This window comes from Mucilaginibacter rubeus (assembly GCF_003286415.2).
GTDB lineage: Bacteria > Bacteroidota > Bacteroidia > Sphingobacteriales > Sphingobacteriaceae > Mucilaginibacter > Mucilaginibacter rubeus_A.
The window spans coordinates 7,379,474-7,494,816 of the sequence record NZ_CP043450.1 but is presented as its reverse complement, the minus strand read 5'-3'; the positions used below and the strand labels follow the sequence as shown (position 1 = coordinate 7,494,816).

The 115,343-nt window shown below is 44.2% G+C and carries 79 protein-coding genes and 1 tRNA gene (2 of these 80 running past the window's edge); 26 read left to right on the top strand and 54 right to left on the bottom strand.

Annotated elements, in window-relative coordinates; all coding sequences use genetic code 11:
• Window positions 1–97: the beginning of an ABC transporter permease gene (locus DEO27_RS30780; protein WP_146750062.1), read on the bottom strand. It extends 3,491 nt beyond the left edge of the window; only the first 97 of its 3,588 coding nucleotides appear in the window; its start codon is at window positions 95–97; its stop codon lies off the left edge, out of view.
• A 259-nt stretch (window positions 98–356) separates the two neighbouring features.
• Between DEO27_RS30780 and DEO27_RS30775 the strand changes: the two genes are divergently transcribed.
• From DEO27_RS30775 to DEO27_RS30745, 7 genes are all read left to right on the top strand, one after another.
• A complete protein-coding gene (locus DEO27_RS30775) occupies window positions 357–959 on the top strand; it encodes an RNA polymerase sigma factor (protein WP_190295284.1) in 603 nt (200 codons plus the stop codon).
• A gap of 73 nt (window positions 960–1,032) precedes the next feature.
• Window positions 1,033–2,217, top strand: coding sequence for a FecR family protein (locus tag DEO27_RS30770; RefSeq protein WP_112573105.1), 1,185 nt, complete (start codon window positions 1,033–1,035; stop codon window positions 2,215–2,217).
• A 190-nt stretch (window positions 2,218–2,407) separates the two neighbouring features.
• Entirely contained in the window at window positions 2,408–5,743 is a 3,336-nt protein-coding gene (locus tag DEO27_RS30765; protein WP_112573103.1) for a TonB-dependent receptor, read from the top strand.
• 23 nt (window positions 5,744–5,766) lie between these two features.
• Window positions 5,767–7,359 carry a RagB/SusD family nutrient uptake outer membrane protein gene (locus DEO27_RS30760; RefSeq protein WP_112573101.1) on the top strand — a complete coding sequence of 531 codons (1,593 nt, stop codon included), beginning with the start codon at window positions 5,767–5,769 and terminating at the stop codon, window positions 7,357–7,359.
• A gap of 137 nt (window positions 7,360–7,496) precedes the next feature.
• Complete coding sequence (locus DEO27_RS30755; RefSeq protein WP_112573099.1) at window positions 7,497–9,047, top strand: glycoside hydrolase family 28 protein; 1,551 nt, start codon at window positions 7,497–7,499, stop codon at window positions 9,045–9,047.
• The gene (locus DEO27_RS30750) at window positions 9,048–11,261 is read left to right on the top strand and encodes an alpha-N-acetylglucosaminidase (RefSeq protein WP_112573097.1); all 2,214 of its coding nucleotides are present in this window, start codon (window positions 9,048–9,050) and stop codon (window positions 11,259–11,261) included.
• Window positions 11,261–12,439: an acyltransferase family protein gene (locus tag DEO27_RS30745; RefSeq protein ID WP_112573095.1), complete on the top strand. Its 1,179-nt coding sequence runs from the start codon at window positions 11,261–11,263 to the stop codon at window positions 12,437–12,439. The genes DEO27_RS30750 and DEO27_RS30745 overlap by 1 nt, the downstream gene beginning before the upstream one ends.
• A gap of 73 nt (window positions 12,440–12,512) precedes the next feature.
• Here DEO27_RS30745 and DEO27_RS30740 read toward each other — a convergent pair whose 3' ends face one another.
• The 12 genes from DEO27_RS30740 to DEO27_RS30690 form a co-directional block, all read right to left on the bottom strand.
• The gene (locus tag DEO27_RS30740; RefSeq protein WP_112573093.1) at window positions 12,513–16,937 is read right to left on the bottom strand and encodes an MBG domain-containing protein; all 4,425 of its coding nucleotides are present in this window, start codon (window positions 16,935–16,937) and stop codon (window positions 12,513–12,515) included.
• Window positions 16,938–17,132: 195 nt separating this feature from the next.
• A complete protein-coding gene (locus tag DEO27_RS30735; RefSeq protein ID WP_190295283.1) occupies window positions 17,133–19,448 on the bottom strand; it encodes a PAS domain S-box protein in 2,316 nt (771 codons plus the stop codon).
• Window positions 19,449–19,547: 99 nt separating this feature from the next.
• Window positions 19,548–19,685 carry a hypothetical protein gene (locus tag DEO27_RS31670; protein WP_190295282.1) on the bottom strand — a complete coding sequence of 46 codons (138 nt, stop codon included), beginning with the start codon at window positions 19,683–19,685 and terminating at the stop codon, window positions 19,548–19,550.
• Between the two features lie 153 nt (window positions 19,686–19,838).
• Complete coding sequence (soxC, locus tag DEO27_RS30730) at window positions 19,839–21,077, bottom strand: sulfite dehydrogenase (RefSeq protein ID WP_223818094.1); 1,239 nt, start codon at window positions 21,075–21,077, stop codon at window positions 19,839–19,841.
• A gap of 2 nt (window positions 21,078–21,079) precedes the next feature.
• Window positions 21,080–21,664: a c-type cytochrome gene (locus DEO27_RS30725; protein ID WP_112573087.1), complete on the bottom strand. Its 585-nt coding sequence runs from the start codon at window positions 21,662–21,664 to the stop codon at window positions 21,080–21,082.
• Window positions 21,665–21,677: 13 nt separating this feature from the next.
• Window positions 21,678–22,934 carry a YeiH family protein gene (locus tag DEO27_RS30720; RefSeq protein WP_112573085.1) on the bottom strand — a complete coding sequence of 419 codons (1,257 nt, stop codon included), beginning with the start codon at window positions 22,932–22,934 and terminating at the stop codon, window positions 21,678–21,680.
• 28 nt (window positions 22,935–22,962) lie between these two features.
• Window positions 22,963–24,408: a phytoene desaturase family protein gene (locus DEO27_RS30715; protein WP_112573083.1), complete on the bottom strand. Its 1,446-nt coding sequence runs from the start codon at window positions 24,406–24,408 to the stop codon at window positions 22,963–22,965.
• 13 nt (window positions 24,409–24,421) lie between these two features.
• Window positions 24,422–26,038 (bottom strand): hypothetical protein, encoded by a 1,617-nt coding sequence (locus tag DEO27_RS30710; protein WP_112573081.1) that lies wholly within the window; start codon window positions 26,036–26,038, stop codon window positions 24,422–24,424.
• Between the two features lie 27 nt (window positions 26,039–26,065).
• Window positions 26,066–27,427: a DoxX family protein gene (locus DEO27_RS30705; protein WP_112573079.1), complete on the bottom strand. Its 1,362-nt coding sequence runs from the start codon at window positions 27,425–27,427 to the stop codon at window positions 26,066–26,068.
• A gap of 29 nt (window positions 27,428–27,456) precedes the next feature.
• A tRNA-Cys gene (locus tag DEO27_RS30700) sits at window positions 27,457–27,527 on the bottom strand.
• Window positions 27,528–27,538: 11 nt separating this feature from the next.
• Window positions 27,539–28,894, bottom strand: coding sequence for a RagB/SusD family nutrient uptake outer membrane protein (locus tag DEO27_RS30695; protein ID WP_112573077.1), 1,356 nt, complete (start codon window positions 28,892–28,894; stop codon window positions 27,539–27,541).
• A 14-nt stretch (window positions 28,895–28,908) separates the two neighbouring features.
• Window positions 28,909–32,040 carry a SusC/RagA family TonB-linked outer membrane protein gene (locus tag DEO27_RS30690; RefSeq protein ID WP_112573075.1) on the bottom strand — a complete coding sequence of 1,044 codons (3,132 nt, stop codon included), beginning with the start codon at window positions 32,038–32,040 and terminating at the stop codon, window positions 28,909–28,911.
• Window positions 32,041–32,588: 548 nt separating this feature from the next.
• Here DEO27_RS30690 and DEO27_RS30685 point away from each other — a divergent pair.
• Window positions 32,589–34,874 carry a glycosyl hydrolase family 95 catalytic domain-containing protein gene (locus DEO27_RS30685; RefSeq protein WP_112573073.1) on the top strand — a complete coding sequence of 762 codons (2,286 nt, stop codon included), beginning with the start codon at window positions 32,589–32,591 and terminating at the stop codon, window positions 34,872–34,874.
• A gap of 150 nt (window positions 34,875–35,024) precedes the next feature.
• Here DEO27_RS30685 and DEO27_RS30680 read toward each other — a convergent pair whose 3' ends face one another.
• Window positions 35,025–36,134: a sensor histidine kinase gene (locus tag DEO27_RS30680; protein ID WP_112573071.1), complete on the bottom strand. Its 1,110-nt coding sequence runs from the start codon at window positions 36,132–36,134 to the stop codon at window positions 35,025–35,027.
• A gap of 237 nt (window positions 36,135–36,371) precedes the next feature.
• Here DEO27_RS30680 and DEO27_RS30675 point away from each other — a divergent pair, with 237 nt between their 5' ends.
• Together DEO27_RS30675 and DEO27_RS30670 are read left to right on the top strand one after the other, a co-directional pair.
• Entirely contained in the window at window positions 36,372–36,887 is a 516-nt protein-coding gene (locus DEO27_RS30675) for a hypothetical protein (protein ID WP_146750061.1), read from the top strand.
• 58 nt (window positions 36,888–36,945) lie between these two features.
• On the top strand, window positions 36,946–37,773 hold the full coding sequence (locus DEO27_RS30670) for a S1/P1 nuclease (RefSeq protein WP_112573066.1): 828 nt from the start codon (window positions 36,946–36,948) through the stop codon (window positions 37,771–37,773).
• Window positions 37,774–37,776: 3 nt separating this feature from the next.
• Here the strand turns inward: DEO27_RS30670 and DEO27_RS30665 are convergent, their stop codons facing one another.
• A complete protein-coding gene (locus DEO27_RS30665; RefSeq protein ID WP_112573064.1) occupies window positions 37,777–38,061 on the bottom strand; it encodes a hypothetical protein in 285 nt (94 codons plus the stop codon).
• Between the two features lie 202 nt (window positions 38,062–38,263).
• On the opposite strand from DEO27_RS30665, the gene DEO27_RS30660 reads away from it, so the two are divergent.
• Window positions 38,264–39,532, top strand: a complete 1,269-nt coding sequence (locus DEO27_RS30660) for an Hsp70 family protein (protein ID WP_112573062.1) — start codon at window positions 38,264–38,266, stop codon at window positions 39,530–39,532.
• A 66-nt stretch (window positions 39,533–39,598) separates the two neighbouring features.
• Here DEO27_RS30660 and DEO27_RS30655 read toward each other — a convergent pair whose 3' ends face one another.
• From DEO27_RS30655 to DEO27_RS30645, 3 genes are read right to left on the bottom strand one after another with little or no spacing between them, the layout of a single operon-like run.
• Window positions 39,599–40,279 (bottom strand): HAD hydrolase-like protein, encoded by a 681-nt coding sequence (locus tag DEO27_RS30655; protein ID WP_112573060.1) that lies wholly within the window; start codon window positions 40,277–40,279, stop codon window positions 39,599–39,601.
• A 25-nt stretch (window positions 40,280–40,304) separates the two neighbouring features.
• Window positions 40,305–41,396 carry a zinc-binding dehydrogenase gene (locus DEO27_RS30650; RefSeq protein ID WP_112573058.1) on the bottom strand — a complete coding sequence of 364 codons (1,092 nt, stop codon included), beginning with the start codon at window positions 41,394–41,396 and terminating at the stop codon, window positions 40,305–40,307.
• Window positions 41,347–42,654 (bottom strand): DUF5690 family protein, encoded by a 1,308-nt coding sequence (locus DEO27_RS30645; protein ID WP_112573056.1) that lies wholly within the window; start codon window positions 42,652–42,654, stop codon window positions 41,347–41,349. Before DEO27_RS30645 ends, DEO27_RS30650 begins: the two co-directional genes overlap by 50 nt.
• 328 nt (window positions 42,655–42,982) lie before the next feature.
• On the opposite strand from DEO27_RS30645, the gene DEO27_RS30640 reads away from it, so the two are divergent.
• Window positions 42,983–43,546: a dihydrofolate reductase family protein gene (locus DEO27_RS30640; RefSeq protein WP_112573054.1), complete on the top strand. Its 564-nt coding sequence runs from the start codon at window positions 42,983–42,985 to the stop codon at window positions 43,544–43,546.
• A gap of 115 nt (window positions 43,547–43,661) precedes the next feature.
• On the opposite strand, the gene DEO27_RS30635 is transcribed toward DEO27_RS30640, so the two are convergent.
• Window positions 43,662–45,044, bottom strand: a complete 1,383-nt coding sequence (locus tag DEO27_RS30635; RefSeq protein WP_112573052.1) for a right-handed parallel beta-helix repeat-containing protein — start codon at window positions 45,042–45,044, stop codon at window positions 43,662–43,664.
• Between the two features lie 159 nt (window positions 45,045–45,203).
• Complete coding sequence (locus DEO27_RS30630; protein ID WP_112573050.1) at window positions 45,204–46,505, bottom strand: hypothetical protein; 1,302 nt, start codon at window positions 46,503–46,505, stop codon at window positions 45,204–45,206.
• A 307-nt stretch (window positions 46,506–46,812) separates the two neighbouring features.
• Here DEO27_RS30630 and DEO27_RS30625 point away from each other — a divergent pair, with 307 nt between their 5' ends.
• Entirely contained in the window at window positions 46,813–47,544 is a 732-nt protein-coding gene (locus DEO27_RS30625) for a GntR family transcriptional regulator (protein ID WP_112573048.1), read from the top strand.
• Window positions 47,545–47,863: 319 nt separating this feature from the next.
• On the opposite strand, the gene DEO27_RS30620 is transcribed toward DEO27_RS30625, so the two are convergent.
• The gene (locus DEO27_RS30620; RefSeq protein WP_223818093.1) at window positions 47,864–49,132 is read right to left on the bottom strand and encodes a formylglycine-generating enzyme family protein; all 1,269 of its coding nucleotides are present in this window, start codon (window positions 49,130–49,132) and stop codon (window positions 47,864–47,866) included.
• A 153-nt stretch (window positions 49,133–49,285) separates the two neighbouring features.
• On the opposite strand from DEO27_RS30620, the gene DEO27_RS30615 reads away from it, so the two are divergent.
• Window positions 49,286–50,314 carry an LD-carboxypeptidase gene (locus DEO27_RS30615; protein ID WP_112573046.1) on the top strand — a complete coding sequence of 343 codons (1,029 nt, stop codon included), beginning with the start codon at window positions 49,286–49,288 and terminating at the stop codon, window positions 50,312–50,314.
• 6 nt (window positions 50,315–50,320) lie between these two features.
• Here DEO27_RS30615 and DEO27_RS30610 read toward each other — a convergent pair whose 3' ends face one another.
• Window positions 50,321–51,319, bottom strand: coding sequence for a zinc-binding alcohol dehydrogenase family protein (locus DEO27_RS30610; protein WP_190295281.1), 999 nt, complete (start codon window positions 51,317–51,319; stop codon window positions 50,321–50,323).
• A gap of 107 nt (window positions 51,320–51,426) precedes the next feature.
• Here DEO27_RS30610 and DEO27_RS30605 point away from each other — a divergent pair, with 107 nt between their 5' ends.
• Window positions 51,427–51,762, top strand: coding sequence for a winged helix-turn-helix transcriptional regulator (locus tag DEO27_RS30605; RefSeq protein WP_112573042.1), 336 nt, complete (start codon window positions 51,427–51,429; stop codon window positions 51,760–51,762).
• 6 nt (window positions 51,763–51,768) lie between these two features.
• Here DEO27_RS30605 and DEO27_RS30600 read toward each other — a convergent pair whose 3' ends face one another.
• A complete protein-coding gene (locus DEO27_RS30600; RefSeq protein WP_112573040.1) occupies window positions 51,769–52,935 on the bottom strand; it encodes a hypothetical protein in 1,167 nt (388 codons plus the stop codon).
• Window positions 52,936–53,160: 225 nt separating this feature from the next.
• Here DEO27_RS30600 and DEO27_RS30595 point away from each other — a divergent pair, with 225 nt between their 5' ends.
• Together DEO27_RS30595 and DEO27_RS30590 are read left to right on the top strand one after the other, a co-directional pair.
• The gene (locus tag DEO27_RS30595; protein ID WP_112573039.1) at window positions 53,161–53,937 is read left to right on the top strand and encodes an SDR family NAD(P)-dependent oxidoreductase; all 777 of its coding nucleotides are present in this window, start codon (window positions 53,161–53,163) and stop codon (window positions 53,935–53,937) included.
• Between the two features lie 266 nt (window positions 53,938–54,203).
• Window positions 54,204–55,010, top strand: a complete 807-nt coding sequence (locus DEO27_RS30590) for a phytanoyl-CoA dioxygenase family protein (RefSeq protein WP_112573037.1) — start codon at window positions 54,204–54,206, stop codon at window positions 55,008–55,010.
• A 416-nt stretch (window positions 55,011–55,426) separates the two neighbouring features.
• Here the strand turns inward: DEO27_RS30590 and DEO27_RS30585 are convergent, their stop codons facing one another.
• The 10 genes from DEO27_RS30585 to DEO27_RS30540 all read right to left on the bottom strand — a co-directional run bounded on the left by DEO27_RS30585 (window position 55,427) and on the right by DEO27_RS30540 (window position 72,121).
• Window positions 55,427–57,517, bottom strand: a complete 2,091-nt coding sequence (locus tag DEO27_RS30585; protein ID WP_112570124.1) for a hypothetical protein — start codon at window positions 57,515–57,517, stop codon at window positions 55,427–55,429.
• 7 nt (window positions 57,518–57,524) lie between these two features.
• Window positions 57,525–58,535, bottom strand: coding sequence for a glycoside hydrolase family 43 protein (locus DEO27_RS30580; protein WP_112570122.1), 1,011 nt, complete (start codon window positions 58,533–58,535; stop codon window positions 57,525–57,527).
• A 221-nt stretch (window positions 58,536–58,756) separates the two neighbouring features.
• Window positions 58,757–59,827 (bottom strand): cellulase family glycosylhydrolase, encoded by a 1,071-nt coding sequence (locus DEO27_RS30575; protein WP_208644800.1) that lies wholly within the window; start codon window positions 59,825–59,827, stop codon window positions 58,757–58,759.
• A 208-nt stretch (window positions 59,828–60,035) separates the two neighbouring features.
• On the bottom strand, window positions 60,036–61,175 hold the full coding sequence (locus DEO27_RS30570) for a sialidase family protein (RefSeq protein WP_112570120.1): 1,140 nt from the start codon (window positions 61,173–61,175) through the stop codon (window positions 60,036–60,038).
• Window positions 61,176–61,209: 34 nt separating this feature from the next.
• A complete protein-coding gene (locus tag DEO27_RS30565) occupies window positions 61,210–62,235 on the bottom strand; it encodes a family 43 glycosylhydrolase (RefSeq protein ID WP_112570134.1) in 1,026 nt (341 codons plus the stop codon).
• Window positions 62,236–62,249: 14 nt separating this feature from the next.
• Window positions 62,250–64,322, bottom strand: a complete 2,073-nt coding sequence (locus DEO27_RS30560) for a beta-L-arabinofuranosidase domain-containing protein (protein ID WP_223818092.1) — start codon at window positions 64,320–64,322, stop codon at window positions 62,250–62,252.
• An 11-nt stretch (window positions 64,323–64,333) separates the two neighbouring features.
• Window positions 64,334–66,175 (bottom strand): glycoside hydrolase family 2 protein, encoded by a 1,842-nt coding sequence (locus tag DEO27_RS30555; protein WP_112570118.1) that lies wholly within the window; start codon window positions 66,173–66,175, stop codon window positions 64,334–64,336.
• An 87-nt stretch (window positions 66,176–66,262) separates the two neighbouring features.
• Window positions 66,263–66,973: a DUF3823 domain-containing protein gene (locus DEO27_RS30550; protein WP_112570116.1), complete on the bottom strand. Its 711-nt coding sequence runs from the start codon at window positions 66,971–66,973 to the stop codon at window positions 66,263–66,265.
• 19 nt (window positions 66,974–66,992) lie between these two features.
• A complete protein-coding gene (locus DEO27_RS30545; RefSeq protein WP_112570114.1) occupies window positions 66,993–68,888 on the bottom strand; it encodes a RagB/SusD family nutrient uptake outer membrane protein in 1,896 nt (631 codons plus the stop codon).
• A gap of 23 nt (window positions 68,889–68,911) precedes the next feature.
• The gene (locus DEO27_RS30540) at window positions 68,912–72,121 is read right to left on the bottom strand and encodes a SusC/RagA family TonB-linked outer membrane protein (RefSeq protein WP_223818091.1); all 3,210 of its coding nucleotides are present in this window, start codon (window positions 72,119–72,121) and stop codon (window positions 68,912–68,914) included.
• A gap of 62 nt (window positions 72,122–72,183) precedes the next feature.
• Here DEO27_RS30540 and DEO27_RS30535 point away from each other — a divergent pair, with 62 nt between their 5' ends.
• Window positions 72,184–76,308: a two-component regulator propeller domain-containing protein gene (locus tag DEO27_RS30535; protein WP_112570112.1), complete on the top strand. Its 4,125-nt coding sequence runs from the start codon at window positions 72,184–72,186 to the stop codon at window positions 76,306–76,308.
• A 309-nt stretch (window positions 76,309–76,617) separates the two neighbouring features.
• Here DEO27_RS30535 and DEO27_RS30530 read toward each other — a convergent pair whose 3' ends face one another.
• Window positions 76,618–77,934, bottom strand: a complete 1,317-nt coding sequence (locus tag DEO27_RS30530) for a vanadium-dependent haloperoxidase (RefSeq protein ID WP_112570110.1) — start codon at window positions 77,932–77,934, stop codon at window positions 76,618–76,620.
• Window positions 77,935–78,176: 242 nt separating this feature from the next.
• Here DEO27_RS30530 and DEO27_RS30525 point away from each other — a divergent pair, with 242 nt between their 5' ends.
• Complete coding sequence (locus DEO27_RS30525) at window positions 78,177–81,728, top strand: VCBS repeat-containing protein (protein ID WP_112570108.1); 3,552 nt, start codon at window positions 78,177–78,179, stop codon at window positions 81,726–81,728.
• 305 nt (window positions 81,729–82,033) lie between these two features.
• On the opposite strand, the gene DEO27_RS30520 is transcribed toward DEO27_RS30525, so the two are convergent.
• The 11 genes from DEO27_RS30520 to DEO27_RS30470 all read right to left on the bottom strand — a co-directional run bounded on the left by DEO27_RS30520 (window position 82,034) and on the right by DEO27_RS30470 (window position 99,550).
• A complete protein-coding gene (locus DEO27_RS30520; protein WP_112570105.1) occupies window positions 82,034–84,262 on the bottom strand; it encodes a glycoside hydrolase family 2 protein in 2,229 nt (742 codons plus the stop codon).
• Between the two features lie 333 nt (window positions 84,263–84,595).
• Window positions 84,596–85,573 carry a glycoside hydrolase family 43 protein gene (locus tag DEO27_RS30515; RefSeq protein ID WP_112570103.1) on the bottom strand — a complete coding sequence of 326 codons (978 nt, stop codon included), beginning with the start codon at window positions 85,571–85,573 and terminating at the stop codon, window positions 84,596–84,598.
• 319 nt (window positions 85,574–85,892) lie between these two features.
• Window positions 85,893–86,897: a family 43 glycosylhydrolase gene (locus DEO27_RS30510; protein WP_223818090.1), complete on the bottom strand. Its 1,005-nt coding sequence runs from the start codon at window positions 86,895–86,897 to the stop codon at window positions 85,893–85,895.
• A gap of 3 nt (window positions 86,898–86,900) precedes the next feature.
• On the bottom strand, window positions 86,901–88,871 hold the full coding sequence (locus tag DEO27_RS30505) for an alpha-L-arabinofuranosidase C-terminal domain-containing protein (RefSeq protein WP_112570101.1): 1,971 nt from the start codon (window positions 88,869–88,871) through the stop codon (window positions 86,901–86,903).
• Window positions 88,872–88,878: 7 nt separating this feature from the next.
• Complete coding sequence (locus DEO27_RS30500; protein WP_223818089.1) at window positions 88,879–90,051, bottom strand: aldose epimerase family protein; 1,173 nt, start codon at window positions 90,049–90,051, stop codon at window positions 88,879–88,881.
• Window positions 90,052–90,264: 213 nt separating this feature from the next.
• Complete coding sequence (locus DEO27_RS30495) at window positions 90,265–91,965, bottom strand: sodium:solute symporter family transporter (RefSeq protein WP_112570099.1); 1,701 nt, start codon at window positions 91,963–91,965, stop codon at window positions 90,265–90,267.
• A gap of 236 nt (window positions 91,966–92,201) precedes the next feature.
• A complete protein-coding gene (gene araA / locus DEO27_RS30490; protein ID WP_112570097.1) occupies window positions 92,202–93,695 on the bottom strand; it encodes an L-arabinose isomerase in 1,494 nt (497 codons plus the stop codon).
• Between the two features lie 39 nt (window positions 93,696–93,734).
• Window positions 93,735–95,084 carry a glycoside hydrolase family 27 protein gene (locus DEO27_RS30485; RefSeq protein ID WP_112570095.1) on the bottom strand — a complete coding sequence of 450 codons (1,350 nt, stop codon included), beginning with the start codon at window positions 95,082–95,084 and terminating at the stop codon, window positions 93,735–93,737.
• Between the two features lie 155 nt (window positions 95,085–95,239).
• Entirely contained in the window at window positions 95,240–95,938 is a 699-nt protein-coding gene (locus DEO27_RS30480; RefSeq protein WP_112570094.1) for an L-ribulose-5-phosphate 4-epimerase, read from the bottom strand.
• 7 nt (window positions 95,939–95,945) lie between these two features.
• Entirely contained in the window at window positions 95,946–97,652 is a 1,707-nt protein-coding gene (locus DEO27_RS30475) for a ribulokinase (RefSeq protein ID WP_112570092.1), read from the bottom strand.
• A gap of 449 nt (window positions 97,653–98,101) precedes the next feature.
• Window positions 98,102–99,550, bottom strand: a complete 1,449-nt coding sequence (locus DEO27_RS30470; RefSeq protein ID WP_112570090.1) for an arabinose isomerase — start codon at window positions 99,548–99,550, stop codon at window positions 98,102–98,104.
• Window positions 99,551–99,853: 303 nt separating this feature from the next.
• Between DEO27_RS30470 and DEO27_RS30465 the strand changes: the two genes are divergently transcribed.
• Together DEO27_RS30465 and DEO27_RS30460 are read left to right on the top strand one after the other, a co-directional pair.
• Window positions 99,854–100,735, top strand: coding sequence for an AraC family transcriptional regulator (locus DEO27_RS30465; RefSeq protein WP_112570086.1), 882 nt, complete (start codon window positions 99,854–99,856; stop codon window positions 100,733–100,735).
• 139 nt (window positions 100,736–100,874) lie between these two features.
• Window positions 100,875–102,368, top strand: a complete 1,494-nt coding sequence (locus tag DEO27_RS30460; RefSeq protein ID WP_112570084.1) for a family 43 glycosylhydrolase — start codon at window positions 100,875–100,877, stop codon at window positions 102,366–102,368.
• A 198-nt stretch (window positions 102,369–102,566) separates the two neighbouring features.
• Here DEO27_RS30460 and DEO27_RS30455 read toward each other — a convergent pair whose 3' ends face one another.
• The 4 genes from DEO27_RS30455 to DEO27_RS30440 form a co-directional block, all read right to left on the bottom strand.
• Complete coding sequence (locus DEO27_RS30455) at window positions 102,567–103,109, bottom strand: YbhB/YbcL family Raf kinase inhibitor-like protein (protein WP_112570082.1); 543 nt, start codon at window positions 103,107–103,109, stop codon at window positions 102,567–102,569.
• Window positions 103,110–103,196: 87 nt separating this feature from the next.
• Window positions 103,197–104,063 (bottom strand): helix-turn-helix domain-containing protein, encoded by an 867-nt coding sequence (locus DEO27_RS30450; RefSeq protein WP_112570080.1) that lies wholly within the window; start codon window positions 104,061–104,063, stop codon window positions 103,197–103,199.
• Between the two features lie 83 nt (window positions 104,064–104,146).
• Window positions 104,147–104,938, bottom strand: a complete 792-nt coding sequence (locus tag DEO27_RS30445; protein WP_112570078.1) for an alpha/beta hydrolase — start codon at window positions 104,936–104,938, stop codon at window positions 104,147–104,149.
• A gap of 179 nt (window positions 104,939–105,117) precedes the next feature.
• Entirely contained in the window at window positions 105,118–105,792 is a 675-nt protein-coding gene (locus tag DEO27_RS30440) for an NAD-dependent epimerase/dehydratase family protein (protein WP_112570076.1), read from the bottom strand.
• Window positions 105,793–105,933: 141 nt separating this feature from the next.
• Here DEO27_RS30440 and DEO27_RS30435 point away from each other — a divergent pair, with 141 nt between their 5' ends.
• Both DEO27_RS30435 and DEO27_RS30430 read left to right on the top strand, forming a co-directional pair.
• Window positions 105,934–108,444 carry an AsmA-like C-terminal region-containing protein gene (locus tag DEO27_RS30435; RefSeq protein ID WP_112570074.1) on the top strand — a complete coding sequence of 837 codons (2,511 nt, stop codon included), beginning with the start codon at window positions 105,934–105,936 and terminating at the stop codon, window positions 108,442–108,444.
• A gap of 335 nt (window positions 108,445–108,779) precedes the next feature.
• On the top strand, window positions 108,780–109,640 hold the full coding sequence (locus DEO27_RS30430) for an RNA polymerase sigma factor RpoD/SigA (protein ID WP_091165711.1): 861 nt from the start codon (window positions 108,780–108,782) through the stop codon (window positions 109,638–109,640).
• A gap of 198 nt (window positions 109,641–109,838) precedes the next feature.
• Here the strand turns inward: DEO27_RS30430 and DEO27_RS30425 are convergent, their stop codons facing one another.
• Window positions 109,839–110,342 (bottom strand): helix-hairpin-helix domain-containing protein, encoded by a 504-nt coding sequence (locus DEO27_RS30425; RefSeq protein WP_112575857.1) that lies wholly within the window; start codon window positions 110,340–110,342, stop codon window positions 109,839–109,841.
• Between the two features lie 123 nt (window positions 110,343–110,465).
• Window positions 110,466–111,566, bottom strand: a complete 1,101-nt coding sequence (carA, locus tag DEO27_RS30420) for a glutamine-hydrolyzing carbamoyl-phosphate synthase small subunit (RefSeq protein ID WP_112575856.1) — start codon at window positions 111,564–111,566, stop codon at window positions 110,466–110,468.
• Between the two features lie 285 nt (window positions 111,567–111,851).
• On the opposite strand from carA, the gene panB reads away from it, so the two are divergent.
• A complete protein-coding gene (panB, locus tag DEO27_RS30415) occupies window positions 111,852–112,667 on the top strand; it encodes a 3-methyl-2-oxobutanoate hydroxymethyltransferase (RefSeq protein ID WP_112575855.1) in 816 nt (271 codons plus the stop codon).
• A gap of 81 nt (window positions 112,668–112,748) precedes the next feature.
• The gene (locus tag DEO27_RS30410; RefSeq protein WP_112575854.1) at window positions 112,749–113,474 is read left to right on the top strand and encodes an RluA family pseudouridine synthase; all 726 of its coding nucleotides are present in this window, start codon (window positions 112,749–112,751) and stop codon (window positions 113,472–113,474) included.
• Between the two features lie 31 nt (window positions 113,475–113,505).
• Here DEO27_RS30410 and DEO27_RS30405 read toward each other — a convergent pair whose 3' ends face one another.
• The 3 genes from DEO27_RS30405 to yiaK are packed head-to-tail and all read right to left on the bottom strand — an operon-like array spanning window position 113,506 to window position 115,217.
• A complete protein-coding gene (locus DEO27_RS30405) occupies window positions 113,506–113,967 on the bottom strand; it encodes a type II toxin-antitoxin system VapC family toxin (protein ID WP_223818087.1) in 462 nt (153 codons plus the stop codon).
• Window positions 113,964–114,182 (bottom strand): hypothetical protein, encoded by a 219-nt coding sequence (locus DEO27_RS30400; RefSeq protein WP_112575853.1) that lies wholly within the window; start codon window positions 114,180–114,182, stop codon window positions 113,964–113,966. The genes DEO27_RS30405 and DEO27_RS30400 overlap by 4 nt, the downstream gene beginning before the upstream one ends.
• Window positions 114,183–114,224: 42 nt before the next feature.
• Entirely contained in the window at window positions 114,225–115,217 is a 993-nt protein-coding gene (yiaK, locus tag DEO27_RS30395) for a 3-dehydro-L-gulonate 2-dehydrogenase (protein WP_112575852.1), read from the bottom strand.
• Between the two features lie 89 nt (window positions 115,218–115,306).
• Between yiaK and DEO27_RS30390 the strand changes: the two genes are divergently transcribed.
• Window positions 115,307–115,343, top strand: partial view of a lipocalin family protein gene (locus DEO27_RS30390; protein WP_112575851.1) — the beginning only. 470 nt of this gene lie beyond the right edge of the window; the window shows 37 of its 507 coding nt (coding positions 1–37); its start codon is at window positions 115,307–115,309; its stop codon lies beyond the right edge, outside the window.

Genomic DNA, 115,343 nt, shown 5'->3' with positions numbered 1-115,343 from the left:
TTACAAATGTCAGCAACAGAACAAAAGCCAGCCCAATAAATATCGCGCCGAAAAACAACAGGTCGTACAGGGTAATATGGAGTGTGTATGAGTTCAAGTGATTTATCGGGTACAATCGTCATTCCAAACATACAACGCATTAAATAACAACAAATTAAACAATAAGCGATATTAAGATTGTTGCGAAAACGAACATACTGGTGTTCGCTTTTAGAGAGTGACTGTAAATGGCCTGCAAAACAGGTTAATTGCTTGTGCCGATCCCGATGCTATTTCATTTTTTATTGTAATTATTACACCAATAAATTATTAGTGTGATAAAAATTATATAATTTTAAATTCAATTAAACTTAACATTGCCAATTCGACCGCTCCATAATGAAAATGAAATTCTAAGTAAAGTAGCCAGTGGGGATACAAGGGCTTTTTCTTGTCTTTTTGATTCTTATTACAAGCATCTTGGTCAATACGTTTACCGCGTTACAGAATCTGCTGAAGCCGCCGAAGAAATTGTACAGGATGTTTTTGTGAAGATCTGGGCCAAGCGACAGGATCTAACAGCAATTGAAAGTTTTACCAATTACCTTTTTATCATAACCCGTAACCGCACTTATCGCTTTTTAAAAGAGCGGGCCAGCGCGCATATCAAACAGCAAGAATGGGAAAGGCAATACCAGGAAGAGTTTCATCTGCCGGATAATATCTCACCGGAAGAAAACCTGTGCCTTGTGATTGACAGGCTGATTGAAAAACTCCCTCCCCAGCAGAAAAAGGTTTATGAGTTAAGCCGCGTTGGGCTTTTAAAGCATAGCGAAATTGCGGAAATGCTTTCCATTTCAACAGAAACGGTCAAGAAACATATCATGGCTGCCAATAAGTTCATAAAAGAGAACCTTTCGGAGAAGAACGACCTTGTTTTTCTGTTGTTTGTTATGGGATACGCCCACTTTTTAAAATAAATTTCGTTTTTTTTAATTCCGACTACCCCTTTTTGATTTTTTATGGCTCTTTAGCTGTAGAAGAACACAAAAAATGTCTGAAAGATTACCCTACTTATTTCACCAATATTTTAACAAAACCGCTACACCGCAGGAGCGCGATGAATTGATGCAGCTCATCAACGAACCGGGTTCAGAAACCGAGGTGTACGGATTGATGGAAGAAGTATTCAAATCGCACCAGTTTGAAGAGGACCCCTTCCCTGCCGGAGCCCGCGAAAGAATGCTGGATATGGCATTGGCCGGTTACGCTAAGGCTGATTCCGATAACAATATTGTCCCTATTAAAAAACGCTCAAACGCGCTGATCTATGCCGCCGCAGCTATCGCGGTATTAGCCATATCGTTTGGTTTATATCAATATCGCCTCAGAAAAAACGACGAAGCCCTTGCCGCTAATAAAGCACACCAGGACGTTAAACCTGGTGGTAATAAAGCAATATTAACACTTGCCAACGGCGCAAAAATTGAACTTAACGACGCGCAAAATGGCAAGCTTGGCCAACAGGGTAATACAAGCGTGGTTAAATTGGCCAACGGCAGTCTTGCTTATGTACCCGGTGGCTCAACAACCGGAGCGCCGATGATCAATACGATGTCTACCCCACGAGGCGGCCAGTACCAGTTACAGCTACCCGACGGAACTGCAGTTATGCTTAATTCAGAATCCTCTATTTCATATCCAACGGCGTTTACCGGCAAAGCAAGAAACGTCACCGTTACAGGCGAAGCCTATTTTGAGGTGGCAAAAAATAAAAAGATGCCTTTTATAGTGAGTTACGGCAGTCAAAAGGTTGAGGTGCTTGGAACCCATTTTGATATCCGCGCCTACCAGGAGCAGCCGGGCAAAACCACACTTTTAGAAGGCTCCGTCAAAATATCTAACGGCAACGAGAAACAGATCCTGGTGCCAGGGCAGCAGGCGGTTTTTAATGCCAACTCCAAAAAGTTTGATATAAAAACAGTTGATACAGAAGATATAGTAGCCTGGAAAAATGGCTTGTTCCTGTTTGACAATACTGATCTTGACCAGGTGATGCTGGAACTATCCCGCTGGTATGATATTGATGTAGTTTATAAAGGCCCTAAACCTACCCTGAATTTCACGGGCGAGGTAAAGAAGAGTAATAACCTTTCTAAAGCGTTTAAGATCCTGGAATCAACAGGTGGCGTAAAGTTTACGATAGAAGGGAAAACAGTTACCGTAGAAAAGAAATAACCATAATTTAACCAATAACCAATTAACCCAATAAACTTAAAAACATGAGCATACACCCTAAGTAACTTCGGTAAAGGGTATCTGAAAAAGCAAGCCCCTCCGGATTCCAGCCAGAGAGGCTAAGTGATTGGATCAACCCAAATTACAATTGTAACCATTGATTTTAAACTTAACCCAAACATTCAAATGTATGAAACATCTTCTACATTCTAAAGCTCCTATGCCCATAGGTCAGGGGGCAAATGAGATAAACCTACGCGATAGTTATTTTAAACAGGTATTACGGATAATGAAACTCACGGGCGTCCTTTTGTTTGTGCTTACCATGCACCTTAGTGCATCTACTATGGCGCAAAAAGTCAGCCTTTCCAAAGAAAACGGTAACCTTAAATCGGTTTTAAAGGAATTGCGGAAACAAACCGGGTATTTGTTCATGTACAATAACCAGGTTATAAAAAAAGCACTGCCTGTATCTATCCATGTTACTGATACAGAGCTTAGCAAAGTGCTGGTTGAGATCTTTAAAGATCAGCCGTTAACCTACGAGCTGGATGATAACACCATCATTATTAAAGAGCCAACCCAAACTACGGGTAACGGGCAAGCCGAAAAGCCGGTTCCGGTACGTGTTACCGGTAAAGTAGTGGATAAAAAAGGCCAGCCCATTCCGGGAGTAACCGTGCAGGTTAAAGGCGCGTCAACCATTACTTCAACCGCTGCCGATGGATCATTTACCATTAACACCGAAAAAGGCAGCACACTTCAGTTCCGTTTTATCGGTTTTGAAATGAAAGAGGTAGTGGTAGAGAACCAGACATCACTTACCGTTGTGCTTAACGAAGACCAGAAAGGTTTGAACGAAGTAGTTGTTGTAGGTTACGGTACCAGTACCAAAAAGGAGCTAACCAGTGCCATCTCTACAGTAAAATCTGAATCTTTCAACGCCGGTGTTGTTGCAACCCCTGCCGACCTGCTGGAAGGTAAAGTTGCCGGTTTGAATATCACCAATGATGGTAACCCTAACGGAACCGCAACAGTTACACTTCGCGGACCTTCATCATTACGCGCAGGAGCAGCCTCTACCCCGTTTTATGTGATTGACGGTGTGCCGGGTGCCGATTTTAGTTTGGTAGCTCCTTCAGATATCGCCTCCATCGATGTTTTGAAAGACGCTTCCGCGTCGGCTATTTACGGTACCAGGGCTACCAACGGTGTAATTATAGTTACCACCAAGAAAGCCAAATCGGGCCAGTTACGCATGACCTATGATGCTTATGCTTCTATGCAAAAGATCTCCAACAGGTTTGAAGTAGCTACTGCCGATCAGTTAAGGGCTTATGTAAAAGCAAACGGTCAAAGTTTTACCCCTGCAAATGATAACGGCGGCAATACTGACTGGGGTAAGGAAATAGAACGCAATACAGGCTTTTCACAAAATCATAACTTATCATTTGGTGGCGGCAGTGATAAAACAACTTTCGGTGGAAGTATCAACTACCTCGAAAACCAGGGTATCGTAAAAGGAAGCGGGCTGAATCGTTTTGTTGGCAGGCTGAACCTATCGCAAAAAACGCTGAACGACAAACTGAAGCTTGATTTCTCATTGAGCAATTCGGTAACCAATTCAGATCTGATCATCAATGATATCCCGCAAACAACTACCAATGGTCAAAATCCCAATTTGTTTAAATCAGTTGTTCAATACCTGCCTACCCGCACAATTTACAATGCCGACGGTACTTTATATACCGATCCTACTTTGTTGATAGGTTATAACCCGGTTGGCCTCATCAAGAATGACACCTATAAACAAAAAATTAACCTTTTGTTAGGTAATGTGAAAGGTACGTTGACTTTACCGGTTGGTTTCCTGTATAACTTTAACCTTGCTTACCAAAGCCGTACAACGAATAGCAATACCTACCATAATTCGGCATCGGAACTGGCTCAAAACCTGGGCGGACAAGCCATTCGCTCAACTTATGAGGATACCAAAAAATTGTTTGAAAACTACTTAAGCTACGTACACAATTGGGGCAGTAATGATTTCAAGATCCTTGCCGGTTATTCGTACGATGAAACCACAACAGGCAACGGCTTCCAGTCATCCAATCAAAATTTCGTGTCGGATGATACCGGTTATAATAACCTTGGTCTGGGCACCCCTCCTGCCGGTTACCTGGTTAACTACGGTACCGTGCAGGTTGAAACTCTTCGCCTGATCTCGTTTTACTCGCGCGTTAATTACAGCTACAAAGGCAAATATATTTTCCAGGCTTCATTAAGGCGTGATGGTTCTAACGCGTTTGGTGCCAATCATCGTTGGGGTTACTTCCCTGCCGGCTCTGCCGCCTGGCGGGTGATCGATGAATCATTCATGAAATCGCAACACCTGTTTGATGATCTGAAAGTGCGTGTTGGTTATGGTAAAACAGGTAACTCACAAGGTTTCCCTGCCTATACTCCGCTAACCCAATACGGAACAACAGGCAGCTTCTATTATAATGGCAACTATATCGGCGCTATCGGCCCAACTCAAAACCCTAATCCAAACCTGAAATGGGAAGCTACTGCTACCATAAACGCCGGTATCGATTTCTCTTTATTCCAGGGACGACTTGGCGGATCTGTGGATATCTACAACAAGAAAACTACCGATATGATCTCGGTGATCCCGGTATCAACAGTTACTAACCTGGTATCAACCTTAACTGCCAACGTGGGTAGCATGAGCAACAAAGGTGTGGAGATTGCACTTAACGGAACTCCTGTAAAATCGGGCGCGTTTAGCTGGGATACTTACGGAAACATTGCCTTCAACAAAAACAAGATCACTTCATTGGGTGTAAACCTGTCAAAAATTTATGCAGGTTACCCTGAGGCACCTGGCCAGAGCGGGATCCACGTATCTATCATTGAAGCAGGCTATCCGCTGGGTGAGTTTTATACCCTTAAATATTTAGGCAGAACCAACGGCGTTTCAACTTTTCAGGGTGCTAATGGTCAGCCAACTACTACACCAACAAGTGCCGACCAGACTTATGCCGGCAACGCGCAACCTACCTATACGTTTGGATGGGGAAATAACCTGAATTACAAAAACTTCAGCCTTAATTTCTTCTTCCGCGGGCAGGGTGGCAATAAAATCATGGACGCCTCACTTGCAAGCTTTAACCAGCCAACACAGGCCTCGGCGCACAACGTACCCGTGTTAACCTTAAGCGAGCCGGGTAATGATGTAAACGCTAACTTATTCTCTACAAGGTATCTGGAAAGCGGCACGTTTGTACGCTTAAGCAATGCTACACTGGCTTATAAATTTAAGGTTCCGGGTAATTATATCCATGGTGTAAGGGTTTATCTAACCGGTACCAACCTGTTCATCATCACCAAATACAAAGGTGTTGATCCGGAGTTGAACCTGAGCTTAAACAACCAGGCAAGCGGGCAATTCATTGGGGTAGATTACAACAACTTCTATCCTAAAACACGCAGTTACCTGGTTGGTGTTCAAGTAGATTTATAATTAACCATTAAAGATCAAACAAGATGAATCGTATTAAACAACATATAGTTTTTAGTTTTTTAGCGGTATGTATGGCTTTGGTGGCTTTACAAAGCTGCACCAAGCTTGATGTGGTACCCGTATCAACGCTTACCCCGGCAAACTTTCCTAAAACCCCGGCGCAGTTTGTGGCGGCTACAGGGCCAATTTATACTACCTTTCGCGGCACTCCGGGACGTAACCTATGGCTTACTTTAAACCTGAGTACCGACGAAAACGTACTGGTTGCCCGTGGTGGTAACTGGCTTGACGGCGGTACTTATTCAACCCTTAACCTGCATACTTATACCCCTGATAATACCATATTTGAAGACGACTGGACATGGGGTTTCTCAACCATCAGTACCTGTAACCAGGTGTTATCGTTATTTTCATCGGTGGCAGAAAGCGCAGCTAAAGACCAAACCGTAGCCGAAATAAAAACCATGCGGGCCATGGCATATTTTTACATGATGGACCTGTTTGGTAACGTGCCTATCTCCAAAAGTTTTGGCGATACTACCAATTTGGGTACCCAAACCCGTGCACAGGTGTTTGCCTTTGTTGAAAGCGAGTTACTGGCCCAGATCCCTAACCTGAGCAGTACCGTTGATGTTTCAACTTATGGCAGGCCTACCAAGTACCTTGCATACACCATACTGGCAAAAATGTATCTGAATGCCGCCTATTACATCGGCACTCCAAGATACCAGGACGCGGTTACCATGTGCGATAACGTGATCAAAGACAACAAATATGCTTTAGATGCCGATTACCTGGGGATGTTCAGGCCGAATAACGGTCCGCAGATTAAAGATTTTATTTTTGCGATACCTTACGACGGAAACCTGGCGCAGGGACAATACTATGCCCGTTGGACGTTGCACCCGGCTTTGAAAACCAAATACAGCCTGCCTTATGCACCCGATGGACCAATGTATACGTTCCCAACCTATTACGCGCTTTTTAACGACGCTAATGACGTTCGTAAAAAACAATACCTGACCGGGAAGCAATATTACAACGACGGTACGCCTATCATGATTACCACCACCAACAAAGGTTTGGATGATAATTATAGCGGATCTGATCCGGGTGGTGTAGTGAAACACCAGTTAGAGTTTACGCCTGATATCACCTGGAGAAACAAAGCCACATTTGATATAGGCAATGATGAACTGGCCAATGAAGAAGGTTACCGTAACAATAAATTTTATCCGGACAGCACTTCTACCTCACGTAACCAGGGTAACGATGTGCCGATGTTCAGGTATGCCGATATATTGCTGATGAAGGCTGAGGCTATTTTAAGAGGTGCTACTGCCACCAATGGCGACTCGCCTTTAACGCTGGTTAACCAGGTGCGCAGCCGTGCAAAAGCGGCTTCATTAGGTTCTGTAACACTTTCAGATATCCTTGATGAACGTGGTCGCGAATTTGCTGTTGAATGGTGGCGCCGTAATGACCTGATCCGTTTTGGTCAGTTTGAGAAAGCTTGGGGCATAAAAACAGATGCCGATCCAAACCACCGGATCTTCCCGATACCGAATCCGGAAATTCAGTTAAACCCTAAATTGAAACAAAATCCGGGCTATTGATAATCCTTAAATAATAATCCCCGGCCGTTTCCAGCCGGGGATTTTATTACCGGTAATTTTTTGATGAAAGTGATTACTTTAACTGCCGCAAACTTTAATTGTTAAAGTGAATGGTCATGTAAAAGCATTTATAAATTATGAGAGCAATCCTGTTATTCCTGTTTTCCGCAACCCTGATCAATGTTGCATCCGCGCAGCAAAAAATTTACAATATTAAAAAGCTGGGTGCGGTGGCCGATGGCAAAACCGATAATGTCCGCGTCATTCAGGATGCGATTGACAAAGCTGCTGAAGCAGGCGGCGGAACAATCTGGATCCCGGCAGGTAAATTTGTGACCAGTGTTATTCATTTACGCTCAAATATTGAGTTGCACCTCGCCGCGGGAGCTGAATTATTAGGCTCTGCAAAACGTATTACTTACGGCCCGGAAAAGGCTTCTGCGCTTATCGTCGCGGAGAAACAGCAAAACATTACCATCACCGGAAAAGGTGCCATTGACGGTCAGGGCGATGCATTGATCAAAGATATTTACCGGATGCTGAACAATGGCACGTTAAAAGATAAGGAATGGAAAACCTATAACGACTGGCACCAGTTACGCCCCGAAGAAGATAACAGGCCTAAGCTCATTGTATTTGAAAAGTGCGACAAGATCAACCTTAAAAATTTCACTATAAAAAATGGCCTTTGCTGGATCCAGGATTACAGAAGCTGTACCAATATGGTTATTGACAGCATCAACGTGATCAGCAATACATTTTTAAATAACGATGGGATTGACCTGGTTGATTGCAAAAACGTAAAACTCACCAATAGTTTTTTTAACGTAGCCGACGATGGGATCTGTTTGAAATCATCCGATCCGCAAGGTGCTTGCGAAAACATATACATTGCCAACTGCAAGATCCGTTCAAGCGCCAGCGCCTTTAAAATGGGAACCGCATCCTGGGGTGGTTTCAAAAAGATAACCGTGCGTGACATTTATGTGTACGATACCTTCCGCTCTGCGGTGGCCATTGAATCGGTAGATGGCGCTATTATTCAAGATATCGACATTAGGGGCGTTATAGCTAAAAATACAGGTAACGCCATATTTATCAGGTTGGGCAAACGAGCCAAAACAAGGCCTGTAGGTGAGATAAGCCGTGTTTACATAGGCGATGTTAAGGTGGAAGTACCGGCCGGAAAACCGGATGCAGGCTATCATGAAGAAGGCCCACTGGAGCAATTCGCTCATAACATTTTCCCATCTTCAGTTTCCGGGATCCCGGGTTCGCCGGTGAGGGATGTTACGTTGGAGAACATCAATATAACTTATAAAGGCACAGCCAAAAAGCAGACAGCATTTTTTAACATCGATTCTTTAACCAAAGTACCGGAGAAGATATCCTCATACCCTGAGTTTTCGATGTTTGGGGAATTACCTGCATCCGCCTTTTATGCGAGGCATACAGAAGGCCTCAACCTAAAAAACATCCGCATCAATTACGCAGGAAAAGAATTCCGTACGCCATTTGTTTTTGATGATGTGAGCGAACTGGCTGCCGATAAGATCAATGTATCGGGCTTTAAAACATTGCCCCTATTGTATTTAAATAACGTTAAGGTTAAATTATTGCAGGATATTCAACCCACCGACAAACGTGAGCAGATCATAAAAACCAACAACCCTAAAACTTCAAATTAAATGAGCTGTAAAACAAAGGTTTTTATTTGTGCATTGCTCGGCGGTATGTGTTTAACAACAATAAATGCCCGGGCACAGCTAAACGTTCAATCATCTTATGCTTTAATAAAAAGGGTTATCCCCGGTAACGCGCAAAAGTTTATTGTTCAACCGCTTCCGGCGGAAGACGCAAAAGACGTTTTTGAGGTAGAAGGTGCAAAAGGCAAAATCATATTAAGGGGCAATAACGGTGTGGCTGTGGCCTCTGCCTTGTATTATTACCTTACCGAATATACGCACTGTCAGGTTACCTGGAACGGCACAAACTTAAACCTGCCCGTAAGTTTACCTATGCCGGCTAAAAAGATCCGCAAAGCTACGCCATATCAATATCGCTATTACCTTAATTATTGCACCTACAGCTACAGCATGAGCTGGTGGGACTGGAAACGCTGGGAAAAAGAAATTGACTGGATGGCCCTGCATGGCATTAATATGCCACTGGCTATAACCGGGCAGGAATATGTTTGGGATAAGGTGTACAAATCCATGGGTTTCAGCAATAAGGATATGCAGGATTTTTTTACCGGTCCGGCATATTTTGGCTGGTTTTATATGGGCAATATCGATCAGTGGGATGGCCCGCTACCTGCAAGCTGGATAAACAGCCACAAAGACCTGCAGGTGAAAATATTACAGCGTGAGCGTGAGCTTGGAATCAAGCCAGTACTTCCCGCATTTACCGGGCACGTGCCTGCATCGTTCAAAACGCATTTCCCTAATGCCAAACTGAAGCAAACCAATTGGAAAAATGGCTTTGCCGATACTTATATCCTTGACTCGGAGGATCCTTTATTCGCCGAGATCGGTAAAAAATTCATCCAGGAACAAACCAAAGTTTACGGTACAGATCACCTGTATTCGGCCGATACGTTTAACGAAAATGAACCACCATCCAATGATCCCAAATTCCTGTCGGAGCTAAGCGCCAGGATTTACGATGGGATGAAAAATGCGGATCCCAAAGCCGTTTGGGTAATGCAGGGCTGGCTATTTTTCAGCGACCGTAAATTCTGGCAAAATGAGCAGATCAAAGCTTTGCTAAACGCAGTACCTAACGAGCACATGATCGTACTTGATCTTAATACCGATTATGAACCGGTATGGAAACGTACCGAAGCTTTTTACGGCAAGCCCTGGATTTGGAATATGCTGCACAACTATGGTGGCAATAATAGTTTGTTCGGGAGGATAGAAGCTGTAGCCGCGCAACCTGCACAGGCGCTAAATGATCCAAAATCGGGCCGATTGGTGGGCATTGGCTTAACCATGGAAGCCATAGAGCAAACGCCGGTGCTTTATGAGTTAATGACGCAAAATACCTGGCAAAATAAACCTGTCAATTTAGATGAATGGCTGCCGGCTTATCTCCTCAACCGTTATGGCGTAAAAAGCAAGAATGCAGTGGATGCCTGGCAAACACTCAGAACCACGGTTTTCAACGGCAAAGATATCCGCGATGGGGCCGAATCGATCATTACAGGCAGGCCAACTCTTGATTCTGCCGCTGTATGGACCCGTACGCATCTAAACTATAACCGTAAGTATCTACTGCCCGCATGGGATAAAATGGTTGCAGCTATACCCGCATGCAAGCAAAGCAGCGGATTTAATTATGATTTGGTTGATGTTACCCGGCAGGTACTGGCAAACTACGGCCGCCCGCTTCAACTGAAATGGGTGAAGGCTTATCGTGATAAAGACCTTAAAGCTTTTGAACAGTACAGTAATGATTATATCAACCTGATAACCGATATGGACAGGCTGTTGGCCACTCAAAAGGATTTTATGCTTGGCCCCTGGATAGCTGATGCCCGCAAATGGGGAACTACCCCGGCTGAAAAAGCGCTTTATGAAAAAAATGCCCGCAACCTGATAACACTTTGGGGCGATGCTGATAGTCCCCTGCATGAATACTCGTGCAGGCAATGGAGCGGCTTACTTAATGATTTTTATAAAGTGCGGTGGCAAAAGTTTTTCACGCTGCTGAAGGGATCGATCGAAACAGGTAAAGAACCCGATTTTAAGCTGTTTGACAAATCGATAAGCGGTTGGGAATGGCAATGGGTTAATTCATCCAAAGCATATCCAGTTATGCCGACTGGCAGCAGCACAACAGTTGCACGGCAGCTTTATGAAAAATACAGGACAGCAATGGCTAAGGACCTTGAATAATGGAAACGAATAATACAAGCAAATCATCGGATAATTCTGCAAAAAAACCGGTACGACTGTTATCATTAGATGCGCTTCGTGGTTTTGATATGTTCTGGATCATGAGCGGCGAAGGTGTTGTACATGCGCTTGCTAAAGCAACCGGTTGGCCTGTTTTTGTATGGATGTCGGGGCAACTGCATCATACTGTGTGGAATGGCATTACTTTTTATGATATGATCTTTCCGCTGTTCCTGTTTATCGCAGGCGTTTCCATGCCTTACTCCATGGGAAGTAAAGCGGCAAAATATGGAGTAAATCATCCTCATCTATTGCCGTCAGCGGCAAAGGGCGAAATCTATCGTTCCATGATCAGGCGCGCGGTAATCCTGCTTTTTTTAGGTATGGTGGTTAATGGCCTGTTTAAGTTTAATGGCTATGAAAACACCCGCTTTGCCAGCGTGCTTGGCCGTATCGGGCTTGCGTGGTTTTTTGCAGGTATCATTTATCTGAATGTTGGTACCAAATGTCAAATTCTATGGTTCGGTATTTTGCTGCTGGGCTATTGGGCTGCTATGGAATGGATTCCTGTACCGGGCTATGGGGCTGGGGTTTTAACCATGAATGGCAGCCTGGAATCTTACATCGACCGCTTGCTGCTTCCCGGCAGATTGCATGATAAGGTACATGACCCGGAGGGTGTACTGTCCACCATCCCAGCAATAGGTACGGCCATGCTGGGAATATTCACCGGCCAGTTTTTAAAGCTTGAATCCGCAAAATGGGCCATGTGGAAAAAAGGGTTAAGTTTATTCGTGGCTGGCCTACTCCTCATTGGCTTAGGGTTACTTTGGGATATAGCCTTTCCCATCAACAAGCGCCTATGGACCAGCTCCTTCGTGCTGTTTGTTGGAGGCTGGAGCCTGGTTTTCCTTTCAGTATTCTATTTAATTATCGATGTTGCCGGTTTCCGTAAATGGGCTTTCCCTTTTGTGCTTATCGGCGTAAATTCGATAGTGATCTACCTCGCATCCGAAGGAATGATAGATTTTCAACATACCGCAAATTATTTCTTTGGCGGTATCATCAGTCATCTTGCCCTAAACTGGCAGCCTGTATGGGCAGCTGTATCCGTGGTTTTTATACAGCTAACGTTGCTTTATATTCTATACAGGAATAAGATTTTTCTGAAAATATAACTTATGATTTGTGCCGTTGATTCTTAAAAATCAAATTAATAGCATATCATATTTCCACCGACTAAACATATACTCACCTTACAACAGTAACATATCCCGACAATACCGGTTTATTTTTCGCCGGTTCAATGATATAATAATAAACCGCGAAAGGCACTCCTGCTCCATGATAAGTACCGTCCCATGGTTTGGAATATCCCACGGAGTGAAAGAGCTGCTGGCCAAGCCTGTTGTAAACACTTACCGTGTTACCCGGATAATACTCTAATGATGATATCACCCATAAATCATTGGCACCGTCACCATTGGGTGTAAATATATTGGGGACTACAATTTTTGGTGGCAACGCGTTGATTGTTAAAACCCCATCAACATAACTAATTGTATAATTGAGCGACATAGCTCCGGTTGCGTTTATCGGATATTGCCCGGCTGCAGATAAAGCGGTTGCAGGTGTGGTAACTATAGGTTTCGCAACCAACTGCGCCGCAGTTTCATTATTCACAAAGCCTGTGTATGTTACCGTCAATTCAGGGTTCGCCATACCTGCAACTTTGGTTTTATTATCAGCCGTTATAGTAAGCGGTGTTGGGTTCACCTTACTGTTTGGCATAAATTGGGTCGCGGTCACAGAGCCGCTGCTTAATAAAATATTACCGTTGTAAATGCCTGCCGGTGTTTTAGCCGCTAATCTGATATAAATGGTTGTAACACCAATATTTCCGCCCTGTCCCATGGTAATAAAAGAGTGGAAACCCGAATTATCAACACTTACTTCAAATCCCGCCGGCGGTGTTATCAAAATCCCCGCAGGCAGGCCATTTCCGGATATTGTAAAAATTGCAGACGTTGACGGCGTACCGTAAATGGTATTCACAGCGCTTATCGTTCCCGATGCTATAATTGCTACCGGCGGTATTACCGTGATTTTGCCTGCGCTATACGTTATTAAATAGTTGACGGGATTAAATGTTCCGCCAATTGCTGAGGACGGTGTGATAGCAGCCGGGTAAACGCCGATTGGGTTATTCGCGGCTGCCCCTGAGCCGTAAGTAATTGTTACGCTCCCAATGTTCTCCTGGTTTTGCAAGCCAGATGAAGTAAAAGCCGCAGAATTGGTCTGTTCGGTTAGCGTAGTGCCAAATGGTTTGCTGATGTCAGCGGCAGTAATAGTTAACGGTGCCGGATTAACTTTAATATTACCTGCAACATAGGTAATGACATAATTGCCGGGCAAAAAGCCGTTGGTACCGGTGTTCACAGCAGGAATAATGCTTTGATATACCCCCACTCCTGCTGTGGGCTCGGCTCCCGTACCATAAGTTAAACTAACAGAAGCAATGGCATTGCCATTTTTTAAACCACCGGCAGAAACAGTAAAGGCCGTTGAACCTGGATTGTTATTCAACATCGAACCATAAATTTTACCGATATCGTTGGCTGTTACGGTTATTGGCGCCGGTGTAACCTTGCTCGTGGGCATCGGTACAGTTATTGCCGGTGCCCCTGTGCTGCTCAATAAAATATTGCCTGCATACGCTCCTGCATCGGTTGTTGATTTTAAACGGATATAAATTATTGAGGCGCTTAAACTGCCTGCCGAACCAACAGTAACGGTATTGGTAAAAGCCACGTTATCTGTGCTCAGTTCAAAACCATCGGGTGCTGTAACCAAAACGCCTGATGATAAATTGGTACCTGATACCGTGAAGCTGGTTGGTGCCGAAGGCGTGCCATAAGTTGTATTAACTGCCTGCAAAGGTGGTGTCGCTGTGATATCAGGGATCGGATTAACTGTGATATTAAAACTTGTAGCGTTTCCGGTACATAAGGAGGAGGGAGTAACAAAACTACCAAAGGAATAAGTATCCCCGTTTATATTAATGGTTGATAACACCGAATTATTCAGCGTGTTAATAACTGAAACACTCTTAGAACCCTGATTACTTACATAAAGTTTAGTACCGTCGCCGCTTAAAGAAATGCCCCTTGGAAATGTACCGACCGGGATAGATGCTATAACGGTATGTGTACTATTATTCATTACTGAAACTGTACCGCTTGATGCATTTGCCACATAGGTTAAATCACCAGCCGCGCTAATAACCAAACCCGTAGGCTGTTCGCCAACCGGTATCTCATATAAAGTTGAATATGTTGCGGCATCAATTACAGACACCGTATTACTATAGTAATTAGCTACGTATATAAATTTATTATCAGGAGTAACACCAATTCCTAAAGGCCAGCCCTGGGCTTGTGCAGTACCAACCACTTCGTACGTCGCAGTGTTAAATACGGTAACATTTCTTTCTAAATTATTAGTGACGTATAACCGGGTACCATCGGGACTCACCACAAGACTTTGAGGGTTCACTCCTCCCGACGGCAGAATTTTCAAAACAGTATTGGTTGCGGTGCTTATCACTGAAACGGTATTAAATGGACTTTGACTGGTTACATAAAGCCTGCTTCCGTCAGGGCTAATTGCTATGCCATAAGGATGTTCGTTCACTGTTATATTACTGATAACTGTATTAGTTGCCACATCTATCACGGATACTGTATTGCCGGTAGGCGGACCTATCAGGTTTTGGTTTGTTACATATACCCTTTTCCCATCAGGACTAACAGCTACACCCGTTGGCTGTACACCCACCGGAATTGTCGCTACCACACTGTTATTATCAAGGTTGATAACTGATACCGTATTGGCATTTTGATTAGCCGTATACGCATAGGCAGGCCCCGGTGCCGGCGTTACGGTAACAGTAGCTTTAACAGCGCCACCAGTATGATTAACAGCGGTAAACGACGGTATATTGCCCGTGCCACTTGCAGACAGGCCAATATCTGGTTTATCATTTACCCAGGTAAAAACATTTCCAGTACCCGTAAAATTTACAGGGTTTGTTGCGTCACCGGCAAAAACCATCTGGTTGTTTACCGTAGTTACCGTCGGGAGTTTATTTATACTGGCCGCTACGCTTACATTTTGATAAGTAATACCAGACGAGCTGAGTGTTACATTACCAGATATATGGCCAACGGCAGATGCAGCCGACCTCACATAAATGGTTGTACCCCTAACCAGGCCACCTATTTGGCTAAGTGTTACAGTATTACCGTAACCGCTGGCAAGTCCGGATGATATTTCAAAGCCCGCAGGGGCAGTGACTACAATATCTGCCGATAAACCGCTTCCAAAAACGGTGAATTGTTGAATTTCCGGGCTCGCAGATGGCGTACCCTCACAAGCTGAAATAATACCACTAACCGCACTTACTGTGATAACCGGAGGTGGATCAACCGTAATTGTAAAAGTGACTGGCTGCCCGCCACATCCCGGGCCTTTTGCAATGAAATTGCCAAATGAATAAGGGCTGGATCCAACTATAACCTGTCCGCCGGTAGAAAGTCCCCTTAATGAAAAATACTCCACCGCATTATTAGCATGATCTACCATGTAGACGTAAGATTCATCAGGCGTTACGGAAATCGAAAACGAGCCACCGGTTGCAGCAAACTCAGCTACCTGCTTTAGATCGGGAAACAAATAACAAAAATATCCATCTGCGGTAGCAAAATAAACCTTTGAACCATCCGCGCTAACAACCATTGCCGTTGGGTATGTTTCTGCACGCAGGTCATCTGCAACTGAATTATCCGTTGTATTAATAGCGGTTATTATATAACTACCTGCGATTGATATATATGCTTTTGTCCCGTCAGGGCTTATAGCAACACCAAGCGGGTTTGATCCTGTATGCACAGTGGCAATTACATTGCCCGTGGTTGCATTGATAGCCGAAACTGCATTGGAGTTATAATTGGCAACGTATATTTTACTTCCGTCGGGTGTTACCGCAACACCATAGGGACCTTGGCCAACACTTATTGTAGATATCACTGTATTTGTCAGCGCGTTAATTACCGAAACGCTATTTTCCCCGAAATTGGTTACATATACCCTTTTTCCATCAGGACTTACTGTAACTCCCCGGGGATTTTGGCCTACAGGAATATTAGCGGTTACTGTATTGGTTGATGTATTAATGACCGAAACACTGTTAGAACCTTCGTTAGTTATATAAACCAGTGTGGAGTTAGGGTTAACCGAAACACCAAATGGATTTGTCCCAACCGGGATAGTGGCTATAACCGTATTGCTAAGCGTACTTACAACCGACACGTTATTTGAGCCATAATTGGCCACATAAGCAAAATCAGAAGACAAGGGCCTTGCTTTAATGGTAGCTGTAACCGGAGTTGTACCAGTATTTACTGCAGTAAACGACGGGATGTTGCCTTTGCCACTGGCAGCTAAACCAATATCGGGCGCGTCATTTTCCCAGGCGTAAACACAACCTCCTGCCGGAAAATTAACAGCTGTGGTGTGCTCTCCGCTTTTAATATGTTGATTGCCTTGCGCGCCTGCCCTGGTTAGTAAACATTGAAAAAAAGCGGTAAGTATTAAGAAAAGTAAATATTTCCTCATTTGCACGGGACACTATCCGGTAAGTTGTTCAAGGCTTGTAGTGCCGCCTGTTTTATTATTGACGCGTGCAAGGTGCTAAGTTCAATTTGCATTTGTATGATAAGGTTCAATTATAAAAATTGAAGATAATATTTTTTTTGCACCCGGATTAATTTCTTTGATACTTCAATGTCTATGTTAACCCGTAAGTTAAATTTATAAGCGTGAGCCGAAAGATTGAACTGATGGGATCTTTTCATGGATGCGATGTATAACATCATCCATTTCGTGCGCGCAACGTTCCAATAAAGGTAAAACTTCATCACGTTCTTCTTTTGTCTGCGCTAATTTTAACAAATTGATCAGGCCGAGCATGGTAGCCACCGGTTTTCGGATCTGGTGCGAACTCATCCACGCTACTTCGCGCAACAATTCGTTTTGCTGCCTGATCTCTTCGTCTTTTTCCCTCCGGAACGTAATATTTTGACAAATGATCACGTAGCCCTGAAAAACATTACCATCGCTATAGGCCGGGGATAACTGGGCCGAGATCCAGACAGGAGTTTTATCTCTGGTGTAAATTAATATATCTGAGGCAAAAGTTTCGTGGAGTGATTGCCTGCGGACAAATTCATCCAATACGGCATTATTGGTGTCGGGACCCACAAGGAGGTCGGTACCCTGCCGTCCGCAAATTTCCTGTAATTTATAGCCTGTTTGCTCTTCAAAGGCTTCATTCACCCACTGCACCGTTCGTTCCGGATCGGTAACAATTATCATATTATTTACGCGACGGATCATATCGGCCAGCTTCTTATTCTCCTGTGTACTTCTTTTAAGCGCGTCAATATCTTTGATGGCCCCAATCAGCCTAACAGGTTTTTTTTGAGCATCATAAACAAAATAGCCCTGATCCATAACATATTTATAAACCCCATCGCCCACATTGATCCGGTATTCACACTCCCAGTTGGTAAGGCCCTGCCCGCTGATCTTTGCCTGGCTTTGCACAACCTCATCAATATCATCAGGGTGGATAAGCGCCCGCCACCAGTTTAAGTCATGGCCAATCCGGTTTACCGGTATTAAAACCAATTGAGTAAGACTGGTATTGTAGATCAGTTTATCCTCAATCATATCAAGATCATATACAACATCTTTGGTAGCCTGCGATACCAGCTCATATCGTTCTACCGCTTCTTTTAACTTCAGATCTTTTAATTTATCTTCGGTAACATCTGAAAAATAAACGCCAACACCTTCATCTGTTGGATATGCCGCCAACCGGATCCATTTCCCCAAAACAATAGAATAATCTTCACGCCTGACAATGACCCGTTCCTCCAAAGCCCGTTGATAAGCAGGATACAATTTATTTTGCTCTTTCGGAAAAAGTTTAAAAATACTCCCGCCTACTACCTCTGCCTCTTTTTTTCCGATCAGCTGCAAAAACACATCGTTAACACGGATGATCTTCATTTCTGTATCGAGCGCGAAAAAAGCATCACTGATACTGTTCAGTGTATTTTCAAAATTATAAAGGTACTTGTTCCGCTCATGCTCAAGTTGCTTAAACTCTGTGATATCCTGCAGCGAACCTATAATTTTACGACCAGGATCCCGGGAATCATCAAGGCGGGCCAGTTGCCTGATATAACGGGTACTACCATCCAGGGCTATTATCCGGTGCGTAACGTCCAGCTGTTTTCCCTCAGTAATCAGCGCTTCAAGGGCCGAGGTCATCGCCGGGCGGTCTTCCGGATAAATGTGCTGAAGGTAGATATCAAATGCATCGCGCCCATCTGTTTTATCTAAACCAGTAAGCTGGTAAACCTCATCCGACCAAACCAACAGTCTTTGAGCAGGATAAAACTCCCAACCGGCTACTTTGGTAAATAATTGAGTATCCCGAAGCTTCCGTCTTTCTTCCAGCAGATCCTGGTTCATACGCTCCAGTTTTTGTTCAAAAATCACATACTCTGTTACATCGCGCGCCATAACAAGGATATGGGTTTGCCCGTTGAACAGGATCTGATGCGATGTAATGTTGACGATGATTTCGCGGCCGTCTTTTTTTACATGCCGCCAGGTACCGCTTTGGTTAATATTGCCTTCCAGCCGGGCGGCGGCGGCAATTACGTCCGATCTATCCTCAACAGGCCTGATATCCAAAATTGATCTGCTCAGAAATTCCTCGCGGGTATAGCCATAAGCATCAATGGCAGCATCATTTACCGAAACAAAATGAAGCGTACCCGGATCATAAATCCACATGGGATTAGGGTTGGAATCATACATGTCGCGGTATTGGGCTCCGCTCATGTGAAGTTTTCGGTTGTCAGAACGGATCAGGAAAAATATTAATAAGCCGGTAACAATCACAAAAAAATATCCCTTCCCAGAACTTAGCCACAGAAACTCAATATTGCTTAATTTATGCTCAAAAAGAAAAAGCAACTGATCGCTAAATGTGATCCATAAGATACTGATGACAATATAAACCAAACTTATCCGGAGGGCTCCAAATCTCATTCTAAAAACCATTGATCCAACAGTAGTTAAACGTTTTATAACCAAATAGGTTGTAGACTATTATATGATTAAGGGTGTAGGAAGTTAAAAAAAATATACTTAAAGGTAACGAATAATAATCAGTATGCCCCATATAATTGCTCCGTAAGCTATTAATCCCCCAAAGGCAACCAATAAACCGGTAACCACTAAATGCGGGTTGTAATAAGAATACTCTTCGTCGTCACGTTGTGTCACGGCAATTTACTTTTAAAATGGGAAATGAAAACTTATCAGGATATAACTGTTCAAACGACAGTTACCTCAATAATAAGCTTTTCCTGGCATAATAAAAAATATTAAATAAATCAAAATGTTTAAAACGTACTGAAAGGCAGAATCTTAATTCAGCTACTTATGGTTTTCCGGTTTAAAAACCACATTCCCATCCCGTTTAACCCGCCATGCTGTTACGGGGTTCATGTGGTAGCCGCCGATATCTTTGCCGCGGGCGTCGATGAGTTGTTTTAATGTGGGCTGGGTATAACCCGTTTCATCGGTAACGCGACTAAGTATTTCCGTTTCTGAGCCATCCCAATGCCACAGGTGGCGAAAATAGGTATGCGCTTTTTCCAGTATCGGGTCCTGTAGCCGCGCTTCATTCCAGTTTTTTCCCGCATTGGTACTCACTTCAACCTTTACCACCTTTCCCCTGCCGCTCCAGGCTATACCACGAATTTCGATCCAGCCGCGTTCAATCGTTTGCGGGAAGGATGGGTAGGTGATGATAGACCGCGCATCCATTTCAAAGCTAAACATCCTGATCTTGTCTTTTACCGGGTAGGTATATTTTGAAGTCTCTTCGCGGGTAAAATAGGGTGCATCCGAAATTTCTATCCGTCGAAGCCATTTTACGTTGGTATTTCCCTCCCATCCGGGTAAAAGCAAGCGGGCTGGATAACCTTGTTCCGGACGTATGGCTTCGCCGTTCTGGGCGTATACGATCATGGCGTCATCCCAGGCTTTACGGATGGGGATGCTTCGGGTAAGCACGGCGGCATCACCTCCTTCCGCTAAAAACCAAGTGGCTTTGGGGTCAACACCCAGCTCACGAAACAGGGTTGAAAGCATTACGCCCGTCCATTCGCTTTGACTGGTAAGGCCGAGGATCTCCTGCACGGTCATGTCCTCTTTACCGGTACGAAAGTTGCCCGCGCACTCAATAAAACAGGTGCGGGTTACCGATGGAAAACGCTTCAGGTCATGCAGACTAAATTTCATCGGCCGCTCTACCATGCCATGTATCAGCAACTCATATTGATTTGGGTCGATGGAAGGCACACCGGCATGGTGCCGTTCAAAATGCAGATCGGATGGGGTGATAGTACTGTACAGATCCTGCAGCGGTGTACGCGAAGAAATATCCGATGGTTTCTTAACCGGGCTTTCAAATGGCGATCGTGTGCCGACTTTTCCCGGCAGCGGACCGGGTTGTTTTGTAGGATCGGGAATCGCAGGTACTCCCACCTGGATATATTTTGCAAATACCGAGGTTACCGGCAAAATAGCTGTAGCCAAAGCCCCGCCCAGCAAAGTACGGCGACTTATTTTCTTTTCGGTTGCTTTTACCGGCTTATCCTGCTGTTCCATATTCATTTTACTTCCGGGCCGCCCTTGCGGTCGTCAACAATAAAAAGTTTTTGCGCCGGCATCTCTACTTTAGGTAGCGTGCGGGCATTCATTATTTGATTGGCTTTAATGATCTTGTTCTCGTTCAGCAGCCAGGCGCAAAGGCTGTATACCTCATCATTGGTCAGCGAACCGGGCACGTTATAGGGCATTGCCCGGCGTACGTAATCAAACAAAGTAGTGGCATAAGGCCAGTAATTGCCTATAGTTTTGGTTTTACCACCGCCCACCACTAATGGCGGACCGGGTAGCTTCACTCCTTTAATTTCCTTACCATCAGCCCCGTGACAGGCTGCGCATTTATTTGTGTAAATTATCGCTCCATCAGCCACATTACCGCTCCCCTCTGGCAAACCTTTACCATCCGGACGTACATCAATATCCCATTTGGTTATATCCTGTTGGGTGGCAGTCTTACCGTAACCAAATGTTTGGGGCCATTTTTGCTTATTTTGATAAGAAAGCCAAAGCCAGATCACCATCCCAATTATGGTGATCCCCCCGAAAATCAGGGCATGGCTCCGCCTTAGCTTTAACTTTTTAAGCATGATAAAAGCTATTTTAGAATAATATCAGCGCTATAACCAGCGTAATGAAAATATTAAAGGTTTGTGCTATCAGGAACGCGTATAACGGCTTCTTGCTGTTCCTGTTAAACAGATCGGCAAAGTTGGTTTCCAGGCCAATACTGGTAAAGGCGAGGGCGAACCATAGTCCCTGCAAGTTCTTTAAACTATCCTTAACCGTAGCAGCAGCCGATGGCGGCAGAAAGAACGAGAACAGCAGTGAAGCACCTATAAAACCCAATACAAATTTGGGGAAACGCTCCCAAATCACTTTAAGTGTTGGTTTGGTTTCTTTATCATTTGCCGATGGGTGCTTGGTATAAGTCCAGTAAATAGAGATAGCAAAAGCCGCCAGGCCAAGTAATACATTTTGCGAGAATTTAACGATGGTGCTAATCTTCAATGCAACCTCGCCAACCAATGATCCCGATGCCACAACCGCGCCGGTGGTGTCAATACTGCCGCCCAGCCATGCACCGGTTACCGGTTCCGAAAATTTGAAATAATGAGCGATGATGGGCATGAAGATCATCATCGGGATAGCCGTGATCAACACCATGGATATTACATACGAAAGCTTTTTTGAGTCGCCTTTGATGGCACCCGCTGTAGCTATAGCCGCAGATACACCACAAATGGATACCGCGCTTGATATCATCATGGCCATTTCATCATCAACCTTAAGCTTTTTGCAAGTCCAGTAAGCAAAGTACCAAACGGAGGTTACAACCAGTAGCGCTTGTATCAAACCCAAAGATCCTGCTTTTAAAATATCGCCAAAAATTACGCTGGTACCTAACAATACCAGGCCTACTTTTACAAACAACTCAGTTGAAAGTGATGACTTTAACCATTCCGGTAGTTTAATAAAATTGCTGATGAGCAACCCCAAAACCAAACTGAATATTACAGCCTCAAGGTTAAGTGACTTAGCCTGGCTACTTCCAGCAAGCACAAGCGCCAGTATGGTTACTACATAAACCAGTGGAAAACCTAAAGCATAATTCTTAACAGATTTGCCGGTTATAAATGCGCCTATACCGCCAATAATGGCTACAAATACAAATTGTAAAAGTATTTTAACCAGGTTTGCGGAACCCAGTACAGTTCCGGTTAAGTCGGCACTGGTTTTCCAGCCGAAAGTTGGGACAGGTAAAAGCAGACCTGCCAGCGACAGGATAATGATCAAAGAACCTAAAATAACTACTGCCCAGTCTTCGTGCAGGGTTAGTTTAGTAGTGGTGGTTGACATAATTGAGTTTTTATAGTGTGATAATATGTTATGATTTTATGCTGATGTTAAAAACATCTTTTAATGCACGTTTGGCCGAATGATAGCCGCACATGCCATGTACTCCCCCACCCGGAGGTGTGGATGACGAACAGATATAAATGCCCTTTGCCGATGTACGATAAGGCGAGCGCCGCAAAACCGGCCTGGTAAATAACTGGCCAATGTCGATAACGCCACCGTTAATATCCCCGCCAATGTAGTTGGGATTATAATTCTCCAATTGCCGGGTGTTAAATGTATGCCTTCCAATAATTCGGTCACGAAAACCAGGTGCGAAACGTTCTACCTGTTTCTCTATGATATCTGTCATATCTTTACTTGATCCGTTAGGAACATGGCAGTATGCCCAGGCCGTATGTTTACCTTCGGGTGCACGTGTACTATCAAAAAGGCTTTGCTGGGCCAATAACACAAATGGTTTTTCCGGGTGTAAACCTTCCCAGATCTGTTGTTCCCCAACTGCAATTTCGTTTAAAGTACCGCCGATATGCACCGTTCCGGCTTGCTTTGCCCCCTCTGCTTTAAATGGCACAACGCCGTCAAGCGCCCAGTCTACCTTAAAAACCCCCATACCGTAACGGTACCGTTCAAGTTGCCACTTATACAGCGATGAAAACTTATGCCCGGCAATTTGCAGCAGTTGTTTCGGCGTGATATCAAACAATACCGCGTTAGCCGATGGCAGCTGATCAAAAGCGGTGACATAAGTGTTAGTTTCTATCTTCCCGCCAATTGATATAAAATATGATGCCAGCGCATCCGCTATTTTCACCGAGCCTCCTTTAGGTACCGGCCAGCCTTTTAAATGTCCGTTAGCCATCAACACCAAAGCAATAGCCGATGTAGTAAGGTTGGTTAATGGCTGAATACTATGCGCGGCCATACCTGCCAAAAGCCCTTTGGCCTCTTCGGTTTTAAACTTTTTGGCGAGGTGAGTTGATGATGTCAGTGCATCCAGTCCAAAAATTGCCAGATCAACCGGGTGTTTCGGAAACGTAAGCGGTCCTAATACATCAGCAGCCAAACCTGGCCATGATTTTACCAGGTGCGCCATCAGTTTAATGTAGGCATCTCTATCCCCGCCAAGCAAATCAGCAGTTTCAATGATCGACTTTTTAAGCACCGCGGCAGTTCCGTTATCGAAAGGGTGCGCCGCCGCAACCTCCGGATAAATATATTCCAGGCCGTGCTCATACAGGGGCAGCGTTTCAAAAAATGGCGATCCGGCAGCCAGCGGGTGAATTGCCGAGCAAACGTCATGTTTAAAACCGGGCAGCGTAAGTTCTTCGGTCCGTAAGCCGCCGCCTATTTTGTCCTTCCCTTCCAGCAATAAAACCGAAAGCCCATGCTGCTGCAATAATATGGCCGCTGCAAGGCCGTTTGGCCCCGAGCCTACTATCACTGCATCATAATCACGTTTTTCCGGTTTCATCTGGTATCTGTTTTTAGTATTTGCCCGCCACCAATTTGCTATCGGTAAGCGCGTATGGACGGTTTACGCGGTCAAGCACAATATACACATCATTTTTCTTGTCGTCCTTGCCGGTCAACACAATGTGCGATCCCGTTGCATCTGCGTTGTAACTTAACACCATGTGCGCACGTTTACGTTTATCTTTTAGCTCTTCGGGCACACCACGCTGCCGGCGGGTTGATTGTGCCGCCGGATCAATAGCCGTTACCTCGTTACGGATGTTTGCTTTTGCCTCGGCGGGGATAAATGATTTGGCCAGTTTGTTATCGCCGGCTTTCTCTCCGCCGCGATTGCCACGCTTCCCCTTCCGTTTGCTAAACTCCGGCAGCTTATCCTGCAGGTAAAGTACCTTGTTCACGGTATCGGCATCGTAATAAAATACCCTTTTACCTCCGGCTACGCCTGTAAGCTCGAAGTTACGGTTGATATCGCGCATAGCGGCACCACCACCATTAGATAAGTCGAGATTTAATGGCTTATTAACATTAAAGGTTAAGGACGACCATTTCTCGAACGTTACTCCCTGCCAGCGCACCGAATCTAAAGGAGAATAAGGTATATCCTGTCCGTTGAGCTTAAATTCACTCACATTATAATTACCTCTCAACTGTTTTATACCGCTTGTAGCCGGTTGTTTGTAAGGATCATATTTAAAATTCACATACTGCAAATAGTACAGCCAAACCAGGAATATGCCAATAGTACCGGTCTTTAAAACGATGCGTGTAACGATAAGCCATTTCTGGTTAATTTCCGGGATCAAAACCGGGGGAACGGTAAAACGCTCTCTGATAAGCAGGTTATAAACCGGTACAATATCGTACCATAATAAAAACGCCGAGAACAATACAAAATATGAAGCATACACATGCACTCCGCCATCATAGGCAAAGTTTACATAAGTGATATCGCCCAAAGCTCCCAATAGCAACACTGCGCCAAAAGTGGTGGTTTTGCGAAAGAACAGCATGGTGCCCGCAGCCAGCTCCACAACACCGGCAAACACCTGGTACCAGGGCACAATGCCTACCGAAAGCCAGTAGATCTTTTGCGCTGTCAAATCGCCGAAATGCGTGTTAAGTACACCTAATGAAGGATAAGGCATTTGAACCGGGAACAGCTTTGTAAAGCCGAACCCGATTATGCCTATACCTGCCCTGTACCGCACCACCACGCGCAGCCAGTAATACAGGTTATGATATTGCTTGTTTTTGTTATCAAGCGCAGTCCAGATAAGACCGCCCACGATACCGATAACAAGCGCTTCAACCCAATCAATATAGCCTAACAGGTTATACGCCGGGGTTTGAAATTTGTAAATGCTTGGCGAAAACCGCGCTATGTCATATAAGTCGCGGTAATGCAGATGGAACCAGTTAATGGTCACCAGGTTATTCCACCACTCGGCAGTGGTTGGGATACACATGATAATGAAAAAGATGAAAGCGATACGGAAAGCTACACGCTGGGTAGCAGTCCATTCCTTCTGTGCGCCGGTATCAGTTACCGGGGCAGCTTGCCGGGGTTTACTTTCGGGTACAACATTGCCCACCTGTTTGGTGTCGGGGTTTATTACTGTTGTTGCCATGATAAATATCTTTTAAAGGTTTATAGCTTAAAGTTTAAGTGCCTTGCTCCTGCCCTGGGCCGCTTCCTGCAGCAGGTATTTTTTGTTAATCCTGTCCAGCTGCACATAAACAGAGTCCTTGTTATGATCAACACCTGTCAGGATAATAGTGCCGTTTTCAGGTTTGGTATAATGCAGCGTAAACTGATCGGCCTTATAATTGCTGTTCCTGTTTTTGAGCAGCAAAACCTGTTTTACCGTATCGGCAACATAGCTGTAATAAGCCCGGCCGGTAGTACCGTCAAGTTCATATTTACGATCATCGTTGTTTTTGCTGATCTCTTCGGTGGTAGCAGCATCGGCTTTATATCTTTTTAACGAACCTATGCTGATGGTGTTCCATTTCTCAAAAACAACATCGTTCCAGCGGGTGGTATCGGTCTGCGAGTACGGCAGTTGTCTACTGTTGACCCTGAAATCACTCACATTATACAAACCGGCAGTACCGGCTAACCCTTTAGCTTTTGGGTACTGGTAGATATCATGATGATAAGCCGCGTAAGTTTTATATCCGTACAGAAACACGAAAAAGAAAATAAACAGGCTTTTTAACACCAAACGAGATGTACGCCATTGCCCGTTTAATGAAATTTTTACTGTATTTGGCGCCGTTGGTTTACGCAGGGCTACCAGGTTATAAATCCGTTGGATATCGTAAACAGTAAGGAACAAAGCGATGTTGATGAGGTAAAGCGCGTAAATTGCTTCGCCGCCATCATAAGCTATATTGGAGATAAACACATTACCCGTAAATACCAGGATAATGATAGCACCGAGTGTCGCGGTTTTACGGAACAGCAGCAATACGCCAACTATTATCTCCACCAAACCCAAAAATGATTCATAACCCGGCACTATACCCAGGCTTAACGAGAAAAGTTTCCAACGGTCAAAATCCCCATAAGATGTATTTAGATTGCTTATAGATGGAAGTGGTGATTGTAAAGGAAAGAACTTGATAAAACCATAAGTGATGATTCCGATAGCCAGGCGGTAACGCAAAATCACCCTTAACCAATAGTACAGCTTATTATGGTTTTCGCTCTTTTTATCGCGAATGCTCCATACGATAGCGCCTATCAATGCGATACCTGCTATGAACGCCCAATCGGCAAGAGTGCCTATGCCCCATGTGCCTGGTGTGCTGCTGCCAGATATAAATTGCGGCGTGTAACGGCTGATGTAAAAAATATCGCCAAAGCCGAGACTGCCCCATTGAATGCGGAACAGGTTGCCGAAGTACTTCCAATCAAGCGGAAGGGCCTGCAGCACAAAGTAAATGAAGAAGAACCGAAAAGCCCCCTTTTCGTATTCCTTCCATTTAGTTTGGTTGGTGGTTAATGTGCTCATTGTTTTATGTTTTTAAATTGATTTAGAAGACGCCGGGGGCAGGTTCGAACTGCCGTACAAGGTTTTGCAGACCTCAACTTAGCCACTCAGTCACCCGGCTTTATGTCCTTGTTAATACCCGGGGTTCTGCGTTAAGGCAGGGTCAACATTCAGCTGATCTACCGGGATAGGCAAAATATTTTTCGTGGCGTCTGTTACGCCCAATACGGCTGCCGCCCTGCCGGTGCGCACCAAATCAAACCAGCGGTGACCTTCTAAAGCGAACTCAATACGGCGCTCGTTTTCAATGGCCAGCAAAATATCGGCTTGTGAAACCGCTGTTGTTGCTGTTAAGCCTGCGCGGTCACGTACAGCGTTCAAATCAATCCGGGCATCGGCAAGCTTATTAAGCTGTGCACGCGCTTCCGAGCGGATCAGGTATTCTTCGGCAATCCTGATGATATAAGCCGGATCTGTTGCCGGGCTGCGGTAATAAAGGTTGCCATACCATAAACCTGCAGATGTTTTAGCCACCAAAGCACTCCGGTTACCTCCTATGGTAGCGTCGTTTACCAATGCTAAAAACGCGGCGTTAGGCGCCCATTGGCGGGTACCGCTATTAGCAGGCGGCTGCCATTGCCCACGGTGACCATTGGTATAAGTAGCACTGTAAGCCAGTTCAAACACCGATTCTTTAGTACCTACCGCATTGTTGGCAAACCACGCGCTGTAAGGCTTTAACAGCGAATAATTCTGCGTATCGCCCAATACCAGCGTAGCATAGTTTTCGGCATTAGTCCAGTCTTTTTGGTACAGGTAGTACCTTGCCTTTAAGGCGTAAACTGTTTCTTTATTGGCCCTTACCGGGTTTTGCGAAGTTGGTAGCGGCAACAATGGTTCGGCAGTATTCAGGTCGCTAAGTACCTGTGCATAAGTTTGCTCAAGCGTGCTGCGTTTGATGCCATTTTTATCTGTAGCCGATATGGTTGGCGTGGTCACTATCTGTACACCACCCCAGGTACGGGCAAGGTCAAAGTAGCATAAGGCCCGGATGAAGTACGCTTCGCCTAACAGTTGGTTTCTTTCGGCTGTTGTCAGGGTAGCATCAGTAACGCCGGGTAATTTGGCAATTACATAGTTTGCACGGTTTATGGTTGTGTAAATAGCCAGCCAAATACCTGATACTGTGGCGTTATCAGCCTTTACATTATGGTCAATAAACTGTTGCACTATAGATTGTGAGCCTGTCCATTGGATATTATCGCCTGATAAATAACCTACCGAAACAAAGTTTACGCCATAGTAGTTATCGGCAGATAATGCCCTGTAAATACCGCGCACCGCGGTTTCGGCAGATGCACGATCAACAATGGTTTGTGAGTCAGATACGGAATCTTTAGGCTGAACCTCCAGGAATTTTTTGCAGGAAGCCAGCGTCACAAGCGACAGAACCGGGATTGTATATTTTAAAGTTTTAAGTAATTTCATGATCGTTGCCCTCCTTATAAAGTAATATTTACACCTAACTGAACTGAGCGTGGCTGTGGTGGTGTACCCAGGTCAATACCCTGTACATCCTGTCCGCCGCCTACGTTAGCCTCCGGATCGGGCCCTGTGTATTTGGTGAACAATAACAGGTTACTACCCACCACGTAAATACGCAGCGACTGAATGTCAATTTTTTGAGTAAGCGCTTTTGGCAGCGTATAACCAAGGCTCAATGATTTAAGGCGAATAAAGGAACCGTCCTCCAGGAAGCGGCTGTTTTGTTCAAGCGTATAGTTGTTGCCATAGGCAGTTAAGCGTGGCACATCGGTAATATCGCCTGGCTTTTGCCACCTGTTTAACTGACTGGCAAATATTACACGGTTAGCATCGCGAGTACCGCCACCTTCGCCAAAAAAGCGGTTCAGGTTAAGCACTTTGTTACCTTCTTCAAAGCTGAACAGGAAGCTGGCATCAAAACCTTTGTAAGTAATGGTGTTGCTTAAGCCACCAAAGTATTTAGGCAGGGCATTGCCAACTATCTGGCGGTCCGCAGTGTTAATCACACCATCTTTGTTAACGTCCTCGAATATGGCGTTACCCGTTTGCGGATCGACACCTAACTGTTTATACATCCAGAACGAGAACATAGAGTAGCCCTGCTGCATCCTGATCCAGTCGCGGCTGTACTGGTTAATTGGTACCGGCAGCGATTTAATTTTATTAACGTTGCCTGAGATATTGAAACTGCTGCTCCAGCTAAAATCTTTTGTTTTGATATTGTTTGAGCTGATGCTTACCTCGTAGCCCTTGTTGCTTATTTTACCTACGTTGCTGTAATAAGTGCTGTAGCCGGTAATCTCCGGAACGGGTAATTGCAGCAGTACATCGCTGGTTTGTTTAGAGTACAGGTCGACAGACAGGTTCAGGTGATTGTTCAGCAAACCGAGGTCGAAGCCTACGTTGGCCTGCGCAGTGCGCTCCCATTTCAGGTTTGGATTAGCCAACTGCTGCGGCGCGGTACCGGCTTTATCGCCTCCGGTGGTATTATCAGGATACCCCGCACCACCGCTCCATAAACCTTGCGCCGCGAAGTTGTTGATACCAGCCTGGTTACCGGTAACACCGTAGCTTGCACGCAGTTTAAGATCGCTGATTGAGTTTACATCTTTCAAAAAGCTTTCTTCCTTAGCACGCCATGAAGCACCTACCGATGGAAAATACCCCCATTTATTATTGACACCGAATTTTGATGAACCATCGGCACGGGCACTCACTTCTAAATAATACTTGCTGGCATAGTTGTATGAAATACGCGAGAAGTATGAAGATAAGTTAGCCTTTGTCCAGGTTTGGTTAGCCGTACGGGTTGAAGCCGATGAAATATCGGTGTAGGCATTATTAGGGAAACCTGTACCCTGTGCCGATGTAAGTTGAATAATATTGCTTTGCAGCGTATTACCGGCAACTACATCCAAAGTATGTTTTTCGCCAAACAGGTGATGATAGTTTAAGGTTTGTTCGTTGATCCATGCGGTGCTTTGGGTTATGGCCGATGTAGCCAGACCATTGGTTGGCGATGCACCTAACTGCGTTTTATCGTTCCAGTATTCAGATTCGTTGTAGTTGTTATAATCAACACTCCAGCTTGAGCGGAATTTCAGTCCTTTCAAAATCTCAATATCAGCATAAACATTGCCGATGTAGCGCAAGCTCGTGGTATGTACGTTGTAGTTATCAATCAGCACCTGCAGGTTATCAAAGCCTGCGTAGCGTGCAGGTGTGCCATCCGGATTGGTTTCGGGCAGATAGGTTGGTGTATGCAAAGCCGACTGGAACAAACCACCCGCCGGGCCATCGCCTGAGCGGGCCTGGTTGCGGTACGAGCGCGAAATGCTGTTGCTTGTACCTACCTGTACCCTATCGCTGATGCGTTGATCAAGGTTTACTTTAAAACCAAGGCGACTAAAATCAATTGGCTTAATATCAGCCTGCTGTTTAGTATAACCCGCCCCTATATAATATTTGGTATCCTTTGAACCACCTTCTAAAGACAGGTCATAGTTAGCCAGGTTACCTGTGCGGAATAATTCGCTCAAACGGTCGTAGGTATTTTGCTGCGATGGTAAGCCCCTTGGTGCCGGTGAAGCTGTAGGGTTATCGTCAGTTGCACGGAAGGGTTGATATTGATAAGTTTTAATCCCCGCCGCGTTACCCGCCGCAATGGCATCAGCCTCAGAGTTACGGTAAAACTCATTTACAATCTCGGCGTGCTGAGGGCCGGTTGTCAACTTCCAAAGCCTGCCTTTTGGCTGCCAGGCTAAACCCTGCGAAACATTGAAGTTAATTTTAGGCCTGCTGTTATAATTACCGCGTTTGGTAGTAACAATAACAACACCATTAGCGCCACGCGAGCCATAAATAGCTGTAGCACTGGCATCTTTTAAAACCTCTATATTCTCGATGTCATCCGGGTTAATGTCGGCAATTGGCGATGTAGCCCTGCCGCCTGTGTTTACCGTTTGCAAGCTGGTGTTATTTAAAAACACCCCATCAACTATATACAGCGGATCATTACTGGCGTTGATTGACGTAGTACCACGCACGCGGATAAATATTCCATCGCCAGGTACACCGGTATTTGAATTGATCTGTACGCCGGATGCCTTACCTTGTAACTGCGCGTCAAAGCTGGCAACGGGAGTTTTCTTTACTTCATCGGCCTTTATGGTTGATACCGAGCTGATAAGATCTTTACGGGTTTTGGTACCGTAGCCAACTACCACTACATCATTAAGCTGCTGCGGAATTGGCTTCAGGTAAATTTCAACAGGGCTGCCGTTGACAACTATTTCCTGCTGATCATAACCAATAAAACGAACGATTAATGTATAAGGAAATTTCTGACCGGTTACAAAATCAAAACGGCCTTCGGCACTGGTTGAAACGGCGTGTGTTGTGCCTTTAATTGATACTACCGCCCCCGGAAGTACATCCCGGGTGGCAGCATCAAATACACGTCCTTTTAAAATGGAATTAACGGTTGCAGGCGGCTCCTGCTGGGCCACTGCCGCAAACGGGAAAAAGAACAGAAGCAGGAAAATATATTTGAAAAGTACAGTTGTGTTTTTACGGATAAATATTTCCATATTTAACGAGGTTAAAATAAATGTTCAATGCGTTTAGTTTAGCTCAGATGCAAACAGGCGGAGTGATTGGCGTTACGTAGCCGGTTTGTCATTGCTACACCGGCAAGGCTTCCTTGCCGGTTATTTTTTAATAGGGGGGTATAGTTTTAGTTCATATGCTGTGTTAAGGTACCTTACAAATTCAATCATTTTTTTCATAGCGATGCAGGGCCGGTTTGTTAACCTGCTATAATTAATTTCACGAACAGATAGCGTTATTTACAACAACTGCACATACATGCTTTTGGAGAAGCGTGCATTAATTGTGCGTGTTCAGGAAGTACTTTGGTGGTGGTAAAAAAAGTGTTCATCACTCTTGTTTTTTTATTAGTACGGCGACAAACATAGAAATTAAAAAATAAACTACCAAATCTATAGACTATATATTTAATTTGTTACAATTGTTACATTTATCAACCAATAACAAACGTTTGCGTTGCTGCCTGTGCACGTTTGGCTTACTAATACATTATTTTAGAGGAGACCTTTTCTGATGTATTGAACTCGATATGAAGAAGTACGCATTCCTTGTTTATTATATTTTGCTTGCCACAGGCACATTTGCCCAATCAACAAAGCATGATATGCACTTTGATACACTTGCCAGCCGCTGGGATGAGGCTATTCCATTGGGTAATGGTATGCTTGGCGCGCTGATATGGCAAAAATCGGATCATTTACGTTTTTCGCTCGACAGGGCCGATATATGGGACATGCGCCCGATGAAGGGATTACACAGGCAGGAGTTTAACTATCAATGGGTTATTGACCACGTGAATAGAAAAGACTATGCTCCCGTGCAAAAGTATTTTGATGAGCCCTATGATAATGAGCCCGCACCGTCAAAGATTCCGGCAGGGGCATTGGAATTCAACACAGGTAGCTGGGGAAAGGTGGTATCTGTTAATTTACGTTTGGCAGATGCGCTTTGCCGGGTGGAATGGGCTAATCACGCTGTTCTTAAAACATATATTCATGCTACCGCGCCGGTTGGCTGGTTCCAGTTTGAAAATATCAATACCGACATTGTGCCGCAAATAATTGCGCCGAGGTATCAGGGAGAAGTAAAAGTATCCGGCGATCCGGTTGGAGGCGATGACCTTTCGAGGCTTGGCTATCCGCAGGGAAACATTACAAAACACGGGAATAACATTACCTACATACAAAAAGGATGGAATGGTTTTACTTACCAAATTAATGTAAGCTGGCACAAAAAAGGCCTTCATACTATTGAAGGAGTATGGAGCATTTCCTCTCAATATCCAAATCAAAGAAAAAATGTTATCGCTACGGTTACCAACGGGAAAGCTTTAACAAGAGGGTATGATAATGATTATGCTTCGCACAGCAGCTGGTGGAAAAAGTTCTGGAGTAAATCGGCCATTCATATTCCGGATACCCTGCTCGAAAAACAATGGTATCTTGAACAGTATAAATTTGGCGCTGCTTCAAGAACCGGGGCTCCCCCTATCTCGCTCCAGGCCGTGTGGACTGCCGATAACGGGCGCTTACCGCCATGGAAAGGTGATTTTCATCATGACCTCAACACCCAGTTGAGCTACTGGCCGGGCTACAGCGCAAACCATCTGGATGAGAGCATGGCATACCTTGATCATCTTGATCAAAACAAGGCCAACTACAAACGGTATACAAAAATGTACTTCGGCAAAGACGGCCTTGCAGTACCCGGCGTTACCACACTTGATGGTACCGAAATGGGAGGCTGGATCCAGTATTCGCTCTCTCCCACAGTATCCTCATGGCTGGCACAGCATTATTACCTGCAATGGCGGTACAGTATGGACAGAGATTTTTTACAGCACAGGGCTTATCCCTGGGTTAAGGATGTGGCTAAGTTTATTGAAAACATAACGGTGTTGGATAGCACCGGCCATCGTAAGCTCCCCATCAGTTCCAGCCCCGAAATTAATGATAATGACATTACCGCCTGGTTTCACCAAAACACCAATTACGACCTGTCGCTTATGAAATTTATTTTCAAAGCTGCAACTGAAATGGCTGATGAATTAGGCCTTAAAGCTGAAGCTTCGCACTGGGAAAAAATTGGTTCGGAGTATGGTGACTTTGCCCTAACCAATGCCAATGAACTGATGTTTGCCCCGGGAATGCCCTACAATCAATCTCACCGCCACTTTTCTAACATGATGAGCATTCATCCTTTAGGCCTCATCAAGTGGGAAGATGGGCCGAAAGCACAATCAATAATCAATAACTCTATCCATCTGCTTGATAGTATAGGGCCTGCCTATTGGTGCGGTTACTCTTACTCCTGGCTTGCAAATATGAAAGCACGGGCTAAAGATGGTGAGGGCGCATTGAAGGACCTTAATATTTTTGCTAAGGCGTTTTGTTCTGTTAACAGTTTCCACCTTAACGGCGATCAAACCAAATCAGGATATTCCCGGTATCAATACCGCCCTTTTACACTCGAAGGCAATTTTGCATTTGCATCCGGGCTACAGGAAATGCTTATTCAAAGTTATGCCGGATTTATTGAGGTAATGCCTGCTGTACCTGCAGCATGGCAAAATGTGGCATTTGAAAACCTACGGGCTGAAGGAGCTTTCCTGGTAAGCGTTAAGAAAGCAGAAGGACAGATTTCAGAAATAACCATCGCTTCAGAAAAAGGAGGTAAAACCAAATTAAAACTGCCGTTTAAAACGTGGTTTACCAACGCCCGGGAAAATGTGGAGGCAGATCAATTGGAACCTGGCTTTTTAAATCTCAGTTTTAAGCCGGGTGCTGTTATTACTATAAAGAATGGGTTCGAGTAAAAGGAGTAACCAAATGTCTCCCGGTTTTATTATCCTCCTGTTAATTATTGGTAGCTTTATGATTTTCAATATCAAACGTTTGCGCAACATTTAAAAGTAAAACGGGTGAGCTATAAAGGCCGATTTAGACTCCTACTTTACTCACAGCATTTAATCAAGCCTCTGGGTACCTGGCTTAAAAAATACCCGGAAAATGGTACCCACGTCTGGCTTGCTTTCTACTACAATATACCCTCCCTGCGATTCGATCTGCGTTTTAACAAGGAACAAACCAACCCCATGGGCCCCTGGCCTGTGCGTAAATGTTTTATACAAACCAAATATTTTGCTGCCATAGCGTTTAAGATCTATACCGATACCGTTGTCCTGGTACTCCAGGATCACACAATTTTTTTCCTCATCCAAATAGGTACTAATCAGCACTTCCGGCTTCTCATGTTCTTTCTTGTATTTAATAGAATTACTGATCAGGTTCATTAAAATGCTGTCGAGGTACAGCCGCGGAAAAAATACGGCCGGCACAATAAAATCGGTTTCAATATCAGCTTCATGCAGGTCCAACTCTGCCCGCATCACAGATAGCACATTCTCCGTAATTTCTTCAAAGCGCAGCAGTTCCGATTCAATTACATTCTCGTTTACCTTAATAATACCTGAGATCTGTTCGATGGTTGCTATCAGGTTATCGGAAACGGTTGTTACTTTATCAAGCAGATCGGCATGGTAGGCATCCAGCTTACTACGGTCTGCCAGCCCGGTAAGCATCATAATATTGTACGCGTGTGTTCGGAGATTATGGGTCAGGATGTGCGCAAAACCACTCAACTGCTGATGGCGCTGTTTCAATAGATGATGCGAGGCTTCCTCGGCCCGATATTTATCGATTTCTACCAGGCTCCCTTTTATCTTAACAACGGTATCGTTCTCGAAAACCGCGCTTCCGGAAAAACGTACCCAAATTATTTTACCCTTAGCAGTTACCAGCTCCAGTTCGAGGTCCCAGGGTGCTCCTGATCGAGATGCTTCAGTTATGGCCGTTTCCAAAGTCCCAAGAAATGGCTCTCTAAAAAAACTTAAGAGATAAGATTTATCCAGTCGCGACTCATTTGAAATATCAAGTATGTCAAATATGGTGTCGGACCAACTGTCACTATGGTTTACCGCATCATGTTCCCAACTCCCTTCACGGGGCAGGTAGTCCGGTTTATCCTGTGGAAAAGCCCGTAAAGGCTGCATTCCGGCATCATCATAGTGATCCATATCCAATCAGTTTATAAGTATTGCAAAATAACCATTAATATGATTATTGGATAAAATACTGATAATTACAACAAATAGTTTTAAAATATAATCATTTACCCGGCATAATTTCCCAATTCCGCTATAAAATGCCATTTTCCGGATGTTTATTTTTTGTTTAAATTCAGCATTAAAATCATAATAATGAAATTGAGATATCTTGCTGCGCTGCTATTGTTTACTATAATTAGCTGTAAAATGAGCAGAGCTGCAAATGCGGCTGGGATTACCGATACTTTAGGCACGAAGATCCAGACTATTAACTACCAATTGAAAGCATCGGGCGAAGACACCGCGACTTTTGAAGATGGACTGATGCCATGGATTAGCCTGGACCATCCCGAAAAACAGATAGACAGCCTGATTGGTGCCAATGAAGTAGTGCTTCCTTATAAAAAAGTCACTTTGATTATAGACTATCCGCTAACCAGGCAAGCCGTTTTGGAGATCAGCTCTCAAACCGAAAACTTTACCAGAAAAGACCTGATCCTGGCTATTAGCAAAAAATATCACGAGATATATGAAGAGGAAACAAAAACGACTCAAGCAAAAGTTGTCCCTCCCGACCAGCGAAACGGCCTGATAAACCGGAATGAAACCGATGGTAAATACGGCATTTGCTGTCATGATCTTACCGATCTCGACCTCGGTTCTGTTGAGGTTTACAAGGGCATTAATGATAAAATATACCTCATATTGGAAGTTGAATCATGACCAGGATGGTAAAAACACTTTTAACAAATACTTAACATCGGCCTATTAATTTCGAACCATGAAAAAGCTCATCTCTTTACCGCTCGCTATTATTGTAATCCTATTTTTTGCGTCATGGGGCAAAACAGGGCATTTTGCTGTAGGCCGCATTGCCGAGAAACATCTTTCCGTAAAAGCTAAAGCTGGTATCCGGGAGTTGATTGGCGATACATCGCTGGCTGAAATCAGCGTTTATGCTGACGAATTAAGAATGCAGGATGCTTATAAATATACCACGCCGTTTCATTATATCAATCTGCCCCTCGGCCTTAACCGTGATAAATTTAATACTGCCGTCATAGAGCAAACCCAAAGCAATGTGTATTCGGCACTGAGCAAATTCAGTCTTGACCTCATAGAACCGGGTAAAAGCCATGAAGAAAAAGTAATGGCCCTAAAAATGATCGTTCATTTGGTAGGCGACCTGCACCAGCCTATGCACGTGAGCAGGGCCGAAGATCAGGGTGGCAATACCATCATGGTATCGTTTCTTGGCAAACCCGGTAATCTGCATGGCCTGTGGGATAGCGGACTTATTGAACACACCGGCCTGAACGATGTTGAACTGGCCAAAAAAGTAGATCATGCTACCGACAGCCAGATCAGCGCCTGGCAACAGGATGATATCCTCACCTGGATGTATGAAAGTTACCAGGCCAGCAGCCAGCTTTACCGCGATGCCCAAAAAACACCAGACTTTAATGAAGCTTATTATCGCACGCACATGCCACTGGTTGAAAGCAGGCTCGAAAAAGCCGGCATCCGCTTAGCAGGTATTCTGAATGAAGCCTTTAGCGGTGGCCCTTATAAGATCATTCCGCCGCCGGCCGTAATGGAGTTGCATTAAGACTTATTCCGTTTTGAACTGCGGATGCAATACGATCTGGGCAGCCATAGCTGATAAATCCTGACCGGTAAATGCACCCGCGCCATCAAAATCAAAGTGGTGGGCAGTGTGTACGGTAATAGTTCCGAGGGAGCCATCCGGTGGCAGATCAACAGATCTCGCCTGTTCCCGGTTCAGCCAATCTTCTGCTTTGTCGACGGCATAAATTTTAAAGGTATTGGGTTGTGTCTGCGGTTCAAACCTTAACAGTTGCTGACTTTGGCCAACCCTGATTTCAAATGGTTTCATAAGTGTTTTGATCAATTAATGAACGGCCTCTTGTTATTGCTTCCAACAGGCCGCTTAATTATGGTTTGATCACCTCGAAGAAATAATACACCATCATCTCCACAAAAAAACGATACTATATTGGCTGATATTAGTTTGTTACCGCTACGCTTTTTTTATACCTTCGCCGTCCGCAAATTTTTATCGTTTTATCCCTCCTGTTATGAAGAAGTTTTTATACGGCATCGATTTTGGGACAACCAACTCGGCCCTTGCTATTTACGACGAAGAAACGAAAGAAATAAGCAATACAATCATTATCCCGTCGCTCATTTATTTCTACCCGCAGTCGGGCCCGGGCAATACGCCAAATTATGTTGTGGGCGAAGAAGCGATAACAGCCTACCTTAATGATAACATGAAGGGGCGCTTTATCAAATCGGTAAAACAGATCCTGTCCAGAAGTAGTTTTATAGAAACCCGTATCCAGGGCAAGAAATATAACGCGTCCGAACTCGTAGCGATCATTTTAAAAGAACTGAAAAGTCGCGCAGATGAACTGACAGGGCAAGACTGTAAAAAAGCCATCATCGGCCGTCCCGTTTTTTTTGATGACGATGACACGAAGAAAGACACCCTGGCACAAACACGACTTAATAAAGCCGTTGGGCTTGCCGGTTTTGAAGAGATCCGTTTTCAGTTTGAGCCTATCGGCGCAGCTTTTGCCTATGAAAAAAGCCTCGAAAAAAAGGAAAATGTATTAGTAGCCGACCTTGGTGGCGGTACTACGGATTTCACTTATTTAGTTCTTGACCCCGACAAAACCGGCAGTAAAGACCGGCAGAACGATATCCTGGCCAATGGCGGTATTTATATTGGCGGGGATAGCTTTGACTCGGCATTTATGTGGGACAAAGGCACTCCGTACTTTGGTAAAAACACGCAGTATGAAGCCACCCCGGGTAAGGTATTAACTGTACCCAAATCGCTGTTTGCCAATATCTGCTCGTGGGAACAAATGAACTTTTTTAATAGCCTGCGTATCCAGAAGGACATAGAGGATTACTACTATTTTTCGGGCAATGATCCGCAATTTAAAAACCTCATTACCCTCATTGAGAATAACCTGGGCTATTCGGTATTTCAATCTATAGAAGAAACAAAGATCAGGCTTACAACCGCCAGCGCGGCTAAGTTTAGCTACCGTAAAATGGATATCCGCATTGATGAAGAAATATCATTAGCCGACTATGAACTGATCATCGCTAAAGATGTAAACCGCATTGCCAACTACCTCGATGAGTTTCTGTCAAAAAACAACATCGATCCGGCTAATATCGACAGCCTGTTTTTAACCGGCGGTACATCACTGGTGGGCAGCATTCAAAAGCTGTTCAAAAACCGCTTTCCTCATATCCGGCTAAATTCGGGAGATAATTTCAAGAGTGTCGCCAAAGGATTGGCTTATAGCGGATACCTTTTCGCCGAATAATCTGCAATAAAAGCATCAAAATAAAGCAATGGCCGGAGCAATACTCCGGCCATTGCTTTTAATAGCTTAGTCAATAAGTGGCAGCAAGTCTATCAAATCATTGATAACCGCGTCTGGCTTGGCCGAAAGCAATTGCTCTTCGGTATGGGCTCCCGTAGTTATCCCGATATTTAGGCTGCAACCGGCATTTTGGCCTTCTTCAATATCGATGATCGAGTCGCCTACTTTAGCTACTTCGCTTCCATTGGTGATACCAAATTTATCCATAGCAAAAAGGATCATATCAGGGTTCGGCCTGTTTTTGCTCACATCCGAAGCGGTAACAAGGGCATCAAAGTCAACACCTTCTTTCCATCCTAATTTATCGATGATTGATTGTGCAGTTGCCCTATCGTAACCTGTATCCAACACGGCATAAATATTACGCTGTTTCAATGCCGAAAAAAGGGCTAAAGCATTATTTTGCGGCAGGATATCGGCAGTAGCGTAGGCTGTTGTAAGCTGCTCCATAAAATTCTCAAAAATCTGTCCAATCAGTTCTTCATCGGTATTATTAGCGTAAACAGCCAAAACCGATCTGATGGCCTGCTTTTTTTCTTTACCGGCACCTTCGGTTAGTACCTGGTCAAGGTTAAAATCAAACCCAGCCTCATTAATAGCTTTCTGAAGGGTTTTATATACCAGGTTATCTTCGTTAACTGTTGTACCGGCCATATCAAAAACGACCATTTTTAGATTATGCTTCATTTTAATATTCTTTTAAAATTCATGTTTAATTAATAACGACGCCCACGCGCACCGGTTTGCTTTCGGTGGCGTAACGGAAAGCATTGTCGACTTCGTTGAGGGTAAATTCCTTTTCTACCAGTTGTTCAAAAGGGTATTTGCGATAGTTGTTTTCAATAAAAACGGCGGCCTTTAAAAAGTCGTCATAATTATAGTTATGCAACCCTTTTATTCCGAGCACACGGCGAACAATCAGCTGCGCGTCGACAGGTACGGGAGCAGCCGGAAATACAGCGCCTATCCAAATGGCGCTGCCACCAAGTGCAAGCGATTCAACACCGGCTTTCATCGCTTCAGGATGTCCTGTCATGTCAAACACCAGGTCGACATCGGGCCATATAAAACGCCCTGTATCATTGTTTTTTGCAAAGGTATATATTTCATCGGCGCCGAATTTTGGCCCCCAGGCCAGACGTAATTCATCATTATCAATAAGCCCTACCCATTTGGCTCCTGCTTCCCGGCACATGGATACGCAGGATATCCCCAGCAGCCCCGCGCCAAAAACAAGCACGCTTTTACCGGCTATATCACCGGCAACCCTTAACGCGCCTGCTACCGTTGCATGCGCACAACTAATGGTAGCTGCAACCTTTAGCGGAATTTCCGGAGATATTTTCAGAAAAGCTGTATTTGGCCGTAATACACAATAATCGGCAAGGCCGCCATTGAACAGGTCGTGGGTTGAGGCCTGGGCATGTCCATACTTAAATAACTGTTCGCTTTTTTGAGGCAGATCAGGTCTTGGCGCTTCAATGCCCGGCGGCACCGTGAAAATAGACCAGGTAACCCGGTCGCCTACGGCAACAGTTTCGCCCCTCATATCCTTTACTGTTTCCCCTTGTGGTAGCCATAGTATATCGCCTGCAATTTCATGGCCTAAAACTACCTCATCGGGTTCTTTACGGTGACCGCAAAAAGTGTGAATATCACTGCCGCAAAGCGTGGTATAACGGTTTCTGACCAATATCGATTCCTTGTCAAGGAAGATATTTCCCTCAACCGTGCGAAAAGGCTTTCCAGGCCCTTCAAACACTATAGCTTTGCCCGGCGGGAAGTTTGGTGTTTCTTTGAACATGGGGTTTTAATTTTGATTTAAAATATAAATGACCGAATACCATCAGCAGCATCCCGGCTATACCAAGGAAGGTGCACATTTGTAAAAAGAGTGATAATACGGAATCGGTGGTATGTGTAAAATACCGTAAAAGCATCAACCCGATGTAGCCCGTGTACCCAACCGAGTCAACCACATACATCAGGAAACTAACCGTTGCACACTCGCGTGTAATAGCGATGAGCCGCTCAAAAATAACCGCGTGCACAGCTACATAGGGCAGATAAACACCCAGGCCAACCAATACCATAAACGTAAATTTTCCCATACCGCCATATAAACCGGCAAGGGCCAGCAGCAGGATCAGAAAACCGGTAAAACTGGTGAGCATGGAAAGACTGAACGCCCGGTAATGATTTTTGATAAGTACAGTAAGGCCCGTAACTACAATAACACAAAATGAAACTATCAACTCGGAAGTTGTGAACAGTTGCGGTGTTTGCTTATAGCCAAGGCCTGCCCATAATTCAACGGCAAAATCGGCCCTTACACTACGCAGCAAGGTAACAAACAGGTAAACAGCTATAATGGCCAGTAAGCCCGGCGCGTATTTATTAAAAAAGTGCCACCTGTCGGCACCTGTCATTGGCTCCCTTGCCGAACGTGAACTTACGTCAGTAACAGTAGGCCGCGGCACACAGGCCAGCATGATAATAAACAATAGTGCCGGCAACATAAACACCAGTCCGGCGACAAAGGGCATCCAGTTTTCGTTAACACCCACGGTTAACAAAAAAGCCCCTACCGATTTTGATACCCCATCCGACAGGATAAAGCTTGCGCAAAGCCCGGCAATTAAAAATTCGGTTTGTTTACGTCCTTCTAAAAAGCTGAGCACCAAACCAAATATCACACCTAAGGGTAAACCGTTTAATAACATGAAAGTTAAATTCCAGGGGCGGGGAACCAATGCAAAAAGCAACAGCATCAGCTCGGCGAAACCTATCAACATGATGATAGCGCGGATGCGCCTTGCGGGCCTTATTTCCGAAACGAATTTAATACCCACCCATTTTGCCAGTACATAGCCTATGGTTTGGGCAATGATCATCCCAAACTTGTAACTTAAGCCCCATAAACCGGCATCAGCAAACGCCGCCGCCGTGTAGGGTTTCCGGTAGCCGTACATGCAAAAATAAGTACCAAACGCCGCGATCAACGACCATGCAGGATTGGCAAATACCTTTTTTAACCTTTCGGAGTTATTCTGAAAAGACATTTAATTGGCTTAAGGTGTCAATGTTTAGCAAAACTAAACAAAGTTTAACAAGCCAATGAATTGTAAATATTAAATTTATGTTATTAATTCATTCTCAATATCTCTTAAAAAGGATCAACGGACTTAACAAAACGTATACATCCATCAGAATAAGAACTTTTGCGTTTGTTTATTCCCCGCTGAAATAACACCCACTATTTGTAGCAATAATCCGTTTTTCTACATTTGTGTGGCTGCCATCTTAGCTGTTTTTTTCAGGAGGAGGATGCCTTTCGATCCCAATTAAGCCAATAATAACCCCATAAAGCACACTCTTAAATAATGTAAAATGGCTACAGATCCATTTAAAATAACCATCCACATGGTATCAAGTCTTGATGGCTATATTGCCAGAAAAGACAACAGCATTTCATGGTTTGAAACATCCGATAGCTACGAAAAAGGAGTTACCGTTACCCAAGAGGAAGCAGCGGAGTTTCTTAAAAAGATAGATTGCTACATCATGGGCTCCCATACCTATGAGCTCGCGCTGGAGCTTTCAAAATCATACGGGTGGGTTTACGGCGATGTACCTACAATAGTATTAACCCACAGGAATCTCCCGGTTGAAAGACAAAATGTTGAAATTTATTCGGGAGACCTGGAAATACTCGTAGACGAAAAGCTAAAACCAAACTATAAAAATGTCTGGCTCGTTGGCGGCGCTGAGCTTACCAAAGATTTCATTCGTTTAAACCTGGCCGATGAAATAAGGCAATCCATTTTACCGATTATTCTGGGGGGCGGAACACCCTTTTTTGACGAGATAGGGCAAGAACAAGCCCTGCACTTAAGCAACGTAACCGCCTACAAAAACGGAATGGTGGAACTGTGCTATGAAATAAAAAAATAGCAGTTTTTTTCCGGGAAGGGTTGTATCAGCAAGACGAGTAATTCAAAGATCTATAACATAAAAAAGCGCTTTAGTAAAAAACTAAAGCGCTTTTTTATGCCAGTTACGGCCAATATTAATACTCGGTAGCGCCGATGTCAAACGCGGTACCTGAAGGACGCACAGCGTTATAATAATCAAATTTCACGCCGTATGATAAAACATTTGTTCCTTTATTAATAAGCGGCGACGATGATTGCAAATGGAAATTGTCTGCGCCGTAATTTACAAACTTGCAGGTATTTACGTCTGCGTTAACATAATTAGTTGCCGCTGTTAGTTTAACGCCGGTACTTTTTCTGATGATAGCCTGTACCGATGCTGATTGTATAAATACGTTGTTAATAACAGTATTCATAGGGATAGTTTCAGAATTTAGCTTTATTCCCCCTAATACCGAACCAATGATGGTATTGTTGATAAACTGGAAATTTTTCCCCGGTGTATACCTTGAATCTGCAAAAATGCCGTACGATTTTGAGTTTATAATATAGTTGTTAAACACTACGTTATCTCCCCAGCCTAAAACGATAATACCATCGCCAGGAGCATTTTTAACCAGGTTATTATAACATTTGCCTCCGGTACCTTCACCTATCTGGATCCCGTTATCCTGGTATGCAGAAAATGGGCTTCTTCCCGGATTTTTAACGATGTTGCTGTAGATCTCGCAGCCAGAGGTAGCGCTGCCAACTTGGATACCTTCAGAACCTGTTGAATCAACCAGGTTTTTATAGATTTTAGCATTTATTACATCATGTGGCAAAACAGTGCCGCATGACGTTGAAACACCATCCTGGTAAAATGAATTTCCTATATAAAGACCTTCGCCCCCGGTTTTATGAACATAGTTATCATGAATAAAAACGTTTTTCATCACAAACCTGCCCCGCTGAGTTGCAAGATCGCATGTAGGATCTGTTTTTGCCATGATACCTGCAAAACCACTGTTACGCACCTCAACCGCTGCAATTTCAAAATCTGTACTCAGGTCATCCATGGTCATGCCGATGTTGCCGCCATTTACATCAAAGCCATACTTGATTGTTGATACCCCATTGCCCATAACCTTAAAGTATTGACAATTTTGGGTTTTAAACGCGTATGACGCCGTGGTTTCGGTAGTAAAAGATACCCTGCCGCCTTTGTTAACGATTATAATGGGGGCAGCGGCTGTTCCTTTAAGATTTTTAAGCAGCAAAGAACCCCGTTTACCTGCCGGAACATATATGGTTGCCCCTGCCGGGATCTTGGTGCCGTCAACCATCCAGTCGGTGGTTTTAACGGTGTAAGTGTAAGTACTTACTGCAGTAGTTGCTAAACTTTGTTGCGCATTAACCTGCTCCGGGATAGCCGCTACCGGCTTTTCAATTTTGTTTACGCTTTTGGAACATCTGGCAAAGCATGCTACAATGAGCAAAGCGGCTGCCATGCGAATGAAGGAATTGTTATTTCTCATTAAAAGAGCTTCTAAATATGTTTTAATTAAAAAGGTATTGATAGTCAACTTGCCCCTGCAGCGCAGAACCGGTTGTTATACGCTATACTTTCAGGTTTTGTTGCCAGGTCAATTACCACTATAAGTTTTACATACCAAAACACACTTAAAATCAAATAGTTACAAATTATCTTTTACCCAGCCGCGCAGCCTGTTTATAGCTTCATAAAGCACACCGGCTTCCCCTCTGAAATCGCCGGAGCCTTTCGCTTCACCCGTTCTCACATCGTACCACTCAAAAAAACCTTTATTTTTCAGCACCCGGTCAATCATTGGGCTCAATTCGGTATAAGCTTCATTAACCATATTATTTTCAATTAACGGAGCTATCATTCGCCCGCCAAACCATGTCCAGTCACCTCCGTTTTGGTAAGTGTATGGTGGGATATTTGGAAATTGTTCAAGAGGGTATGGCGGATAAACGGTAAGGCCGATGGTAGCATACTTTTCTTTAGAAGCTGCTTTCAGAAACTGGTTATTGATAGCAATGATCTCCTTTGGCGTATTCAGGCCCGCCTTCACAGCGCATATAGTGCCGCCGAGATAAAGGATCTGTTTCTCATTAAACGAAGGTGGAAATGGCGAGCCATCAAGATAGATATGTGGGATATATTTACCAGCCTTTGTATCCCACAGGTAATGCCTCGTTCTTAGTTTCAAACCGATGGCTAAATCCCCCCAATATTTGCTTGCCTTATAACCGGCTGGCTTCATAGCCAGAAAATCATGTATGGCCAGCAAAAACATCGCATTATCATAAATATCAATGGCCCATTTTGTTTTATCATTGACTGCAACGCCCCAACCTTTCTGCGTTTGTACATCGCCCCAGTCAACAGTAGTAGCACCGATAACCAAATTATACTTTGCCGACCAGCGGTATTTCAGGATGTAGTTCATCGCATCTTCCATGCGTTGTGTTACTGTCCGGCCGCCTATGGTATCAGTTAAAATGCTTTTATCGCCGGTAATATCAATATACTTTTTAACCGCCTGGATCAACGATGACTCCTGGTCGGTTTCCACGGTATTTTTATGAATAGCCCAGCCGGGGGCCAGTTCCGAGTATAAATACTGGTAACCTCCGTTTGCCTGATCTTTATGGATAGCGCCGTCGGGAATATTGCCGTCTTTACCCTGAATTTTAAAAAACAGCAACAGCTTTTCTTTAACCTCATCCCTGCTATGAACCTTTAAAGAGCCTTCAATAAATGTATTAAAATCGCGGATCCAGATTTCGCCGTATGAAGTACCCGCGGTAAAGCCGGTTAACAAACGTAAAGCACGGGCCTCTACTGTATCCAGGCGGCTATCGCTCATAATTTTGTTTGCCAGCTCCTTGTCGGATACGCGGTTTTGCGCTAACAAGATTCCCGGGATAGTAATTGCAACAGATAATAGGATTGATCTTAATAGGTTCATCGATAGTAATAATCAGGTAAATTTATTAGTAATAATCAACTTTCTTCCCAATAAAAATCGAGGCTTCGGTTAAACAACAAACAACTATTTGTATGAACATTTAGTATCAAAGCCCTCAAATATTATTTAAATACGAGAAATTAGCCCTTAACAATTAAGTTAATCCTGGCACCCAGTTTTTCCATGCCAAACAATCAGCTACATTGTATATATCAAATTAAAAACATCAGCTTAAACCATGTAAATACATGGCTTAGCTTTTTATTATCTTTACCGCATTAAACTCATTAAGGTTAGTAAAGCCACTATGAAATTATCTATCGACCACAAGAGCCCTGTGCCTCTGCATATCCAAGCCGAGCAGTTGCTTCGCGAACTGATTAAAGACCCTGCCTACCAGGCAGGCAAGCTACTGCCCAATGAAGTTGAGCTGGCCAAAAAGCTGGCTATATCCCGCACCACACTGCGCCAGGCTATTAATAAATTGGTTTATGACGAGCTGCTGATCCGTAAAAAAGGCTTCGGCACCAAGGTTGCCAGTTCCAAAATCAGTTCAAAATCTATGAACTGGCTCAGCTTTTCGCAGGAAATGAAAGCGAGGGGCATCAACGTAAAAAATTACGAGCTGCATGTGAGTTGGGTATTTCCAGATGAGAGTACTGCCAGCTTTTTTGATATCAGTACTGATAAAAAAATTGTAAAAATGGAACGGTTACGCGGCAGCAGCGATAATCCCTTTGTTTATTTCATATCTTATTTTCATCCGCGAATAGGCCTTACGGGCGAAGAAGATTTTAAGCGCCCGCTTTATGAAATGCTTGAGGATGAATATTCTACCGTAGCAAACCTGTCAAAAGAAGAGATCAGTGCTATTGAAGCTAATAAATTTATAGCCGATAAGCTTGAAATTGAAAACGGCGGCCCGGTTTTATTCAGAAAAAGGTTTGTTTATGACCAGGGCGAGCGCCCTATGGAGTATAATCTGGGCTATTACAAAGCCGAAAGTTTTGTATACACCGTTGAAAGCAGAAGGACCTGATCCGGTTTTGTAAAGCTTCTGTTATAAATCGTTGCAAATTATCCATAAACCGACTGTCATTTATAGCAGAATACCAATAAAAGTAAAATTTTCATATTAAGATGACAATAATTGTACGGATTACACGTATATTTGTACCGTCATGTGAATAGCTGACAGGCAGCGACTCCGGTTCGACCCCGGGTTTACATCTCTTCTCATAATTTAGGTTTATAATTGGTTAGAACGCATTCCTGCCCAACAGGAGTGCTTCTTTTTTTTATACCCTTTTTGAAAAGCGGAAAGCTTAATGCCTAAAGCCATTGATTTTGTTAAAACCCTAAAGCGATTTTTGAGTAACCTGTTTTGTTTGATTACTTTGCTTGGTATCCTGCACGCACCTGAAGCCAACGTGGTTTGTTGCTGAACGATATTCGCCCTTACCTCTTGAACCCACCATATAGCGCGTACAATATTGATCGGTACATAAAAACGAGCCTCCTCGCTGCACCTTCTTCTTTTGTCCGGGCTCCTGCGGATCATATGAATCTGCCGGACCTTTTGGGTTGCGGGCAACCACAGTTGGATTGAAACTATTATAATAGTCATTACGGTACCAGTCGGCACACCATTCCCAGGCGTTACCTGCCATATCATATAAGCCGTAAGCATTAGCCGGGTATTTTTTTACAGGGCCGAGACCTGTTTCACCATCCTCGGCATTGTCTTGGTTAGGGAACGATCCCTGGAATGTATTGGCCATCCACCGGCCATCCTGTTTTAACTGGTTGCCCCAGGGATATAACTCGCCGGCTTTGCCTCCCCTTGCAGCAAATTCCCACTCAGCTTCTGTAGGCAGCCGTTTTCCCGCCCATTTTGCATAAGCGGCAGCATCTTCCCAGGCCACCTGTACCACGGGAAAATTCTCTTTCCCTTTTAAGTCGGATCCAGGCCCAAGCGGATGCCTCCAATCGGCACCTTTTTTATATGACCACCATTGCGAAATATCGTCTAATGGCACTTTTTGATTTGGTGGGGTAAAAACAACAGATCCCGCAACCAGGTCTTCAGCAGGAACGCCCGGAAACTCTTCGGCTGTTGGTTTTTGCTCGGCCACGGTTATGTAGCCGGTGGCTTTTACAAACTTGGCAAACTGCGCGTTGGTCACCTCGGTTTTATCCATATAAAAACCATCAACCAATACCCGGTGAACAGGCCTTGCATCATCCATGGCTTCCATGCCGCCATCGGTCATGCCGGCAGGATTTACGCCACCCATACTAAATGTACCACCCGGAATCCAGGCCATATCGTTATCAGCTTTGTTAACCGATGTATTGCTCACATTAACAATGGTGGGCTGAAAAGACTCGCCTCCCTGGTGCATGTATAAAATACTATCCTCCCTGATCATGCCATTTTTAGTGCACGAAATAGCTACCTTAACTTTAAAACCAGCAGCGGCGGAAGTTGCAGTTGCAGGCCGCGAAGTTGCAGTATCAGTTTTGTTTTGATCTTTATGATCAGCGGTATGGCAACTCTGAAAAATCGCTGAAGACAGCAACAGTGCCGTTATAATTCCGGGAAGAGAAATATGCTTGCTTTTCATCAAATCCAAACTTAATGATCTTTACACAATCAGGAACATCATTTTTGTAAAGATTGTAGGATATAAAATATTTACCCAGCCGGCATTAATTACTTATGTCCCGTTTTTCATAATTTTATCAACCCTGTTGCATCAAAAAATGCAGCAACAAAAATGGACAGAAAACACTTCATCTCCTCATTAGTAACTGCCGGTGCTGTACTGTCAACTTCGGGGGCATGGGCCAATATGCCCGAACATCCTGTTGCTAAAGCCGGTCATCAAATACCCCCCTATTTAAAACCGGGAGATACCATTGGCATTATCAGCCCTTCAGGCTATATGAGCCTGGCCGAAATTTTACCGGCCATGCAACTCATGCAAAGCTGGGGCTTTAATATTGCTATAGGTGACAACACAGGCAAAAAGGATTTTACATACGGCGGGACAGATGAAGAACGCACAGCAGACCTGCAGCAGATGCTGGATGATCCGGAAGTTAAGGCCGTCATGTGTGCAAGGGGCGGTTATGGCCTGGTCAGGGTTATTGATCGTTTAAATTTTAAATACTTTAAAAAGCACCCTAAATGGCTCATCGGCTTTAGTGATATTACCGCGTTACATTGCCATATTAACCGTAATTTCGGGATTGCAACCATCCATTCAAAAATGTGCAACAGCTTTCCGGACGACTGGACAAAAGCTGATGCCATGCAGGTTGCCACTATTCAATCCATCAGGCAGGCGTTGACCGGCGAAAATCTTAGTTATTCTTCGCCTGCAGTTGCACAAAACCGTTATGGGAAAGCCGAAGCGATCCTCGTAGGTGGAAACCTGAGCCTGATCGCGACACTGTCAGGTACACCATCTGATTTGCGTACCGACGGCAAAATCTTATTTGTTGAGGATACCCATGAATACCTTTACAACATCGACCGTATGTTCTGGAACCTGAAACAAAGCGGTAAACTTTCAAACCTGGCCGGGCTTATCATTGGCGGCTTTCAACTTAAACCCGATATTGAAGGCGAAGAATTTGGCCACACCATTTATGATATCGTTACAGAAAAAGTAAAGGAATACACCTATCCCGTTTGCTTTGACTTCCCGGTAGGCCATCAGAAAAATAACTTCGCGCTTAAATGCGGAGCACTGCACGCCTTTGAGGTTAATGCAGAGGGAAGCACATTAAAAACAATTTAAAACTGTTCAAACTTTCATAACCAGTTTTTTACCGTAAATGCGGTTTGCTTCCATCAGGCGATGGGCTTCCTGTACAGTTTGTACGCCAAGGCTACCGATAACATTTACAGCAGGGGCATCTATTTCGCCCGTTTCTATTAAATGCGCTAAGTAATTAAGGCTTTCCCCATACCATTTAAGATTATTTTCTATCGCGAAGGCATAAGCCGCAATATTCAGGATATTAGCCCCTTTATCAAATAAAATCTCACGGGTTGTTGATGTACCTAAAAAAGTAATGTCAACGTAAGTCCCGTTCATTTTTAACACATCCGCTGCCATTTCGGCCATAACGCCTCCAACAAGATCTACAGCGTAATCAAATTGACGACCTTTGTTCGCGGCAATAAGCAGGCCCTTCAAATCCGGCTCATGGTAATTGATTATCTTCCCGAAACTAATGCCGAGTTCCTGCAAGGCGGCTACACTATGTTTGTTCCCGGCAGTGGCTATTATATTTGTGACACCGTTCGCTTTTAATAGTTTTATCAAAAATCTGCCTACCCCACCCGCAGCGCCATTAATAAAAATACTATCCGAACCTGCCGCCTGCATCCTGTTGAAACTATGCCAGGCTGTCAATCCGGATGAGGGAATAGCCGTAGCTTCTTCAAAACTAATATTTTGAGGTTTGCGACCAATCATCCGGTAATTCAACGCCATTAATTCGGCATAGCTGCCGTTTGAACCACGACTACCGGCCAGCGCCATTACCTCATCTCCGGGCTCAAAACCAATAACATCCGGCCCCACTTTTATTACAATGCCCGAAAGTTCCCGGCCTAAAACAGGTGACCGCATCAGCCTGCTTTCGCGCAGGCCCAAACGCATTTGAAAATCAATTGGATTAAATGCGGCGGCTTTGATCTGTATCAACACTTCGTCATTTTTAACTGCAGGGGTATCCAGATGAGCCTCGTTAAAGTTAGATACATCACCAAAACCATTCAATTGTATTGCTTTCATAAACATTGCGCATTAAATTTGTCGATGCCCAAAACTAAGGCTCAGGCTGTTAAATCATCCCTACTCCCTTAATTGGGAGCAACTCACAAAAAAAGGAGTGCTTTATTATGATCAAGGAAAACTCATCAAACGCTATAAACAAAGCATTCCTATACCGGTCATGCCGTATAAACGGGGCGCTTGATGCCATTGCCGGCAGGTGGAAAGCACTTATTGTAATCCATATATCTGAAGGGAACGATCGTTTTAGCCTGCTGAAAGGAGTTATGCCGGGTATAACAGATCAGACATTGGGCAAACAGCTGAAGGAATTAGAAGCATCCGGGCTGATCAGCAAAACTATAATCCCGGCGGTTCCTGTGCGGGTTGATTATACGCTTACTCCAAAAGGACAGGCACTATTGCCCATTTTAGCTAACCTATCCGAGTGGAGCGATATGTAGTCTGGTTTACTTTAGATTTTCATCAAAGTCAATAAACAAATCTGCTTGATCATTATCGTAAACAGCTCCGGCTATAATACTTTGCCCGGTTGTTCCGGGATTGTTGCCATGCCCCAGCGGCCATGAACCTTTTGAATTGGTAACCCCAAAACCGGCATAGGAAGCTGCCTGTAAAGCAAAATCGGTACAGTTATTTTTTGATAAGTGATACTCTAATCCGTCGTAATTACGGGTAAGCTTCAGGATCCGTTTAAAGCGGCGCTCAGTTATAAACTTGCCCATGACCTCGTCCCACTGATGAGCTTCGTCGTTTTTAAAAGTGCCTGAAGTTTCAGGCTCCCATGGCGTGGCCGAAAATATGTTATCCTTTTTGGGATAAAACCCGAAAGAAACAGAAACCGAAGTTGAATCGGTATTATACTTAATAAGCGTAATAAAAGTATGCCCCGTATTAGCTCTTACAAATACAGTCGGTTTACCGGGTTTGGGCTGCTTTACGTGAAATAACAAAGCATAGGCCGCCGCTTTTTTCCCATCATCAAAAGTGCTTACAATACGGTTGTACGTGATTGATTTACTTTTCTTTTCCTTTTTATCCTTCAGTTGAACAGGGTTGTTTACAAAAACCGAATCATCCTGGGTATTGATAGCCAGCAGACCGCTGTTTAAGCGTAATTGCCTGCCCGTGGTATCTGTACCCGAAGAATCAGAAGCTGCGGGTAAAAGACTACTGCCGTCGTTTTTAACTGCCATCGCTTTAAAAAAGCATTTCATAGCCAAGGGGTACAAATGCAGCTTGGCAAATACATTGGCCAGCTTATAGTAAGTTTTAACCTTAGCCTGGTTATAGTTTGCCTCATTGGTGTTGGTTACCGATAGATCCTTTAAATAGGTAAGCAACTTTTTGCGGCCTGCATGGGTATCCAGTTGACTTTCCAGCTCTGTTTCAAAGCCGACATCAGTTTTATCGGTAACAGGCTTGTTTAATATAGGCCCGGCGGCTAAGCTTATCGGATAACTTTCATCGATGATATTATGGGCAGAGGTATCGTGCTGCAGGTTTAGCTTATACTTTACCGCGGCAGATAGCTGAGCTGATACCGGAAGCCTGAATGATATAAAAACAATGATTAAAAAAGCACTGAATAAATATTTTATATGATGAGTAGTCATGATCAATTTTAAGCTTGTGATAGTTTGTTGTTGAAATAATAACGAAGGGGAGAGCGGTTTTTATTTACCGGCAACAACAATAGCGGGGTTGGCTATAGCTTAAAAAACGAAAACATGGCGAAGTGTTTTTCATATCTACACAAACGTAATAACATTTTAAATAGTCTACAATTTTAGTAGATTATTTTTCTTTAAACTTGTATCGTCGATATCTCAATAAAAACAATGGATCAATACGCTTTAATTACAGGAGCCGGTAAAGGCATCGGGAGGTCAATGGCTATATTACTTGCTCAAAAAGGATATAACTTGCTGTTGGTTTCCCGGTCGGAGAATGATCTCATTGCCTTATCCGCTCAAATAAAAACCGACTATAAGGTTAAGGCTGATCACCTTGCCATTGATCTTTCTGGCGCGGGCGCGGCCCTCCGGGCCTTTGACTGGGCTAAGAGCTTAAATGTACCCGTATCGATATTAATAAATAACGCGGGGCTTGGTGTTTGGGGAAATTTCCATGAATTAGATTTGGCCGCGCAAACCGGCATGATGCAGGTTAACATGAATGCCCTTACCGAGCTTTCATATTATTTCATTCCAGTTTTAAAATCACAACAACAGGCGTTTATCCTCAACGTATCCAGCACCGCGGCCTACCAGGCTGTGCCTACACTGGCGATTTATGCGGCCACTAAAGCATTTGTTTTATCATTTAGCCGGGCTTTAAGATATGAGCTTAAAAACACTTCGATAGCTGTGAGCTGCTTATGCCCGGGCCCTACGGATACCAGCTTCGCTCAGCGCGCGGGAATGGAGGCCCTGGCCGAACTGGCAGCAAAATTTAACATGAAAGCCGAGGAGGTTGCAGCAATTGGTATAAAAGGCATGTTCAATAAAAAAGCCGAAATAGTTCCCGGATTTTTAAATAAACTTTCGGCAGTAGCAGCAACACATAGTCCTAAAAGCCTGATTGAAAGGGTAACCGCCGGATTGTACAAGCATTAAAAAATATTTTCATAAATATTTGGACTGATTAACAATTTGTTTACATTTGCATTAGTCTACTAAAAAGATAGATTTAATATACATTGAACAACAAGCACAACATATTATTTGCATACCCTATGCGAATGCCCTTGATAACAAGGGTCATGTGCAGCTGTTGTTGTTAATTTCCCTCAAAGAGGACCAGTTCCTTTCCTAAAACCGCCCCGGCGGCATCCAGCGTTTACAATTTCATTTTCCAGGTACTTTAATATCTTTTCCACCACATGGCAACGTCATATCAAAAATTCACATTAGGCTCAACAATTACGCCCGAACAACAGGCTTTTTTCAATCAGCACGGCTTTATCCATTTCAAAAATTTCATTAAGCCCGAAACTGTTACCGACATTATTAACGCCTCAAAACAGGTTGAAACAACCTGGCTAAATAACAACACCGAAAAGGTGAATGGCGTACCTATCAAATACGGTAAAGACCTTGACGGATCGCCCATTGTGCAGCGTTTTGCTTTTATCAATCAGCATCACAGCTTGTTGGATGAATTTACCAAAGATCCCCGTTTCCAGGTATTGCTTAACCTGATTGGCGAGGGTTCCCGGCTGGGAACAGATGAAAAGGACGGAATGGTTTTTAACCACTATGTAAACGGCCCTGAAAGCAGCTTTTCTAAAATGGGCTGGCATACTGATGGCCTGCGTGATATTTTTCACGGGCAGAAATTAAACCCGATGCTTAATGTTGGCATCCACCTGAGCACCCTGAAACCGGAGAACGGTGGTTTACGCATCCTGCCCGGTACACATAAACAAAACCTTTACCAGATGCTTTTCCGTAAAAAGTACTTCCTTGATCATGATACCGACGAAAATGAGGTAGCTATTATCCCCAATGCCGGCGATTTGACCATACATGATGGCCGCCTTTGGCATCGTGTGGCCCAGTCAACCGTAATTGGTGAAGCAAGCCGCCGCAGGGTAATATATATCCCCATCATCGCCGGTAAATACGAGCCGAAGCACGCCGACAGCCCTACCGCCTTTTATCAACGTTTTGCAAGTATTGTTAAGTAAAAAATTTATGTTAATAGCCTTATTCGTTAGTTATCTCATCCGCACCGGGAAAATATCAGCCCTGAAGAGCTTTTTTACAGAGCGGGCACTGGTTAAAGTCCCGGTAAAATAAAAAACATGTCTTTGCGAGGAGCCGCATTGGCAAAGAGCATCTGGGGCGACGTGGCAATCTCGTAGCTATACAGATCGCATATGCATAAGCTACGAGATTGCCGCGCTTCGCTCGCAATGACATTTTTTTATTTGATCATTTATTTTAAACACATACCCGCCGCCGCTCGGCTCCAGCCGGGTGGCAGTTATTTCCAGGCATCTGGCCTGTGTACACCATGCGGATTGACGCCGGCCAGAGGCCGTCTTGATAGTTGCCACCCGGCTCCAGCCGAGCGGCGGCGTAGGATTTATAATTATCTGTTTTACTTCAACCACACAGTTTGCGTATACGCACCATTAACGGCGGCATCCCAAACTTCAAGTCGTGCCCATTTGCGTCCTTTCATGTTCAGCACCTTGCTAAATATTTTTGTGCCGAACGCGTGGGTTGAAGTAAGATCAATCCGTTCCCGGTATACTTTTTTTCCATCGCCCGAAATGATCTCAGCAAAATTTAGTGGGAATGTCCAGCTGGTTTTAAAGCTGATGGCGCATTTTCCGTCGGCCGGGATAGCAATGGTTTCGCCGGATGAATGGCCATTTACTGTAAAATCTTCTATCAAAACCTCGCCCGTGGTGGAAAAGAATTTGCCTTGTTCCAGCACATCCAGTACAGGCTGCCAGCCATTTTTATATTCCGGCTGCTTGGCAAGTTTCAGGTAGTTTACATTGAGGTGGGCGTACATTTCGTTTTCAGGCTCAATAGTGAACAGGTCGGCTTCGGAGAGTACTTTCTTTTTCAGGCCCCAATTGTTCATGTCATCCATCAGGTCGAATACACGTTTCCCTAAACGAGGCTCCGACAGATCGGCTGGTAAGGCTTTCCAGGCCGCCCCTAAAAACCTATCTGATAGGTAAAAATCTTCTTTTTTGTAAGCATCCGGAAATCCGGTAGAGCCTTTTGTACGGGCATGCGCTGTCCAGGCCAAACCGTTTTCGGCTTTGAGCAGATTTAACATATCGGTTTTATCGCCTATATGGTAAACTTTACCATACCCTGCATTCGTGCTTTCAAAAGGTGTACCTGCCTTGCGCGACATGATCCAGTAAACCGGCTTCGGAAAAAACGCCAGCCAATGACCACCAAAAAACTCATTTGGTTCTTCGCCGGGCAGCAGCAAAAAGTTTTTATCAGACAAACGGTTGCATTGGTCAAACAGGGCTTTCAGTTCTTCAAGGCGCTGCTCATCCGGGCCTTTAGGATGAGCTGTATAATGAAACTCGGCCAGATGAACGATATTAATCCCCTGGCGCTTTAAAACCTTCACAAACGACGGACTATCAGGCACCGGCTTGCCCGCCAGTACAACACTCATGATAAACTCGTTATGAAAGTGACTGGCCATGGTCTTATAACCGGGAAGTGGTTTGTAGCTATCATCATGGGTAAATTGCTTCACCTTATTCAGCAAATTATCAGCACCATCTGTACCCAGCAGGCAAAAAAAGTTGAGCCGTTGTTTGGTTCCCGGAGGCGCGTTAAACCATGGCACAAAACGCTTATCGCCCTGTAGTTCCTGCCTGATGCCAAGCCCAAAGCCAGGAAGCAGACCGCGGTAATTATTGCCATACCATACAAACTTGAGGTTAAAGGCTTCATCCAACGGATAAAAATACTGGTGCGGAGCAGGGAACACGGCGATGCCCGCTTTATCATTTGTACCGATGATGGTACGATATTTTACAGCAAGGTTTTTAGCGGTATCCGGCTTATTAACATCATTGGTTTGCAGGTGTTCATAAACATCGCTGTAGCTTATTGCTTTAACAGGTTGCGCCTTAGCCACCAAACCCGCCTCATACAAAATAGCCGTCGAATCAATTTGGGTTGATACAACTGCTGCTACGTTAAATAAAGGTTGCCCGTTGTAGAGTGTGAGCTCCAGATCGCCTTTAAAATTGGGGGCTTCCAACCCTGGCAAAGTAACTATTGTACGTGTGCCTTTGCTGCTTACGCTGATTGATTTTTTATGAAAACCTACCTTATAAGAATGGTGGGGCTTAAGTGGTACTTTATCAAAAAAGATGTTCCAGCCATTTTGAGAAACAAGATCACGCTTGCCTTCTGTTAGGATAAATTGCGGATCAACATTTTCAATCACCGACTTATAAACTCCGGCTTTACTTAGTTGAACGCTGCTGAATAACGGTTCATCATTTTTTAAGTTTAAAATAAGTCTGCCGTTGCTGTTAGTCCCCGCAGGCCAGGTTACCGTGACGTTTGAGGTATTTACCTTTACACTTACGCCGGCAGCCGGTTTAAAGTTTTTATCGCTCGCTACCTGTGCTCCCGACTTAAAAAAAGTCAGTGACAGCAATCCGAAAAGAACAAGATGTTTTAATTGATGAATCATACGCTTATTATTTAGTTACTACCGGCCAGCCATTTTGATACTTAACTGGGCTGATACACATCACCCTTCCCTTTTCTTTATGGGCTACTTCGATGGCATGATAGGCTATGAATTTATTCCCCTTTTCATCCGTAAAAATAGAGTTGTGGCCAGGGGCTGTATAAACAGCGTCTTTTACTAAAATAGTACTATTGAGGGTTTTATCACTTTCACCTAATCGTACAAACGGACCAAGCGGATTATCCGCCTTAGCTATCATCACAGCATAATTGGCCCCGGTGCCACAACAGTTATCACCCGAGTAATACAGGTAATAGGTACCGCTATCATAATCAAGCCATGAGCCTTCAACCAGGCTGCTGTAACTTTTATCCTTACCCGGCTCAACAACAACTGTTGGCTGCGAGCCATCTTTAAAGTCCGACCAGTCATCTTTCATTTCCTGTACCCGCAACGGCTGAAAATCCGATCCCCAATAAAGGAAGTGCTTCCCGGTTTTGGGATCAACAAAAGCTTTAGGGTCTATACAGTGAAAACTTGGGCCTTTCATAAAGGGTGTACCTCGGTCGGTGAATGGGCCAAGCGGATTATCGGCGTAAGCTATGCCCATCCATTTGCCGGTCAGCTCATTGGGATCGGCAGAAAAAAACATGACAAACTTGTTGAGTTTAGCATCGAAGAAAACATCAGGCGCCCAAAAGTTTTGCGTATTGGAAGCCCATGAAGGTTTTTGCGGCAGGGCGTCGCCTGCGTAGGTCCAATGCTCATGATCTGTTGACCAAGCCATCTGGATATTGATCATTTTCCCATCATCTCCCGGCGACTGGGTTGCATAAGCGTAATACTTACCATTATAGCTGATCACCGTAGGATCGGGAAAATCCCTATCAAGCACAACATGAATAAGGCCGCTATAAGGTGCTGCCTGTTTAGTTGGCTCAACTTGCTGTGCGTGGCTACGGCAGGCGGTTATGGTGCCCAACAGGCCAAGCATTAGGTAAGTAAAAAACTTCTTCATAGGTATAATTGGTTTAAAGGAGATATTGGCGAGGAACAGGACTTACGAAGTTTTAAAAACTTCGTAAGTCTGTAATAAACTGCCTCTCACGTATGATAAGCAGGTGGTGTGATAGGTTGAACGCGAGAGGCACATGTGACGTGGCCCTGCTTTAAATATTGGTTTCCGGATCCGGAAATCATCTGCACATCAGTACATTTGAAATCCGCACATCCTAAAAACTATCTACCGGTCAATTTCTTGATCAGGTTTGTTTCTTCCGGGATGTAGGCAGTACCATCCTTACGGAAAATATCATGGAACCATAGTTTAGGCTCTTTACCATCAGGCATTGGGGTATCCCAGGCGTAAATGGTATTGGTTTTACCGCTTACAAAACCCCAGTTTATAGCGCCCACATTTTCTTTTTTAAGCATTGGCAATACCGTGCCGAACAGACTGTTGCGCGGGCGGGCCATGTACTCGGTACAAATCAGCGGGCGACCGTTCATTTTCAAAAACTGTACAGTTTTCAGGTGTTCAGCTTCTGGAGTATAGTCATGATAAGTAACAATGTCTGAGTTAGCTATCTGAAATTTGTTTAATTCTTCCAGGTCCCAGCGCCATACGCCGGCACTAATTGGCTGACTTGGATTTACCTGCCTTGCCCATTTGAAAACGCTTTTTAGCAATGGTAACGAGCGACTGCCTTTGTCAGAGTTGCCCGGTTCATTGTATAAATCCCAAAGCAATACGCGTTTATCATTGGCGAAACGCTTCAATACATCTTTCACATATTTTTCAAGCACCGGCGAATTAGCCGCGTTATCAGATGCCGGCTGCCCCGGATCCTGCATCCAGCCTGAGTTATGAATACCTGGTTTTGGCTCTGGCTGCTTACCAACTTTAGGCACTTTGTTCCAGCAATCATCAAAAAATACAAACATGGTTTTAACGCCGTGCTTACTGGATATAGCCAGGTACTCGTCCATACGTTTTTTGAAACCTTCGGGGTCCTGCTCCCAGGCTAAATGGTGCAGGAATACGCGCATCACATTCATACCAATCCCCTGAGCATAGCCCAATTCTTTATCTATTGTTTTTGGATCGAAAGTATCGGCTTGCCACATCTCTAACTGATTGATGGCTGTGCTTGGAATAAAATCGGCGCCAACCAGCCATTGTTGCTGCGCGTACCATGTTTTTGCCTTCGCTTCAGACCATACCTGCGCCGGCGCTTTCTGCTGCGCCATTACCCTCATCCCCAATGGCATTGCCAAGGCAAGGGCCAATACTTTTAGTTTTGTTTGCATTTATATGTATTTAATAGTTTAATTCCGTTTTGTTTTTAGTTCAAGCGTCCACACCTACCAGCAACTACGAGCCGCCGCTCGGCTCCAGCCGAGTGGCAATTATCCCAAGGCCTCTGGCCTCCTACTCCAACTTCGGCGGCCAGAGGCCGCTTAATAGCAGCCACTCGGCTGGAGCCGAGCGGCTGCGAAGATTTTTATTTTTTTCTTCTTATTTCTTTTTCACCACTCTCCCCTTTATCATCCAAATCTCTGTCCCTTTCCCAAACGCGTTGGTTGATGTAAGCGCTATGATAGTATCATCATTAAGCACACACAACGCATTCCACAATCCGTGTTTGTTAAGCGGAATATCAAATGGCGTTGGTACACTTAGAAAATCTTTAGCATTGCTGTTACCCAAAGCTACCTGCATACAGGCTTGCTCCCAGTTATGGTTGCGGTTTTGGGTACTTTGATATGATAACACCGTTTCGCCGCCGTGCAGTTGCCTTAAATAAGGCGCGCCTGCGTAAACTGTATCTGGTAATTTCGGTGTGAGCGCATAAGTGCGTTCGGCATCATCGGGGCCTACCGTTTTTTTCCAGTTTTGGCCAATGTTGTTACGGATGATGGACGGCTTGAAAGTTGCTCCGGCGTTATCCTCTATCGAAAATACGATCTCATTTTTCCCTTTCAGGATAACCGGCACCGGCATACCATCCCGGTGATTTGGCCTGAAGGATACTATTTCGGGCTGTTTTGTCCAGCTTAGGCCATTATCTTTCGACCGGAATATAGAAATATTTTGCTCGTTTGATTTGGTATAAATACCCTCATTTGAAAAGAACAATTGGATCTCGCCAGATGGCAACTGAATTTGGGATGGTTCCCAGCAGCCATCATCAAAGTTGTAACGGGCTTCGTAAATCAGGCGCTCATCCTTCCATGTTTTGCCTTGATCGTAGCTTTTTTTGGTGCGGATAGCAAAGTGTTTAGTGGTATCCCAATCGCCGTTTACTTTATGTGGGCGTGGGTTGTATGATGCCAACAAGGAATGATCCTTTAGCTCTAATATTTCGGGCACCGCCATATTTACACCAGGTACAGGTTTGGCAATTACAACAGGCTCATCCCAGCTTTTACCAAGATCATTACTTGTGATACATTCAATTCCCCCGGCATTTTCATAAACACAAAACAGGTTGCCATTACTCAGCTGGATCATGCGGGCGTAATTGCCATTTTTGTTGCCCACCTGTTTTAAAGTGGTTTGATCCCAGGCAATAGTTTTATTATTAACGGCATTGTGTTGCCCCAGAACCATCACCGGGGCAAACACACCCATTAACCAAATGAATATCTGCCGCATAACCAATTATATTCTCTTTATTTCTGTAGATATTTTATTTTACGTCGGCCAGCCAAAAGCTAAATGGCTTATCCCTGTCACAAACCAAAGTTTCACCATTAAACTCCAATTCGGCCGCATGGATAGATGTGCGTTTGGTTGAATAGCTGTAAGCGCCATCGGCATCAAGGCCGCCATCTTCAAAATGCTTTTTTCGACCAGGATGGGTAAAGTAAATGATATATGCATGGCCTTCACTAACCACCACATCTGCGTGTGCACCTGTTGGTGTATCCTCCGGCCGATGCCCTGGCTTATCCAGCACCAAACCCTGATGTTCCCAGGTTTTAGCATCTTTTGAGCGATAAACACGCTGACCTTGCCACTCGTCGGTGATCATCCAGTAATAATCTTTAAACCGGAAGATCTTGGGGCCTTCATGCGCGCGCCCTTCAATAGCGGGCTTATCTTGCGCTTTCCAGTTCACCAAATCATTACTTTCGGCAGTCATGGTAATGCTCCCCAGTTTTTGATCCTTGTACCACATATGCCACTTGCCGTCGGGCAGTTTCATGAGTGTTGGGTCGATGATGTTATGATCGGGCAAGTTCAGCGGCCCCTCATATTTCCAGTCCCACAGGTTTTTACTGGTATAATGCACCAGGTGCGAATCGCCGCCCCACTGGCTGTATACTCCGGGGATATACACTACAAACATGTGGTAAATGCCTTTATCAAAAACCACATCGGGAGCCCAAAAAGTGTTTTGCCCGCGTTCATGCTCCAGGTTTAGCGCACCACGATATACCCAGGTATGCCCATGATCTTTTGAGGTTGCAACGCCAATGGCAGTACCATAACAAAATGCCACTCCCGGCGATTGTACATTGGCCCTGCGCTGTGTGTACAACATAGTCCATTCCTTTTCGGCCTTGTTATAAACCAATACCGGGTCGGCGGCACCATCGTAAATCGGATCGCGAAACAGCGGCGATGGCGGCTGATTTTTAACCGCGGCATCCTGCGCCTGTGCAGTAAAACCAACCATCATCATTAAACCGCATACTATTCCTTTTATCATGAATGTATTTCTCATTATTCAGTAACCGGGAAAGCCGAGATCCTTAACCTTGCACCACCCATAGGCACCAGCGTAAGCTCTTTGGCAGGCTCTTCTGTTTTCACCGGGCTTTGTGGTAATACACCACATAAACCGGTTTCATCAATTTTCCAGCCCGGTAGCTGTTTACCTTTTGCTTTTAACTCTATCGGGGCATTCGCATTGGTGAAAGGATTATTATCCTTTGGCCACGCGCGTTTAATAACCTCTATTGATTTTTCAGGGTGCTGTTCATTTATCAGCAAACCGTAGTTCCATGGCGATGCCGCATAGATGTTATAAGAAGGCCATTTCTGCGGGTCGGCACCTGGCTGCCAGTGCGAATCGCCCTGCGCATCTTTCAGGTTATCACCTTTGGTGTATTGCTCTTCAATTTTCAAAGAATAAGTAAGCGGGCCATAGCTAACACTTACGCTATTTTTGTTTTTAGCCCACTCCTGCACCTTCAGCTGCATTGGTAGTTGAAGCGTTACCTTATCGCCATTTTTCCAACTTTTTGCCAAGCGGATATAATCGCCTGTTGAGGTATTTACTTCTACAGCAACACCATTAACTTTTACCGATGCGCCTTTGCACCATTCGGGTATACGCAGGTAAAGCGGAAAATCAACTGCTTTAGGTGTAGTAACCGTAAAATTGATCTGATCCTGGAACGGGTAATGACTTGTTTCGGCAATGCTTACCGCGGTGCCGTTACCAACTTTAGCGTTAACCTTACCTTCGGTATAAAGCAAGGCGGCTATGCCGTTATCAGGGGTAGCCATCCAGCTGTTTTCGGCATAATATACCCAGCCGGCGGCATGGTTATGTTGGCAGCAGCGGCTACCGAAAGGGTTCATCATTAAAAACGGACCTTCATTGGCTATACCCGGATGGTGATTTTTACCATCGCTCACTACCATGTTAGGTGCAGTTAAATAACGCAAAGCACGGTAATCGGGCATAAAGGCAGCCGGGAAAGTATTGAAAGCAACATCTTCGCAGTTTTCGGCCCAGAAACGGTCGCCGGTATTGCCCAGCAACATCTGGTCGGATGTCATTTGTTCCACCAAACCGCAGGTTTCTACTGCCTGGCGCGGATCGTCATAACCTTTACGGGCATTTTCATCGGCACCAAACATACCGCCCGGAACCTGGCCGTAAATATCACGGATGAGTTTAAAATTGTTGTAAGTAGCATCCAGGTCCTTTTTATCATGGCTTTGCAGATAATAAGTTGCAGGTTCGCGGAAACATTGCGCCACGTTAACATTGTGCCAGTTGGGCAGGTTATTAGCCTGACGCCAGTCGGCAGTGTTTTTATCAAGTTTAGTGGCCAAATCAAGCAAAAACTTATCGCCGGTGCGGTTGTACAACCAGTAAACGCTCAGCATATTGTCGCCGCCGCGGCTGTTTTCCCAGTAATCCTTCAAGAACTTGCTATCAGGTACCGATAGCTCATATTTAAAGTACTTAGTCATGAAAGGAATAACGCGCGGGTCTTTAGTGTACTCGTAATATGATTGCAGGCACCACAGCATTGGCATGTTAGTCCACAAATCGCGGTTGCCGTTGTGCTCAACCGCCGGGCCGAAATCGCCGTTATCCCGCTGGTTATTTAGCACAGCGTCAATCCAGAATTTGGTTTCGGCTATCATCTTTCTATCTTTCAGCGTGTAGGCTATATCGGCATAACCCTTTAACCAATAAGGCAGCTCTTCCCAACCATATTCGCCTTTACCTTCTTTATTTAGCCAGGCATTATTGGTTTTTGAAAGCCATACGCTAATCTCGCCCAAATTACCGGTTAAGCCATCACGTTGCAGCTCCAGCATTTTCTTTAGCCAGCCGCCGGCTTCAATGCTACCTGTAGGCAATTTGGCAAAATATTGTCTTTGCAGCGGAGCGCGGTTATTTACATAAAAAGCATTAGCACTTTTATTATCTACGGTTGTAACGGTTGTTGCTTTAACTCCCTGAGCACTTGCTGTTGCAAAGCCCGCACATATCATAGCCACGGAAAGACAAACCTCCCTGCGCATTAGTTTTATACTGTTTTTGATAGTCATACGTAAAGATATTATTTCACCAACGACGGATCGTATAGTTTACTGTTGGCTTTTTGTAACAATTCAACAGGCATTTTAATCACTTTGCGATCATAAGTCATAAACCCGTTCACTTCACCTTCCACATCTGTTGTTTGTGTGTATACTGCTGCCGAAAGACCTACTTTAATTAGCTCCTGTAACCTATCGGTAAAGGTTGAATACCTTTTAAACAGGTCGTCACCGTTTTTAAAGTTTTGATAACCCCAGTTTTTGTTTGCCTGCCAGGTATGGCCATCAACAGGCCAGCCAAGGCCACCAAACTCGCCCAACACAACGGCTTTGGTTTTACCGAAAATCTCCGGACGAGGCATAGCCGGATGTGGGTAATTATGCAGATCGACAATGTTACCGGTATCATAAAAGTTACCGCCGCTGGCGCTGTTTACCAAACGTGATGGGTCTTTTTTCTCGGTCCACTCGGTAATCTCAACGGTTTTAAACTGACCCCAGGCTTCGTTAAACGGAGTCCAAACTACAATACATGGATAGTTATATAACGAGTTGATGATGGCGTTCCACTCTTTGCGATAGTATCCTTCAGACTCAGGAGTACGGTCTTTATCGGTAGCACGGTCAAGCACGCCCGGGCGGTTTTCCCAGTGGTTACCTAAATCGCCGCTTGGCATATCCTGCCAAAGCAGCATACCTGTTTTATCGCAATAAGCATAATAACGTGCCGGCTCAACTTTGATGTGCTTGCGGATCATGTTAAAGCCCATTTCTTTAAGCTTATCTATATCAAAGCTCATGGCCTCATAAGTTGGCGGAGTGTATAAACCATCCGGCCACCAGCCCTGATCAAGCGGGCCATATTGAAACACGAATTTGTTGTTTAGCAACATGCGCTGAATGCCGTTAGCATCAGGGCCAAGCGAAATTTTACGCATAGCAAAGTAGCTGCCTATTTCATCAACCGCTTTGTTGTTGCGGATAACAGCAACTTTCAGGTCATACAAGAACGAATCGGTAGTTGACCATAAGTGCTGATCTTTGATATCAAGCACGGCAGTTTCGCCGGCATCAATTGTTTTTTCGGATACGAGGGTTTTGCCGTTCCAGGCGGTGATCTTCAGCTTATCACCCGGCTGGCTATTTGAAACTTCGGCAGATACCGATAGTGTGTGATCGTCAATGTTAGGAGTTTGTTTGGTGGCTTCAATGTGCGTTTTAGCTACGCCTTCCAGCCAAACAGTTTGCCAGATCCCGGTAACCGGAGTATACCAGATCCCTTCGGGCTTTTTTACTTGTTTACCACGCGGCTGCGGCCCTTCATCAGTCGGGTCCCATACGCTTACGGTAATATCTTGTTTTGAACCGCTTTTTAAATAAGGGGTAATGTTGAATGTAAAAGGATCGAAGCCGCCTTCATGAACGCCGGCGCTTTTACCGTTTACAAATACTTCGGTACGCCAGTCAACCGCGCCAAAATGCAGCAGTACGTCTTTACCTTTTAATGTTTTATTTAAGCTGATGGTAGTTTTATACCAGAGCATGCTATCCTTACCAACAGTTTTACCAACACCAGATAGCGCCGATTCAACCGCGAAAGGCACCAGGATTTTCCCCTCGTATTTTGCAGGCCCTGTAGTAGCTTTAGGTACTATGGCATAGTTCCATAAACCATTCAGATTTTGCCAGTTACCACGCACCATTTGCGGGCGCGGATATTCAGGAAGCGGTGCTTTAGGATCAACTTTTTCGGCCCATGGGGTGGTGATCTTGTCTTTTATCAAATGCCATTCGCCTTGCTGTGCATTGGCAGATAGATAGGTAGAAATAAAAAGAGACAGGCAAAGCGATAGTTTCTTCATCAGTAAAATGGAGTGTAAGGATATTATGTTAATTAATAATGCTGGGAAAGAAAAAAGGCCCCCGCTGTAACGGCGGGGGCCGATAAGTTATTGTAAGGTTATTTTTGATACTGGTGAGAAAACAAGGTCTTCAACACCGGCAATTTTTAAACCAATACGTGCAAATACATAATTCTGAGTAGGAGTTATAGTAGGCACATCGAAACTTAAACTCAGGTTAGTCATGCTTGTAATAGCAGAACCTGCAATTGATGGCGGATCGCCATCGCCTATACGGTAACCACCCGACACAAACTGTGTTTTGTTAACATATAAATAAACACGGTCAATGTTTTTTGCATTAGCATCAGTGATTATTTTCTGTATATCAAAAGTAGCAGTTACCTTTCTGCCGGTAGATGTAAACTTGGCATTCTCTACCAGGTAATAAGGAGTTACCTCAATATCAACTGTTTGGCTACCTTTTAAGTTTACGGTTAAGCTATCGCGGGTTCCTGCCGATAACTCTTTCCACATAAACGGCCCCTGGTTTGCAGGGATTGTGAACTTATAAGTACCGTCAAATAACAACTGGGCGTAATTACCATCGGGATCGAAAGTTCCCTGTATAGCCGATTTTGTTGCAAAACCAGGTTGATAAATTTGGTAAGGAACAGCGTTATACTCAACGTTTATAGCTTCGCCTTTATAAACCAACCTACCGCTCAGTCTCGATGTGGGCGCATCGTAATTGTCTTTCTTACAGCCCGAGGCCGCAAGAAAAAGCCCTATTAAAATATGATGAAACTTGATTTTCATAAACACTTTTCTTTAACTCTTATTGATTTGGTTGTTTAACAATTTTCGGGTTGGCTGCTATAACATCGTCACCAATACGTGAATAGTAGTTACCCAACAGGAACCTGTTTGAACCTGTTACCGGCGAAGGTTTTATTTCCTTAAATATCCATTTTCCGTTGTTAGCATCACCCGGATTATAATATTTATATGGCCACAAGCCAAAAGGTTGCGTGCTGCGTTTAGTTGCTTTACCAATGTTAGCAACCAGATCAGCAACTGACATTGAGTTACCATCCCAAACGGCATCAGCAATTCTCCAGCGTTTCATATCAAATAAAGTATGCCCTTCAAAAGCAAGTTCAACACGGCGTTCGTGAACAATACGGTCAAAATAATTAGCTGCGGTGAGCACCAAAGGGGTGGTAAGGCCAGCCCTTAAACGAACCTGGTTAATATAGCCTGAAGCCTCTGCATAATTGCCTAATTCGGCATCAGCCTCAGCGGCGTTCAATAACACTTCAGCATAACGGTAACGGATAAAGTTAACATCACTACCACGGCCACGACGACCAGAACCTACAGTTGGATCAAGGTATTTACGGATATAAAAACCGGTTTGAGTACGGAACTCAGCGCCGTTAACCGGACCATCTTTACCCACTACCTGCACCTTGCCTAAGCCGGGAACATCTTGTGTAATGGTAGCATCGCTGCTTGATATAACAGTACCGTTACCTAATTGATAACCTGCATATACCTCGGTACGTTTACCTTTAAATAATCCGTTTGGCAATAACACGGTACCGGCAAGCCTTGCATCACGGCCAGCAAACATATCTAACTGATCGGTATAGTAAATAGGGTTACCTGCGCCATCTTTAGTTGCCATTGGAGCATATGAATTGTCGAGCTTTTCAAACGCCTCAACCAGGTTTAACGACGGGTTTAACCTTCCCGCGTCCAAACCTTCGTCTGAAATTGAGAAAGGTTGGTCGTTAGTGGTGAAACCATGTGTTTTACCGCCGTTGGCCTTGAAATCCTCAACCCAGATTGACTCCGAGCTGCTTTTATCAAGGAACAAGTTGGCAAAGTTATCGCTTAAATCAGGTAATTGTTTGTAAAGCGAATAATTACCTGCTGTGCCTGATATAATCTCTTTGGCAGCAGCAAGCGCTTTAGTGTAATAACCTGTAGCAGAGCTTGCAGGTATGCCCACCTCACCGCCAGGTAATGATACCTGAGGTGTTGTTGCACCATATTTAGCTATTGAAGCAGCATATAAAGCGGCCCTTGATTCCATAGCCAATACAGCAGCCGGGGTTGCCCTTGATTTTTCAGAAACGTTAACTGGTAATAAACCTTTTATCGCTTCAGCCTCGCTAATGATAAAGTCGTAAACTTCCGACTCTTTTGCACGCGGGATCTGCAATGCTTCAACGTTGCCCGAGAAATCATAAGTAAGCGATTTAGTGATCAGAGGAACACCGCCCATTCTTTTTACCAGCTCAAAATAATACTGGGCACGTAAAAAACGGCCTTCGGCAATAAATTGATTTTTCTGCGCGTCGGTTAATTTGGTAGCAGCGGTAGCACGCTCAATAAATAAGTTCAAATCGCGAACATATTTATAATCCCATGTATTCCATGAGCCAAAATCCCAGCCTGTACGCTGTACTATATAATAGCTTCCGTTTTCTGAAGGGAACGATTCGCTGAAATCAGCAAATGAAGCCCAGCCGTTATCCAGACCAGAAAAATCGTAAACACGGTTATATAAATCAGCAAGAATAGAAAGTACAAGGTTGGGGTCGGAGAATGCAACATCTGAAGTTACCACCTGCTTGGGGGGTACATCCAAAAAAGCACTGTCTTTTTTGCAGGCCCCTGTAACTAACAGGAGTGCAAATGTTGATATTATGGTTGTTTTTTTCATTTGGTTTAAACTTGAGGGATCAATTAAAAGGTTAAATTAACACCAAAGTTGAGCACCTTGCTCTGTGGGAATTGTAACCCGTTATCATCCGTTGTTTCAGGGTCAACGCCAAACTGTTTCAGGTTATCAAACGAGAACATGTTATAGGCGTTAACATAAAAGCGTGCTCTCTTGATCTTCACTTTAGCCAGCAGCTGAGTAGGCAGCGAGTAACCTAATTCCAGTGTACGTACCCTCAGGTATTTTACACTATGTAACCAGAAGGTTGAGTTACGGTCATAATCACTGTTGGTAGTACCCGGGTTAACCCTGTTTGCAGGATATTTACCAGGAATCCATGCGCTGTTGATATCAAACGGATCTGCACGATGGTACCTGTCTTCAAATATTGTGTTCAAGTTACCATTGTTTTGGAATGCCCACCTTGTTTCATAGTTCTGGAACCAGGTATAACCGGCACCTCCCGAAAAGTCAGCATGGAAATCAAAGCCGTGGTATGCAGCACCCAAGGTTAAACCAAAGTTGATGTTTGGCTGTTTGCCATAACCGTAACCGATAGGACGCGTATCATAACCGTCAATCTTACCGTCACCGTTCCAGTCTTTGTACATCAAGTCGCCCGGAAGCATTGTCCTGTTACCCTGACCGTCGTTATTGATTTTATAGTTGTTGATCTGTTCGATAGATGAGAACTGACCTATAACCGTGTAACCCCAGTCGATATTGGCATAACGGTTTATTCCAGATCCAAAGTAACGTTCTAAGGAGTTACCGAAATATTCGTTCCTGAATATTGATTTCTGACGTGAGTAAGAAATGTTACCGCCAATATTATAGCTTACTTTTCCAACCTTATCATTCCAGTTCAATGAAAACTCACCACCCGATTGTGAATCGCTGCTTGAATTTTCCGCCGGCAATGAATAGCCTACTTCCAGTGGCAATACCAGTTTTGATGGCGGGCCAGCCAGGCCTGTACGTTTACGGTAGAAATAATCAACAACACCGCTCAACCTGTTGTTCAATAAGGTAAAGTCCATACCTACGTCGGTCATTTTACTTTTTGACCATGAGATATTGGTTGTTACCAAACCCTTGTCGGTTGAAGTAACTATAGCATTACCGTCAATAATTGCAGTACCTGCATTGTAGTTATAACCCGGTAAATAAGCATATGGGGTTACAATTGGGTTTGCAGAGTTGTTAGGATCGCGGTCATCACCCAATACACCGTATGATGCACGGATTTTTAAATCATTCAGGATGCTGTTTTCGCCAAGTAGTTTCTTCATGAAACCTTCCTGGGTGATACGCCAGCCGATAGATCCGCCTGGGAAATAACCTACGCGTTTATCAGGGGCAAACAGGTATGAAGCATCCCTTCTGCCAGATAATTGCAGGTAGTATTTGTTATCGTAGTTGTAATCAAGTCGGCCGATATAACCTATACGGGCTTCTTTATTGTCGCTGTCCTGATATTGGTCAGCAGTTGGGAAGTAAATAAGCGGCAGGTTGTTTGATACCGGCGAAGCATGGATCCAGTTACGTAAGTGTTGTAACTCAATACGCTCAGATACGAATATAGCACCGATAGTGTGTTTGCCAAAGGTGTTGTTGTAGTTGATTTGCCATTGGTAAGTTTTAGCGAACTCTTTTCTCTGCTCGCGCTCACGCCAAGGGTTGGTACTACCGCCGGTGATATCATAAGTATCAGTTGCCGGGCGATAAGTGTAAGCGTTATAGGTATACTCCTGGTTATTTAACAGGTAATCAGCAATATAGTATGAATACAAACCTTTTAACAATAAGCCTTTAATACCTGGCACTTGGTATTCGGCACCAAAGTTGGTTTGCAAAACACGCCAATCGCTATGATATAAGCCCGAAAGCTTGTCATTAAGGAAAGCGTAGTTTGACTCGGTGTGACCGATGTCATTCAAATAATTTGGATTATCGTTAGCGTAAGGGCGCTCAAGCGGCGTATTTCTTAAAACAGCAAAACGGGCCAGGAAGTAATCGTCACCACCCGGTACACCAGGGTTTTCGCGGGTTTCGATACGACCGTTGATATCCATGCTCACTTTTAAGCCGTTGGCTACTTTTAACGATACGTTTGACTGGATGTTTGAGCGGTTAAACTTATACTCTTTACCTAATTGTGAATTCTGGAACAGGTTTGTTGCAGATACATAGTAGTTCAGTTTGTCGGTACCACCGGTAAAGTTGGCGTTAACCGAGTTTTGAGGAGCATTGTTGTTAGCCTTCAAAACGTAATCGCGCCAGTTAAAGCTTTGGTAACCTTTTTCTGTTCCGGCTTTGTACTTGTCAAGATCAGCCTGGGTAATGGTTGTTGAACCGTTGCTGTTAACCTGTGCATCAGCCAAATAACGCATATAATCATACGAATTGGTTAGTACGTTAGGGAAACGGTACCAGTTTTGGAAACCAAGGTAAGCATCAATGTTAACGCGTGAGTCGCCCGAACCTTTTTTGGTAGTTACTACCACAACGCCGTTTGCAGCACGTACACCGTAAATTGCGGCAGATGCGTCTTTCAATACTGCGATACTTTCTACGTCGTTTGGAGCAAGGTTGTTAAACTGGCCTTCATCCTGCTGGATACCGTCAATTACATATAATGGGGTACCCATGTTACGGATCTGGATGCTGGCGCTGGCACCTGGCCTGCCTTCTGATTGCCTGAAGGTTACACCCGGAATTTTACCGGCAAGCGTTGTACTAACGGTTGAACCCGCGTGTACACGATCGATATCCTTACTGGTTACGCTGGAGATAGCACCCGTAATGGATGACTTTTTCTGTGAGCCGTAACCGGTTACCACAACCTCCTGCAATGATGAATTTGTTTCGCGAAGCCGAACTTTAAGGGTTGTTCTGCCTTGCAGGGCAATCTCTTGTGCAACGTAGCCGATGTAAGTAAACGTTAATGTACTGTTTGCTGTAGGTACATTAAGTGAAAAGTTACCCTGAGCATCAGTCGTTGTTCCACCTTGTGTGCCTTGCACCCTTACGGCTACGCCTGTTAGCGCCAGGCCGGTGGTGTCTGTCACAGTTCCCGAAACCTTAATTTTATTTTGCGCGGATGCACTAAACGAAAAAAGGAAACCGGTCATGATGAAAAAAGCGATTAGCATTACTTTTGGGCTCCACTTACTGGGCGGCCACTGCACATGAGGATTTCCCCCATGCCTGAGTAGTAAAAATTTTCTCATAAATGATCTATTAATTGGTTAAGTTTTGATTTTAAAAATGTACAATTGACATATCTAAAATCATGCTTCAAAGAAAAAGGATTTTAGCCCCGGCGATTAACCAAATCATATCAATACTTAGTCAAAAAGTATCAATTTTCAGGAGGGTAGAAACGCTGCAACAGATTGGTTATATTTGCTTTAAGCTGATTATTTTGAAACCACTATACATATTTTTATTACTTTTTACAGTATCCTGCGGCATTTGTAATGCCCAGACGTACTACTTCAGGCATTACCAGGTTGAACATGGTTTATCGCATAATACCGTTTACTGCAGCCTGCAGGATAAGCGCGGCTTTTTATGGTTTGGCACCAAAGATGGCCTTAACCGCTTTGATGGCTATACCTTTAAAACATTCAGGCATAACCCTGCCGATAAAAGCACCATTTCAAATAACATGGTGCATACCCTGTCTCTTGATCAAAAAGGAACCCTGTGGATAGGCACCGACGAAGGCTTGGATAAGTACGATCCGCAGTCAGAAACATTTGCACATATCAATACCGCAAATATTAACGGCGTACGCAGTATCACCTTTGATGAACACAATAACTGCTGGTTTATAGCCGGAGCCTCATTAATAAAGTACGACCAAAAAACCGGCGAAAAAATTGACTATTGGCCATGGCAACACTTTGAAGCTACATCGGTAGTAATTATTAATGGTATCGTGTGGACATCAGCCTCATCGGGCGTGATGGAGAAAATGGACCAGGCAAACCGCACGTTTACTTCATACAACCTGTTTAAGCCAACGGATAACGTTACATCAAAATATATAGAGAAGATCTATTACGCAGGTAACAATAAAATATTTGTGGCCACCAACAGTCACGGTTTCAAAGAGTTTGACTCCGAAACCGGTGCATATACAGATCTGCTTAACTACAATCCGGATAAAACCGCGATTTATGTACGCGATTTTTTAAAATACAGCGATACTGAATACTGGATAGCAACAGAGTCCGGTGTATTCATTTACGATTCGGTAAAGGGTACGTTCCTTAATCTCCGAAAACATTTCAATGACCCATATTCCATATCCGATAATGCTGTTTATTGCCTTTATAAAGATTCGGAAGGCGGCGTTTGGGTAGGCACCTACTTTGGCGGGCTCAATTATTATCCTAAACAATATTCAACTTTCAACAAGTTTTATCCCGATACCGAACCAAACTCGCTTAAGGGGAATGTAGTGCGCGAAATTAATAAAGATATATATGGCAACCTATGGATGGGTACAGAAGACAACGGGCTTAACAAATTAGCGCCCGATAAACATACCTGGACGCATTACTATCCCAACGGAAAAGCCAGCATTTCAAACACCAACATCCATGGCATACTACCGGTTGGTAACGAATTGTTTGTAGGCACTTTTGAGCGGGGCCTGGACATCATGAACATTCAAACCGGTAAGGTGGAACGTGTTTACCTGGCCGGCAATCAGAGCAACGATCTTAAAAGCAACTTCATCATTTGCTTTTGCAGAACCCGGAGCGGGCTCATATTTGTTGGCACCACACGCGGCTTCTACAGGTATAACTTAACTACTAAAGATTTTACCCTGATAGATAAGTTACCTCCGTACGATTTCATTTATGCAATAACCGAAGACCATAAAGGTAAAATATGGATAGGCACCGTGCGCGATGGTATTTACTGTTACAACCCGGCAAACAATACCAGTACTAAGCTAAACTATCGCTACCCCGTTAAAAACGTACTTAATACTACTACAGTTAATGGTGTTTTTGAAGACAGCAGCCACAAATTATGGTTTGCGACGGAAGGCCTGGGGCTATGGAAATATGACCCGGAAGCTGATAGCTATAAATTTTATGACAGCAATAAAGGCTTTCCGAGTAATTACATTTTCCGGGTGGAAGAGGATAGCCATAAAAACCTGTGGATCAGCACCACGCGTGGCCTTGTTTGCTTTAACCCGGCTACAGAGGCCATTAAAATTTATACCAAAGCAAATGGTTTGTTAAGCGATCAGTTTAATTACAACTCATCCTTTAAAGATGCCGATGGTACCATGTACTTTGGTTGCGTACGTGGTATGGTTAGCTTTAATCCTGCCAATTTTAAAATCAATCACTTTATTGCTCCCGTTTATATAACCGGCTTCCAGGTACACAATAAAGAGATCTCTGTTAAGGGCGCCGATTCGTTGCTTAGCCAATCCATCATCAGCACAAAAAAAATCAACCTCAATCATAACCAGTCGTCATTTAGTATTGATTTTGCGGCGCTAAGTTTCCCATCGCCGGAAATGACCCAGTATAAATATATGATGAAAGGTCTGGACAAGGGCTGGACCGAACTTAAGCGCAACCGTAAAGTTTACTTTACCCAATTGCAGCCCGGTCATTACACATTTGTAGTAAAAGCGGCGGGTAATAACGGCATCTGGACCCAAAAAGAAACAACCCTCGAAATTAATATAGCGCCGCCTTTTTGGGAAAGTGTTTGGGCTTATATCGCTTATTGCATGCTGTTTTTGCTGACTGGCTACTACCTACTCAGAAGCTATCACCGCAAAACCCGCGAAAAAAACAAACGCATTATCGAAACCCTCGAAAACGACAAGGAAAAACAGATCTACAATGCCAAAATTGAGTTCTTCACCAATGTGGCGCATGAAATCCGCACGCCGCTAACCCTTATCAAAGGGCCTATGGAAAAGGTGATCAGGAAAGCCGAGCATGTTCCAGAAATTCAAAACAACCTGAAGATTATGGAAAAGAACACCAACCGATTGCTTGATCTTACCAACCAACTGCTTGATTTCCGCAAAACCGAAACTAATGGCTTTAGCCTCAGTTTTGTTAAAACAGACATCACCGATCTGCTTGCCGATACCTTTATGCGGTTTAAACCTATGGCCGAGCAAAAGAACCTCAGCTATACGTTTATACATCCGGCTAAAACCGTTTATGCCTATGTTGATATTGAGGCATTCACTAAAATTATAAGTAACCTTATCAATAATGCTATCAAATACAGCACATCAGAAGTTGAGATCGAATTAATTGATCACCCCGATAACGACCCTACTTTTACCATCGAAATAAGGAATAGCGGCAACCTGATCCCTTATGAAATGCGCGAAAAGATCTTTGAACCTTTCTTCAGGATGAAGGAGTCGGAAAAGCAGATTGGTACGGGAATTGGCCTCTCTTTATCGCGCTCCTTAGCCGAATTGCATAAAGGTTTATTGGTGTTGAATAAATCTATTAACGATTTTAATATATTTAACCTTACTTTGCCTGTACACCAGGAAAAAGAATTCGACCTGCATATTACCCCCGATGAATATGAGCAGGCAGACCTAAGTAACAGAGAGGAGAATATTGACTTTATGAAACCAGTTATACTTTTAGTGGACGATAACCCGGAAATACTTGATTTTATTTCGGATGATCTGAGCGACAAATATTCGGTTATTAAAGCCCTTAACGGACAGGAAGCGCTGGATATGATAGCCATAGAGAACATCCAGCTTATTATAAGCGACGTAATGATGCCGGGAATAGATGGGTTTGAACTGTGCAAAACCATCAAAACAAATTTCGATTACAGCCACATCCCAATTATATTACTAACGGCTAAAAACACCCTGCAAAGTAAAATTGAAGGACTGGAAGTTGGCGCCGATGCCTATATCGAAAAACCATTTTCACCAGAACACTTACAGGTACAAATAGCCAACCTGCTTATTAACCGCAATAAGATCAGGGAGCATTTCGCAAGTTCTCCATTGGCGCATATCAAGTCGATGGCGTATTCAAAACCTGATGAAAGCTTTTTGGATAAACTCAACGGCGTTATCTACAAAAACATTCAGAATGCCGAACTTGATGTAGAGCAGATAGCCAATCTCATGAATATGAGTAAGCCAACCTTGTACCGTAAGGTTAAGGCTATTTCTAACCTCACCATTAATGAACTCATCAATATCACGCGATTAAAAGCCGCCGCCCAATTGCTGGAAGAAGGGGATTATAAGATCTACGAAGTTGCTAACATGGTAGGTTACAGCTCGCAATCGCACCTGGGACGTAATTTCCTGAAGCAGTTCGGCACTACGCCAACTGAGTATCAAGCTGCTAAACGGAGTAAGATGAAACAGGTTTAATATTCTAAGATACATGCAAGTTCAAGCGTCTACGCTTGAACTCTTTTCAACTTAAGCGTCCACGCTTAAGTTCATTATGTGAGCAATTAAACAAACAAAGGATTTAAAAAATCCCCTCTTGAGAGGGGGTGCGGAGGAGTGAGCGGTAGCAGAGGTGTGTTTCTGTTTTATACCTATCAAAGCAGAAACACACCCCTCCTCCCCTCTCAAGAGGGGAATCGCACAAGCCCGTGCTTTTTTCTTAGTTAATGACTATGCCTTGTACGCTTAAACCTGCGTACTTAAATTATTCGAATGAGGGTGATTAATTTACTTCTTCGTATGCAACTTCGTTAAAGCAAACTGCCCTATCCTATCGCCTTCATCAACGCCATTAGTGATAGATGGCATATAATGAATACCACCATAAAACCTGCTGATAGCCGCTTCTTCCGCCGCGGCTTTAAATGATTTGAAGTTACGGGCGGGGATAGAAAACTCCATTTCGGTTGAATCAGTAAACGAAAACTCATCGCCAAATAATTTGCTTAACACCGCTGCCGAAGCGGTGGAAACTACACTGTGCCCGCTGGTATATTCAGGAAAAGGAGGCGTTTGCAATAAAGGCATCCAGCTTTGATCGATATATTGATTGATATAAGTTTCGGGCCTGATCACTTTGCTGCGGTATTTTTCGTCCCAGCAATTGATAAAACTATCCGCGATAACCACAGCTATGCTGGCATATGCCTCCGAACTTTTTATATAATCAGCTTTAGCTTTACGGCAGGCCAGCGCGGTGATATTGATCCAATGGCCTCCCGGCGAAATTTTCTTGGTGGCAAACATCGTGTGCCCATTGATATTCACCTTAAAAGGATTATCATCCCAAAAAGTGGCAATTGTAGCTTCATCATCGGTCAGGTGCTTACCGGTATCATATACCTCCATAGCCAGCTTGTAAAAATTACTGCCGGGGATATTGCTGAAGGTAAATGGATGAGCCGGCTTAAACTGCTGGGCCGAATCAAGCAAAAACGGACGGATCTCATTCCAGTGTGGTTCAATTCCTTTCATGTAAGCCGGTGGAGTAGGCTTCCAGCTGGCATCATCAGTTTGCACATCATATTTTGACAGCGAGCGGGTATGTTTGTAGTTATCCTTGCTTGCCCACTTGATTATCCTGTCGGCAATAAGCTTACCGTATTCAATCGAGTTGTTGTATACGCTATCGGGCATTCCGGTTTCTTTAAACTCGCCCATCAGCTTGTCATGAAAACTTTCAATCCGGCCTTCGCTCATGATCAATATTTTGCCAACGGTTAAAACAGCATGAGATGCGGATAGTGTAAAGCAGTATTTTTTACCGGCGGTGGGCTTCGGTACAGAATCCAATCCTTTCAATTGCCCCTCAAGCGACTGGTAATGATTATCACCATTGCGTGCCGCCTCATATGCCGCAACACTGATATAAGCATAAATGCGGCTGGCAACGGGTGGTGAGTAAATATCATGCCGTACTACATCAGTAACATCCTTGATAGACCGGTGGATAAAGTCGGGGTTCTCGGCCGGCTTCTCCCAGCTTTTTTTACTGCATGATGAGCAGGCTATAACAACAATAAGGGCAAAGTATAATCTCTTCATTATCATGAACAGAAAGGGCTTGATCAGTTTAATTGGTTATCCCTCAAACAAGGGCTCAGACCAAAGCTAACAGTTAATAAATATTAAAATATGAGCCGATAGTAAATAACTAACTTTTGATACTATTTGCAGAATCCGGAATTGTAAAATCCATTTTCTTTACGGTGGCTTATTGCATTAAAACCAATAACTTAGAGCTTAACCAAAGCATAAACCATTAATAAATTATTAACCGTATCTGCATGATAAAAAGTTTACCCAAAGCGTTTAAACTATCTGCCTTATTGTTGTTGTTTTTAGGAGTTGGCTGTTCAAAAAAATCATCTGGCCCAACCCTGTTTAAACTGCTTGATGCATCTCAAACCGGTATCGATTTTAAGAACACGATTACCGAAAGTGATAGCATCAACATCCTCAATCACCCCTATTTGTACAATGGCGCAGGTGTTGGCGTTGGCGATTTTAACCACGACGGCTTACCCGATGTTTACTTTGCCGGTAACATGGTTGCCAATAAATTATACCTCAATAAAGGCTCGCTTACATTTAAAGATGTTACCGATGCGGCAGGCGTAGCCGGCAATGGCGATTGGTATGCGGGGGTTTCGGTAGTTGATATCAACAACGATGGCTGGCTGGATATTTACGTTTGCTCATCTTTTAAAAGTGATCCCAATCATCGCAAAAACCTGTTATACATTAACAAGGGAGCTAATAAAGATGGAGTACCGACTTTTAAAGAATCGGCTGCTGCATACGGTCTGCAGGATACCGGTTACAGTACACAGGCTGTATTTTTTGATTACGACCATGATGGCGATCTTGACATGTATTTGCTTACCAACTTTTTAGGCAAGGAAACCCCGGTAGCTTATCGCCCTAAATTAACTGATGGCAGCGCTCAGAACAACGACCGTCTTTACCGCAACAACGGCAACGGTACATTCACCAACGTAACCAAAGAAGCCGGTATCTTGATAGAGGGCTTCGGTAACTCGGTGTCTATCTGCGATGTAAATAATGATGGCTGGCCGGATGTTTACGTAGGTAACGACTTTATATCAAACGATTTACTTTGGGTAAACAATAAAAACGGAACTTTCACCAACCGTGCTGGTGAATACTTTAAGCATACAGGCTGGTCGGTAATGGGATCAGACATGGTTGACATCAACAACGATGGCAAGGCTGATCTTGTATCGCTGGAGATGCTGCCCGAAGAAAATGTGCGCAAAAAAACCATGCTGGTTGGCGATAACTATATCACCTATATCAACAATAAAAAGTTCAATTACGAGCATCAGTATATTCGCAACGTGTTGCAACTGAACCAGGGTCAAACACCTGCAGGTCACCCGCAATACAGTGAAATGGCTTACCAGGCAGGCATTTATCAAACCGATTGGAGCTGGACACCGTTGGTAGCCGACTTTGATAATGATGGCTACCGCGATATGATGATCACCAACGGCTATCCCCGTGACGTAACTGACCTTGACCACGCCCTTTACAGTAACGACCAGGGCCGTACCGTTAAAGAAAACACCACCCTTGCCGCTGCCGATTCATTTCCGGTTGTAAAAACATCAAGCTATGCGTTCAGAAACGCGGGCGGCTATTTGTTTAAAGATCAGTCAAAAGACTGGGGCATTGTAAAACCCACTTTTTCAACCGGCGGTGTTTATGCTGATCTGGATAATGACGGCGACCTCGACCTTGTGATCAACAATATTGATGATGACGCTTTTGTGTATGAAAACACGGCCAACAGCAAAACACAGGTAGCTAAAGATCATAATTACCTAACCGTTGCCCTGCAGGGCGATAGTAAAAACGTTGGCGGCATTGGCGCTACCATCCGAATCTATTACAAAGGCAATCAGCAGTTTTATGATCAGCAGCCTTGCCGCGGGTACATGAGTACAGATGATGCCCGCGGGCATTTCGGTATCGGCGCATCAACTACTGTCGACTCGTTACGAGTACGCTGGCCCGATGGTAAAACCCAACTGCTTACCAACGTAAAGGCTAACCAAACGCTCACTCTCCAATACAAAAACGCGGCGGGCTATTTTCCGCCTGATGCCGCAGGTAAAATCATCCCGGTATTTCAGGACGCAAATAATGCTACCGGTATAAAATATGTGCACCAGGAAAAAGACGCCATAGACTATAACATACAACCTACCCTACCGCACAAATTAAGCCAGTACGGGCCTGCTATTGCCGTTGGCGATGTGGACGGCAACGGCTATGATGATTTATTTGTGGGAGGCGCTGCCGGCAACAAAGGCGTATTTTTTATGCAGGATGCCAGCGGACATTTTACGATGGATAACAACCGTTTCCTGAACGAAGAGATTAAAGATGAAGAAGATATGGGAGCCCTGTTATTTGATGCCAATGGCGATGGCTTCCCGGATCTGTACATAGCAAGCGGCAGTTACGAATTTCAGAAAGGACATACCACCGCGCAGGACAGGCTTTACATCAATGATAAAAAAGGCCATTTCACCCGTGACATTACAGCGGTACCTGTAGAATACGATAACGGCTCATGTGTTCGCGCGGCAGATTTTGACGGCGACGGTGACCTTGATCTTTTTGTAGGCTCAAGATCTGTTTCAGGGGCTTATCCTTCTTCGCCGGTTAGTCACTTACTCAGGAACGATGGTGGTAAGTTTACCGATGTAACCGGTCAGCTTTGCCCGGAGCTTGTTCATGGCGGCATGATCACTGACGCCTTATGGTCGGACTTTGATAAGGACGGCAAAACCGATTTGGTAGTAGTTGGCGAATGGATGCCGGTTACTTTCTATAAAAATAACGGGCACGGTTTCAGCAAAATAAAATCGGGTATTGACGACCATGTGGGCTGGTGGAACAGCATTGTTGCAGGCGATTTTAACAATGACGGCAATATTGATTACGTAGCAGGGAACTTAGGGCAGAATTCAAACTTCAAAGCATCATTTGAACAGCCCATGACCATTATGGGTAAAGACCTGGATGGCAACGGATCTTTCGACGCCATGATATTTTGCTATCTGAAGGACGAAGACGGCTCACAAAAGCCGTTCCCGATGCATACCCGCGATGACTTGATCAGTCAGCTCATTTCTATCCGCAAAAAATACCCAAGCTACCGCGGCTTCGGTCACGCTACCATGAATGATCTGTGGAGCGATAAGGATAAAGAAGGTGCCGTGATCCTCAAAGCAACTGATATGAATACCAGCCTCATTACCGGCAAGGGCAATGGAACCTTTAGCATCAGCGCCTTACCACAAGACGCGCAAATGGCCCCCGTTTACGGCATGATAGCTAAAGATGTTGACCATGATGGTAACCTTGATCTGTTAACGGTAGGCAACGATTTTGGTATGGAACCTTTCACCGGCAGGCATGACGCTTTTATGGGCTTATACATGAAAGGTGACGGAAAAGGCGGCTTTACTCCACTGTCAATAGCCCAAAGTGGCATTTACGTGGCAGGTGATGGCAAAGCCCTGGCAAACATACAAACAGCCAAAGGCGCTTTGCTGGTAGCTACTCAAAACCAGGATAGCGTAAAAGTATTCCGCAATACCGGTGCTAACGTTGTCAAGCGATATATCAAGCTAAAACCTGATGATTTTTATGCTGATATTATCCTTAAAAACGGTAGCAAAAAACACGTTGAGTTTTATTACGGATCAACATACTTGTCGCAATCGTCACGTGTATTAGAGTTAGATGCTAACGCAGGCGATGTGACAATAACGAGTTATAATGGTAGGAAAAGGAAAGGTTAAAACAATTAAAAATATGTCATTGCGAGCGAAGCGTGGCAATCGCACGGAAGTTTAGCCGCTCTGTATAGTATGCGATTGCTTCGTGCCTCGCAATGACATAATTTAATAAACTCGCCGCCACTCGGCTGGAGCCGAGTGGCAATTATTCCCAGGCCTCTGGCCTGCTACTCCGGCTTCGGCGGCCAGAGGCCGCTTGATAGTTACCATTCGGCTGGAGCCGAGCGGTGGCTTTTTTTAGGGTAAGGGTAAAAAGAAAACGCCCGGGCAATATGCTCGGGCGTTTTCTTTAATACATAAACCCCAATTTACGGTTTAGTTTTGCTCATTGCTGAAATGCCGGCGTCGATATACTGACCGCCTACAGTTTGGTTGCAATGGATAGCTATCACATTTTTACCATTCAGTTTTATCGCGTCCTTGCTTTCCTTAGTCATTTGAATAATGGCATAGCCTGAGGTATAACCTTCTTTTACGGCAGCTTTAACACCATTGATATAAACCTCGCAGGCGTCATCATGATGTAATGACAGTACCAGGTCGTCTTTATTTACGTTGGATACATTTAGCGTAAACTCCTGCCTGATCCAGATGTCTTTGCCGTCCCATACAGTTTTTACTACAGCTCCGGGAGTGTTGGCAGTACCAAAACCGGCCTCGCCTGATTTCCATGCGCTATCGTCAAACTTTTCGCCAAACCAGCCGTCAGCAGGTTTATCAAAAGTGTATTTCCAGGTACGTGCTTTATCTTTTGATGATGGCAACACCTCGCGGATATACTCTTCATCGTGAATGATCTTATCATTTGATGCCTTGATAGTTGCAACCGGGCCTTTTACAATTTCCCTGTCGTAAGTAAGCAAGCCGTTCAGCTCAACTTCTACGTCGGTAGTTTCGGTGTATACCGCGGCGCTCAAACCTTCATTTGTTTTGTAGATCACAAGATCGTTGGCAAACTCATCATACAGGTTGGTATAAGCTTTTTGATTATCCATCATGATGTACGTCGGGCCTGTTTTCCAAACGTGACCGGGAATGATGTAACCAATGCCGCCATATTCGCCGCAGGCCAATACCTGAGTTTTGCTTGAGGGAGCAGCAGGCGGCGGATAGCTGTGAATATCCAGAAAATCGCCCACACCAAAATGACTGCCACCGCTGGCTTGATTGATTAAACGCGAATTATCCAGTTTACGCACCAGGTTCACTAATCCGGGCGTATTGTGCTGTCCTTGTGATTCATTAAATACTACCCATGTTACAATAGAAGGTGAATTCCAATGTGTTTTTATCATGCGGGTAAGTTCTGAAGCATAAGCAGCCGTATCAACCGGTGGCGTGTGCTCAGTGTAAGAATTAGCCGAAGGCATATCCTGCCAAATCATCAAACCTAATTTATCGGCCCAATAATACCAACGGTATGGCTCAACCTTAATGTGCTTACGCACCATGTTATAACCGAAATTCTTGATCATCTGCAGATCGTTTTTGATAGCCGCGTCGGTTGGCGCCGTGTAGATACCATCAGGCCAGAAACCCTGATCTAACGGACCAATCTGGAACAGAAATTTATTATTCAGGAAAAGCTTTTTGTAGCCGTCCTGCTCACCTACCGAAATTTTGCGCATACCTACGTAGCTGCTGATCGCATCAACCTTTTTGCCGCCTTTTTCAAGCGTGATATCCAGATCATACAAAAACGGCGAATCCGGCGACCATAATTTGACATTAGGAACAGACACAGTAAACTCGGTATTAGGCTTGCCTGAAGTTGTACTTACAACTTTGCTGCCGTCTTTTACTTTTACGTTAACTGTGTAACCCGCTGCAGTAGCTGCATTTACATTCAATTTTACTACTGATTGATCAATATCCGGGGTTATCCTGATATCGCTGATGTTTACTGCAGGAACAGGCTCCAACCAAACTGTTTGCCAGATACCGGTTGTTGAGGTATACATAATACCCTGCGGATGCAACGTTTGTTTACCGCGCGGAAAACCTCCGTCATCAGTAGGGTCATAAACACGCACGGTAATCTCCTGCTCGCCCGCGCCTTTAATAGCTGATGTGATATCATAGCTGAACGGATCATAACCGCCCGTATGTTTGCCAAAGCTTTTGCCATTAACAAATACTTCGCTTTCGTAATCAACCGCGCCAAAATGTAGCAGGATATGCTCACCTTTCCATGAAGCAGGAACGGTAAACTTACGACGGTACCAGATGCGGTCGTGTTGTTCCATTACGCCGGACAAAGCTGATTCAACCGGGAAAGGCACAAGGATGGTTTTCGATAACTTGCCTTTCGGCACAGCCTCGCCGGCGGTTCCTGGTTGGTATTGCCACAGGCCGTTCAGGTTCATCCATTTTTCGCGCGCCAGTTGCGGACGTGGATACTCCGGCAGTACGTTTTTCGGGTCGACATCTTTGGCAAAGCGCGTCATTAAAACGGCTTTTTTGGGCTGCCATTCCTGTGCATAGGTAAGACAGGGCAACGCGGCAGCGGCAATTACAATAAACTTTTTTATGTTCATAATTGTAGGTTATAAAGCCGGCTAAACAGTTCCGACAAACCATTTAAACCGGCCGTACAGGCTTTTGAATTAATTATTTCGCACTAAAAGTATAGGATAAATTGAACCGATTTTAACGTTTGGTTACGTTTGATTGGTTTTGAAGAAAAGTTGATACGATTTGTTGCAGGTAACAGCCCGTAAACTAAGAAGCAGGAAAGAGATTATCCTTTCCTGCTTCTTAGTTTATAATATCATTTAACGTAAAGACGCATTACATGCGTCTTTTATTGAACAACAAATCTACGGTAATTTGCATGCGGGAGACGCATGTGATGCGTTTCTACAATGAAACTACTTTGCAGGCTTCACACCTTCGCTTGTCATAATAACCCGCTTAATGCTGCCATCTTTATTGTAATACAAATAATCGATACAAACCGAACGGTGGAAACTGCCTGCATCAGGCACCAGCGCGCCGTTATGATATATAAAATACCATTGGCCTTTAAATTCAATAATAGCCTGATGATTGGTGTTCGAGTTACCTGCCAGCTCGTTAATGATCCCCTTATATTCCCAAGGACCGTTGATGCTTTTGCTCATCGCGTAAGCTATCTTTTCAGGAAATTCATAGGCGTATGACAGGTAATACCAGCCATTACGGTAATGTACCCACGGCGCTTCAGTATAATGCGGCAGGGTTACGGTTTTGATCTCGCCATCAAGCTCGGTCATGTTGCTTTTCAGCTTGGCATAGTAGCAAATGCCATTACCCCAAAACAGGTAGGCCTGTCCGTCTTTATCGATAATAACCGTTGGGTCTATATCATCCCAGGAATGTTTTACAGCTTTGGTCATGTCGTTGGTAACCAAAGCGCTGCCCCTCGCATCTTTAAACGGCCCCAGCGGACTGTCAGACACCGCGACGCCAATAGCCTTACCCGGAATAGTACCGTGTTCAACGGCTACATACCAGTAAAACTTGCCATTGCGCTCAATCACTTGCGAAGCCCATGCATCGGCTTTAGCCCATTTAAATTCTTTAACATTTAAGGGTGATGGATGCTCTGTCCAATTCACCATGTCGGTTGAAGTAAAGCAGGTCCAGTCGTGCATGGTATAACCGTTATGTCCCGGTGCTGCTTCGTCATGACCGGTGTACAGGTATACTTTATCCTTATAAACCATAGCAGCCGGATCGGCAGTGTACTTATGCCTGATAATGGGATTACCATCGGCACGGAAGGTGGTATCAAGGGTTGTAGCTTTGACTGAAGTCAAGCAGCCAAGTGCAAAACTTAATGCAATCAGGTATTGTGATATTTTCATATGTTAAAATCGCATGTTCAAGCGTCCACGCTTGAATATTACAAAATGTGAGCGTCCACGCTCACGTTATTGGTTGTTTCCGGTGAGTAAGCGTGGACGCTTACACGAAAATGGGTTCAAGCGCGGACGCTTGAACCTGCAGGATATTAAGCCCACGGCCTTTCTAATTCCCTCCCTCGGGAGGGGCGTGGTCGGTATGTGAAGTGGCAGGGAGGGGTTTATGTGCGCTGCCAGCAAGTAGGAAGATCGATGAAACCCCTCCCTACACCCTCCCAGGGGAGGGAATCGCACGGCCCTTACTTTGTTCAATCTACTTCACTCATTTCCCTACCACCGGCCATCCATCAACCCAATCCAGTTTCTCCACTCTCAACTTAGAAATCCCCTTATCCGCCGCGTCATAACCATGGAAAATGATATAATCAACTCCATCAAAAGTACTTACCCCGTTATGGCCTACACCATACCAGTTAGCGTCGCCGGCCAGCAGGATACTGCCACCGCCTTTATTCATGGCTATGCCTTCTTTATCCAGGTATGGCCCCTTCAGTTTTTTTGAACGACCGATGATCATTTTGTAAGTGCTCTTCGGCCCTTTGCAGCAATAATCTATCGAGGCAAACAGGTAAAAATATTTATCGTGTTTAAATATAAGAGGCGCTTCAATGGCATTACCTCCGGCATCAACGGGATTGCCATCAACAGCAGGCAGGTTTTCTGCCGCTGCTTTTCTGCGAGTAGCAATGGTTGGGATCTTGTTAATATCCTCCGCAACGCTTAACCTGTCTTTATTCAGCTTAACCAATTTCAGGCCATCCCAAAACGAGCCGAAAACCAGATATGGCGTTCCGTCTTTATCTGTAATTAAATTAGGGTCGATAGCATTCCAGTTGGTTTTACCGGGGACGGATTGAATTACCTTACCATGATCAACCCATTTATAGTTAGCATCATTGGTATGAAGCGTAGTATTGGTTGCTACCCCAATGGCCGATGTATTTTTGCCAAAAGCCGACACTGAATAGAACAGGTAGTATAATCCGTTGTAAAAAGAAATATCCGGAGCCCAGATATGACCTTTAAAACCGGGAATAGCATCAACCGCCCATTGTGGGGCAGCGGCAAATACCGGTTTCTCAGCCTTCCAATGCACCCTATCTGCCGACGACCACATGGCAATGCCATTACCCGTGCAAAAGATATAATAAGTACTATCCTGCCGGGTCATTACCGGGTCGTGAACCGATATATCAGTCCTTAGTTCCTGGGCATTAGTTATAATGCCCGGGAACAATAAGGATATGATCAGAAGAATCTTTTTCAAGGGTTATTTGTTTTTAAGCCTTACTATTTTGAACGAGTACGGCTCAACAGCAAGCTTCAGGGTATTGCCCGAGATATCAATGGTGCTTTCAACCGGACTAACCGCAGTAGGCGCGGTCAGTGAGTTTTCGGCATCCTTGCTGTCAGCTTTTAGCGTTGTAACCGTAGCCTGTTTTTGATAGCCTTTTGAACCGGTAATTTTAAAGCTTACATTTTGCGCCGAAGTGCTGGTATTCACAAATTTGATCACCAACTCGTTGGTATTCTTATCCAGACTGGCTGTAGCATAGCTGTCATTTTGCCCGGCTACGGCTTCATTGTTTAATGTAAGCGGCACCACATCGGTACCTTTGTTTATTGAAAACAATTGCTGCACATAATAATTTGGCGTAGCATAGCTTTTCAGGTTATCAAACCAGATGAGGTTTGGTGTCCACTGCCAACCTTCTACGTGGGCAAAAAGCGGGGCGTATGAAGCCATGTTCACCACATCGGCATTACGCTCTAAACCTGTCATGAAAGCAGCCTCAGATAGCGCGCACTCCCAGTTGTTTTTATTATCCGGGTTTACGGTAGATACGCTTTGCGCGGCATATTCACCAGCGAAGATCTTTGGCCCTTTACGGTCATAGTTATCATAACGGCGGGCATTATCCCTGAACCACTTTGCCGGCGCATAATAATGCTCATCTAAAATATCGGCTCCCAAACTACGGAACGTTTTATTTAACAGGTCAAACTCTTTGCCTTCAGGTGATGGGCCTAAAGCCGATACAATCTTCACATCAGGATATTTAGTTTTGATAGCCTTGGTGAAAATCTTCCAGCGGTCGATGTATTGCGGGCCCCATTGCTCGTTACCTACACCAATCATTTTTAAATTAAATGGCGCCGGGTGACCAAGATCGGTACGCAGCTTACCCCATTTGGTGCTGGCATCGCCATTGGCAAATTCAATCAGGTCGAGTGCATCCTGCACGTAAGGATCAAGCTTATCCAACGGAACTAACTCGCCGGTGTTAAATTCGCAGGCCATACCGCAATTCAGGATCGGTAGCGGCGAAGCTCCAATATCTTCGGCAGTCATGAAATACTCCATGAAACCCAGACCGAAAGTTTGGTAATAATCAGGTGCCGGACGATGTTTAAATTCGGTGTTCCAGCGGTTGATAATGTTCTCGCGTTTATCAACCGGGCCTATGGTTTTTTTCCATTGGTAGCGATTGTTAAGCTCACGCCCTTCAACAATACAGCCACCCGGGAAACGTAAAAAGCCAGGCTTAAGATCGGCCAGTCGCTGTACCAGATCTGCCCGCAAACCACCCGGACGGTTTTTCCATGTATGTTCAGGGAACAGCGAGATCATATCCAGATCGATAACGCCCTTGCCGCTCATCCAAACGTATAGCTGAGCCTTAGGTGTTGTAGCAGTCGATTTGAATTTTACGCTGTAGCGGTTCCATTCTTTGTCAGTCGGCGTAAGCTCTGCCTTTCCTATAATGTCGCCGTTATCGCCATGCAGTTCAATATTCAGTTTTACGTTGGTATCACCCTCCTGTTTGGCTATTACCGAAAAGCTGTATTCTTCGCCCTCTTTAACACCCATGCCCCCGCGGAAACCCTCGTTTGAGAAACCATAAAAACCGGCATCGCCCGTGATATAGCTTTTTATAAAATGAGCATTCTCCGGGCGCTCTACAGCACGGTTAATTACTTCCGTACGACCGTCGCCGCCATCCTTCTTCTGTTCCTTCCATCCCATCAAAGGCATGTTGAACTCAAATGAACGGTTTTTTACCAGCTCGGCATATACACCACCATCGGCAGCAAGGTTGATATCCTCAAAAAATATCCCATACATGGTAGGCTGAATATGAGCCTTTACCTTATCCGCGGCAATGGTATATTGTGTTTGCGCATTTGCCATAGCAAAAGCACCGGCCGCACATAACGTTAAAAAAGTCCTTTTTAACATGATTTACTTATTTGGAGAATTTGTAAATGGTAACTGTATGGTAGGTTTCTCCCGGTTTTAACACGGTTGAAGCAAAAGCAGGCTGGTTTGGCGCGTCTGGAAAATGCTGTGTTTCCAAGCAAAAAGCCGAGCGGTACGGATAGGCTTTGCCGCCCTTACCGTCTTTACTTTCGCCGGTTAAAAAGTTACCAGAGTAAAACTGCAGACCAGGTTCTTCGGTAAATACCTCCATAGTAATACCGGTAACAGTACTTTTAGCGGTAGCTACCGGCGTGGTAAGATCATGTTTGTTCAATACAAAATTATGATCGTAACCTTTGCCGTTTTTTAATTGCTCATCGGCAACACCAATATCTTTACCAATAGCTTTTGATGTGGTAAAATCAAACGGGGTGCCTTTAACCGGTTGTAATTTGCCGGTTGGGATAAGTGTGGTATCCACAGGCAAAAAAGCATCGGCGTTTATTTGCATTACGTTATCGGTAATAGTAGGGCTGCCCGCACCATTCAGGTTAAAATAAGCGTGATTGGTTAAGTTAACAACAGTAGGTTTATCGGTAGTAGCTTTATATTCTATTTTCAATGAGTTATCATCACCCAAAGTATAAACCACAGTTGCAGTTAAATTACCGGGATAACCACCTTCACCATCTTTTGAAACATAGGTAAGTTCCAGTTGTGAAGCGCTTAATTGCTTGGCAGAAAATACCTTGCCATAAAAACCATTAAAACCGCCATGCAGGGTATTTACGCCATCGTTAATATCCAGCTGGTAAGCTTTACCATCAAGCGTGAATTTTCCTTTGGCAATGCGGTTGCCATAACGACCAATGATGGCACCAAAATATGGCTCCTTTGGTTTTTGATAGCTTTTCACCGAATCATAGCCTAAAATAACGTCGGTAGCTTTACCTTCTTTATCAGGTACCAACAGGCTCACCAGTCTGCCGCCATAATTGGTGATAGCTGCTGTTAGGCCGCCAGTATTTTTAAGGGTAAAAAGTTTTGTTTTTTGCCCTTGTACATCGGCTTCAAAATTTGCCGAATCGGGTATAGCATGGGTAGTTACCGAAGTTGAATCTTTCACGGTTGAGTCAGTTGCTTTAGGATTACCGTTGCAAGCCGCGAAAAGTGCAGCCGAACAGCTTAACATCATTAATAAATTCTTGTTATTCTTCATAATTTGAGGTTGTTAGCTTGCCTTTTACAGCATTACCGTTTTAACTATTATAATTTCCGGAACAATAAATTGGCTTAAACTGATAACTGGTGATCAGCGAGACCAATGTATAAAAATTAATTTATAATTGTTAAAAAAACACTTAAAATATTTAATTAAAAAAGCCCGCCTCGCGCGGGACTTTCTTATTCAAAAATCAAATATTTCAACCATTTACCAGAACTTCACATAAAGCATGGTAAGCAGTATAAGCGTAACTATAATTAATGCCATGGTCGATTTTTCAACCTTGAACATACTGCGCGGAATTTCAAGCGCTTTAGGGTTAACCTTCGGTCCGGCTAAACTGATACCTATCGTCACGATCATGGTGAACAGGAACGATAAGCCCATACAGATCAGGAAAGGGATCTCATACCCACCTTTGCCATTAGGGAAAGCCGTGTAAAGGAAAGTTTCATGACCGAACAGTTTAGGGGCGTAGTTATTGAACAATACCGACATACCAAAGCTTGTTAAAATACCCGCAATAGCAGCCGCACTGGTAGTGCGTTTCCAGAAGAAGCCTAAAATGAAAATAGCAAAGATACCAGGGCTGATAAAGCCTGTATATTTTTGAATGAAGGTAAAACCACCCTCACCGCCTATGCCCAGCAAATCTTTCCAGGTAAGTATGATAGAGAATACCAGGGCAGCCACAATGGTAAGTCTTCCAAATACCACCATGTTTTTTTCGCTGGCTTCTTTATTGATATGCTTTTTATAAATATCCAGCGTAAAAATGGTAGAGATACTATTAGCCTTACCCGCCAGTGATGCCACAATCGCGGCCGTAAGTGCCGCTACCGAAAGGCCTTTCAAGCCGGTAGGCAAAAACCCAAGAATAGCAGAATAAGCATTGTCTATTTTGAAGTGTCCGCCTGTTGTCATTTCCTGTTGTAAAGCGCCGTTTTTGTATAGCACGTAGGCAGCAATACCCGGTAAAACTACAATTACAGGCATGGCCAGTTTCATTAAACCGGCAAACAAGATCCCGGTACGGGCAGTTTTAAGGTCGGCACCCAAAGCGCGCTGGGTAATGTATTGATTACAGCCCCAGTAATTCAGGTTCACAATCCACTGACCGGCAAAATACATCGCGATACCAGGCAGGGCCAGGTATTTATTGATCTCTTCCTGAGGTGCACCCGGCTTAGGTTTAGCCATCATCATTCTGAAATGCTCAGGAGCATCGCTCATCATCTTGTTTAAACCGGCCATGGCATCTTTACCTAAACCAAAATGCTCGCTCACCAAAGTAAGCGCGATATAGGTTGTAGCCAAACCACCGATAACCAGTACCAAAACCTGGATAACATCTGTAAAGCCAATCACCTTCATACCACCAAGGGTAATAAACAGCGCGAAAATAGATAGCGCGATAATGATTTCATGCAGGTAGCCGCCCCCCATCAGGTTGTTGATAGCCAAAGCACCCAGATAAAGTATAGAGGTAAGGTTCACCAGCACGTACAGCAACAGCCAGAATATGGCCATGATAAAGCTCACCGTTTCGTTATAACGGTTATGCAAAAACTGCGGCATGGTGAAAATCTTATTTTTGAGGAAAATTGGGATAAACCACACGGCCACAATGATAAGCGCGATGGCTGCTACCCACTCATAGGCTGCTACGGCAAGGCCTACTTCAAAGCCCTGACCGCTGGTACCTATAAACTGCTCGGCCGATATGTTAGATGCAATCAGCGAAGCGCCGATAGCCCACCAGGTAAGCGAACCTTCGGCCAGGAAAAAGTCGTGACTATCGGATACGCCTTTGATCTTTTTACGACTGTATACCCAGTACCCGTAGCCCGTAACTACAATAAAATAGATTACGAAGATCACGTAATCGATAGTTGCAAATTTGTTCATTATTAGGTTTAATGGTCGCCCCTCCCAACCCTCCCCTAAAGGGCGAGGGCTTTCAAGAGCTTTTGGTTAAGTTTAAATTCTTTTATTCATTACATCATTGCCGGGTACAAAGTAACCCTCAATATGCAAGCCCATCTGTAAAGTTTGGGATTGCTTCGTTCCTCGCGATGACGGTTTATATTTCAGACTTACGAAGCTTTAAAAACTTCGTAAGTCTTTTCTTAATTTAGAAAGTATTACAGCTTATAAGCCGCGTCATTCCACCTGATCTCGTTCCTGAACTGGTCAAGCTTGGTGTCTTTACCAATGCGTAAAAACTCAATGCCTGCCATGTCAGCAAAATCGTTGATCAGCTCGGCCGACAGGTTTTGACTGTATGCAGTGTGGTGTGCACCACCTGCGTAGATCCATGCCGCGCAGCCGGTTTTCATATCCGGAAGTGGTTTCCAAAGCACCCTTGCGACAGGCAGTTTTGGCAGATCTTCTACCGGTTCAATAGCTTCAACCTCGTTAACAATTAAACGGAAACGGTTACCCATATCCACAATCGAAGCGTTTAATGCTGCACCGCCGGCTACGTTAAATACCAAACGTGCAGGATCGGCCTTGCCACCAATGCCTAAGGCATGTACTTCTAATGCTGCTTTGCCGTTAGCTAAGCTGCTATCTACCTCAAGCATGTGTGAGCCTAAAACCAAAGCGTTATTCGGGTCAAAGTGATAGGTATAATCTTCCATGAAAGCGTTACCGCCTGGCAAGCCCGCACCCATAACTTTAAATGCGCGTACTAAGGCAGCAGTTTTCCAATCGCCTTCACCGGCAAAACCGTAACCATCGGCCATTAAACGCTGTGAGGCAATGCCTGGTAACTGGATCATGCCATGCAGATCTTCAAAAGTATCGCTGAAACCTTTGTAACCGCCATCTTGTAAAAACTTACGTAAGCCAAGCTCAATTTTTGCAGCGTCATAAACCGACTGATACCTTGCGCCGCCTTGTTTAAGATCATCGGTCATAGTATAAGTAGCTTCGTATTCGTCGGTAAGGGCTTTAACCTTAGCGTCGCTGATACTGTCAACTACAGCTACCAGATCGCCAATACCATAAGTATTTACCGCGAAACCAAATTTCAACTCAGCCTCAACTTTATCACCATCGGTAACAGCAACAAAGCGCATGTTATCGCCAAAGCGAACAAATTTAGCGCCTTGCCAGTCGTACCAGCCTGCTGCTGCGCGGCTCCAGCTTTCAATGTCTTTCAACACTTCGCTATCCTGCCAGTGACCAACAACCACTTTACGGTTGATGCGCATACGTGATACCATGAAACCAAACTCCCTGTCGCCATGGGCGCTTTGGTTAAGGTTCATGAAGTCCATATCTATCGAGCTCCATGGGATATCGCGGTTATACTGGGTATGCAGGTGCAGCATCGGTTTTTTAAGGATGCTTAAGCCCCTGATCCACATTTTAGCAGGCGAAAACGTATGCATCCAGGCAATAACACCAATACAGTTTTCGGCAACGTTAGCTTGCTGTAAGGTGTTATAAATTTCTTCGGTTGATTTTACAACGGGTTTGTATACCACGCGTACCGGGATGTTAGCCGCGCCATCTATACCTTTAGCTATTTCCTGTGAGTGCTCGGCAACTTTTTTTAGTGTTTCTTCTCCGTATAAATTCTGGCTCCCTGTAATGAACCATACTTCAAATGTTTTCAGATCGATCATTATATATTAATTATTGATTTAGCGATTTAGTGAATTGGTTTAGTTTTTTGGCGATAGCTTAAATAGCGCTGCGCCGTGTTTATTTATTTTTTGCTGATAGCTTGAGCTGAACTGGCCAACATCCTGTTTTTTCCACAGGTCGCGTACGGTTACTTTACCTTTCAGTCCCAGATCTCTGAAATTCAGGGATACGGATTTGTCGTCATCGCCGATATTGAAGAAAGCGACATATAAATCCTTACTGCCAGGAATCTGTGAATACCAGATCATAGCGCCGTCTTTTTTGTACAGTTGTTTTGGATGCGCACCTTTTTGATTTACCGCAATAACCTCATCATTGGTGAAAAGCTTCAACTCAAAATCGCGGTTTTCGGGCAGGTTACCGCCAAGCATTAACGGCGACTGGAAGATGCTCCAGAAAGTCATGTGGGTGATTTCTTCATCCTGAGTAAAGCGGCTGAAACGCTCCTCGCCTACCGGCCCGCGTTTGCTCAGCTTTCCTATCTGGATCATATCACAATCCGGCCAGTGACCCGGACCACCTACGCCTTCCCAGCTTTTGGCATAATCAAACATGTGCAGGATCTCTTTCCAGTTATCCCAAAAATCATCGGCCATGCGCCACATGTTAGCATATTTGGTGGCATGTGCTGCCTGTGCCACTGGTGTTTCACCTGGCGAAAGGCTCAGCACAACTGGCCTGCCGCATTGTTGAATCGCTTTCTGATAACCTTCAACCTCGGCATTGCTGTACGGGCGCGAAAGGTCATCTACCTTAATAAAATCTACTCCCCATGAAGCATAAAGCTCTAACAGCGAGTTCAGGTATTCTTGCGCGCCGGGCTTCTTCATATCCAAACCATACATATGGTTCATCCATGGGCATTTTGAGTTTGTATCGGCCACCATATCTGCCGTGATGCCGTTTGTTCCTTTTACAGGCGATTTTGCCCAAACAGCTTGCCTCGGGATTCCGCGCATAACGTGGATGCCGAATTTCAGGCCCTTGCTATGGATATAATCGCCAAGTGGTTTAAAGCCGTTACCACCAAAAGCCGATGGAAACTTGTTTGGCTGCGGCGTAAGGCGGCCCCATTTATCCATAGTCAACCATGGTACGTATGAGCCATCCTGTAAACGCAATTGAAAAGGGTTACCAATATTGCTGCCCGGAGGGTTATCGTACGACCATAAAAAATCCACCACTACATACTCCCAGCCATATTGTTTCAGATGATCGGCCATGTAATCGGCATTGGCTTTTACTTCATCTTCATGTACTGCCGAGCCAAAACAGTTATAACTGTTCCAGCCCATTGGCGGGGTTGCCGCAACTTGCGCCGATACGCGGCTGCCGAACAATAAACAGATCAGCAGGAAAAAAGTCATCAAGCGAGGGCTGTGCGATTCCCCTATTGAGAGGGGTGCAGGGGTGTGTTCACAGCTATCGTTATTTAGCTCGTATAACACACCCCTCCAAGCGCTCGTACCATCCGCGCCCCCTCTCAAGAGGGGAGCTAAAAACGTTTCCATCTTTTTCATGCTTATTGTCCGTAATATGAATCAGGTCCGTGTTTGCGCTCGTAATGTTTTTTAATCAGCGCATCTTTTAAGCGGGGGGCGCTTCTGTCAATTTGCTCTGTAAGGTAGGCCATCTGGGCTACAGCTTCAAGTACGGCGCTGTTATAAACTGCTTTTTCGGCGGTTTTACCCCAGGTAAACGGTGCGTGATTACCCACCAATACCATTTCAACCTCTTTATAATCCAAACCTTTTTCTTCAAAGCATTCCATAATCTGGAAACCAGTTTGATACTCGTAGTTACCTTTGATCATTTCATCATTCATAGGTGGAGCACAGGGAATATCAACCGTTAAATGATCAGCGTGGGTAGTACCGAAGATAGGGATATCACGTTGAGACTGTGCCCAGGCAGTTCCGTAGGTAGAATGCGTGTGCACAATACCGTTAATGCCATCCCAGTGTTTGTAAAGCACAGCATGTGTTTTGGTATCGCTCGACGGGCGAAGATCACCTTCAATAGTATTGCCGTCAAAATCAACAATCACCATTTTTTCTGGCGAAAGGTCTTCATAAGGTACACCGCTTGGTTTAATAGCGAATACACCTAATTCTCTGTCGGCAGCGCTTACGTTGCCAAAAGTGAACAGCACGAGGTTCAGTTTGGGCAGCTGCATATTGGCATTATAGGCGCTAAGCCTTATATGATCATATTTACTCATTATTTTATTATGCGTTTTGCAGTTCAGGATTATTTTTCAGGGCAACCTCGGCGGCAACAAACCGGCCTAATGTGCTGTATTGATTATAGCGTTGCTGATAAACCTCTTTCAGCGCGATGTTTGGCTCATAAACCACGTCAAACCCACGGCCCATAGCAGTCATTGCCTCTTCAATGGTGGGATAAATGCCCGCAACTACCGCAGCGAACATGGCCGCGCCCAAAGCACAGGTATGTTTAAACTGGTGAATACGGATAGGCATACCCAAAACATCGGCCATCATTTGCATCACGAAAGATGATTTTTTTGCCACACCACCAATACCAATGATGCCTTTTACCGGGATCCCTTCGCTGATAAAACGATCAACGATACTCTTGGCTCCAAAGCAGGTAGCCTCGGCCAATGCGCGGAATACCCTTGGCGCATCGCTGCCTAAACCCAGACCAGTAATAGCACCTTTTAATTCCTGGTTGGCATCCGGCGTACGGCGGCCGTTAAACCAATCAATAGCCAGCTCATTACTTTCATCAATTGGTAACAAAGCCGCTTGTCTGCTCAGTTCAGGGATGATCATCTCAGAAATTTCTTCTTTCAAAGCTTCGGCGGTAGCCGCGTCAATTACCTGCGATTGCGACAGCAGGTTATTTAACGGCCAGGCCAGGATATTCTTGAACCAGGCATAAGTATCGCCAAAAGCCGATTGACCGGCCTCTAAACCTGCCATGCCCGGAATAACCGAACCATTAACCTGTCCGCAAATGCCGCGTACCAGTTTACCTTCCATCTCTGATGATGGGGCTACCAAAATATCGCAGGTTGAAGTACCCATTACCTTGCTCAGGTGATAAGGCTCAATCTGGCCGCCAACCGCGCCCATATGGGCGTCAAAAGCGCCGGTACCTACAATCACATCGGTTGAGAGTCCCAATATCTCCGCCCACTCCGCGCTAAGGTTTCCGGCTGCTTCATCGGCAGTATATGTATCTTCATATAATTTATCCCTGAAACCAGCCAGTACCGGATCAAGGGAAACAAAAAATTCTTCGGGAGGCAAGCCATTAAACTCCTCGGCCCACAGAGCTTTGTGACCTGCAGAGCAACGGCCACGCTTAATATCCTTAACATCGGTACCGCCGGTTAACAGGAAAGGGATCCAGTCGCAATGCTCAACCCATGAGGCTGCGGCGTCACGTACTTGTGCATCAACCCTTAATACGTGCAATAATTTAGCCCAGAACCACTCCGACGAGTAGATACCGCCAACGTATTTCAAATAATTGGTATCAAATTTTGTAGCATGCTCATTGATTTGCGCGGCTTCTTTAACAGAGGTATGATCTTTCCAGAGCACAAACATAGCATTGGGATTAGTTTCAAAACCCGGGGTTAAGGCAAGCGGGGTTCCGGTCGCGTCAACAGCTACGGGAGTTGAGCCGGTAGTATCAACAGAAATACCTTTTATGTTTTTCGCGATGGCCTCGCCGCCGGCTTGTGCAATACAATCTTTAATGGTGGCTTTAAGTCCGTCGATATAATCCTGCGGATGCTGACGGAATTGATTTTCGGCAGGTACACAATACTTGCCATCGCGCCAGCGGGGATAATTAAATACTGATGATGCTATTTCTTCTCCGTTTGCGGCGTTCACTATCACGGAACGCACAGAATCGGAACCATAATCGACACCGATCACTAATTGGTTATTGCTCATATAAAGATTTATAATTATTGTCGAAATAACACTTAATTATTGACAAAGAGAAATTTTATTTAAAAAATTATTCAGCTAAAATCGATTATTAGGTTAAAGGAGATGTGAACCCTGTAAAAAAGTCATTACATAAGTAAATCCGGCGTAGAAAAACCTCTGAGATAGGACTGCCGGAGAGACAATAATTAGTGTTGTTTTAACAATATAAAAGCATCATTCCATAGTGGATTTGCTGTTTTGAAATGGTAAAACGTTTAATTTAAGGAGGTAATTAAAGATTTTCCTGCGAAAAACAGGCTTTTAAAAGAGCTTAGATAAGCGCGTCATTGCGAGGCACGAAGCAATCGCGAACACTGCAGGAACGCATGCATAACCACCCTGTAAAGCCAGGGATTGCTTCGTGCCTCGCAATGACGCTGGCGGAGAAAAACGCGGTCGAGAAATCAACTTTAACAAACCTTCACCGTCTCTACCCCCAACAAATCACCCAGCTTTTTAATTTTTGATGCGATATGCCCTTTGCCCACCGCACAATGGTGCGCGGGACCATGCGAATTCCAGGTTTCTACAAAAGCCCTGGCGCCGATGGTAAATTTATAACGGCTGTTGGTATTCCCTATTTCCAGTATCGGCCCGGCAACGGATTCGGCTTCTGCTACCAGGAAAATGATCTTACCTCCGGCCGTTTCCACAACCGAGAGCATGGTAACAGGGCCATGACTCACCGACATCTCGACCGAAAGGCCATTACCAACCTTACCATGATAAACCTGTAGCGGCTTTACTTTGATCTTCCCTTCGGCAATGGCCGGGTGACAGGGGCCATCATGTCCCATCAGCACCACATCATCGTTAAAGTCCATGGCGTAGTATTCGGTAAAGGAACCACCCGCGCCAAAACTGTCCATTATTTTCATGGCCTGGGCATTTTTGATCTCATACTCTCCCGCTACCGGGATACCTGCCGCCGTAAGCAATGAATTTCCAAGGATCACCGAGCTCATGGTATCCTCGTTAGCCGCATTACCTGTTCCTTTATGATAGTAGGCCATGGAGCCAAGATTATATTTCGCCACCAGTTTATCCAAAGCAACAGCGGTTGTAGCGGCGCGTTCCAGTTCAAAATCAGAACAATCAGACTGAACATCAAACCGTTCGTGAAACTCTTTGAGCTTGTCTTTAACCTCAATCTCCTGAACTGTATCGCGTAAGCCCGATAGCTCATCAACCTCCATAATTTCAATATGGCCGCCAAATGTGGCGCACTGCAGCGTGAGGTCGGAATAGATATCCAGCATACCACCATAGTAGTTACCCATAATTCCCAGTGTGTTGTGATACATGGTGTGGACCACTTTGGCCGCGGCTATCCACTCTTCTACCTGCTGCCAAACATGCGGATCGTTATGCAGCATGCCCGTTATTTGATAAAAAGGAATAGCGGCCCGTTTAAACACATTGGCTATTTCGGGTACCGGGCAAGCCGAGCAATAGGCCAGCCATTCGCCGGTCATGGCTGTGCGGTTTTTCATTTTGTTGAAAGTCGCGTAGTCAATTGCCGCGCCCGGCGTGAGGTTCAGGATCACCACCGGAACTTTAGCTCTTTTTACAACAGGCAATACGGTTGACGATAGCGCATAAGTAGTAACGTACAGAAATATCAGGTCCACATCTTCCTTACGGAAGCGGCTACCCGCTTCAAACGCCTTTTGCGGTGTATCAATAAGCCCGAGATTAACCACTCCCGAACCAAAGCCGGTTAGCTTATCTGCTACCTCATCCACGTAACCCGAAAGCCGTTGTTCAAGCCCTTCAAACTGATCCCAATAAGTATTAAGGCCGATACCGAAAAGTCCTATTTTAAGACCTGAAGTTATTTGATTGCCGGAAGTATTCATTTTGTAATTTAATTATTGGGAATTGATGGATTTGACTGATAATTAGAAAGCTATAAACTTAATATTAATTTAGGTGTTGTTTAAAACAGGTTATTTTTTCACTTTAGAGGCGGCACATTGGGCTATACAATATACGCAGCGAATTTTTAAATGGACAGCAGCGTTATACAGCTTCTGAATAAACATCGTTTTTAAACAACTCATCATAATTTGGTGTGAGTCAAATATTGCCATATAAACCCTGGTACCAATACACATTTTGATATTTAAGATGTATTTATTGATGCCGGACAGCACTACCATATGATCAATTACTACAAATACCTGCCTGTAAGTAAGGAAGACGAAAACTGGGGACTATGCGTGTTAAATACCGGCTGTACCCATATTGAGGCCTCGGGCTCATACCCCGGCAAGGCACATCCTGCGCATCATAATTTTAACTGGAACACAGGCCGGGTACTGAACGAGTACCAGGTAATTTATATCACCCGGGGCAAAGGCCTTTTTGAATCGGACAGTTGCAAACGGATTGAAGTAAAGGCAGGCAGTGTAATAGTTCTGTTTCCGGGAGAGCGGCACCGTTATAAGCCTGATGAAAAAACCGGCTGGGATGAATACTGGATAGGTTTTAAGGGCGAAGTGATGGATAACCTAATCAACAAAAGTTTTTTTAAACCGGAAGCCCCGTGTCTTAGCATCGGTTTTAATGAAAGCATTTTTGGTCTCTTTAACAATATCATCGAAAAAACACAACAGGAAGATACCGGCTATCAGCCCCAGATCTCAGGCGCGGTGCTGCACCTGTTAGGAAGCTTTCATGCCGTGAGCAGGCAAAACGCGGTGAGCGATGGCCGCGAAGTATTGATCAACGAAGCGAGGCTTCTTTTCCGCTCAAATATAACTGCCGATTTTTCACCGGAACAAGCTGCGTCTCAATTAGGCGTAGGTTATTCCTGGTTCAGAAAAGCTTTTAAAAGCCACACAGGGTTATCGCCGGGCCAGTACTATATCCAGTTAAAAATAGATCGTGCCAAGGAGTTGCTGAATGATCCGTCTATCCCTATTAAACAAATCGCTTATGATCTGAGGTTTGAGTCGTATTTTTATTTCTCTAAACTATTTAAAGAAAAAACCGGCATTGCCCCTACCGATTACCGGAAACGGGCACAGGGAGATATTTAAATGCGGCTATCATAAATGATAAACCTAATATCAAAAAGTGTAACCGGTACTTTTGCGTTCATTGATAGATTTGGTTCGATGATATTAGCCGCTTTACACTGAAAATTTTGGCACCAGCGGTTCAGTAATAAACAAACCAATGAAAAAACTTATCCTGCTTAGCCTGCTGGCTACCTTTTTAACTGCGCGCTTCGTATCGGCACAAAGCATTAAAAATTTTGATAAAAACGGTAAGCAGGTAACTAAATTCGATAACCTGGGCAACGCGGTTGACGCGCATGATGGTGAGATAGCCTTATTTAACGGCGTATACTACCTGTACGGCACAAGTTATGATTGCGGCTTTGAATGGGGAAACAAAACGGCCCCCTTTTGCGGTTTTAAAACTTACTCATCAACGGATCTGCAACACTGGACCGACAGGGGATTCATGTTTGATGCCCAAACACCCGTTTGGCAAACCCGTTGCGATGGTAAAACCTATGGCTGCTTTAGGCCGCATGTCATCTACAATAAAAAAACAAAACGCTATGTACTGTGGATCAACGTTTACGATAACCGGGTTGGTTACCGGGTATTTACCAGCAAAACCCCGGTTGGGCCATTCATTGAAGTTAAGGAGCCAACCCTTGCAGTAAACAGCGAAATGCCGGTTGCAGGTTTAAACAATGGCGACCATGATACTTTTGTTGATGACGATGGCACAGCCTATTTAGCGTACACCGACTGGCGAACCAAGGGCAGTATCGTTATTGAAAAATTAAGCGCCGATTATTTAACCGGAACCGGGCAGTATGTAAAATCGGTTACTACCGGCAATACCGAAGCACCTGCATTGTTCAAGCGTAAAAGAAAATATTACCTCATTTACTCCGACCCTAATTGTGGTTATTGTTCGGGCACCGGGGCTTCTTACCGTACCGCATCGTCGCCATTGGGGCCATGGTCAGATGGGACCAAGATCAGTGATAACTCCTGCTGCGGGCAGCCATCGTTTGTATCAACCATTAAACTGGATTCGGAAACAATTTTCCTTTTCGGCAGCGATTTGTGGAACAACGCTGCCAAAAACGAAGCCCTTGCAAATTTTTACTGGGCACCGCTCAGCTTTGCCGCCGATGGCTCCATCAACCCCGTGGAGTGCCAGCAAACAGCAAATTTTACCAGGAACCCCAGCCCGGTAAAACCAACCGAAGATTTTACCACCGGATGCGACATTGGCAAAAATATACAACGCGCGCAAATTTTTACGGCAAGCAGGAATGGAAATTTAGCCAGCATCAGCTTTGCTACTTTTCAAACAGGACATCCTGATGCCGGTCTGACTGTCGAGATATTTGAGCTTAATAATACCGGATTGCCTACAGGTAAAGCGTTGGCTTCCGTTACTTTGGCTGTTGATTCAGTTTCATGGTCGGCCAGGAATGTTATGGTAAAGACAAATATTCCTGTTACCGTTGGTAAACGATACGCTGTCGTTATAAAATCGAACACTACCAAAGGCTGCTACGGCTCTGCCTATAATGACCTGTTAACCGATCCGAATAATATTTCACTAATAAGTAATGATAACGGGGCAAGCTTTTCGGCAGAAAAGAATCGGGTGCTTAAATTGCATGTTGTGATTCGGTAAATCTGTTACTTAAAAAAGAGAATAATAGTCTCAACCAAACAATTCCCTCCCTTGGGAGGGGTGCGTTAGGTATGGGTGTTGGCAGGGAGGGGTTTGTACACTTTGCTAACGATTAGGCATATCACATAAACCCCTCCCTACACCCTCCCCGGGGAGGGAATCGCACAATCCCAGGGCTTTTTTAGGTGCAGTGTTAAACTATCTCTTCATATAAACCATTAACGAGGCCTTGGCCAGCAATTGCTTACCCAATAAATAGCCCGTTAATGCTGCGGTTGAGGCCTGCGTTGTGCCAAGCTTGGCTGTTTTTAAAGCGTATACGGTAATAAGATACCGGTGATCACCCTCGTCAATGCCGGGGCATGGGCCCTGATAACCGGGTACGCCTACATCGTTAATACTTTGCAGGCTGCCTTGCGGGGCTAAACCACTTTTTACGTCGCCCGCGCCTTGCTTTAGTTCATGAATATTTGCGGGGATATCTACTACAACCCAATGCCAAAACCCGCTTCCGGTTGGGGCGTCCGCATCGTACATGGTTATGGCAAAGCTTTGGGTGCCCTCCGGTGCGTTAACCCAGCTTAGTTGCGGCGATTTATTGCCGCCATTGCAGCCAAAATTACCGGCAATAAACTCATTGCTGAACTGCCCGCCTAAATCGGCACTTTTTAAAGTAAACGTTTGTGAACATGCAGCCTTAGCTATAAAAAAGCTGATGAATAGAGAGAAAATCGTTTTCATAATAACAGTATTTAATTACGCTACAAAGTTGGCCTTGCGGGCGTTTACACTGTTATTGCAAACGGTTCAAATAGTAGTGCAAGCGGCTCAAACTACAATTTGCTGACCGTAAGCCGCCGGGGTAACCCCGAACTTTTTCTTAAAAGCTGTATTAAAATTCGACAGATTTTCGTAACCGAAAGTGATGTAAAGCTCACTTGCCCTACGCCCACTCTTTAACTCAATACAGGCAGCTTCCAGTTTCCTTTCGCGGATATATTTCTGCGGCGACAGGCCATAAGCTTTCTCAAAATCCCGTTTGAATGACGACAGGCTCCGATTAGCGAGAAAAGCCAATTCATCAAGCGTAAGATTATTAAACAGGTTATTTTCCACCAGTTTTTGCAGCGATAAACCGGTATTGTTATGCTCGCTACCAAGTAAGGTCGTCAACTGAGTTGGGTATAATTCATAAATGATAAGCAGCAACTCCTCCAGTTTATGCAGCGCTACCGGGTATGAAAGCTGCTGCTGCCCGTCAACCAAAGTCCGGATACCCCGGAGGTATTCATTAAGGTAAGCGGTGTTTGAAAAAAGCAAATAAGGCGAACCATCAGCTTGCGTATTTTTTGTGGAAAGACCATGCTTAGCAAAAAATTCGGTGATCAGCCGCTGCGGAAAGAAGACGATAAAACTACTGTAAAGCACATCATTTGAAGTCCCGTTTACGGTATGCTCCGCGATAAGAGTATTACCTTCGGGAATCAGCAAACCTTGTCCTGGCCTGATGATGGTACAATCGGCATGACGATAAAGCTCTTTTTGCCCGTTAAGCACAAAGCTTACGGCGCATTGGTTAAAAATCACCTGGTTTCTGAGCAGGCTGCCGCGCTCCTGGTAGTACACAAAAGAGATCTCACCCGCTTTAATTTGCGGCTTATCTTTTACTGCTCCGGGTACGGTAATGGCTTCCATTTAATGATCGATAGCGTAAAACTAACAAAAAAGCGGAACGGCCAATCGCCGGTTCCGCTTAAAACTGTAACAAAAACTATCTTTTACTTAACGCTGTTTGCCGCCTCGATAATTACTTTGGCAACAGCCTCGGGTTGCGAAATAAATATGACGTGGCTGCCTTTAACCTCGGTTATTTTAGCTCCGGCACGTTTATACATGGTACGCTCAACATCAGGCACTATACTTTTATCTTCGGTAGCTACTATGCCATAGCTCGGCTTGGTTTTCCAGGCGGCTTCGGTAATAGGGGTTATAAAACATTGAACCGAGGTTGGCCCCTGTGAGGCAAACATAAAGTCGGCCTCGGCCTGGCTCAAATCGCCGGCAAACCCACCATGAAATTTAGCTTTATCATAGTAAACAAAGCCTTTATCGTCTGGCGGCAAAATTCCGTTTTCGGGAGCGGGAGGTGCAGATTGTACCCATTTTATGGTGTTCTCGCCTTTATCCGGAGCAAAAGCGGCAATGTAAACCAAGGCCACTACTTTTGAATTATTCCCGGCTTCGGTAATTACTGTACCGCCATAGGAGTGGCCAACCAAAACTGTGGGGCCGTCCTGTTTGTCCAGGATCCGGTTAGCCGCGTCAACATCATCCTTAAGCGAGGTTAAGGGATTTTGAACCACGGTAACATTGTATCCTTTTTTAGCAAGGATATTGTACACGGCTTGAAAGCCCGAGCCATCGGCAAAGGCACCATGTACCAATACAATGTTTTTAACAGGCGTGCCCTGCGCGCTTGCTTTAAAGGTAAGGGCAAATAAACTGCCTGATAAAACTACTGCCGCAATTAAATATTTATTTAAGCGGGCTTTCATTGATTTGGCTTTCATGTTGTTTTGAGTTTAGTTTTCACAAATGATGTGTTGATTAATGTTACTAACCTCACTAACCCAAACCTCACACCAAAAACACAAACAACTACATTACAACAACTTACAACAAAAAACCATTAACCACAATAACGATATATCGGATTTACACGACGATGCTATCCGTATATCATAACCCGCTATTCGTTGGCCAGCGCTACAATATCTTTTCCGTCCAGGATCCAACGCCCCGTTCCCCGGTTCGCGGTATTGATCATGGCTTTGCCAACTTCTTCCAGTGTAATAAAGCCTTTAGGATAAATAAGCCTGCCGAGGGGATACATCCAGCTGATATACTTATAAAACGAAAGTGTATTTTTTGCGCCTTTAAAGCTTTTCATAAATCCCGGCCTGAAGTTAAATACCTGTTTAAAGGGCAGCTTCATAAGGTCATTTTCGGTTTTGCCTTTTACGCGTGCCCACATGCTGCGGCCGGTTTCTGTACTATCGGTACCAGCTCCAGATATATAGCAAAAGGTCATGTCCGGATTAACACGACTCAGGATCTCTGCAACATGCATGGTAAGCAGGTAGGTTAATTTATAGTAAGCCTCTTCGCTCATACCTACCGACGAAACACCTAAACAAAAAAAGCAAGCATTATAACCTTGCAGCTGGCTTTCTATGGGCGTAAGGTTAAAGAAATCGGCATGAATAATTTCTTTGAGCTTGGGGTGCGTTACGCCGCTTGGTTTACGGTTAATGATCAACACCTCTTCAACCTTATTGCTCAGTAAACATTGGTGCAATACCCCCTCGCCTACCATACCGGTAGCGCCTGTAATAATTACCTTTATTTTATTAGTTGTTTCCATGATAATGATGTAGCCGATTATAAATTTAAAATATTGTATCTTATTGCAGATTTATTTACCTATTCCTATACCGTGTGTTAATTATATGTTACAATACAAACAATTATATAACCATAACGCTTTAACAATAAATTAGTTGAAATGCCAAAATGGTTAAAGATAACCTTAAAGATCGCCGGAGCGTTCGTGGGTTTAATTATAATTTTATTTATCGCTCTTACTGTTTATGTTAATTATAATAAGCAGAAAGTGCTTGCTATGATCACTTCCGAGCTTAATAAAAACCTGAACGGCACACTCACTATAGGCACTATCAACCCTACATTGTTTAAGGGGTTTCCGGGCGTATCTGTTGAACTGAAAGATGTGGTACTGAAAGATAACCGCTGGGCGCAACATCATCATACTTTACTTACTGCCAAAGATTTTGAAGTATCGGTTAATGCCTCAGCGTTGCTTAAAGGCGAGGTGGTGATCAATAAAATAGATATTAGTAATGCCGATATCGACCTGTTTACCGATAGCACCGGCTACAGCAATACAGCTATATTTAAAGCAAAACCCAAGGTTGAAAAAGATCCGAAAGAGAAACAGACCAATTCTTCAACACAGATCAAAAGGTTTTCATTAAACAAAGTAAATTTTATAGTTGACGACCGCCACGCTTATAAATTGTTCAAATTCGCGGTTAATGATATCCAGGGCCACATGGATTATCCTGCCAAAGGATGGAATGCTGATATCGATCTGAATACCATGGCAAACAGCTTTTCCTTTAATACAAAAAAAGGAAGCTTCATGAAAAACAGGCTTTTAAAAGGGCACTTTGATATCAGCTACGACGATGATTCGCAGATCATAAACCTTGCGCCCAATACACTTAACATTGGCGATAACCCCTTCACGGTTGGCGCGCAGTTTAACCTTAAATCTCCGCAAACAGATTTTACTATTAACCTCAAGGTTGACGATATTTTGTGGAATGATGCTGCCAACCTACTGGCTGTCAATATCACCAAAAGCCTCAAAATGTTCGATCTGAAAAAGCCCATCGATGTAACCTGCGACCTGAAGGGAAGTTTTGGAGGCGGCGGCGATCCGTCTATTTACGTTACGGCCAAGGTAAAAAACAACATTTTGAAAACCCAGGGTGGCACTATCGAAAATTGCAGCTTTAACGGAGTTTTTAGCAATAACTATATCAATGGCAAAGGCTTAAGTGACGACAACTCCGTGATAAAACTTTACCATTTTAACGGTTATTACAAAGATATTCCGTTTACAATTGATACCGCGTTTATCAATAACCTGAATACGCCGGTGGCAACGGGCATTTTCCGCTCACGCTTTCCGGTTACCAAACTTAACCCGGTTATTGGCGATGAAAGCCTGAAATTTACCAAAGGCGTTGCCGATTTGAAACTGGCCTATAAAGCCGATATCGTGAATTTTAAATTCACCAAACCCTTTGTTACCGGCAATGTTGATATCAAAAATGCGGATGTAGAATACCTGCCACGTGGCCTGGTATTTAAAAACAACTCTATCGCATTAAAATTTACCGAGAAGGATCTTTATATCAACAATATCCGCCTGCAAAACGGTAGCAGTATAGTTTACATGCAGGGTAAGGTAAGCAACTTTTTGAACCTGTATTATACCGATCCGGAAAAAATCCTGATCGTATGGCAGATCACCAGTCCGCAGATCCGGCTTGGTGAGTTCCTGGGCTTCCTGAACAACCGCGGATACGAAAGCAGTGCCGGCCATGTCGGGTCGGGTAAAAAGATGTCGAACGCTAAGATCACCAGCCAGCTGAATACCGCGTTTGATAAAGGGCAGGCCGAGCTCCATTTACGTTTGGCAAAAGTTTACTACAAAAAGTTTTTGGCTACCGATGTAAATGCCGATATCCTGCTGGCCGATAACACCATGAAGATGCGCAATGTAAGCCTTAAAAGTTCGGGCGGAACATTGAATTTAAGCGGATTGGTATTGCAGGGGCCAACCAATAACTTTGCTATCAGCACAACTATTAACAATGTAAATACTAATACCTTCTTTGCATCGTTTAACAACTTCGGTCTCAAGGATTTTACCAGCGATAACCTGCGGGGTTTCCTTTCGGCAAGAGTAGATATTAAAGGCGGCATCAAAAATACCGGCGATCTGGTGCCAAAATCAATCAAAGGCTTTGCACAGGTTAGTTTAAAAGACGGCGCATTGGTCAATTTCGCGCCAATAAAAAGTGTAGGCAAGTTCGCCTTCCCTTTCCGCGATCTGGACAATATCACTTTTGGCGATTTAAAGGCCAGGTTTGATCTTGACGGCGATAAAATAAAGATCGCCCCAATGCAGATAAATTCGAGCGTTTTGAATATGGATGTAGAGGGAACCTATTCGCTATCTCGAGGGACAAACATTGCCCTGGATGTTCCGTTACGGAACCCGAAAAACGACAGCAAGATTGAGGACGAGACCGAACGAAACAAAAAACGAATGAAAGGTATTGTTTTACACATCCTTGCCACCGATGGTGATGATGGTAAAATAAAGATAAAATGGAATAAAAATCACAAAAAAACAAAGCAGGATGATGACGACCAGAAGACAGATGACAAGCAGCAAACACCGGAGCCGGCGCAAGATTAATAAAAATTCACATAATCTTCACTCTAACCGTTGTTTCATGGTGTTGAAATGACACTATAATAGCAAATAAATGCTTACCTTTGTGCTGTTCATTATAAGGTAATATGTTGATTAAACATTTATTGGTTAGCACATTATTTTAAAACTTTTAAACCGCTCGTTCCTTACAGCAATAATATCAGTAGAAAACCCTCGTTTTAAATATTAAATACTTATCCCGGGTTCACAAATAAAGAAGGAAGCAAAGTTTAATGTAGTCTGTTTTACCTCCGGTTGTTTAACCCGGCACAAGTATCTTATTGAACCGTTTTTAGCTTAATAATCTGTATTAAAAAATGAGACAACTTAAAATATCCCAATCAATCACTAACCGTGAATCAGCATCGCTCGAAAAATACCTGCACGATATTGGCAAGGTAGATTTGATCACAGCTGAGGAGGAAGTGATCCTGGCGCAAAAGATTCGTGAGGGCGACCAGGTAGCGTTAGAACGTTTGACAAAAACTAACCTTCGCTTTGTGGTATCGGTTGCTAAGCAGTACCAAAACCAGGGACTTACCCTGGGCGACTTAATAAACGAGGGAAACCTTGGCCTGATCAAAGCAGCTAAGCGCTTTGACGAAACTAAAGGTTTTAAATTTATTTCATATGCCGTATGGTGGATCCGTCAGTCAATTCTGTCGGCCATTGCCGAGCAATCACGTATTGTGCGTTTACCATTGAACCAAATTGGTTCATTAAGTAAGATTCATAAAGCCGCTTCAAAACTGGAGCAGGAGTACGAAAGGCAGCCAACGCCTGAAGAACTTGCAGACAACCTTGAAATTTCGGTTGATAAAATTGCCGATTCAATGAATAATGCAGGTCGTCAGATTTCAATGGACGCGCCTTTTATCCAGGGTGAAGAAAATACTTTACTTGATGTGTTGGCCAGCTCTGATGCTGCAACCGATACCGAAGTAATGGCCGATTCATTATCACAGGAAATTAAACGTTCGTTAGGTATCCTTGCCGAACGCGACCGTGAAGTACTGATGTTATTTTTTGGCCTTGGAGGTCATGCGCCACATTCATTAGAGGAAATAGGTGAAAAATTTGATTTAACCCGCGAACGCGTTCGCCAGTTGAAAGACAAAGCTTTGATGCGTTTACGTCACAACTCAAAATCAAACCTATTGCAATCATACTTAAACTAATCCAGGAATATCCGCCTGAGTTTTTATACAAAAAACGCGAATGAATATTTCATTCGCGTTTTTTGTATAAAAGCCATGTCATTGCGAGGAGGAACGACGAAGCAATCGCATACTATACAGGGCGGCCTTGCTTCCGTGCGATTGCCACGCTTCGCTCGCAATGACATATTTTTTTACCGATCAAATACAACGGCATCCCTACTTATTCCCAACAAAATCTTTTTGCTTACTGTGACGATATTGCGGCAGTTCATACCAGGCTTTTGCCGGTCGGTTTGTGGGGAACCCATGTTCGGCACGGTAAGCTTTTCGTTCGGCAGTAAAATCCCACCAGTTTTTGCCGGTGTCACCATGTTTTATATAGTGGGCAAGCAAGCGGTATGAATCCTCCACACAAGGGTCGGCCCATGCCCCAACGTGCCGTTCAAAAGCATTAAATAACTCAACCGGGTCTTTACCCTTTAACTGTTCTAACGAATAATACCCTTGCTGCATCAGCTCGGTAGCAAAGTTGATCCCTAATGAAGGAATACTTTGAAATTCAATAAGCGCGTTAATTTCTTTTGCACGTTCGGCATCTGCATTTAATATCATCGCCACTTCGTCGGGGGCAAAAGTAGTGAGGTCAGAAATCTTAGTTTTTTGAGCCCTGAGCAGCGCCTTCTCTTCGGCATTTAAGAGCAGATTAATTGATTTCTTCATAATTTAGGTGGATATAACAACTAAGTTAAAAAGGAATACTGAGAAACAAAAAAAGCCTTTCTAAATAGAAAGGCTTTTATATATCATCTGCACATTTAAAATCTGCGCATCTGTAATCAAAATTTATTTCATCGATTTGATAAAATCATCAAACAAATACCTTGAATCGTGCGGGCCAGGTGAAGATTCAGGGTGATATTGTACCGAGAATGCCTTTTTACCTTTTACACGGATCCCTTCTATCGACTGGTCGTTCAGGTTAACGTGAGTGATCTCCACTTTATCTGAAGCACGTACAGCCTCAGGCACTACACCAAAACCGTGGTTTTGTGAAGTAACCTCGCAATGGTTAATGATGATATTTTTTACCGGGTGGTTTAAGCCACGGTGACCGTTAAACATTTTTTGAGTTGGGATGTCATTAGCCAAAGCCAGCAACTGGTGACCTAAGCAAATACCAAACATTGGTTTATCAGCAGCTAAAATTTCCTTTACTGTTTCAACCGCGTAAGGCATAGCAGCCGGATCGCCAGGGCCATTTGAAATGAAATAACCGGTAGGCGCAAAATCCTTTTCCATTTCGGCATAAGTTGTTTTAGCCGGGAACACTTTTGCATAAACCTCGCGCGAATCAAAATTGCGAAGGATATTTTTCTTTACACCAAGGTCAAGCACAGCTACACGGTAAGGAGCATCTTCGCTGCCAAAAGTATAAGTTTCGGTAGTTGATACCTGCGATGAAAGCTCCAGGCCATCCATTGAAGGCACCAGGTCAAGCTTTGCTTTCAACTCATCCAGATCCAATATTTCTGACGAGATAATAGCATTCATAGCGCCTTTATCACGAATGTGGCGAACAAGCTGGCGGGTATCGATATCAGAAATACCTACAATGTTTTGTTCCTGGAAATAATCCTGTATCGATTCATCAGCCTGTTTACGGCTGTAGGCGATGTTATAGTTTTTACAAACAAGACCAGCGATCTGGATCCTGCCCGATTCAACCTCTTCATTAGCAATACCGTAGTTACCAATGTGCGCATTGGTGGTTACCATAATTTGCCCAAAGTATGAAGGGTCGGTAAAAATTTCCTGGTAGCCGGTCATGCCGGTATTAAAACAAATCTCGCCGGTGGTAGTACCCATTTTGCCAGCAGCTTTACCATAAAAAACGGTACCGTCAGCAAGCAGCAATATAGCCGGTAGTTTGGTGAAATAGTTCATCGCTTAAAAAAATTGAAAGGGTTAAATGATCGGATTGCCTGGTTCAAAGCCCCGTGAAAACTGATAGAAATAATGAAGTAAGGAACTTCCGGATTCACGGCGCAAAAGTAAGATTTTATTTCGGATTTCGAATATGGGATTTCGGATTTTTTTTATTTCGGATTTTTTTATTGAAGAATAGCGCCCTTTCAATCAAAACAGTAAATCAAAAATATAACCTCCGAAATCGAAATTCCGAAATCCGAAATCATGATTACCTTTGCACTGCCGATAAAACATTTATCAATGTCTGTAAATAAAGAAATAAAGCGTATCACCACCAATACTATTCAGGAAATGAAGGTTCGTGGTGAAAAGATCTCTATGCTTACCGCATATGATTATTCAATGGCTACCATAGTCGACGAAGCTGGGACGGATATCATCCTCGTTGGCGATTCGGCTTCAAATGTAATGGCCGGTCACGAAACTACGTTACCTATCACGCTCGATCAGATGATCTATCATGCTTCATCCGTAGTACGTGCAGCTAAACGCGCCTTAGTAGTTGTCGATTTGCCATTTGGTTCATACCAGGGCAACTCTAAAGAGGCTTTGAACTCGGCCATCCGTATCATGAAGGAAGCCGGCGCACATGCCGTTAAAATTGAAGGCGGTGTTGAAATAGCCGAATCGGTAAGCAGGATCTTAACTGCGGGCATCCCGGTAATGGGACATCTTGGGCTTACCCCGCAGTCTATATACAAATTTGGAACATACACGGTACGTGCCAAACATGAAGCCGAAGCACAAAAACTGCGTGAAGATGCGGTTAAGCTACAGGAGCTTGGCTGCTTTGGTGTAGTGTTGGAAAAAATTCCGGCCAAACTGGCCCAGGAGGTGACCGCTAATCTGCAGATCCCTACAATAGGTATTGGTGCCGGTCAGCATTGCGACGGACAGGTATTGGTGATCCACGATATGCTGGGAATTAATAAAGGCTTCAAGCCCCGTTTTTTACGCCAGTATTCCAACCTGTATGATGTTATGCACGACGCAATCAAAAATTACAATACCGACGTAAAAAGCAATAGCTTCCCTAACGAAAAGGAACAATATTAATCAGCTTATGGTTGATAGTTCATAGATCATAGTAAAAAATGATCGGCTATGAACTATCAACCATGAACCATAAACTAAACAATGCCTCGTCCCGAATTTAATTATAGCAATAACGATATTACCGATAAGGATGTTCTTTATGAAGACAATCACCTTATTGGCATAAACAAGCGCGCGGGCGATATTGTGCAGGTTGATGAAACCGGCGACGAGCCATTGGATGAAAAGGTAAAAAAATACATCGCCCACAAATACAGCAAACCCAACGGCGCGTTCCTGGGCGTGGTACACCGCTTGGACAGACCGGTAAGCGGTGTGATCCTGTTTGCCAAAACCAGCAAAGCGCTTGACAGGATCAACAAAATGTTTAAAGCCCGCGAAATGCATAAGACCTATTATGCTGTAGTTCGCAAAAAGCCATTCCCTGAAGAAGGAACACTGGTGCACTGGTTGGTTAAAAACTCTCAAAAAAATGTAACTAAAGCGCACGACAAGGAGGTACAAGGTAGTTTACGTTCTGAACTGAGCTATAAACTGGTTGGTGAGCTAAACGGATATTATCTAATTGAGGTTGACCCAATAACCGGTCGCCCGCACCAGATCAGGGTACAGCTTTCAACCTTGGGTTGCCCAATTGTTGGTGATAATAAATATGGCTATCCCCGTGGCAGCTTACGCAAAAGCATTTGCCTGCATGCCCGTAAACTGACTTTTATTCATCCGGTAAAAAACGAGCCGGTTGCCATTATTGCACCCGTGCCACGTGATGGCTTTTGGGAAAAGTTTGAGGGGATGATGGTGGGGTGATGCGAAACCGATTTGATCGCTGCTTCATTCTTCAAAAAAATATTAAAAACTCAGCAGGATTGATACGTCGTACATCAACAAATACATTGTGAAGGTGATCAAAATCCGCGTCCGTTGTTAAAAGCTGCAAACTCAAAAGGGCGGCAAGTGACGCAATCCAAAGATCATTCTTACCCATATTACGCGGAGTATTAAAATCATAAACGGTAAAGGCGGGATTTGCCTTTTGGGAAAACGCATCAATTTCTGCGTAGATATTTACATACAGTTGATTAACCTCAATAATATTAACCTCATCTAAAAAACTATCAAGTAAAGCACGCCTGTTAACACCCCAACTATTTTTAATAGCGATTGACTTAAGCTCGGCTTCCGAAACAACTGAGAGATATAATTGAGCTTCGTTTGGATTAATAAAATTTACAACGCCAGCGAAATCTTTCGCTCTTATAATATTCAAAACAATGTTAGTATCAAGTAACAAATTCATCATTTGTCCTTACTCATTTGTTTTGACAAATCATTCCATTCTTCCTCTGTAAATGGTTCGATTTTGGGCGAATTCTGAAGGGCTTTTATTAAACTCCTGGTATTTTTGTTAGATTTCAAACTAAAAGCTGTTGTCCCCCCTGCGGCTAACACCTCTTCGGGCGAATGCGTAGGATGAGTTTTAAATGAGCCGTTATTAGTAGAAATATTATGCTTCATCGCTTTTTAGCTTTTATCAAAGATAACGAATATTTTTAAACATCACATCTTCAGCACCTCATTCCAGATCCGCTCATCTACAGGCACACCTCCTGTCAAATTCTTTTCTCTTGTCTTTATAGTTCCTTCACCGGGGTAAGATATTGATGCCCCCTCATGCTCTGGCGTACTTGTTTTGGTATATTCGACAATCTCCTCAATCAGGCTTTCCGTTTGTTCGCTGCTATTGGGTTTGATACAAATAAACACCTGGGAAATACCTGATTCATGCTCACTTTTAGTTATTTCGGCTGTTGATTTACCACCGCTTAACACGGTAGCTAATACATCCAGCACCAATGACAAACCCGATCCCTTCCAAAAACCAACGGGCAGCAAACGCTGTGATTTCAATATGGCTGCGGCATCGGTACTAAGCTTTCCTTCTTCATCATAACCGCCAGGCAAAGGCAGCGCCTCATTATTATTCGATTTATATTGCTTCAATTTTCCTACCGCATATTGGGATATAGCCATATCCAAAACAACATGCCCGTTTTTACGGGGCACTGCAATAACCAGCGGATTATTACCAAGCCGCGGACTAATACCTCCCCATGGTGGAAGGTTAGCTATTGTATTTGTAAAAGAAATACTGATAAAACCGGCCTCGGCCGCCTGCCAGCCGTAAGTGCCACCACGCATCCAATGGTTAGTATTTTTTAATGCCACGCAGCCAATACCATTATCGGCAGCAAGTTCTATTGCCCTGTTCATGGCAAAACGTGCATTTAGTATGCCCGGCCCAAGGTTGCCGTCCCATTGTTCAATAGCTCCAAAACCGGTTACCTTAACAGGATCGGCCTGGATAGTAATTAATCCGTTTTTGATATAGTTTACAAAAACCGGGAAACGGTTTAAGCCATGGGTATAAACGCCATCCCGGCTATTTTCGGCAAAAACAGAGGCAATAATTTCAGCTTTGCCATCGGTAAAGCCAAGCGTCAACAGTACTCTTTTAAATTCAGCTTTAAGCTTTTGGAACGGAACACGCATCGGTTTTGAAATAAATTTAATTTATAACGTTTATTACAGTATACTGATGCAAGGTAATCAACCATATTTTATAATTTTGCCCTCAATAAATGAAAAAAGCTCCGCTGTTGTTTTTTCTGTTGCTGC

Coding starts and splice junctions, on each gene's coding strand:
- DEO27_RS30770 (WP_112573105.1), top strand. CDS start 1,033: ATGTCTGAAAGATTACCCTACTTATTTCACCAATATTTTAACAAAACC.
- DEO27_RS30765 (WP_112573103.1), top strand. CDS start 2,408: ATGAAACATCTTCTACATTCTAAAGCTCCTATGCCCATAGGTCAGGGG.
- DEO27_RS30760 (WP_112573101.1), top strand. CDS start 5,767: ATGAATCGTATTAAACAACATATAGTTTTTAGTTTTTTAGCGGTATGT.
- DEO27_RS30755 (WP_112573099.1), top strand. CDS start 7,497: ATGAGAGCAATCCTGTTATTCCTGTTTTCCGCAACCCTGATCAATGTT.
- DEO27_RS30750 (WP_112573097.1), top strand. CDS start 9,048: ATGAGCTGTAAAACAAAGGTTTTTATTTGTGCATTGCTCGGCGGTATG.
- DEO27_RS30745 (WP_112573095.1), top strand. CDS start 11,261: ATGGAAACGAATAATACAAGCAAATCATCGGATAATTCTGCAAAAAAA.
- DEO27_RS30740 (WP_112573093.1), bottom strand. CDS start 16,937: ATGAGGAAATATTTACTTTTCTTAATACTTACCGCTTTTTTTCAATGT.
- DEO27_RS30735 (WP_190295283.1), bottom strand. CDS start 19,448: ATGAGATTTGGAGCCCTCCGGATAAGTTTGGTTTATATTGTCATCAGT.
- soxC (WP_223818094.1), bottom strand. CDS start 21,077: ATGGAACAGCAGGATAAGCCGGTAAAAGCAACCGAAAAGAAAATAAGT.
- DEO27_RS30725 (WP_112573087.1), bottom strand. CDS start 21,664: ATGCTTAAAAAGTTAAAGCTAAGGCGGAGCCATGCCCTGATTTTCGGG.
- DEO27_RS30720 (WP_112573085.1), bottom strand. CDS start 22,934: ATGTCAACCACCACTACTAAACTAACCCTGCACGAAGACTGGGCAGTA.
- DEO27_RS30715 (WP_112573083.1), bottom strand. CDS start 24,408: ATGAAACCGGAAAAACGTGATTATGATGCAGTGATAGTAGGCTCGGGG.
- DEO27_RS30710 (WP_112573081.1), bottom strand. CDS start 26,038: ATGGCAACAACAGTAATAAACCCCGACACCAAACAGGTGGGCAATGTT.
- DEO27_RS30705 (WP_112573079.1), bottom strand. CDS start 27,427: ATGAGCACATTAACCACCAACCAAACTAAATGGAAGGAATACGAAAAG.
- DEO27_RS30695 (WP_112573077.1), bottom strand. CDS start 28,894: ATGAAATTACTTAAAACTTTAAAATATACAATCCCGGTTCTGTCGCTT.
- DEO27_RS30690 (WP_112573075.1), bottom strand. CDS start 32,040: ATGGAAATATTTATCCGTAAAAACACAACTGTACTTTTCAAATATATT.
- DEO27_RS30685 (WP_112573073.1), top strand. CDS start 32,589: ATGAAGAAGTACGCATTCCTTGTTTATTATATTTTGCTTGCCACAGGC.
- DEO27_RS30680 (WP_112573071.1), bottom strand. CDS start 36,134: ATGGATCACTATGATGATGCCGGAATGCAGCCTTTACGGGCTTTTCCA.
- DEO27_RS30675 (WP_146750061.1), top strand. CDS start 36,372: ATGAGCAGAGCTGCAAATGCGGCTGGGATTACCGATACTTTAGGCACG.
- DEO27_RS30670 (WP_112573066.1), top strand. CDS start 36,946: ATGAAAAAGCTCATCTCTTTACCGCTCGCTATTATTGTAATCCTATTT.
- DEO27_RS30665 (WP_112573064.1), bottom strand. CDS start 38,061: ATGAAACCATTTGAAATCAGGGTTGGCCAAAGTCAGCAACTGTTAAGG.
- DEO27_RS30660 (WP_112573062.1), top strand. CDS start 38,264: ATGAAGAAGTTTTTATACGGCATCGATTTTGGGACAACCAACTCGGCC.
- DEO27_RS30655 (WP_112573060.1), bottom strand. CDS start 40,279: ATGAAGCATAATCTAAAAATGGTCGTTTTTGATATGGCCGGTACAACA.
- DEO27_RS30650 (WP_112573058.1), bottom strand. CDS start 41,396: ATGTTCAAAGAAACACCAAACTTCCCGCCGGGCAAAGCTATAGTGTTT.
- DEO27_RS30645 (WP_112573056.1), bottom strand. CDS start 42,654: ATGTCTTTTCAGAATAACTCCGAAAGGTTAAAAAAGGTATTTGCCAAT.
- DEO27_RS30640 (WP_112573054.1), top strand. CDS start 42,983: ATGGCTACAGATCCATTTAAAATAACCATCCACATGGTATCAAGTCTT.
- DEO27_RS30635 (WP_112573052.1), bottom strand. CDS start 45,044: ATGAGAAATAACAATTCCTTCATTCGCATGGCAGCCGCTTTGCTCATT.
- DEO27_RS30630 (WP_112573050.1), bottom strand. CDS start 46,505: ATGAACCTATTAAGATCAATCCTATTATCTGTTGCAATTACTATCCCG.
- DEO27_RS30625 (WP_112573048.1), top strand. CDS start 46,813: ATGAAATTATCTATCGACCACAAGAGCCCTGTGCCTCTGCATATCCAA.
- DEO27_RS30620 (WP_223818093.1), bottom strand. CDS start 49,132: ATGAAAAGCAAGCATATTTCTCTTCCCGGAATTATAACGGCACTGTTG.
- DEO27_RS30615 (WP_112573046.1), top strand. CDS start 49,286: ATGGACAGAAAACACTTCATCTCCTCATTAGTAACTGCCGGTGCTGTA.
- DEO27_RS30610 (WP_190295281.1), bottom strand. CDS start 51,319: ATGAAAGCAATACAATTGAATGGTTTTGGTGATGTATCTAACTTTAAC.
- DEO27_RS30605 (WP_112573042.1), top strand. CDS start 51,427: ATGATCAAGGAAAACTCATCAAACGCTATAAACAAAGCATTCCTATAC.
- DEO27_RS30600 (WP_112573040.1), bottom strand. CDS start 52,935: ATGACTACTCATCATATAAAATATTTATTCAGTGCTTTTTTAATCATT.
- DEO27_RS30595 (WP_112573039.1), top strand. CDS start 53,161: ATGGATCAATACGCTTTAATTACAGGAGCCGGTAAAGGCATCGGGAGG.
- DEO27_RS30590 (WP_112573037.1), top strand. CDS start 54,204: ATGGCAACGTCATATCAAAAATTCACATTAGGCTCAACAATTACGCCC.
- DEO27_RS30585 (WP_112570124.1), bottom strand. CDS start 57,517: ATGATTCATCAATTAAAACATCTTGTTCTTTTCGGATTGCTGTCACTG.
- DEO27_RS30580 (WP_112570122.1), bottom strand. CDS start 58,535: ATGAAGAAGTTTTTTACTTACCTAATGCTTGGCCTGTTGGGCACCATA.
- DEO27_RS30575 (WP_208644800.1), bottom strand. CDS start 59,827: ATGCAAACAAAACTAAAAGTATTGGCCCTTGCCTTGGCAATGCCATTG.
- DEO27_RS30570 (WP_112570120.1), bottom strand. CDS start 61,175: ATGCGGCAGATATTCATTTGGTTAATGGGTGTGTTTGCCCCGGTGATG.
- DEO27_RS30565 (WP_112570134.1), bottom strand. CDS start 62,235: ATGATAAAAGGAATAGTATGCGGTTTAATGATGATGGTTGGTTTTACT.
- DEO27_RS30560 (WP_223818092.1), bottom strand. CDS start 64,322: ATGACTATCAAAAACAGTATAAAACTAATGCGCAGGGAGGTTTGTCTT.
- DEO27_RS30555 (WP_112570118.1), bottom strand. CDS start 66,175: ATGAAGAAACTATCGCTTTGCCTGTCTCTTTTTATTTCTACCTATCTA.
- DEO27_RS30550 (WP_112570116.1), bottom strand. CDS start 66,973: ATGAAAATCAAGTTTCATCATATTTTAATAGGGCTTTTTCTTGCGGCC.
- DEO27_RS30545 (WP_112570114.1), bottom strand. CDS start 68,888: ATGAAAAAAACAACCATAATATCAACATTTGCACTCCTGTTAGTTACA.
- DEO27_RS30540 (WP_223818091.1), bottom strand. CDS start 72,121: ATGAGAAAATTTTTACTACTCAGGCATGGGGGAAATCCTCATGTGCAG.
- DEO27_RS30535 (WP_112570112.1), top strand. CDS start 72,184: ATGCTTCAAAGAAAAAGGATTTTAGCCCCGGCGATTAACCAAATCATA.
- DEO27_RS30530 (WP_112570110.1), bottom strand. CDS start 77,934: ATGAAGAGATTATACTTTGCCCTTATTGTTGTTATAGCCTGCTCATCA.
- DEO27_RS30525 (WP_112570108.1), top strand. CDS start 78,177: ATGATAAAAAGTTTACCCAAAGCGTTTAAACTATCTGCCTTATTGTTG.
- DEO27_RS30520 (WP_112570105.1), bottom strand. CDS start 84,262: ATGAACATAAAAAAGTTTATTGTAATTGCCGCTGCCGCGTTGCCCTGT.
- DEO27_RS30515 (WP_112570103.1), bottom strand. CDS start 85,573: ATGAAAATATCACAATACCTGATTGCATTAAGTTTTGCACTTGGCTGC.
- DEO27_RS30505 (WP_112570101.1), bottom strand. CDS start 88,871: ATGTTAAAAAGGACTTTTTTAACGTTATGTGCGGCCGGTGCTTTTGCT.
- DEO27_RS30500 (WP_223818089.1), bottom strand. CDS start 90,051: ATGAAGAATAACAAGAATTTATTAATGATGTTAAGCTGTTCGGCTGCA.
- DEO27_RS30495 (WP_112570099.1), bottom strand. CDS start 91,965: ATGAACAAATTTGCAACTATCGATTACGTGATCTTCGTAATCTATTTT.
- araA (WP_112570097.1), bottom strand. CDS start 93,695: ATGATCGATCTGAAAACATTTGAAGTATGGTTCATTACAGGGAGCCAG.
- DEO27_RS30485 (WP_112570095.1), bottom strand. CDS start 95,084: ATGACTTTTTTCCTGCTGATCTGTTTATTGTTCGGCAGCCGCGTATCG.
- DEO27_RS30480 (WP_112570094.1), bottom strand. CDS start 95,938: ATGAGTAAATATGATCATATAAGGCTTAGCGCCTATAATGCCAATATG.
- DEO27_RS30475 (WP_112570092.1), bottom strand. CDS start 97,652: ATGAGCAATAACCAATTAGTGATCGGTGTCGATTATGGTTCCGATTCT.
- DEO27_RS30470 (WP_112570090.1), bottom strand. CDS start 99,550: ATGAATACTTCCGGCAATCAAATAACTTCAGGTCTTAAAATAGGACTT.
- DEO27_RS30465 (WP_112570086.1), top strand. CDS start 99,854: ATGATCAATTACTACAAATACCTGCCTGTAAGTAAGGAAGACGAAAAC.
- DEO27_RS30460 (WP_112570084.1), top strand. CDS start 100,875: ATGAAAAAACTTATCCTGCTTAGCCTGCTGGCTACCTTTTTAACTGCG.
- DEO27_RS30455 (WP_112570082.1), bottom strand. CDS start 103,109: ATGAAAACGATTTTCTCTCTATTCATCAGCTTTTTTATAGCTAAGGCT.
- DEO27_RS30450 (WP_112570080.1), bottom strand. CDS start 104,063: ATGGAAGCCATTACCGTACCCGGAGCAGTAAAAGATAAGCCGCAAATT.
- DEO27_RS30445 (WP_112570078.1), bottom strand. CDS start 104,938: ATGAAAGCCAAATCAATGAAAGCCCGCTTAAATAAATATTTAATTGCG.
- DEO27_RS30440 (WP_112570076.1), bottom strand. CDS start 105,792: ATGGAAACAACTAATAAAATAAAGGTAATTATTACAGGCGCTACCGGT.
- DEO27_RS30435 (WP_112570074.1), top strand. CDS start 105,934: ATGCCAAAATGGTTAAAGATAACCTTAAAGATCGCCGGAGCGTTCGTG.
- DEO27_RS30430 (WP_091165711.1), top strand. CDS start 108,780: ATGAGACAACTTAAAATATCCCAATCAATCACTAACCGTGAATCAGCA.
- DEO27_RS30425 (WP_112575857.1), bottom strand. CDS start 110,342: ATGAAGAAATCAATTAATCTGCTCTTAAATGCCGAAGAGAAGGCGCTG.
- carA (WP_112575856.1), bottom strand. CDS start 111,566: ATGAACTATTTCACCAAACTACCGGCTATATTGCTGCTTGCTGACGGT.
- panB (WP_112575855.1), top strand. CDS start 111,852: ATGTCTGTAAATAAAGAAATAAAGCGTATCACCACCAATACTATTCAG.
- DEO27_RS30410 (WP_112575854.1), top strand. CDS start 112,749: ATGCCTCGTCCCGAATTTAATTATAGCAATAACGATATTACCGATAAG.
- DEO27_RS30405 (WP_223818087.1), bottom strand. CDS start 113,967: ATGATGAATTTGTTACTTGATACTAACATTGTTTTGAATATTATAAGA.
- DEO27_RS30400 (WP_112575853.1), bottom strand. CDS start 114,182: ATGAAGCATAATATTTCTACTAATAACGGCTCATTTAAAACTCATCCT.
- yiaK (WP_112575852.1), bottom strand. CDS start 115,217: ATGCGTGTTCCGTTCCAAAAGCTTAAAGCTGAATTTAAAAGAGTACTG.